The organism is Pseudomonas sp. RIT-PI-o (assembly GCF_001297215.1).
Lineage (GTDB): Bacteria > Pseudomonadota > Gammaproteobacteria > Pseudomonadales > Pseudomonadaceae > Aquipseudomonas > Aquipseudomonas moraviensis_A.
The window spans coordinates 288,090-385,219 of the sequence record NZ_LHPA01000028.1; the positions used below are offsets into that span (position 1 = coordinate 288,090).

Sequence of the window (97,130 nt, forward strand, 5' to 3'; positions counted from 1 at the left end):
GCGCGGTCAGTTGATCGAGGGCGAAGCCGTCGCGCTTGAGCACGCGGCTGACCATGGTCTGCACGGCGACGGTGCGTTCCATGGCATCGGTGCGCGGCGCCGCATCTTCAACCACCAGCGTGCGTGGCAAGGTAATGGCGGCAGGGTCGTATTGAGTGAGACCGGCGAAGGCTTCGAAAAACAGCTCGAGAAAGCCGCGCTCGATGTTCTTGCGCTTGAGGCGCAGGTCGCGCATGGCTTCGAAAAAGATGTTCTGATCGACGTCGTTGCGCGCCCGGTCGGCCATTTCGAACAGCGTGTCGTCGGCGTTATCGAACAGTTCCTGCAGATCGTGGCGCAGCTGCTGCGCAGCCTTGTCGCGAACCTGCAGCAGAATCACCGGCAGGCGGGCAAGCGGCGAGTGCTCCGCCAGATCGGCAGTCGCCCGGTGCAGAGGCACCACTTTCCCGTCGTTACGCATCCAAGCCTCCTGGAACAGTGATTCGGTTCGTCGCTTTGACACCGCCTGCCGCAGAGTCGTTCGTCAAAGCCATGACGTCAAATACAAGGCGGATTATCTGGCAAAAGATGGCGGCGATGCTATAGGCCTCAGGGTTTCCCCTATACGCCACGAACCCCGCACTCGGCTGAGAAAATCGACCAGATGCAGGCAGGCACGCGCGTTCTCGCCTTGGGTTGGCTCGCGCCCTGCCCCTATAATCGAATCACTTTGTTTGTGGAGTCCGTTATGCCGAATCTACGTCTCGCCGATCTGACCGCCGAAATCGAAAACAACGTGCGCCGTGCGTTGCTCGAAGACGTCGGCAGCGGTGACATCACCGCGCAACTGATCCCGGCCGAACGCCTGGCCAAAGCCACCATCATCACCCGTGACGACGCCGTCATCTGCGGCACCGCGTGGGTCGATGCGGTGTTTCGCCAGCTCGATCCGCGCGTGGCGGTGCATTGGCAAGTGGTGGACGGCCAGCGGGTCAAGGCCAATCAGCCGCTGTTTCACCTGGAAGGCCCGGCTCGCTCACTGCTGACGGGTGAACGCAGCGCGTTGAACTTCCTGCAGTTGCTGTCCGGCGTGGCGACGCGCGCGCAGTACCTGGCGGACTTCGTCGGCGCGACGCAGGTCAAGTTGCTCGACACTCGCAAGACCCTGCCCGGCCTGCGCCTGGCGCAGAAATACGCGGTGACCTGCGGCGGCTGCCACAACCACCGGATCGGTCTGTACGACGCCTTCCTGATCAAGGAAAACCACATCGCCGCCAGCGGTGGCATCGCTGAAGCCGTGGCCGCCGCGCACAAGATCGCCCCGGGCAAACCGGTGGAGATCGAAGTGGAAAGCCTTGAGGAGTTGCAGCAAGCGCTGGAAGCCGGCGCCGACATCATCATGCTCGACGAACTGAGCCTGGACGACATGCGCGAAGCGGTGCGCCTGACCGCCGGCAAAGCGAAACTGGAAGCCAGCGGTGGCATCAACGAAAGCACACTGCTGCCGATCGCCGAAACGGGCGTGGATTACATCTCGATTGGCGCGATGACCAAGGATGTCAAAGCGGTGGATCTGTCGATGAGACTCAGTCTCTGAACTGCAAGCTGCAAGCTGCAAGCTGCAAGCTGCAAGCTGAGCGATTGTGCTTTTACTTGTAGCTTGCAGCTTGAAACTTGTAGCTGCTTTTAAACGACGAGATTATTCATCTCGCAGTACTCATCCCACTCGACACCCAAGACTTCAGCCGCTTCCTTGTGCAGTACGAGGCGCTGCGCTTCGAACTCTTCCGGCGTGCTGGTGTACTTGAGGGTCAACTCCCAAGGCTGCAAGCCCTGCGCTTCGGCTTCGTCTTCGAAGGCCCACTGGATCTGGTCTTTCTGATCATCGGGACTCAAGTCCTTGATCTCTTCCTTCAGGTCCGGCACATCCAGAAGGTATTTTTCCAGCGCTTGTTCGTGGCGTTGCTCTTGGGTCAATTCAGTCATGGGGTTCTCTCTGATCTGGGAATGGAGGATGGATCTGGATCATCAAGGATCTCTCTGACGCGGACTGGCCGGCCTTCGGAACCATTCGGGATCATCTGAAAACTGCTAAGCGATGCTCATGCAGGCACAGAATATAGGACGTTTGCATGACGAATTACACGGCTCTTTACATCTCTTGCACAAAAAGCTGACCTGCGGAACATAAACGCGTAATCCAAGTCATAGCGATGTGCCACTTCGGTACACAACATGCTGTTCACAAGGAAAACCAGTGATGCGCAGCTTCTTGAAAATCTCCGCGATTGTCTCTACTACCACTTTGATCGCCGCTCTGGCCTTTCCCGCCAGCGCCATGGCCGTTGAACTGAGTTCCAGCAGCGCGTCCTATGGCGACAAGGTTTCACTCATCCACAACGATTATGGCAAGGACGTCGTGATCAAAAGCGATATCAGCATTGATGAGCTGCAAAAGATGCGCGACACCCTCAATGACCAGTCGCGCCAGATCGAAGAATTCAAACGTAGCAGCGGTTCGGGTTCAACCGCCAGCGCCAAGGAGATCGACGAACTGAAGAACAGGGTCAAGGAACAGGACCGCGAACTGGAAAGCCTCGGCCGCCAGGTTGAAGAACTCAAGCGGAACAGCGGCTCAAGCTCCAACTCGAACAGCAGCGAGATCTCGAATTTGAAGCAGATGGTCAACAATCAGGATCGGGACATGGATCAGCTTAAACGTACTGTCGAGGATCTGAGCCGCAAGGTGAAATAAACGAGGATGGTGCCCGAGACAGGAATCGAACCTGCGACCTTCGCGTTACGAGTGCGCTGCTCTACCGGCTGAGCTACACGGGCGATGGGCTAAACCTAGCATCGGTTTTCACAAAAGCAAAGATCGCAGCCTGCGGCAGCTCCCACATGATCGGATTATCAAACCGCTTCTGTGGGAGCTGCCGCAGGCTGCGATCTTTTGCTCTTTATTCAAGGCAAAAAAATGCCCCCGCCGTTTGCACGGCGGGGGCATCTTCATTGCGCTAAAGCCTTGGGCTGATTAAACGCCCGAAGCCTTGGCAGCTGCCACGTCTTTGATGGACAGCTTGATACGGCCGCGGTTGTCCACGTCCAGAACCAGCACTTCGACTTCCTGGCCTTCTTTGAGGATGTCGGTGACTTTCTCTACGCGAGCGTCGCTCAGCATCGAGATGTGCACCAGACCGTCCTTGCCCGGCAGGATGTTGACGAATGCGCCGAAGTCGACGATGCGCTCAACCTTGCCGACATAGATCTTGCCGATCTCGGCTTCTGCCGTGATGCTCAGAACGCGCTGACGCGCGGCTTCTGCGGCATCCTTGGTTTCGCCGAAGATCTTGATCGAACCGTCGTCTTCGATATCGATCGAAGCCTTGGTTTCCTCGCAGATCGCACGGATGGTCGCGCCACCTTTACCGATAACGTCACGGATCTTGTCGGTGTCGATCTTCATCGCGATCATGGTCGGAGCGTTGGCCGACAGCTCGGTACGCGACTGGCCAATGATCTGGTTCATCTGGCCGAGGATGTTCAGGCGCGCTTCAAGGGCCTGGCCCAGAGCGATTTCCATGATCTCTTCGGTGATGCCCTTGATCTTGATGTCCATCTGCAGCGCGGTCACGCCTTTGGCGGTACCCGCTACCTTGAAGTCCATGTCGCCCAAGTGATCTTCGTCGCCGAGGATGTCGGTCAGGACGGCGAACTTCTCGCCTTCTTTAACCAGACCCATGGCGATACCGGCCACCGGTGCTTTCATCGGTACACCGGCGTCCATCAGCGCGAGGGAAGCGCCGCACACGGAAGCCATCGAGCTCGAACCGTTGGATTCGGTGATTTCCGACACCACGCGGATGGTGTACGGGAACACGTCAGCGGCTGGCAGCATGGCCGAAACCGAACGACGGGCCAGACGGCCGTGACCGATTTCGCGACGACCGGCGCCACCCATGCGACCACACTCGCCTACCGAGAACGGCGGGAAGTTGTAGTGCAGCATGAACGGGTCTTTCTTTTCGCCTTCCAGGGTGTCCAGCAGTTGCGCGTCACGGGCGGTGCCCAGTGTTGCCACAACCAGTGCCTGGGTTTCGCCACGGGTGAACAGCGCCGAACCGTGAGTCTTCGGCAGAACGCCGACTTCGATGTTCAGCGGACGTACGGTGCGGGTGTCGCGGCCGTCGATACGTGGCTTGCCGTTGACGATGTTTTCGCGAACGGTGCGGTACTCGATTTCGCCGAAGGCTGCTTTGACTTCAGCAGCGCTAGGCTGGCCTTCTTCACCGGACAGCTTGGCAACCACTTGGTCACGCAACTCGCCCAGACGCGCGTAGCGGTCGGCCTTGACGGTGATGGTGTAAGCCTGGGAGATCGCTTCGCCGAACTCGGCACGGATCGCGCCCAGCAACTCGGTGGCTTCAGGCTGTGGAGCCCAGTTCCAGGTTGGCTTGGCGGCTTCGGCAGCCAGTTCCTTGACTGCGTTGATCACAACCTGGAATTCGTCGTGAGCGAACAGTACCGCGCCCAGCATCTGGTCTTCGGTCAGCTCTTTGGCTTCCGATTCAACCATCAGCACGGCGTCGGAAGTACCGGCAACGACCATGTCCAGGCTCGAAGCGGCTTGCTGTTCATAAGTCGGGTTCAGCAGGTAGCCGGTGCTTTCGTGGAAAGCCACGCGAGCGGCGCCGATCGGGCCGTCGAATGGAATGCCGGAAATGGCCAGGGCAGCCGAGGTACCGATCATCGCAGCGATGTCCGGATCGGTCTTCTTGCTGGTGGAAACGACGGTGCAGACAACCTGCACTTCGTTCATGAAGCCTTCTGGAAACAGCGGACGGATCGGACGGTCGATCAGTCGGGAAGTCAGGGTTTCTTTCTCGGAAGGACGGCCTTCACGCTTGAAGAAACCGCCAGGGATCTTACCGGCAGCGTAAGTCTTTTCCTGGTAGTGAACGGACAGAGGGAAGAAACCCTTGCCCGGATCGGCTTGCTTTGCACCGACGACAGTCACCAACACGCTGACGTCGTCGTCAACGGTGACCAATACTGCGCCGGAGGCCTGACGGGCGATACGGCCAGTCTCGAGGGTAACGGTCGATTGACCGAACTGGAATTTTTTGATTACCGGGTTCACGGTGTCCTACCTTCTTTGTGGCTCTTGGGGGAAACGGTTTCTTGCGAATTCTTGGGCAATCTCGGGAATCGGCCCGATGGCAATTGTCCGGGTGCTACAGGTAAAGCCATGCTGCAGATAAAACTTGAGGCTGGGAGCCTGCAAGGCGCCAGCGGAAAACCGCTGACGCCCGACAGACCACCAACCTCATAGCGCAATCGCTGATTAGCGACGCAGACCCAGGCGAGCGATCAGAGCGGCGTACCGGCTCACGTCCTTGCCTTTCAGGTAGTCCAGCAGCTTGCGACGCTGGTTAACCATGCGGATCAGACCACGACGGGAGTGGTGATCTTTACCGTTGGCCTTGAAGTGACCTTGCAGTTTGTTGATGTTGGCGGTCAGCAGTGCAACCTGCACTTCTGGCGAACCAGTGTCACCAACAGCTTGCTGGTAGTCAGCAACGATTTGAGCTTTTTCTTGAACGTCGAGAGCCATGAGGCAATCCTTCCTTATCAGGAAACTGTTTCAGGGAAACAGCTTCAACAGGCCAGGGACAAATCCCTGTATCTATAAATGAGTAGTGACCATGCCTGTTAACAGCCACACTCGCCGGCCCGCTTGACGCAGACCGGTTCCGGTCATTCTGACCGAATCAAGCGACGCGGCGCGATGCGCCCGTCTTCGCTCACTTCACCGATACCGATGAAGCGACCATTGTGATCCTGTACTCGCACCATGCCGAACTTCGGCGCATCCGGGGCACGCACCGGCTGGCCGTTGAGCCAGTAGAACGCGCTCGCCTCGGAGAAGTGCAGCAACGGCCAATCCTGCAGGCCGCTGTCCGAAGGCATCAGGAAACGGTCGACCGCTTCGTTGCCACCTTCGGCATGTACCGCTTCCAGCTCTTCGAGGGTCACGGTCTGCGCCAGGGTGAAAGGCCCGGCCTGGGTCCGGCGCAATTCTGCGACGTACGCACCACAACCGAGTTGCTCACCGATATCCTCCACCAGGGTACGAATATAGGTGCCCTTGCTGCAGTCCACCGCAAGCCGCGCAGTATCGCCTTCGAAGGCCAGCAATTCCAAGCGCGCAATAGTAACAGAACGCGGTTCGCGCTCCACTACTTCGCCTGCACGTGCCAGTTTGTACAGCGGCTGGCCATCACGCTTGAGCGCCGAGTACATCGGCGGTATCTGACTGATTTGCCCGCGAAATTTCGGCAGAACTGCTTCGACATCGGCGCGACCAACGGTCACCGGACGCTCCTGCAAAACTTCGCCTTCGGCATCGGCCGTGGTGGTGGTCTTGCCGAGTTGCGCCAGGGTTTCATAGCCCTTGTCGGAATCGAGCAGGTACTGCGAGAACTTGGTCGCCTCGCCGAAGCACAGCGGCAACACGCCGGTGGCCAGCGGGTCGAGGCTGCCGGTGTGCCCGGCCTTCTCGGCATTGAGCAGCCAGCGCACCTTCTGCAACGCGGCGTTGGAAGTGAAACCCAACGGCTTGTCGAGCAGGATGATGCCGCTGACGTTACGACGGATACGTTTGACCTGAGCCACCGAATTACTCCTTGGTGTCTTCAGGTGCTGGAGCGGCAACGTGCTGATTGTCTTCAGCCACGGCGCGCTCGATCAGTGCCGACAGGTGCGCACCACGCACGACGGATTCGTCGTAGTGGAAGTGCAGTTGCGGCACACTGCGCAGCTTCATTTCGCGGGCCAGTTGCATGCGCAGGAAACCTGCGGCGGCATTGAGCACCTTGATGCTTTGCGCGATGTCTTCAGCGTTGTCCTGACCCATCACCGTGATGAAAATCTTCGCGTGACCGACGTCACGGGACACTTCCACAGCAGTGATGGTGACCAGGCCGACGCGCGGGTCTTTGACTTCGCGACGGATCAGTTGCGCCAGCTCGCGCTGCATCTGATCGCCGATACGTTGGGTACGGCTGTATTCTTTTGCCATGATTTGTTACCTGTTACTGCCCAGCGGTGAAACCCGCAAGGTCTGAAAGCGGCAAACGCCCGGCCTGACAAAAGCCAGACCGGGCGTTGCGTTTAGAGTCCGGACGCTGTGCCGTGCATTTGCATGCTACGGCCCATCGTGGCCCTTGAAGTGCGCGAGTCAGAGGCTGCGAGCAACCTGAACCTTCTCGAAGACTTCGATCTTGTCGCCGACTTTGACGTCGTTGTAGCTCTTCACGCCGATACCGCATTCCATGCCGGCACGTACTTCGGAAGCGTCATCCTTGAAGCGGCGCAGGGATTCCAGCTCGCCTTCGAAGATAACGATGTCTTCACGCAGTACACGGATCGGACGGTTACGGTGCACGACACCTTCGATCACCATGCAACCGGCGATCGCGCCAAACTTCGGCGAACGGAACACGTCACGCACTTCGGCCACACCCAGGATGTTCTCGCGAACATCGCTGCCGAGCATACCGGTCAGGGCTTTCTTGACGTCTTCGATGATGTCGTAGATCACGTTGTAGTAACGCATATCCAGACCTTCCTGCTCGACGATCTTGCGAGCACCAGCATCGGCACGCACGTTGAAGCCGAACAGTACAGCGTTGGAAGCCAGTGCCAGGTTGGCGTCGGATTCGGTGATACCACCGACACCGCCACCCACGACGCGCACTTGCACTTCATCGTTGCCCAGGCCATTCAAGGCACCGTTCAACGCTTCAAGCGAACCACGGACGTCGGACTTGAGGACGATGTTGAGCGTCTTCTTCTCGGCCTGACCCATGTTTTCGAAGATGTTTTCCAGCTTACCGGCGTGAGCGCGAGCCAGTTTGACTTCGCGGAACTTGCCTTGACGGAACAGAGCCACTTCACGGGCTTTCTTCTCGTCGGCAACCACGCTCATCTCGTCGCCGGCGTCCGGGGTACCGTCCAGGCCGAGGATCTCGACAGGGATGGATGGACCGGCTTCCTTGATCGGCTTGCCGTTCTCGTCGAGCATGGCACGCACGCGGCCATAGTTCGAACCGACCAGGACCATGTCGCCTTGACGCAGCGTACCGTCCTGAACCAGCACGGTTGCCACCGGGCCACGGCCCTTGTCGAGCCGCGATTCAACCACGACACCACGGCCAGGAGCCGATGGAGTAGCTTTCAGTTCGAGAACTTCGGCCTGCAGCAGAACGGCTTCAAGCAGCTCGTCCACGCCAGTACCCATCTTCGCCGAAACCGGAACGAATGGTGTGTCGCCACCCCAGTCTTCGGAAGTCACGCCGTGAACCGACAGCTCGCTGCGGATGCGATCGAGATCGGCGCCCGGCTTGTCGATCTTGTTCACTGCGACCACCAGCGGCACGCCAGCTGCCTGAGCATGCTGAACGGCTTCGATGGTTTGCGGCATCACGCCGTCGTCCGCCGCAACCACGAGGATCACGATGTCGGTCGCCTTGGCACCACGGGCACGCATTGCGGTAAACGCGGCGTGACCCGGGGTGTCGAGGAAAGTGACCATGCCGCGATCAGTCTCAACGTGGTACGCACCGATGTGCTGGGTGATACCGCCGGCTTCGCCAGCAGCTACCTTGGCACGACGGATGTAGTCGAGCAGGGAAGTCTTACCGTGGTCAACGTGGCCCATTACGGTCACGACTGGAGCACGGGAGAACGACTCACCTTCAAACTTCAGGGACTCGGCCAGGGAATCTTCCAGGGCGGTGTCGCTGACCAGGGTCACTTTGTGGCCCAGTTCTTCGGCTACCAGTTGAGCAGTTTCCTGATCAAGCACCTGGTTGATGGTCGCTGGGGTACCCAGTTTGAACATGAACTTGATGATTTCAGCAGCCTTGACCGACATCTGGTTGGCCAGATCGCCAACCGTGATGGTCTCGCCGATCTGCACATCACGCACGACAGGGCCGGTAGGGCTCTGGAAACCGTGGGCGTTGCGCTTCTTCAGCTTGGCCTTGCCGCGACCACCACGACGGAAGCCATCGCTTTCTTCGTCGGTAGTGCGTGGTGCCACACGTGGCGCCGGAGCTTTTTCCTTGACCGATGCGCGATGCGGAGCGTTTTTGCGCTCGCCATCACCGCCACCGCTGCGACGATTGTTGTCGTCGGCACGTGGCTTGTCCGGACGGCGCTGTTCGTTCTGCTTGTTGCGAACGTCAGCCGAAGGAGCAGGAGCAGCAGCCACCACCGGTGCGCTTTCGCGAACAGGTTCGGCAGCGGCAGCCGGCGCCGCGACGGCGTCGCTGGCAGCGGTTTGCGCAGCAGCAGGCTGGCGACGCGCTTCTTCTTCGGCGCGTTGCTTGGCTTCTTCTTCAGCCTTCTGACGGGCAGCATTTTCTACTGCGCGGCGCTCATCCAGTTCACGCTTGCGCTCGGCTTCGATTTCTTCCGGGCTACGCTGTACGAAAACTTTCTTCTTGCGAACTTCAACGCTGATGCTCTTGCTACCAGCCACACGCAGGGTGCTGGTGGTTTTACGCTGCAGCGTGATCTTGCGTGGTTCTTCCACTTTCGCCTTGTGACTGCTCTTCAAGTGAGTCAGCAGGGATTGCTTCTCACTGTCAGTCACATTTTCGTCGGCGGCGGTGTGCGGCAGACCTGCCTCACGCATCTGCTGCAACAGGCGCTCTACCGGTGTTTTGACCTCATCGGCCAGTTGTTTCACCGTGACTTGCGTCATGCACTTCTCTCCTCAGGCCGCGCCTAATTACTCGAACCAGTGGGCTCGGGCGGCCATGATCAACTTGCCGGCACGATCATCGTCAATGCCGTCGATGTCGAGCAGGTCGTCAATAGACTGCTCGGCCAGGTCTTCGCGGGTAATTACGCCGCGCACCGCCAGTTCCATCGCCAAATCCTTGTCCATACCCTCAAGCGAGAGCAGGTCTTCGGCCGGATGGGCGTCTGCCAGCTTTTCCTCAGTAGCGATGGCTTTGGTCAACAAGCGATCCTTGGCGCGAGCACGAAGCTCGTTGACGATGTCCTCGTCAAAGCCGTCGATGTTGAGCATCTCCTCCACCGGTACGTAGGCAATCTCTTCCAGGCTGGTGAAGCCTTCATCTACCAGCACCTGAGCCAACTCTTCGTCGACTTCCAGCTCGTCGATGAAGTTGCGCAGGATGTCGCCGGTTTCTGCTTGCTGCTTAGCCTGGATGTCCGATTCGGTCATCACGTTCAGGGTCCAGCCAGTCAACTGGCTGGCCAGACGCACGTTCTGACCACCGCGACCGATGGCCTGAGCCAGATTGTCTGCGCCAACGGCGATGTCCATGGCATGGGCATCTTCGTCAACGATAATTGCCGCAACCTCGGCCGGGGACATGGCGTTGATCACGAACTGGGCCGGGTTGTCGTCCCACAGCACGATATCAACACGCTCGCCGCCCAACTCACCCGATACCGCCTGGACGCGCGAACCGCGCATACCGATGCAGGCACCTTGCGGATCAATGCGCTTGTCCTTGGAACGGACGGCGATCTTGGCGCGCGAACCCGGATCACGGGAGGCGGCCATGACCTCGATGAGGCCTTCAGCGATTTCCGGCACTTCGATACGGAACAGCTCGATCAGCATTTCCGGCGCGGTACGCGACAGGATCAGCTGCGGGCCGCGGTTCTCGGTGCGGATTTCCTTGAGCAGCGCACGCAGGCGCACGCCGACACGGAAGGTTTCGCGAGAAATGATGTCTTCACGGGCCAGCAACGCTTCAGCGTTGTTGCCCAGATCGACGATCACGTTGTCGCGGGTGACTTTTTTCACGGTGCCGGAGATGATTTCCCCCAGGCGCTCGCGATAGGCGTCGACCACTTGAGCGCGCTCGGCTTCGCGAACTTTCTGCACGATGACCTGCTTGGCAGTCTGTGCAGCGATGCGGCCGAACTCGATGGATTCGATTTTCTCTTCGACGACGTCACCGACCTTGGCGCCAGGATGCGTTTCGGCAACCTTGCTAGGCCAGGTCTCGATGGCCGGATCGTCGAGATCATTCTCTTCGACGACCGTCCAGCGACGGAAGGTTTCGTAGGAACCGGTGTGGCGGTTGATTTCCACACGCAGGTCCACTTCGTCTTCAAAACGCTTTTTGGTAGCAGTGGCCAGAGCCAGCTCCAGCGCTTCAAAAATTACGCTTGCCGGTACACCCTTTTCATTGGATACCGACTCAACAACCAGCAGTACTTCTTTGCTCATCGTACGCCTCGCCTTTCGCAAGCCATTGGATCCGCGGGATCCGCGTCTCAGTCAAAACTGGGAATAATGTTGGCCTTGTCGATCATATCGATCGGCAACAGGAACTCGTGGTCTTCTACCTGCACCACGACGTCCTGCTCTTCTACACCGCGCAGAAGGCCCTGAAAGTTGCGTCGACCTTCGAAAGGCGAGCGCAGCTTGATCTTCACTTGTTCACCGGCAAATTTGGCAAACTGCTCAAGAGTGAACAGCGGGCGCTCCATGCCAGGCGAGGAAACTTCAAGGGTGTATTCAACGGAGATTGGATCTTCAACATCCAGGACACCGCTGATCTGACGGCTGACAATGGCGCAGTCGTCCACCAGCACGCCACCCTCTTTATCGATATAAACGCGCAACATCGAGTGCCGACCCTGAGCCGAAAACTCGATACCCCAGCATTCATAGCCCAGGGCCACGACCACCGGGGCCAGCAAGGCCTGCAACTCTTCTAGCTTGCTCGACACCTGAACCCCCTAGTGCATGATATGTGCATGCTTTGCAAAATAAAAAAATGGGCATAACGCCCATCCTTGAAACGCCGTCGAACAGCGGCGTTGAAAGTATCCAGCTAACAAAAAGCCCCTTAAAAGGGGCTCCTTAAACTGGTTGCGGGGGCCGGATTTGAACCGACGACCTTCGGGTTATGAGCCCGACGAGCTACCAGACTGCTCCACCCCGCGACAAAGCTGGGGCGGAAGTATACGACCGATCCCTTTTAGGGTCAATGTAACCTTCCACCTGCAAGAAAGCCCGCAACAGCGGGCTCTCCTGACTAATTGGTACCGAGAAGGGGACTCGAACCCCTACACCCTATGGGCACAACCACCTCAAGGTTGCGTGTCTACCAATTCCACCACCTCGGCAATACTACGTTGAAACTCTTCTTACTTCTGCTCTTGAGCTGGAGGCACGTCAGTCGCTGGAGTAGCCGACTTTTGCTCTTGAAGCACCGGGACATCATCAGAAGCCGGTTGTTGCTTAGGTACTTCCAACACTGCTGGATCTGGCAAACCTGCTTGAGTCAGCTGATGAGCCTTCTCTTTAGCAAAGTAACCTAACCCCAAGCTGGTTATGAAGAAACCGGCGGCAAGTATAGCAGTAAACTTACTAAGAAAGGTAGAGGAACCTTGGCTTCCGAACACAGTATTTGAAGCACCTGCTCCGAAAGACGCGCCAGCGTCCGCACCCTTACCCTGCTGCAGCAAAACCAGAGCAACTACGCCCAATGCACCCAGCAGATGAAAAACGACTACGACTGTTTCCAGCATTTTTTCAGTTTCCCGCGGCGCGACAGATCGCACCGAACTCATCTGCATTCAGGGAAGCTCCACCAATGAGCCCCCCATCGATATCCGGCATGCCGAACAGTTCGACCGCATTGGCCGCCTTCACGCTGCCGCCGTATAGAAGCCGCACATTTCGTGCGACTTCAGAATTCTCTGCCGCCAACTGCTCGCGAATGGCTTTATGCACATCCTGAGCCTGTTGCGGCGTTGCAGTCAGCCCGGTACCAATGGCCCAGACCGGCTCGTAAGCAATTACTGCCTTGGCAAAAGCACCGACACCCAGCTCCTCGATGATGCTGCCCAGCTGACGCCCGACAACTTCAAGAGTTTTTCCGGCTTCGCGTTGCTCAAGGGTCTCCCCCACACACAACACCGGAATCAAGCCACATGCCTGTGCCGCTGCGAACTTGCGATTCAGCATCCCGTCTCGCTCGCCCAGAATTTGGCGGCGTTCGGAGTGCCCGACAAGCACCAGGGAACAACCTGCATCCACCAACTGACTGGGAGCAATCTCACCGGTCAGCGCACCTTGCATGGCTTCCACCGCAGAATTCTGCGCGCCGACCGAAATCGACTTGCCTTTCAAGCCATCAATCACTTGATTGATATACAAGCAAGGCGGGAACACCGCGACATCAACACCGCTTGGCAAGGCCAGATGACGAAGGCCGTTGATCAGCTCAGCGACGCTGGCGCGGGTACCGTGCATCTTCCAGTTACCAGCTACCATAGGGCGACGCATGCTGTACCTCGTCGGTCAAAGTGGGCGCAGATGTTACCCAACACAATCATGGCTTGCAAGCCGTATCAGGCAGAAACTTCGGTTACCAGTTTTGCCAGCTCTTCGGCATAGCCGCGAACCTGGTTTTCGTCCTCGCCTTCGACCATTACGCGCACCAGAGGCTCTGTGCCGGACTTGCGCAGAAGCACGCGACCGCGCCCCGCCATCGCCTGGGTTACACGGGCGCTGGCTTCCTTGACAGCCGGATGCTCCAGCGGGCTTTCACCGCCGCCGAAGCGGACGTTGATCAGCACCTGAGGGCACTTGCGCAAAGCCTGTCGGGTTTGGGCGAGACCTTCATTGCGGGATTTCAGAGCCATCAACACCTGCAAGGCCGCGATGATCGCGTCGCCCGTGGTGGTGTGATTGAAGCAGACCACATGCCCGGAGTTTTCTCCGCCGACAAGCCAGTTGCGCTCTTGCAGCTCAGCGATGACATAGCGGTCACCGACATTGGCGCGGACGAACGGGATCGACAGATCTGCCAGGGCCAGTTCAAGGCCGAGGTTGCTCATCAGCGTACCGACCACTCCACCCTGCAACTTGCCGCGCTCATGCAGATCGCGGGCAATGATAAACAGCAGATCATCGCCATCCACGATGGTACCGGTGTGATCAACCATCAACACGCGATCGCCATCACCATCGAAAGCGATGCCGAGGTCGGCGTGTTCGGCCAGCACCGCAGCCTGCAACGGCCCCATGTGCGTGGAACCACAGTTATCGTTAATGTTCAGCCCGTTCGGCTGGGCAGACAGCACGACAACTTCGGCGCCCAGCTCACGGAAGACGCTCGGCGCCACCTTATAGGTCGCACCGTGCGCACAGTCGATGACTATTTTCAGGCCGGAGAAATTGGTTCCGGAAGGCACGCTGCTTTTGCAAAACTCGATGTAGCGACCCGATGCATCATTGATTCGCGAAACTTTGCCGATCTTGCTCGATTCGACGACGGTCATCGGCGTATCCAGCAACTCTTCGATCATCAACTCCAATTCATCCGGCAGCTTGGTGCCTTTGCCGGAGAAGAACTTAATGCCGTTGTCGTCATGCGGATTGTGCGATGCACTGATCACGATCCCGGCTTCAGCCTGGAAGGTACGCGACAGATAGGCGATGGCTGGCGTCGGCATCGGGCCGAGCAGCATCACATCGGCGCCCGCCGAGGTCAGCCCGGCCTCGAGTGCGGACTCGAACATATAGCCGGAGATCCGCGTGTCCTTGCCGACCAGCACCTTGCACGCACCCATCTTGCGGAACGCCATGCCAGCCGCCCAGCCGAGCTTGAGCATGAAATCAGGCGTGATCGGGTATTCACCAACGCGACCGCGAATGCCGTCGGTACCAAAATATTTCTTGCTCATAAGTGCTCCATCATTCTTATTCGGCTGATTCTACGGCCGCGATCATTCGCACCACATCGACAGTTTCCGCCACATCGTGGACGCGCAATATTCGCGCGCCCTTGACCGACGCCAGCGCCGCCAGCGCCAGACCGCCATGCAGACGCTCACCCACGGGACGGTTCAAAGCGTGGCCAATCATACTCTTGCGCGAAACACCCACCAGCAGTGGCCGACCCAGTGCGTGCAGGGCCTCCATGTGCTTGAACAAGCTTAGATTGTGCTGCAAGGTTTTGGCGAAGCCGAAGCCGGGATCGAGAATGATCCGCTCGGCGGGAATGCCCGCCTGCGCACACTGATCCATGCGCCCGGCCAGAAACTCGCCGACCTCACGAGTGACATCCTGGTAATGCGGATTGTCCTGCATATCGCCCGGCTCGCCGAGCATGTGCATCAGACACACCGGCAATCCGGTCGCCGCCGCCGCGTCCAGCGCGCCATCGCGACGGAGCGAACGTACATCGTTGATCAACCCGGCACCCAGCCGTGCGGTTTCGCGCATGACCGCTGGCGTGGAAGTATCGACCGAGATGATGACATCCAGCTCGCGGTTGATCAGCTCGACTATCGGTGCGACGCGCTCAAGCTCCTCCAGAGGAGAAACCGCTCGAGCACCCGGCCGGGTCGATTCGCCGCCGACATCGATCAGCGTCGCACCAGCCAGCACCATGGCTTCGGCGTGGCGCAGAGCTGCGTCCAGCTGGCTGTAACGACCACCGTCGGAAAAGGAATCGGGAGTGACATTGAGAATGCCCATGACATGCGTATGGGCCAAATCAAGAACCCGGTTGCCGCAAGGCAACCGGGTCAGGGACTGAACAGAAGTCATTTCAAACCTTAAACGTCAGCAGCCGGACCGCCAATCGGTTTTTCCGGACGCTCGTCCTGCACGACAGGCGGCGGAGGCGTACCGGTGCCACCGGACCAGTCACGCGGCTCGCGAGGTGTGCGACCGGCCATGATGTCGTCGATCTGCTCGGCATCGATGGTTTCGTACTTCATCAGCGCATCAGCCATGGCATCCAGCTTGTCACGGTTATCCGTGAGGATCTGCTTGGCGGTGCCGTAGCACTGATCGATGATACTGCGCACTTCGGAGTCGATCAGCTTGGCTGTCTCACCCGAGAAGCTGGCAGCCTGACCGCCACCGCCGCGACCGAGGAACACTTCACCCTCTTCTTCGGCGTACATCAGCGGACCGAGTTTTTCCGACAAGCCCCACTTGGTCACCATGTTCCGGGCAATCTGACTTGCACGCATGATGTCGTTGGAGGCACCGGTGGTCACACCATCGAAGCCCAGCGTCATTTCTTCAGCGATACGGCCGCCGTACAACGAGCAGATCTGACTGATCAACGCACGTTTGGACAGGCTGTAGCGATCTTCTTCCGGCAGGAACATGGTCACACCCAGCGCACGACCGCGCGGGATGATCGATACCTTGTAGACCGGATCATGCTCAGGTACGACGCGACCCACAATGGCGTGGCCAGCTTCGTGATAAGCAGTGTTCTGTTTCTCTTTCTCGGACATGACCATGGATTTGCGCTCGGCACCCATCATGATCTTGTCTTTGGCCAGTTCGAACTCTTTCATCTCGACGATACGCTTGCCGCTACGGGCAGCGAACAGCGACGCCTCGTTGACCAGGTTGGCCAGGTCAGCACCGGAGAAGCCCGGAGTACCACGTGCGATTACCGCCGGAGCAACGTCGTCGCCCATTGGCACTTTGCGCATGTGCACTTTCAGAATCTGCTCGCGACCACGAATGTCCGGCAAGCCAACCACCACCTGACGGTCGAAACGGCCCGGACGCAGCAGCGCAGGGTCGAGTACGTCGGGACGGTTGGTTGCGGCAATCACGATGATGCCGTCGTTCATTTCGAAGCCGTCCATCTCTACCAGCAACTGGTTGAGAGTCTGCTCACGCTCATCGTGACCACCACCCATACCGGCGCCACGATGGCGACCCACGGCATCGATTTCGTCGATGAAGATGATGCACGGTGCGTGCTTCTTGGCCTGCTCGAACATGTCGCGGACACGGCTGGCGCCGACACCAACGAACATTTCGACAAAGTCGGAACCGGAAATGGTGAAGAACGGCACTTTCGCTTCGCCGGCAATCGCCTTGGCCAGCAAGGTTTTACCGGTACCCGGTGGGCCTACCATCAGCACACCGCGCGGGATACGGCCGCCCAGACGCTGGAATTTACCCGGGTCACGCAAGAACTCGACCAGTTCGCCGACTTCTTCCTTGGCTTCGTCGCAACCGGCAACGTCAGCCAACGTGGTTTTGACCTGGTCCTCGGAGAGCAGGCGCGCCTTGCTCTTGCCGAAGCTCATCGGCCCGCCCTTGCCACCGGCACCGCCCTGCATCTGGCGCATGAAGAACATGAACACCGCAATGATCACCAGGATCGGGAAGCTGGCCACCAGAAGCTGGGTCCAGATGCTTTGCTGTTCAGGCTGCTTGCCTTCAACCACAACGTGATTGTCGACCAGATCGCCGATCAGGCCATTGTCCTGGATTGCCGGACGAATGGTCTTGAAGCTGTCGCCATCGGTGCGCTTGCCGGTAATCACATAGCCATCGACAGCTACGCGCTCGACCTTGCCATCCTTGACCTGCTGGATGAAGTCGGAATAGTTGAGGGTCTGCGGCTCGTTAGGGCTGGAGAAGTTGTTCATCACCGTCACCAGGACAGCCGCGATGATCAACCACAGGATCAGATTCTTTGCCATATCGTTCAATTAACTACCCTCTGAAGCAAGCTCCGCTACTGGCGCGCGCTTCGCATGATATTCACCGGCCTAACTTACTACATTACCTACAACTCTGGCAGGCGCCGTCTGTAACCCTTTGTGAAACACTTTCTACACAATATTCGCTTATGCCCGCAGAGCGAAATATGAAAAACCTATCGCCCTGCCGAAAAACCTCGTTTTACGCATCACCGCCGCGATAACCCCAGGCCAGCATGTACTGCTCACGGGAGCTGCCACGGGAAGAGTCTGGCTTGATCATCTGGATCTTGTCGAATTTCTTGCGAGCATCCTTCAGATAAACATCGAACCCTTCGCCCTGGAAAATCTTGATGACGAAATTGCCACCGGGCTTGAGTATCCGCTCCGCCAGATCCAGCGCCAGCTCACAAAGGAACATGGCCTTGGGCATATCCACTTCGGGTGTACCACTCATATTGGGGGCCATATCGGAAATCACAAGGTCCACCTGCGAATTACCGACGGCCTCGAGGATTTCGGCAAGCACCGAGTCTTCAGTGAAGTCACCTTGAATGAAGGTCACGTCCGGAATGCCATCCATCTCAAGGATGTCAGAAGCGATCAGACGCCCCTGACCACCGATCAGCCGACTGGTGACCTGCGACCAGCCGCCCGGGGCCGCACCGAGGTCGACCACGCTCATGCCCGGACGGATCAATTTGTATTTTTCCTGGATCTCCAGAAGCTTGTAACTTGCACGCGAACGGTAGCCATCCTTCTGCGCCTGCTTCACATAAGGATCGTTGACATGTCTTTTCAGCCAACCAAGGCTTGTCTTGGAACGCGCCATTGGGCACCTCGATGATTAGGGTCGTGATTAGTTGGGCGGATCCACGAACCCTCGGGTAAAATGGCCGCCATTTTACAGAATCCAGACGAAAGGGTCAGATTATGCCGCTCACTCCAGAGCAGAAGAAACAGTACAAATCCATCGGCCACCACCTCAAACCAGTGTTGACGGTGGCGGACAACGGTTTGACTGAAGGTGTCTTAGCCGAACTTGAACGCGCCCTGGCGGATCACGAGCTGATCAAGATCAAGCTCAACATCCTCGATCGCGAGTCGCGCTTGGCGCACATCGCCGAACTGTGCAAGGTCGGCAAAGCGGACCTGGTTCAGGTCATCGGCAAGATGGCTCTGGTCTATCGCAAGAACTTCAGCGCCAACAAGCAGCTGTCGAACGTTCATCGCTTCAAGTGATGCGCAGGGTCAAGGGTGTGCTCCGCGCACCCTGCCACTCCATCCCGGCACCGGCTGCATGACCAGCACCAGCCCGGAAAACCCCAGCACCAGATAACTGAATACCTGCCAGCGCTGCGCATCCGGCCAGCCGACACGCACAGCGACATACATCGCGCACGCGTACAACGCCATCAACAGCACCTGCCCGCGAAAATCCCGCCATAGACTGCCAAGGCCTTCGGCCTGTACCAGCACTAAAGCCTGAAAGATCACGCACAGAGCGGCGAATCCCACCACCAGCACTTCGAATGCACTGGCTACTTCGTCGATCAACAGCGGCGCCAGGCCGATCTGGCCTAACGCCGGCTGCAAACCAAGGTGAATCAACCATAGACCACCGACCCAAAGCATCTGGGTCAGTTGCCAAAGCATGGCGCCCGCATGCAGCGGGCGCCTTCTTTCAGATGTGACGAACTTCGACAATCTCGTACTCGATCACGCCGCCTGGCGTTTTGACGGCAACTACATCGCCCTCTTCCTTGCCAATCAAGGCGCGGGCCAGCGGCGAACCGACGGAAATCTTGCCGAGTTTGAAGTCAGCCTCATCCTCACCCACGATGTGGTAAGTGACGCTTTCATCAGTCTCGACGTTGGCGATTTCGACGGTGGTACCGAAAATCACTTTGCCGGTATGCGGAATGGTCGTGACATCGATGATGACCTGATTCTGGATCCGGCCTTCGATGTCACGAATCCGCGCCTCGACCATGCCCTGCTGTTCGCGAGCGGCATGGTATTCAGCGTTTTCCTTCAAGTCACCCAACTCGCGGGCCGTACCGATGTCCTGGCTGAGCTTCGGACGAACGACCTTGGTCAGGTGAGCATGTTCTTCTTCCAGGGCTTTGGCGCCCTGAACAGTCATTGGGTACTTGGTTATGCTCATGCCTTCAATCCTGCGTGTAGATCCTGCAAGCGGCGCACGGTTTTTTCCGGACCGAACTTCAGCGCTTCGCAGATCGCTTCGCCCGCAGCGATGGTAGTGGTGCAGTAGATCTTGTGCTGCAGGGCGTTGCGACGAATGGAGTACGAATCGGCGATCGACTGACGACCTTCGGTGGTGTTGATGATCAGCGTGACTTCGTCATTCTTGATCATGTCGACCACGTGCGGACGCCCCTCGGTCACCTTGTTCACGCGGCGCACTTTCAGGCCTGCCGCTTCGATCAGCTTGGCAGTGCCGGCAGTGGCGACCACTTCGAAGCCCAAGTTGATCAGATCACGGGCCACGCCTGCAACCAGCGGCTTGTCATCATCGCGCACGCTGATGAACGCGGTACCGCCGGTCGGCAGCACTTCGCTGGCGCCCATCTGCGCCTTGGCGAATGCTTCGCCGAAGGTATCGCCGACACCCATTACTTCACCGGTGGACTTCATCTCTGGGCCGAGGATCGGGTCAACGCCAGGGAATTTGGCGAACGGGAACACCGCCTCTTTCACGCTGTAGAAGTTCGGGATGATTTCCTTGGTGAAGCCGATTTCCTTCAGGGTCTTACCAGCCATCACGCGGGCAGCGATCATCGCCAGGGAAACACCGATGCACTTGGAAACGAACGGCACGGTACGCGAGGCGCGCGGGTTGACTTCGATGACGTAGATGTCTTCGCCCTGCAAAGCCAATTGCACGTTCATCAGGCCGACAACGCCCAGTTCAAGGGCCATTTTCTTGACCTGTTCGCGCATCTCGTCCTGGATGTGCGCCGGCAGCGAGTAAGGCGGCAGCGAGCATGCGGAGTCACCGGAGTGAACGCCCGCCTGTTCGATGTGCTGCATGATCGCGCCGATCACCACGTCTTTGCCGTCGCAAACCGCATCCACGTCCATTTCGATGGCGCAGTTGAGGAAGTGGTCGAGCAGCACCGGGCTGTCGTTGGACACTTGCACCGCGTCACGCAGGTAACGCTTGAGCTCGTCTTCCTTGTAAACGATTTCCATCGCACGGCCGCCCAGGACATAGGACGGGCGCACCACCAACGGATAACCGATTTTCGCGGCAGCACGAACGGCTTCGTCTTCGCTGCGCACGGTGGCGTTTGGCGGCTGACGCAGGTTCAGGCGCTCGACCATTTGCTGGAAGCGCTCGCGGTCTTCGGCACGGTCGATGGCGTCAGGGCTGGTGCCGATAATCGGCACGCCAGCAGCTTCCAGCGCGCGAGCCAGTTTCAGCGGAGTCTGGCCGCCGTACTGGACGATCACGCCCTTCGGCTTCTCGACGCGGCAGATTTCCAGCACGTCTTCCAGAGTTACCGGCTCGAAGTACAGACGGTCGGAAGTGTCGTAGTCGGTGGACACGGTTTCCGGGTTGCAGTTGACCATGATGGTTTCGTAGCCGTCTTCGCGCAAAGCGAGAGCAGCGTGAACGCAGCAGTAGTCGAACTCGATGCCCTGGCCGATACGGTTCGGTCCGCCACCCAGGATCATGATCTTGTCGCGACCCGACGGCGCGGCTTCGCACTCTTCCTCGTAAGTCGAGTAAAGGTAAGCGGTGTCGGTGGCGAACTCGGCGGCGCAGGTGTCAACGCGCTTGTAGACCGGGAATACTTCGAGCTTCTGACGATGGGTGCGCAGGTTCTTCTCGGTGACGCCCAGCAGCTTGGCCAGACGCTGATCGGAGAAGCCTTTGCGCTTGAGCTTGAACATCAGGTCGCGGTCGATCGAGGACAGACCGAGGGTCTTGACCTTCTCTTCGTCCTTGATCAGGTCCTCGATCTGCACCAGGAACCACGGGTCGATCATGTTCATGCCGAAGATGTCTTCGACCGACAGACCGGCACGGAAGGCGTCCGCCACGTACCAGATACGCTCGGCGCCCGGCACGGTCAGTTCGCGCTTGAGCACGCTCATGCTTTCCGGGTTGCTCAGATCGAGCTTCTCGTCCAGACCGCAAACGCCGACTTCCAGTCCGCGCAGGGCTTTCTGCAGGGATTCCTGGAAGGTGCGGCCGATGGCCATGACTTCACCGACCGACTTCATTTGCGTGGTCAGGCGCGCGTCAGCCTTGGCGAATTTCTCGAAGGCGAAGCGTGGCAGCTTGGTGACAACGTAGTCGATCGACGGTTCGAAGGACGCCGGGGTCTTGCCGCCGGTGATGTCGTTCGACAGCTCGTCGAGGGTGTAACCCACAGCCAGTTTGGCCGCGACCTTGGCGATCGGGAAACCGGTGGCTTTCGAAGCCAGTGCCGAGGAACGCGATACCCGCGGGTTCATTTCGATCACGACCATACGGCCAGTGTTCGGGCAGATACCGAACTGCACGTTGGAACCGCCAGTCTCGACGCCGATCTCGCGCAGGACCGCCAGGGAGGCGTTACGCAGGATCTGGTATTCCTTGTCGGTGAGGGTCTGGGCCGGAGCCACGGTGATCGAGTCACCGGTGTGCACGCCCATCGGGTCGAAGTTTTCGATGGAGCAGACGATGATGCAGTTGTCCTTTTTGTCGCGGACAACTTCCATTTCATATTCTTTCCAGCCGATCAGCGATTCGTCGATCAGCAGCTCTTTGGTCGGCGACAGGTCCAGACCACGGGCGCAGATTTCTTCGAACTCTTCACGGTTGTAGGCGATACCGCCACCGGTGCCGCCCATGGTGAAGGACGGACGGATGATGCACGGAAAACCGAGGGTTTCGAGGACCGCATTGGCCTCTTCCATGCTGTGGGCGATGCCGGAACGCGGGCACGCCAGGCCGATGGATTTCATCGCCTTGTCGAAACGCGAACGGTCTTCAGCCTTGTCGATGGTGTCGGCGTTGGCACCGATCATCTCTACGCCGAACTTCTCCAGAACGCCTTCGCGCTCCAGGTCCAGGGCGCAGTTCAGTGCAGTCTGGCCGCCCATGGTTGGCAGTACGGCGTCCGGACGCTCCTTCTCGATGATCTTGGCAACGGTCTGCCACTTGATCGGTTCGATGTAGGTAGCGTCGGCCATGTCCGGGTCGGTCATGATGGTGGCCGGGTTGGAGTTCACCAGGATGACGCGGTAACCCTCTTCGCGCAGGGCTTTGCAGGCCTGGGCGCCGGAGTAGTCGAATTCGCAGGCCTGGCCGATAACGATCGGGCCAGCGCCGAGAATCAGGATGCTTTTAATGTCTGTACGTTTTGGCATGGTTTGTCACTCAAATCCGCAGGTCAGTCGGCAAGCCGTCTTGATCGATTTCTGAAGTCCCGAAGGGGCCGCCGGGTGCCGGGGCCGCCCTCAAGGCTTCTCTCTACAGTCTCAAGGCGAACGCTTAGCGTCGCTTGGCCATCTCGTTGATGAAGCGGTCGAACAGTGGCGCGACATCGTTCGGGCCCGGGCTCGCTTCAGGGTGACCCTGGAAGCTGAACGCGCTCTTGTCGGTGCGCTCGATGCCTTGCAGGGTGCCGTCGAACAGCGACTTGTGGATCGCGCGCACGTTGGCCGGCAGGGTGGCTTCGTCTACCGCAAAACCGTGGTTCTGGCTGGTGATCATTACAACGCCGGTGTCCAGGTCCTGCACCGGGTGGTTGGCACCGTGGTGGCCGTGGCCCATTTTCAAGGTCTTGGCGCCGGAGGCCAGAGCCAGCAACTGGTGGCCGAGGCAGATGCCGAACACCGGCGTCTCGGTTTCCAGCACTTGCTTGATCGCCTGGATCGCGTAGTCGCATGGCTCCGGGTCACCAGGGCCGTTGGACAGGAACACGCCGTCCGGCTTGAGCGCCAGTACATCGGCGGCTGGCGTCTGAGCCGGCACCACGGTGACGCGGCAGCCGCGCTCGACCAGCATGCGCAGGATGTTGACCTTGACGCCGTAGTCGTAGGCGACCACGTGGTATGGCAGTTCGGAGGCTTCGATAGTCGCGTGGCTGTCGGTTTTCAGATCCCAGACAGTCGAGCGCCATTCGTATTGAGTCTTGGTGCTGACGACTTTCGCCAGGTCCATGCCCTTCAGGCCCGGGAAGCCTTGCGCAGCGGCGATGGCCGCTTCTTCGGAGATGTTGTCGCCGGCCATGATGCAGCCGTTCTGTGCGCCTTTTTCACGCAGGATGCGGGTCAGGCGACGGGTGTCGATACCCGCGATTGCCACTACATTGTTGGCTTTCAGGTAGTCGGACAGGGACATCGTGTTACGCCAGTTGCTCGCTACCAGCGGCAGGTCACGGATGACCAGGCCAGCGGACCACACGCGGTCGGACTCGGCGTCTTCCGGCGTGGTGCCGGTGTTGCCAATGTGCGGGTAAGTCAGGGTAACGATCTGTTGGGCGTAGGAAGGATCGGTAAGGATTTCCTGATAGCCGGTCATTGCGGTGTTGAACACCACCTCACCAACGGTCTGACCGTCGGCTCCAATGGCTTCGCCGCGAAAAATGCTGCCATCAGCAAGGGCGAGTATGGCTGGCTTAGTCAAGAAGACCTCCCGTAAATAACGCATGAAAGGGCAATCGCAGGTTGTAAAAAAGCGGAGTGACGTATGGACACGTCACCCCGCTTCTTCACTGAAATTATTCTGCGCGCTTTTAGTGGACACACTAAAGCTGTAGCTTACAGAAAAGGCCGTTTTTGGTCCACCGCTAAAGAGCCTTAAAGGCCGGAGAATGCGACAGGTCGTCGCCAGGCGGTAAAAACCGGCGCAAAACGGGACGTTTGCGCCGGGATCAGCAACGACTCAACGCAGATCGAGCACGTCTTGCATGTCGTACAGGCCCGGCTCGCGACCATCCAGCCACAGCGCCGCACGCACCGCACCCTTGGCGAAGGTCATGCGGCTCGAAGCCTTGTGGGTGATCTCGACGCGCTCGCCATCGGCAGCGAACAGAACGGTGTGGTCACCGACGATGTCGCCGGCACGCACAGTGGCGAAACCAATGGTTTCACGCTCACGCGCCCCGGTCTGACCTTCGCGACCGTATACCGCGACCTTCTTAAGGTCTCGCCCCAGCGCATCGGCAATCACTTCACCCATGCGCACGGCGGTACCCGACGGGGCATCGACCTTGTGCCGGTGATGGGCTTCCATGATCTCGATATCGACATCGTCACCCAGCACGCGCGCAGCGGTGTCGAGCAACTTCAGGCAGAGGTTGACGCCGACGCTGAAGTTGGCAGCGAAAACGATTGGAATGTCCTTGCCCGCCTCGGCCAGCAACTGCTTCTCTTCAACACTGAAACCGGTGGTACCGATGATCATCGCCTTGCCATGTTTGCGGCAGAACGCGAGGTTCTTCAGGGTCACGGTCGGGTGGGTGAAGTCGATCAACACATCGAACTCTTCAACCACTCGATCCAGATCACCGGACAGCGGCACGCCGATACGGCCCAGCGCTGCCAGCTCACCGGCATCCGCGCCAACCAGCGTGCTGTCGGGACGATCGACCGCCGCGGTCAGACCGGCGCCCGGCGTCTGCTGCACCGCTTCGATCAGGGTCTTGCCCATGCGCCCGGCGGCGCCCATCACTGCAATACGTCGCATGCCGACTCCTTACAAATCGCCGAAGAAACGCTTCACACCGTCGAACCAACCGGTGGTTTTCGGCGAATGGCTGTTGTCGTCAGCCAGGGAGCTGCGGAATTCTTCCAGCAGTTCACGCTGACGACGATTGAGGTTGACCGGCGTTTCCACAGCCACACGACACATCAGGTCACCGGCACCGCCGCCACGCACTGGCGCCACGCCTTTGCCGCGTACGCGGAACTGCTTGCCGGTCTGCGTGCCTTCGGGGATTTTCAGTTTGACGCGACCGTCGAGGGTCGGGATTTCCAGCTCGCCGCCCAACGCTGCGTCGACGAAGCTGATCGGCACTTCGCAGAACAGATGCTTGCCGTCACGCTGGAAGATGTCGTGCTCGCGCACATTGATCACAACATACAGGTCGCCAGTCGGCCCGCCCTGGGTACCCGCCTCGCCTTCGCCGGACAGACGAATGCGGTCGCCGGTATCAACACCGGCCGGCACTTTCACCGACAGGGTTTTGTACTCTTCGACGCGACCGTCGCCGTGGCAGGAGTCGCACGGATCGGAAATGATCTTGCCTTGGCCATGGCAGCGCGGGCAGGTCTGCTGCACCGAGAAGAAGCCCTGCTGCATGCGCACCTGGCCGATACCGCCACAGGTCGGGCATGTCGTCGGCGAGGAGCCTTTCTTGGCGCCGGAACCATCGCACGGCTTGCAGTTGACCAGTGTAGGAACGCGGATATTCACCGACGTCCCGCGCACCGCTTCTTCCAGATTCAGCTCCAGGGTGTAGCGCAGATCGCTGCCACGCTGGGCGCCGCCACGGGAACCGCCGCGACCACCGCCAAAGAAGTCACTGAAGACATCGCCAAAGATGTCCGAGAAGTTCTGGCCACCGAAACCGGCACCGCCGCCGCCCATGCTCGGATCGACGCCGGCATGACCGTACTGGTCGTATGCCGCGCGCTTGCTGGCGTCGGACAACACTTCATAGGCCTCGTTGGCCTCTTTGAATGCTTCTTCCGAAGCTTTGTCGCCGGGATTACGGTCGGGGTGGTGCTTCATGGCCAGACGGCGATAGGCCTTTTTCAGGTCCGCTTCGCTCGTGCCCCGCTCGACACCCAATACTTCGTAATAGTCACGCTTTGCCATAAGTTCTTTGCACTCTTAAGGACGTTCGGCAAACCCCTCCTGAGCCTCGCCAAACTCGTTGAGCCCCCATTAAGGCCCGGACCCAACTCACGTCAATTCAACGATCCTGGTCTTGATTGATGCGGTATCTGCGGCGCGAAAAGCAGGAGCATTCCCGGCCATACCGCCAGCAAGCGAGCGCTGTCGCATGCTGTAAAAATTCGCGTATTCCAGATACGCCAACGCGGGAGGCAAGCTCCCGCGCGGCGACATCCTACCAGTCACCGCCGCAAGGCAGTCAACCGGGCGACCAACAACTTACTTGTGGTCTTTTACTTCTTCGAACTCGGCGTCGACAACGTCGTCAGCCTTCTCAGCCGATTCGCCTTGCGGGGCTGCGCCATCAGCTGGCTGAGCCTGTTCGGCGTACATCTTCTGAGCAACCGGAGCGGAGACTTTCGACAGCTCTTCAACCTTGGCTTCGATGGCAGCCTTGTCGTCGCCTTTGACGGCGGCTTCCAGAGCAACCACTGCAGCTTCGATTGCAGTCTTCTCTTCGGCGGTGACCTTGTCGCCCGCGTCAGCGATCATCTTGCGAGTCGAGTGCACCAGTGCATCACCCTGGTTACGGGCAGCGGCCAGCTCTTCAAACTTGCGGTCTTCCTCGGCATTCGCCTCGGCGTCACGCACCATGCGCTCGATTTCTTCGTCGGACAGACCGGAGTTGGCCTTGATCACGATCGACTGGGTCTTGCCGGTAGCCTTGTCTTTCGCGCCGACGTGCAGGATGCCGTTGGCGTCGATGTCGAAGGTCACTTCGATCTGCGGCACGCCACGTGGAGCAGGTGGAATGTCGGCCAGGTCGAACTTGCCCAGCGATTTGTTCTGTGCGGCTTGCTTGCGCTCGCCCTGCAGAACGTGAATGGTCACAGCGCCCTGGTTGTCGTCGGCAGTCGAGAACACTTGCGATTTCTTGGTAGGAATCGTGGTGTTTTTCTCGATCAGCGCGGTCATCACGCCACCCATGGTTTCGATACCCAGAGTCAGCGGGCTGACGTCGAGCAGCAGCACGTCTTTAACGTCACCGGCCAGAACAGCGCCCTGAATCGCAGCACCCATGGCAACGGCTTCATCCGGGTTGACGTCTTTACGCGCTTCTTTACCGAAGAAATCGGTAACCAGCTTCTGCACCAGCGGCATACGAGTCTGACCACCGACCAGAATCACGTCGTTGATCGCGCTGACGTCGATACCAGCGTCTTTCATGGCAATGCGGCAAGGTTCGATGGTGCGCTGAACCAGGTCTTCAACCAGTGCTTCGAGCTTGGCACGCGAGATTTTCACGTTCAGGTGCTTAGGACCGGTCGCATCTGCAGTGATGTACGGCAGGTTGACGTCGGTCGACTGAGCGGACGACAGCTCGATCTTGGCTTTCTCAGCGGCTTCTTTCAGGCGCTGCATGGCCAGCGGGTCACCTTTGAGGTTCATGCCGCTTTCTTTCTTGAATTCGTCAACGAGGTAGTCGATCAGACGGATGTCGAAGTCTTCACCGCCGAGGAAGGTGTCACCGTTGGTGGCCAACACTTCGAACTGGTGCTCACCGTCAACTTCAGCGATTTCGATTACGGAAACGTCGAAAGTACCGCCACCCAGGTCATAAACGATCACGGTGTGATCGCCCTTGGCCTTGTCCATACCGTAAGCCAGAGCGGCTGCGGTTGGTTCGTTGATGATACGTTTTACGTCCAGACCAGCGATGCGGCCGGCGTCTTTGGTAGCCTGACGCTGGCTGTCGTTGAAGTAGGCCGGAACGGTGATCACCGCTTCGGTCACTGCCTCGCCGAGGTAGTCTTCGGCGGTCTTCTTCATCTTCTTCAGAATTTCAGCCGAGATTTGTGGCGGAGCCATTTTCTGGCCGTTCACTTCAACCCAGGCGTCATTGTTGTCAGCCTTGACGATCTTGTAAGGGACCATCTGGATGTCTTTCTGCACAACTTCTTCGTCGAAACGACGACCGATCAGACGCTTTACTGCGTACAGGGTGTTGTGCGGGTTGGTGACAGCCTGACGCTTGGCCGACTGACCTACCAGGATTTCGCCATCGTTGGCGTAAGCGATGATCGACGGCGTGGTACGCGCGCCTTCAGCGTTTTCAATAACTTTGGCTTTGCCGTTTTCCAGCACGGAGACGCAGGAGTTGGTAGTCCCCAGGTCGATACCGATAATTTTGCCCATGTTCACTCTCCCGAAACTTTGGATTTTGTTGCCGCAGCAGTGGTGGCTGACTGCGGTAGCACTTAAACGCTTGACTTCTAAATGGGGGCCTTGCGGCTAATTTCAAGCCTGCTCGTCAATCGAAGGCGAAACCGGTGCCGGTGCCTTGCTGACCACGACCATTGCCGGGCGCAGCAGGCGACCATTGAGCTGGTAACCCTTCTGGAAAACCTTCAGCACGCTGTTCGGCTCGACGTCGGCGCTTTCCTGCATGGCCATCGCCTGATGGTGAACGGCGTTAAACGGTTCGCCATGCGGATCGATCGCTTCAAGCTGGTAGCGCTTGAGGGTGTCGTGGAACATTTTCAGGGTCAGCTCGATGCCTTCGCGCATCGGACGGATGCTTTCGTCGTCCGGGCTCGACAGCTCGAGGCCGCGCTCCAGGCTGTCGACGATCGGCAGCAGGTCGCTGGCGAATTTTTCCAGGGCAAACTTGTGCGCCTTCTCGACGTCCTGCTCGGCACGGCGGCGAACGTTCTGCAGATCGGCAGCAACACGCAGAGACTGATCCTGCGCGGCGGCCAATTGCTCTTCGAGCACTTGCACACGGGTCGCCAGGTCGTCACCCGAACCTTCGGGCGCCTGATTGGCATCTGGGTTTTGCGTATCTACTGTCTGTTCGTCAGCCATAGAATTCTCCTTTCAATTTCGTCCGCGAGCCTGACTCGCGCTTCTGCCCCGATATATGGGGCCGCAAAATCAGGCTTCAAGGGCTGCAATCGATTGTCCCTACAAAAAAGTGCTGAATAGTCATTCTCGAATGCGCTAAGAAAACTTTTCGATCAAGCAAATCGAGCTAAGCGAGGGCATTGTCAGGCCGGAACAAAACACTGTATAAATAACCAGACCTCAAGCCTGGGAGCGGCCCTTATGCTGGTGCACCTGTCCGTACACAACTACGCCATCGTCGAACATCTCGATCTCGAACTCGATCGCGGGATGAGCGTGATCACAGGGGAAACCGGCGCTGGCAAATCGATCATGCTCGATGCCCTGGGCCTTACCCTGGGCGATCGCGCCGACAGCGGCGTGGTCCGCCCGGGCGCCGATAAAGCCGACATTCTCGCCACGTTCGACCTGGCTGATATCCCTGAAGCCAGCGCCTGGCTGACCGAGCGCGACCTGGAAAACGACGGGCCGTGCATTCTGCGTCGGGTCATCACCTCCGAAGGTCGTTCGCGCGGCTATATCAACGGCACGCCCTGCCCGCTTGGCGACCTCAAAGCCCTTGGCGAGCTGCTGATCGATATCCACAGCCAGCATGAACACCAGTCGCTGCTGAAAACCGACACCCATCGCCGCCTGCTCGACGAGTACGCTGGCGCGACCGATCTGGCGCGTCAGGTACAACTTGCCGCCCAGCGCTGGCGCCAGACCCGCCAGGAACTCGAGCGCCTCTCCAACTCTGGTGATGAACAACGCGCACGTCATCAACTGCTCAGCTACCAGCTCGAAGAACTGGAAAACCTCGGGCTCGGCGAAAACGAACTCGAACAGCTGGAGCAGGAACACAAGAACCTGACCAACGCCGAAACCTTGCTGGGCATTTGCCGGCAAGTGGTCGAGCAGTGCAGCGAAAGCGATTCCGGCAATGTGCTGAATGCGCTGACCGCCAGCCTCAACCGCCTGTCCAGCGTGAATAATTCAGTGGGTGCGCTGGGTGAAGCCAGCAGCCTGCTGACCAGCGCGCAGATTCAGGTAGAAGAAGCGGTCGGCGAGCTCAACCGCTTTCTCGACAACTTCGATGCCGACCCGGCTCGCCTGCAATATCTGGAAGAGCGCCTGGACGCGATCTACACCCTGGCGCGCAAACACCGGATTCAACCGACCGAAGTCGGCGAAATGCAGCAGAAGCTGCTGGATGAAATCGAAACCCTGAACGCCAACGATGAATCCATCGAGCGCCTGGGCGAAGAGCTGGCGTCCTACGCCCGTCACTATCAAGAGAAGGCCCGCGAGCTGAGCGACCTTCGTCATCAGGCAGCCGGCAGTCTCGCCAGTGCGGTGGAGCAGGAAATCCAGCGCCTGGGCATGCCCGGCGGCCGCTTCACCATTGAACTGAAAGCCAACAGCAGCGACGAGTTGCTGCCGAACGGACTGGAGCAGGTCGAACTGCTGGTCAGCGCCAACCCCGGCCAACCGCTCAAGGCGCTGGCAAAAGTCGCGTCCGGCGGTGAGCTGTCGCGGATCAGTCTGGCGATTCAGGTGATCACCGCCCAGACCTCCCGTGTGCCAACGCTGGTATTCGACGAAGTGGACGTGGGTATCGGCGGCCCGACTGCCGAGATCGTCGGCCAGCTACTGCGGCGCCTCGGTGATCGCGGCCAGGTCTTGACCGTGACCCACTTGCCGCAAGTGGCGGCGCAGGGTCATCAGCATCTGTTCGTGCACAAGGTCCGCGACGAAAAGGCGACTCACACCGCCGTCGCGAAGCTGACCAAGAACGAACGCATCGAAGAAGTCGCGCGCATGCTCGGTGGCATCGATCTGACCAAGGAATCCCTGGCTCACGCGAAAAAAATGGTGGTGACCGCCAAGGCGTAACAAATAGTAGAAAGCACGAAGGCGACCCTTGGGTCGCCTTCGTTCGTTTCGCGAATGTGAAATTCGCGCGACATGCTTACTTTTTCTTGCGTACGTACAGTACAAGATTGTGATCAACCATCTCGAAACCGTGCTTCTCGACGATCGATTTCTGAAGTTTTTCGATTTCTTCGTCGAAGAATTCGATGACTTCACCCGACTCCACGTTGACCATATGGTCGTGGTGGCCACCGTCAGCCAGTTCGAAGACCGCGTGGCCGCCGTCGAAGTTGTGGCGGACCACGAGGCCGGCCGCTTCGAACTGGGTCAGTACACGGTAAACCGTGGCCAGGCCGACGTCCTCACCAGCTTCCATCAACGCCTTGTAGACGTCCTCGGCACTCATGTGGCGCTGCTCGGTAGAGTCGAGCATTTGCAGGATCTTGACCCGTGGCAGGGTCACTTTGAGGCCGGCTTTGCGTAGTTCGCTATTTTCAACCATGGTCAGCTTTCTCGCGATGCTGCTTCGCAGCTTCTCTTAATGCGGGTATGATCGGCGTTTACGTTGTCCCAGCCAAGATAGTGGAAGTCGCCCACCGATGCAAAACACCAAGCTCTTGCTAACCAGTTTCACCTTTGTGGGACTGCTCGCACTCGCCGGTTGTTCATTCCCCGGGGTTTACAAAATCGACATCCAGCAGGGCAATGTCGTCACGCAGGACATGATAGACCAGTTACGCCCGGGAATGACCCGGCCGCAAGTACGGTTTATCATGGGCAACCCTCTGCTTGCCGACACGTTCCATGCCGATCGCTGGGATTATCTGTACAGCCTGCAACCGGGTGGCGGTGAACGCCAGCAGGAACGAATCAGCGTTATCTTCAATTCCAACGACCAGCTTGTCAGCCTGTCCGGTGACTTCATGCCGGGCGTGAGCCGTGACGAAGCCATTCTCGGCAAGGACAGCGGCACGAACGTGACCGCGCCTGCTGAAAACGCCGAGAAGCCAGAAGCTGAGAAACCAGCCAAGCCCGGCTCCTTGCTGGATCAGATCCAGAAGGACGTCGATGGTGTGGAAACCGTACCGGTTCCGACACCAGAACCGCTGGACACCTCGCCGCAGTAATGCGCGAGGCAATAAAAAACCCGGACATTCCGGGTTTTTTATTGCCTGCCGTTTGGCTTGATCAAATATTTCGTGCTTTTGCCTCGGCAGCCTTGGCCGCGCGCAGGCGTCGAACCTCTTTGGGATCCGCCAGCAGCGGACGATAAATTTCGATGCGATCGCCGGCCTGAACAGCACGCGCATCCGCGTCAGTCACGACTTTGCCAAAAATCCCCAGCGGACATTCCGCCAGATTCAGCTCAGGAAACTCGGCCGCGATGCCCGATTCGTGCACCGCCGCCCGAACGCTAACGCCCTCAGCGACGCTGATCGCACGCAGAACTTGCCGATCAACCGCCGCGTACACCACTTCTATATCGATCACCGGCTCAACCGTGCATCTGCTTGGCGCGCTGGCAGAAAGCATCCACCAGCTGATTGGCCGCCTGATTGAACAACGGGCCCAACGTAGCGCGCACCAGCGGCCCGGCGTAATCGAACGACAGATCCAGACTGATCTTGCAGGCTTTTTCGTTCAGCGCCTTGAACACCCAGATGCCGTGCAACTGAGTGAACGGGCCTTCTTCAAGGTTCATCTCGATCGACTGCCCCGGCACCAGCGTATTGCGCGTGACGAAATGCTGGCTGAGGCCGCCCTTGGCCACGCCGACACTGGCGCGCATGTGTTCCGGGGAGCTTTCCAGCACTTCGGCCTCCGAGCACCACGGCAGAAACTCCGGGTACCGCGCGACGTCGTTGACCAGGTCGTAGAGAAATTGCGCCGGGTACGGCAGAAGCGCGGATCGTTGGATATGTGTCGTCATGTAAGCGTTACTTCCAGAGCTGAGCGGCAAAGACTACAAGAATGCCGATAGGCGCCACGTAGCGCATCAAGAACAGGGACAGGGCAAACAGAACCGGGTTACGGATGGACAATTCATCCCGCACCGCTTCACGCCCCATCACCCATCCCGCGAACAGCACGAAACACAAGCCACCGAGGGGCAACATGATCCGCGAGGTGAAGAAATCGATCACACCGAAGAAGTCGAGACCGCCCTGCGCACCCCATTGGTAGAGGCTGAACACCCCGCCTTCGTTCACGAAAAACTTGGCTTCCTTCCAGATATTGAAGGAAAACACCGTGCCCAGACCGACAAACCAGCAGGTGAACGCCAGCCAGAAAGTCACCCAGGCGCGGCTGATTTTCGTGCGCTCAACGAGGTAAGCCACCATCGGTTCGAGCAGGGAAATCGCCGAACTCCACGCGGCCACCGCGACCAGCACAAAGAACACCACGCCCATCAACTGGCCGAGAAATACGTTACCAAAAGCAAATGGCAGGCTGACGAACATCAGGCCCGGGCCTTCGCTCGGGTTCAGGCCCGCGGCGAACACAATCGGAAACAACGCCAGACCGGCTACCAGCGATACGAAAGTATCCAGCAGCGCAACACCGACCACCGTGCCCGACAGCGAGGTGTTCTTCGGCATGTAGGCGCCGTAGATCATGATCGAGCCGACGCCAACGCTCAGCGAAAAGAACGCGTGGCCCATCGCTGGCAACAGGCCGTCGAGGACTTTTTCCGGGTGGAAGTCGAACATGAAATGCACGCCTTCCATGAAATGCCCGGTGGTCATGCTGTACCCCAGCAACACCAACACCATCACGAACAGCAGCGGCATCATGATCCGCAAGCTGCGCTCAAGCCCGGCGACCACACCTTTGGCGATCACGTAGGCCGACAGCAGCATAAAAATCGTATGCCAAAGTGTCAGGCGCCATGGATTGGAGATGACATTGCCGAAATAGGCGCCGACCTGATCGGCCGTCGCGCCCTGGAAATCGCCCCGGCCCATGTCGACGATGTAGTCCAGCGACCAGCCGCCGACCACACTATAGAAAGACAGGATCAGCAGAGCCGTGATCATCCCGGCAAACGCGCCCCACGACCATTTGGCCGAGTGCCCCGCCTCCAGCGCCAGCACCTTCAGGGCGTTCGCCGGACTCTGTCGGGCGCGCCGGCCGATCAGGGTTTCCGCGAGCATGACCGGGACACCGATGAGCGCGATGCACGCCAGGAACATCAGCACGAAGGCGCCGCCACCGTAGACCCCGACCATGTAGGGGAACTTCCAGATACTACCCAGTCCCACGGCCGAACCGGTCGCGGCGAGTATGAATACCCAGCGGCTAGCCCAACTGCCGTGGACAGAAACCTTGTCTGTCGACATCGTTTATCACGCCCAAGCGTTAGAAAAAGAGGCCGCATTGTCCGGGATTCACTCAACCTGCTCAAGCACGCAGCAACACCGTAGCCGACAGCCGAACAACTCCATATAATGCCGCCCCTATGGCTAAACAGAAGAAACACCCAACAGGGACCATCGCGCAGAACAAAAAGGCGCGACACGATTACTTCATCGAGCACAAGTTCGAGGCTGGTCTGGTCCTGGCCGGCTGGGAAGTAAAAAGTCTGCGGGCTAGCAAGTTGCAGCTGGTCGACAGCTATGTCCTGCTCAAGGATGGCGAAGCGTGGTTGCTCGGCAGCCACATCACGCCGCTGATGACCGCGAGCACTCACGTCATCGCCGACCCGGTGCGCACACGCAAACTGCTGCTCAACCGCCGCGAGCTGGACAAGCTCGCCGCCGCCGTGCAGCAAAAGGGTTACGCCTGCGTATGCCTGTCCTGGTACTGGAGCAAGCACATGGTCAAGTGCGAGATCGCTCTGGGCAAGGGCAAGAAGGAATACGACAAGCGTGACACCGAGCGCGAGCGCGACGCCGGTCGTGAATTGCAGCGAGCGGTGCGCAACAAGGGCAAGGAAGACTAGTCCTCGCCACAATTGATGCGCTACTTCACATCCCCTTGCGCCGCTCCGCCCGAGCCATGCGCTGCACCTCCTGACGCACCTCTTCCAGCACTTCCTGCACATACAGAATATGTCGGCTGGACACTTCCCTGGCCTGCTCCGCGCGCCCTTCGATAATCGCCAGATACAATTCCCGATGCTGCGAGATCAGCATGTCGCGTGTTTCCGTGCGCTGTTTGTACATGCCGCCAATGTTGGTCACGACGTTGCGCTTGAGCAGATCGAACAAACCACGAATGGTATGCAGCAACACCGCGTTGTGGCTGGCCTCGGCAATCGCCAGATGAAATTTCGCATCCGCCGCGCCCTCTTCCGCCCGGCTGACTTCTTCATGGCGCGAGTAGCAATCCTGCAGCTCTTCAAAGGCAGTAGTCAGTCGTTCACGATCGACATCGGTGGCGCGCATCGCGGCGTAATAAGCGCACGACGCCTCCAGGGTGTGCCGGAACTCGAGCAAATCGCGCTGCGCTTCGGGATTGCTTTCAAGCAATTGCAACAGCGGATCGCTGAACGTCGAACCAAGCCCTTCCACCACATAATTGCCGCCGCCCTGGCGGCTGACCAGCAAGCCTTTGGCCGCGAGTTTCTGAATCGCCTCGCGCAACGACGGGCGTGATACGCCAAATTGTTCGGCCAGGGTGCGCTCGGCCGGCAGCCGCTCGCCTGACTTCAGCGTGCCCTCAAGGATCATCCCTTCGAGGCGCTCAACAATATCGTCAGACAAACGGCGCTGACGTATCTGATCAAAGCCCATAACTCATTTCTCCACGATCCCGACCGCTCGCCGGGCTGTCTATTCTGGCCTATCCGCGCGCCGCCGACACCTGCCAGACAGCACTTCGCCAAACCGGATCAGCTGGCCCCTGCACCGTATCTTCGACGAAAGTTTCAGGGCGGCAAATTGACACACCTGCGCTGAGGCTTTTACCCTAGCCAACAGCGCTTGCAAATTGGTCTTACCAATTATCCAAATACGCTGACAGTGCCTGACCAACAACAATTAGGGGCCACCCCACTATGCAAACCTGGCAACAGCTCTACAGCCCGCTCGGCAGTCTTGGCGTCTCCGCACTCGCGGCCGTCATTCCCATCGTGTTCTTCTTTCTCGCCCTGGCGGTGTTCCGCCTCAAAGGCCACGTGGCCGGCAGCATCACCCTCGCGCTTTCGATTGCCGTGGCGATTTTCGCTTTCCAGATGCCGGTGGACATGGCGTTCGCCGCCGCCGGTTATGGCTTCGCTTATGGTCTGTGGCCGATTGCCTGGATCATTGTCGCGGCGGTGTTCCTTTACAAACTGACGGTGAAAAGCGGCCAATTCGAGGTGATCCGCAGTTCGGTCCTGTCAATCACCGATGACCAGCGCCTGCAGGTGCTGCTGATCGGTTTCTGCTTCGGCGCATTTCTGGAAGGTGCCGCCGGTTTCGGCGCGCCGGTCGCGATTACTGCCGCACTCCTTGTAGGACTGGGCTTCAATCCGCTGTACGCCGCCGGCCTGTGCCTGATCGCCAACACCGCTCCGGTGGCATTCGGCGCGCTGGGGATTCCGATCATCGTTGCAGGTCAGGTCACTGGCATTGACGCCTTCAAGATCGGCGCCATGACCGGTCGCCAATTGCCGCTGCTTTCGCTGTTCGTGCCGTTCTGGCTGGTGTTCATGATGGACGGCCTGCGCGGTGTGCGCGAAACCTGGCCAGCCGCGCTGGTGGCGGGTTTGAGCTTCGCCATCACCCAGTACTTCACTTCGAACTTCATCGGCCCGGAACTGCCGGACATCACCTCGGCGCTGGCCAGCCTGATTTCCCTGACCCTGTTCCTCAAGGTCTGGCAACCACGCCGCGCCGCCGGCCAGCACATCGTCGGCGCCGTGTCGGCTTCGGTGGTCAGCGCCAGCGTCGGCGGTTTCGGCCAGAAGCGCACCACCGTGGCTTCGCCCTACAGCCTCGGGGAAATTTTCAAGGCTTGGTCGCCGTTCCTGATCCTCACCGTACTGGTGACGATCTGGACGCTGAAGCCTTTCAAAGCGATGTTCGCTGCTGGCGGCTCGATGTACAGCTGGGTATTCAACTTCGCGATTCCGCACCTTGATCAACTGGTGATCAAGACTGCGCCGATCGTGGCCAATCCGACTGCCATTCCAGCGGTGTTCAAACTCGACCCGATTTCCGCCACCGGTACGGCGATTTTCTTCTCCGCGCTGATTTCGATGCTGGTACTGAAGATCGATTTCAAAACTGGTCTGACCACTTTGAAAGAGACCTTCTACGAACTGCGCTGGCCGATCCTGTCGATCGGCATGGTGCTGGCGTTCGCCTTTGTCACCAACTACTCCGGCATGTCCTCGACCATGGCTCTGGTATTGGCCGGTACCGGCGCGGCATTCCCGTTCTTCTCGCCGTTCCTCGGTTGGCTGGGCGTGTTCCTCACCGGCTCGGATACGTCGTCGAATGCGCTGTTCAGTTCGTTGCAAGCGACCACGGCGCACCAGATCGGCGTCAACGACACCCTGCTGGTGGCGGCCAATACCAGCGGCGGCGTGACCGGCAAGATGATCTCGCCGCAATCGATCGCCGTGGCTTGCGCCGCGACCGGTCTGGTCGGAAAGGAATCGGATCTGTTCCGCTTCACCCTCAAGCACAGCCTATTCTTTGCAACGATTGTTGGTTTGATCACCCTGGCTCAGGCCTACTGGTTCACCGGCATGCTGGTGCACTAAGACTACGAGAAGCATGGAAATAACCGACGCCGGCCCGTGATCCGGCGTCAGCAATTCACCACCGGGTCTGTAAGGCTGCTGAAAGCAACGCGCTTTATATTCGGCAGCCGCAGCAGACGGATAACCGGGCCCACCCGGAGACACGCCTGATGAGCGAGCTTTTCTACAACGCTGTGCCGAACGCGACTCGCGTGGCACCGCCACTGCCCGAACCTCGGCAATACCCCAGCGAAAAACCGTCGCGGGTCTACCTGTTCGGCACGTGTGTGGTTGACCTGTTCTACCCCGAAGCCGGGATGGACGCGATCCATCTGCTGGAGCGCGAAGGCATCCAGGTCGAGTATCCGCAAGGGCAGAGTTGCTGCGGCCAACCGGCCTACACCTCGGGTTACACCGAGCAGGCGCGGACGGTAGCGCGCTCGCAACTGGCGCTGTTTGCCGGGAATTATCCGGTGGTGGTGCCCTCGGGTTCCTGCGCCGGCATGCTGCGCGAGCATTACGCAGACTTGTTCAAGGACGAGCCGGAGATGTTGAAACAGGTGCAGGCCCTTGCGGCTCGCACCTATGAACTGGCCGAATTTCTGCTGTTTGTCTGCAAGGTGCAGCTCAAGGACAGCGGCGAACCGGTGAAAGTCGCGCTGCACACGTCGTGTTCGGCACGCCGTGAAATGAACACCCACCTGCACGGCCGCGAGTTGTTGGCGCAGTTGAGCAATGTGGAACGGGTCAATCACGACCACGAAAGCGAATGCTGTGGCTTTGGTGGGACATTCAGCGTCCGTATGCCAGACATTTCCGGCGCGATGGTGGCTGACAAGACCCGCGCGCTGAAGGACTCCGGCGCGCACAAGGTACTGAGTGCCGACTGCGGCTGTTTGATGAACATCAACGGCGCGCTGGAGAAACAGCAGGAAGCGTTACGCGGGCAACATCTGGCGAGCTTCCTCTGGCAGCGAACCGGAGGTGCGCAATGAGCACCTCGACGATTATTCCTACGGTCGCCGTAGAAGAAGATTTTCGCACCCGGGCGCACAACGCTTTGGGCGATCAGCAGCTACGGAACAACTTCCGCACTGCCATGGACTCACTGATGACCAAGCGGGCAGCCGCGTTCAGTGATGCCCACGAAAGAGAACATTTGCGCGCACTGGGCAATTCGATCAAGGCCCGCGCGCTGTCCAAGTTGCCCGACCTGCTCGAGCAACTGGAACAGAACCTGACCCGCAACGGTGTGACAGTGCACTGGGCGGAAACGGTGGACGAGGCCAATGGCATCGTCTTATCGATCATCCGCGCTCACGAGGCGCGGCAAGTGATCAAGGGCAAATCGATGGTCAGCGAAGAAATGGAGATGAACCATTTCCTCGAGGCTCGGGACATTGAATGTCTGGAGTCCGACATGGGGGAGTACATCGTCCAGCTCGACCACGAGAAGCCTTCACACATCATTATGCCGGCGATCCACAAGAATGCCGGTCAGGTCGCGTCCTTGTTCCACGACAAACTTGGCGTGGAATACACCAAGGACGTTGACCAACTCATTCAGATCGGTCGCAGGGTCCTGCGGCAGAAATTCTTCGAAGCCGACATCGGCGTCTCCGGCGTCAACTTCGCCGTGGCCGAAACCGGCACCCTGCTGCTGGTGGAAAACGAAGGCAACGGGCGCATGACCACCACCGTGCCGCCGGTGCATATCGCCGTGACCGGCATCGAAAAAGTCGTGGAAAACCTGCGCGACGTGGTGCCACTGCTGTCACTGCTGACGCGCTCGGCGCTGGGCATTCCGATCACCACCTACGTCAACATGATCTCCGGCCCGCGCAAGGAACATGAACTCGACGGCCCGCAGGAAGTGCATCTGGTGCTGCTCGACAATGGTCGCAGCCAGGCCTTCGCCGACAGTGAATTGCGCCAGACCCTCAACTGCATCCGCTGCGGCGCCTGCATGAATCATTGCCCGGTGTACACCCGCGTCGGCGGCCACACCTATGGCGAGGTTTACCCCGGGCCGATCGGCAAAATCATCACCCCACACATGGTCGGCCTGGCCAAGGTTCCGGACCACCCGAGCGCGTCCTCATTGTGCGGCGCCTGCGGCGAAGTCTGCCCGGTGAAGATTCCGATCCCGGCGATCCTGCGCCGTCTGCGCGAAGAAAACGTCAAAGCCCCGGACGCGCCGAATCAGGTGATGCGCGGTCAGGGCAGCAAATATTCACGCAAGGAACGCTTCATCTGGAACGCATGGGCCAGGCTCAACAGCTCGCCGACGCTGTATCGAATCTTTGTCTTTTTCGCCACGCGTCTGCGCGGGCTGACACCCAGCAACGTCGGCCCGTGGACGCAAAATCACAGCGCACCAAAACCCGCCGCGCGTTCGTTGCATGACATGGCCCGCGAGCATCTGGGCAAACAGGGAGAACGTCGATGAGCGCCAAGCAAAATATCCTCGGCAAGCTGCGGAAAAGTCTGACCGGCACCACGCCGATCGCCGACACCTTCGACGTCGATCTGGTCACCCAGCCCTACACCTACAGCGCCGAGCAACGCATCCCGCAACTGCGCAAACTGATGGAAGCGGTGCACACCGAAATCCACCTGACCTCGGGCGCCGAGTGGCCGGCATTACTGGCGCAACTGCTGCGCGACCGCCAATTGCCGAGCCTGCTGATCGCTCCGACAACAACCCACGGGCAACGCATCACACATCACTGGGCGAATAATCCCGATCTGCCAGCGCTGAAATCCTACGACCGGCCGATGGAAGAATGGAAAGCCGAGCTATTCAACGACACCCCGGCCAGCCTCACCGGCACCCTCGGTGCGATCGCCGCGACCGGCAGCCTGATCATCTGGCCAACCCGTGAAGAGCCACGCTTGATGAGCCTGGTGCCGCCGGTGCATTTCGCCCTGCTCAACGCCAGCGAAATCCGCGACAACTTCTATCAGGTGCAACAGGAATTCGAATGGGCGCAAGGCATGCCGACCAACGCGCTGCTGGTCTCCGGCCCGTCGAAAACCGCCGATATTGAACAGGTCCTCGCCTATGGCGCCCATGGCCCGAAAGATCTGGTCGTGCTGATTCTGGAGGATCAATGAGTCTTCCTGCCGCTTTCCTGCGTGATGCCGAGCAACTGATACCGCCAGAGCGGCGCTTCGACGATCCGCTGTCGACCCTGGCCTTTGGCACCGACGCCAGTTTCTATCGACTGATCCCGAAACTGGTAATCCGCGTCGAATCCGAAGACGAAGTGGTGGCGCTGCTGCAACTGGCCCAACGCGACAAGGTGCCGGTGACCTTCCGCGCCGCCGGCACCAGCCTGTCCGGGCAGGCGATCAGCGATTCCGTGCTGATCGTGCTTGGGGATAACTGGAACGCCCGCGAAATTCGTGGGCAAGGCACGCAGATCCGCCTGCAACCGGGAGTGATCGGCGCGCAGGCCAACGCCTGGCTGGCACCGTTCGGGCGCAAGATTGGCCCGGACCCGGCGTCGATCAATGCCTGCAAGATCGGCGGCATCGTCGCCAACAACGCCAGCGGCATGTGCTGCGGCACCGCGCAAAATACCTATCACACCCTGGCCGGGATTCGTCTGGTGCTGGCCGACGGCACGCGTCTCGACACCGAAGACCCTGCCAGCGTCGCGGCATTTCGTTCAAGCCACGGCGAACTGCTCGAACGACTGGCGACATTGGGCCGCGAGACCCGCGCCAATGCCGAACTGGCCGCGAGAATTCGCCACAAATACCGTCTGAAAAATACCACCGGTCTGTCGCTGAATGCCCTGGTGGATTTCGACGAGCCTGTGGATATCTTGAGCCACCTGCTGGTCGGCTCCGAGGGCACCCTCGGTTTTATCAGCGCGGTGACCTACGACACCGTCATCGATCACCCGAACAAGGCCTCGGCGCTGATCGTGTTCCCCGATGTCGAAACTTGCTGCAACGCCGTCACCGTGCTGAAAAGCCAACCGGTATCCGCAGTGGAACTGCTCGACCGACGCAGTCTGCGCTCGGTGCAGGACAAAAAAGGCATGCCGGCTTTCGTACAGCTGCTGTCGGAAAATGCCTGCGCGCTGCTCATCGAATCCCGCGCCGCCTCGTCGACATTGCTGCAGGAACAACTGGCGCAAATCATGGCGTCGCTGCGCGATTTCCCCGTCGAGAAGCAGGTCGACTTCACTGAAGACCCCGTGGAAAACGCCCGACTCTGGGCCATCCGCAAAGACACTTTCCCCGCCGTCGGCGCCGTGCGTAAAACCGGCACCACGGTGATCATCGAAGACGTGACCTTCCCGGTCGAACAACTGGCGATCGGCGTCAATCGCCTGATCGAGCTGTTCGACAAACATGCCTACGACGAAGCGATCCTTTTCGGACATGCACTGGAAGGCAATCTGCACTTCGTCTTCACCCAAGGCTTCAACAGCCCGGAAGAAATCGCACGCTACCAAGCGTTCATGGACGACGTCGCGCAACTGGTCGCGGTGGAATTCGGCGGCTCGCTGAAGGCCGAACACGGCACCGGCCGCAACATGGCACCGTTCGTGGAACTGGAATGGGGCAGCGACGCCTACCAACTGATGTGGCAGCTCAAACGCCTGCTCGACCCCAACGGCATTCTCAATCCGGACGTGGTGCTTAGCGAAGATCCGCAGATCCATCTCAAGCACCTGAAGCCACTGCCGGCGGCGGACGAGATTGTGGATAAGTGCATCGAGTGCGGTTTCTGCGAGCCGGTCTGCCCATCCAAAGGCCTGACCCTGAGCCCGCGCCAGCGCATCGTCATCTGGCGTGATATCCAGGCGAAAAAACGCGCCGGCGTCGACACCACCGAACTGGAAAAAGCCTTCGATTACCAAGGCATCGACACCTGCGCCGCCACAGGTCTGTGCGCGCAACGCTGCCCTGTAGGCATCAACACCGGCGAATTGGTGAAAAAGCTCCGTGGCCGACACGCCACGCATCAGAAAACCGCCGACTGGATTGAAGGAAATTTCGCCAAGACCCTGCAAGGCGCACGCTTCACTCTGCACGTCGCCAACGGCGCGCGAATGATGCTCGGGGCGCCGCGTCTGGCGAAGTTGTCGGCGACGCTGACGCGCTTGTCCAAAGGCCAAGTGCCGCTGTGGACCAACGCCATGCCACAACCGGAAAAAGCCATTCGCTTCAGCCCGAGCGTTTCGGACGAGCGCCCGCGCGTGGTCTACCTGGCGGCTTGCGTCTCGCGGGTCATGGGCCCGGCGGCGGGCGACAAAGAACAGATGTCGCTGTACGACAAAACCCGTGGCCTGCTGGAAAAAGCCGGTTACCAGGTAGTCTTCCCCGACAACCAGGACAACCTCTGCTGCGGTCAGCCATTCGCCTCCAAAGGCTATGCCGAACAGGCCGAGCACAAACGCCAGGAACTGATCAGCGCCCTGCTCCACGCCAGTCGCGGCGGCCTCGATCCGATCTATTGCGACACCAGCCCGTGTACGTTGCGTCTGGTTCAGGACATCGGCGAAACGCGACTGGATCTGTACGATCCGGTGCGCTTCATCCGTACGCATCTGATGGATCGTCTGAACTTCACACCCCAGGAAGCACCGATTGCCGTGCACGTGACCTGCAGCACTCAGCACTTGGGCGAAAGCCAGGCGCTGATCGATCTGGCGCGCAAATGCAGCAACACCGTGGTGATTCCCGAAGGCATACATTGCTGCGGATTCGCCGGCGACAAAGGCTTCACCACACCGGAGTTGAACCGCCATTCACTGCGTACGCTCAAGGACGCCGTGCAGCACTGCAGCGAGGGGATTTCCACCAGCCGCACGTGCGAAATCGGCCTGACCCAGCACGGTGGAATCGACTACCACGGGCTGGTTTATCTGGTGGATCGGGTGACGCGGGCAAAAGTCGTCTGAAGAAAAATAGAACTCTTGAGCGAGACGGCAATCCACAGAACAGGCCCCGACAAATCGGGGCTTTTCCTCCATTCGGTGGCTCGCGCAGCGGTCAGCGAAGCCTGGATCCCTCAGTTCAAGGAGATACACATGAAGCGTTCTGTACTGTTAGGTCTGTTCGTTACTGCCTCGATGATGGCGTCCACTTCGTTCGCCGCAGACAAGCCTGCCGATCTGTGCGATGCCAATATCCAGACGATCAACAACGCCAAAGGGCAGTTGTCGGCGAACCCGGAATTGAGCCAGCAGGCCGAAAAAAGCGTAAGCAGGGCCCACGCACTCAAAGCCGAAGGCAAAATCGACGACTGCGTCGCGGAAACCTCGCAAACCATCGTGGAACTGCGCAAAGCCACCGGCACCAACAACTGATCCATGCTGACGGGCCAACCTGCGGGTTGGCCTCGTCGGCAGATTGACGTACACTGTGCACGCTTGTTGCCCGATCAGATTCACCGGGCAATGAGTTCGGGGCCGTTTAGGATTCGACGCCGGTTGCGAAACTCTAGGTGCATGCCGACTTGGTAACAGAAGTCGTAAATCCACTGTTGCAACTACTTATAGTTGCCAATGACGACCAATACGGTGTTGCTCTCGCTGCTTAATTGCAGCTGACAATGCTCCTGGTACCTTCGGGTCCAGCAATCATCAGGGGATGTCTGTAAACCCGAAATGATTGTCATATAGAACAGAATCGCCGTGCAGTACGTTGTGGACGAAGCGGCTAAAACTTACACAACTCGCCCAAAGCACCCTGCCCGTCGGGTCGCTGAGGGTTAACTTAATAGACACGGCTACGCATGTAGTACCGACAGCGGAGTACTGGCGGACGGGGGTTCAAATCCCCCCGGCTCCACCAACTCGATGAAGAAGACGCCTTAGGGCGTTTTTTTTTGTGCCCGAAGATCGGTAAAAAACCCAGGGAGACAGCGCCGGAGTTTCCCCGCTCAAAGCAGACCGAGGAACAATAAATAGTTCCTAACCTCTTCCATGCCTCGCGTTGCCACGCCTATCAAATAATCACGAGACAGGCGTTGGAGCGGAAGCGGGCCGGATTGACGCACCCATTTAGCGACATCTTCTGCAGGCAATCTGCGCGCCGCTAGTATCATGGCCATCAAATCATCTCTGGCATTAGCATCCCGAACTACTGAACTCAGATCCGCGCCTCTGGAATGGTACTCGGTGCCGTCCCTCATTCCGGCAGCGTGGAACGAGGCGCGTCGGATGACGCACGGGACGCACTTACCACACTGCTGGTGTGTTCGCTTCCACTTACCACACGATACCGTTTCCGATGCCAGGCTCCTCAAGCTCGCTTGATCTAAACACCCAGAAAGCATCTCTCCCTTCGTCTGAAGCGCGTACGGATTCTCGACTCGTACAGGCAGGCCGACCGTATCCAGGATTTTTTGGAATAGACCCAAAAAATGTGGGTGCGTCGTCCTAGTGCTCAACGCGCCAATGCGGCGAGCAGTCATTGGAGGGTTCAGCGCAATGAGCCCGTTCTCGGGAACGAAAAGTTCTACTGGTGTGCCAGTGACTCGTAGCTGCGCCAATGTGGCCCCAACCAGTGCACCATAGGCGAGAAAATTGAAGCTTCGAGTGCGCATCTGCACGTCGGTTTTTCTCCCAGTCCAGGACACCGGATTTGCCACCGCAGCGAATCTTGAGACCTCAACCGGTAGATGATCCCGAACCATGATTTGCTTTTCCGAGTCACCTCGATATGCATGACTTATCAGCAATGGGTGCCGGCCCTCTGCTAATAAATTCAACGCTCCAATGCCGCTATCCATCCCCCCCGAGAACAAACTGACGCAATCGTGGCCGGCCATAACGGTGATGCGACCACGGTTCTGAGACGTGAGCTGTCTGGGTCCATCAGGCAACAGGATGATCTCCCAAAGATCGCCGCTTAAGAAATGCAAAGCCTTCTGTAAAAGCGGTATCGCGGGCTGCCAAAGTTGCGGATCAGCGATAGGGACGAACAAACGAAGGTCCCGTGCCCAACCATCATCGGCCTCCGCTTTATCTACAAAAGTATCCGCAGCCGTTACAGCCATGGCTATAGTCAACAGATCAAATCCGGTTCTACTAACCGGAGCACCTAAACGCCTCACTGCGGCGCGAACCGGCCCCCCTATGGAACAAGTGCCCCGCGTCGGTGGACGACTGCCGTACATCAGTACGGGAATTTCATTAACCGTTTGTGAGCGAAGCTGATCAGCTTCGTGATGGAAAATGAGGTCTGTCACTCTTGGTATGCCTCCCATTCACTCCACACTTCGCGGATGGCGGCCATCTGAATCTTTTCTATTTGTTTGCTGGAGAGCGCTTTCAGACTGCCCCCCAACAAGGGACGCATGTGCTTGTCGGTCACCGATTCAACGAGCGAGTACAGTTCCTTCTCGGCCTGCTCGACTTGGGCAGGTGATTCAGCTTTTGCGAACGCATCGTTCGAATCGAGCACCACTTGTCCAAACACGCATTTGGTGACGTACACCAGCATCATCTGTACAAGCATCTCGTCAGTGATGCTCGCGAAATCAAACTCTTGGTAACCCTCTAGGCATTCAGACAGCGCCTCGTTCATCGCGACCCGAACGCGATCAGAATCGCCGTCCTCAGTGGCAAGCGCCTGCACGATCATGTCGATAGCAATGTCCGTGTCTTGGCCGTTCAACGCAGCGAGATCCAGCCCCAAAGGGGAATGCCCTTCCCTCAATGTCGCCATCGCACCAAATAAGGCTCCACCGGCTCCGGCCATGGAGCCAAACCGGGCAGGTCCAACGCCACTGCCACCGGTTGCACCGCCTGCATAGCTGCTTATCGCAGAGCGAAGGTAGTCGCCGTCTCCTGTCGAGACGAATCTCCCCAGATTTGTGCGGAAGTCTTTAAATCGCTGCGGAGGAGCCTCGGGTACCTGCTGCCCGTCGATGTCCACCCACCCAGGCACAAATGGAGAATTACCCCCAGGCCCTTTGCTTGACGTAGAGGTTCCCATTACTTCTTCTCCCGCTCCTTGTACCAGTTCGCGCCCTTAAGCTTGCTGCTGAGCCAAGGCCGAATTTTGTCCGGCATTACGGTGCGAATGAAGTCCGATAGCAGCGCACCGGCTTCGGGTGACTTCTCGGCAAGCAGCTGCGCACCGTCGAAGCCGACTGGCTTGCTTGACCACTCAGAATGCGACCGCATCGATTCAATTAACTGGGTCATGACGGCCGCGTGCTCACCACCGGATATGGTTTGTAGAGCAGCTTTTGCAGAAGGTGACGAGGTGTTGGACGTCCGTTTGAGCACAGCAAGCGCTTCAGCCGCATCAGCAGAAAGACCTGCGCGCAATACCCGTAGGGGAGTGGTTTCCCTGCTCAGATAAACGACCGGACGAAGGTCTACAGTCGAAAGCTGCGGTTCGAGCCTGATCCAATCTCGCACGAGGTCTACTTTGGTCCATAAATCCGGACAAGCCTCCGTAAATTTCACGGGGTCTTCCAGTAGCCCCTCCAGTTCGGCCAACACTTCAGGTTTGCCGCCGGCAGCACTATTTATCATTGAGTAAAGATGGGCGACCGCTTTCTCCTCCATGCAACGCTCAAAAAGCGCTACCTTGGCGATTAGGGCCTCGTTTACAGGCATTTCACGCAGTGCTGCTACCCGTACCCTCATTCGAACGACGTTGAGCATACGCTTCACGATTCTGGGGTTACCCAACACGGAGCTGGAGCTTGCAAGCATTGGCGCAATTCGGTCAGCAATCGGAAAAGCTTCGGCAACTTCCACAGGCACATTAGAGCCCAGCAATTCTAAGGCCCTTTCTGTGCTGATAGGCTCGTCTTTCCATGCCTTGCGCAAGTCATCTTCAAGCCCGACTCTCAAGGCCTCGATGTGCTCGCCGGGGACCTTGTTACCGGCCGAGGCGAACAGCATGAATAAATACGCCCGAACCTCCTGAACGCCCAACCTTGGCACACGAACAGGCACTTGAATAAGTTTATCCAAGTAATCAGTCACATGACGATCACCGGGATCTTTGAAATGCTCACTGACCGAATGGCGAACCATCTCCTCATCTGCCGCCACGACAAAAGCCGTATGGTTCATGAAGAGGAATAGACGCAGAGCCTCCAAGGTATGGATCGTCTGCTTGGGCAAGCAGCGATCTAAGTTGTCGACAAAAACGACCAACGTTTTGTCGAGACCGATGAGGACATTTGAAAACTCCTTTCGGAACGCCTCGATCTGTTGGGGGGGAGTTTGCTGCTTTTCTGGGCCAAGCAGCCCGGTAAAGCTGTCCTTCGCCTTACCACCTTCATCTTTGAGAGTTCCTAACGAGTCATGATCCGCTTCACCGGAAAAGAGCTTCCCCAGAGCCTCCACCCCTTTCGCACCAAAACCGAAAGCTGGCATACCCAAAGCAAGCGCTCCGCCTTCGACCATAAGACCAAGCATTCGCATTTTGTTTGCCCGCGCAAAAAGCTTCTTCGCTTCAGGAAGAAAGCTGGTTTCTTCGGCAGCGTCGATAAGAGTGGAGGCGATGACCTCCATCAGCGCAGCGCGGGAGTCATCGAAGCCCTGATACAACCAGGCGTCAAAACGAACGACGACGAATTCAGACGCTCCCCGAGGAGGGTTCAGTCCATGCTCGATCAGATTGAGCAGCGTGGACTTCCCAGTACCCCAAGAACCGAACACGCCTATGGTAACCGGGCGCATGGACGGATCACGGATGACGTCCACAACCAGATCCGCCACTTCTGAGTAATTCAGAAAATCGCTTTTTGTATCGACATCAGCCCACATCTGAGCCTCCTTGCTTGCGGAGCATCCCTTGCTTACGAGCTGGATTTACTGTCACAGACACGCAGCATCGCATTTATAACCGCCATCATTCGTTAAAAAGGGATTCAATGCCACCATTTCGGCATCTAGCGCTAATCCCCTTTCTATCAGTTTGTCGGGCCTTTGTAATCGTACGCTCACTGGTCGCGACGCCCTGCCTTCCGTCTACGCAGTAACGGATAGGAAGCTCACCAAGATGAGGTTCGGACTCGACCATGGTCTCGGCGGTCACGCTGGTACTCCACACTACACCGAAGGCATGGCGGTCTCTCACACTGCGCCCCGCACGCATGAGCAACAGATGATTGATAAATCCTCCTTCGCATGGGAGACCTGACTATCCCGCCTACTTCGTCGTGCTCAAAGAACATAGCGAGCGTTGGCAAGCAATTCGCTCATCGGCAACGGGTAAGAGAAAACAAACAAAAAAACCTCCGCAAACAGCGAAAGCTCTTACAATCCATGTCGGGATTTCATACGCCCTTTCTTGACCTCATTGATACCCGAGAGATTGCCCCGTGAGCGAATCAGATATCTCATCCGCCCCACTGGTCGACGTAGGGAAGCTTGCCGCATCCCTTCAAAGTTTCGCAGATGATCGCGACTGGCAGCAGTTCCACTCCCCCAAGAATCTCATCTTGGCTCTCACCGGTGAGGTAGGGGAGCTGTGTGAGATCTTCCAGTGGATGAGCGATGCAGATTCGCTTTCTGCAGCAGCAGACCCCGAGATCGGCCAAGCCGTCCGGGACGAACTGGCGGACGTGCTGATGTACTTGGTTCGCCTCAGCAGCGTACTTGGTGTTGACCTCAACGAAGCGGCGACACGGAAACTCGCCTCGAACGGCCAGAAATATCCTGTGGATAAAGCCAAAAGCAACAGCAAAAAGTACGACCGACTCTGACCTATCCGAATCTAAGGACGACCCGTGATCGTTTACGCTGCGACCAAACAGCAATTTCTTAAAGACAACGATAACGATGACATCGAGGAGGTGATCCTCAGGCATTACAAGGATGCTACTGGCAAGAACGTCGGCACTTCGGAAATCAGGTCGTGGCAAGGCTCCCTGACATACATGGCCAAGGTTCTTAGAGATGAAAGCCTGCCCTGCGATGCAGGCTTGGCAATCGAACTGCATATTCCGCAGTCGTCGAAGCGAATTGATTTTCTACTCACCGGTCGCGACGAGAGCCAGGCAAAAAAAGCCGTATTGATCGAGTTGAAGCAATGGAGTAAGGCCAGCGCAACTCCCAAGGATGCCATCGTCAAAACTGCATTGGGTGGCGGGCTCGTTGAAACCATTCACCCGTCTTACCAAGTATGGTCATACGCAGCGTTGCTTGAAGGCTTCAACGAGGCCGTGTATGACAAAAGCATCGAGATCCGTCCGTGTGCCTACCTTCACAACTACGTTAGCGACGGCATCATAGACTCGGCTCACTACGAATCTCATATCAGTAAGGCTCCACTGTTCCTGAAAGGTCCGGAAGAACTTGGCAAGCTCCGAAGCTTCCTGAAGACGCATATTGTTCACGGCGACAATAAAGAGATTCTGTACGAACTGTCGGATGGAAAAATCCGCCCCTCCAAAGCGCTGGCGGAAGCCTTAAGCGGACTGATGAAGGGCAAACCAGAATTCATATTGATTGACGATCAGAAAGCAATTTTCGAGTCAGCACTCGCTGCGGCAAGCGGAGCTTCGGACCAAGCGCCAAAGGTGCTGATTATTGAGGGAGGACCAGGTACCGGGAAAACCGTTCTGGCTATCAATCTTCTGGTGAAGCTGACCGAGCTGACGTTGTTAAGCAAATATGTATCCAAGAATGCCGCCCCACGCAAGGTCTACGAAAGCAAACTGGTTGGCACCATAAAACGCAGCCATTTCTCGAATTTCTTTTCAGGCTCTGGGGCGTTCATTGACACTGAGCCCAATACATTCGATGCGCTTATCGTGGACGAAGCTCACCGGCTGAATGAGAAAAGCGGGCTTTATGGGAATCTTGGCGAAAACCAGATCAAGGAGCTGATTGAGTCAGCGAAATGCTCAATTTTCTTCATCGATGAAGACCAGCGTGTGACCCTGAGCGACATCGGCAGCAAGCAGGCTATCCGCGGCTTTGCCAAAGCCAAGGGTGCTGTGGTCGAGGAATATGTTCTGTCTTCACAGTTTCGCTGCAGTGGTTCTGACGGTTACATGGCATGGCTGGATGACGTGCTAGGCATTCGCTCGACAGCCAATCCGACACTCAACACCTCGGAGTACGAGTTCAAGGTATTCGACTCACCCCAGGCGCTACATGCCGCCATTGACGAGAAAAACCATAGAAACAAGGCTCGTGTGGTCGCGGGCTATTGCTGGCCTTGGTTGAGCAAGAAAGACTCCACCGCATCTGACATCGTCATTGGTGACTACAAGCGCCAATGGAATCTGGATCAGGATGGCAGCCTGTGGATTATCGCTGAGAACTCCATCGAACAGGTTGGCTGCATTCATACCTGCCAAGGTCTGGAAGTCGACTACATCGGAGTGATCATCGGATCAGACCTAGTCGTACGTGACGGCAACGTAGTGACATCCCCGGATGAGCGCGACAAGCACGATAAATCAATTCGTGGCTGGAAAAAAATGATGAAGGAGCAGCCTTCCCTAGCGAAAAAAGAAACAGACCTGATCATCAAAAATACGTACCGAACCCTGATGACGCGCGGGATGAAGGGTTGTTACCTGTACTGCACCGACAAAGAGACTGCGCAATACTTTGAGAGTCGGCTTAACCAGCACATCAATCATTGACGCTATCGCTTGCTGGTAGCTCATGTACATCCGGCGAGTGGGGACATCGTACGCGCAGGGGCATCAATCAACAGAGGGACCATTTGCTTCATAGATTCGATCCCGATTCATTATGGGGGCGGAGCTAAAAAAGCATAGTGCATCGGTTCAGATCACGCGGTGTCCCAACTGGTACCCGATGCAATGAACTACTTCTTCAAGCATCAGAAGTAGAATCACGACCACAAAAAAGCCCAGCTCGATGGCTGGGCTTCTGCACTCAGGAAACCTGTCGGCTGTTGTGCCAGTAGAGATACGCCAGGCCAACCGGTGCAATGAAAATTGCAAACGACCAACACATCGCCATCGTGAACCCTTTGACCATCAGCAGAAGGATGGCGTTGACGAAAAATACGTTTTCGCCCATCACGTACCCTACGACACTCTCATATACGAACCGAGAGTATGGATACAGCAGCGTGCAGATGACCGACATCACAATCAGCGCAGGCTTCCCCATCAGACCGGATGGGCTATTGGCCGCGACCGTCAAAATCAGAATCGTGAACAACGACCCAAAAATAAGTTGCCGGATGTAGTAGCTGGGGGTCAGCCCGCCAAAAGTCTTCGACAAAAACGAATGCATAAGATCCCTCTAAAACGCTGATTTGAGTGGTGGCCATCATAACAGCATCACCATCCAGAATCAGAAGTGCCGGGGGAGTGTGGTGCACCCAAAGCATCACGTAATGAAGCTCTCGAAAACGCGCGGTTTTATCGATGATTAATTAACAACAGTAACCCTCCAACTGCTCCTAGATGCGCTGTTCGCGTGCCTCGATTGCCCCGGATCCAGTGAGGAGCACTCGCGGCCAAGCTCTCCAACTTGACCATCTCAACTCATGGTGAGCTCAGTGACCGTAATTGAAAAATTTTTCTTGGCTTAACCTTTTTGCCATTCAGCTTATCCTGCTTGTCCAACATCGCAGCTCCGAGGCCGAAAGCCTCGTTGAGTCAGGCTCAGATGGGAGTTCAAATCACCGGCACATGCTTGATTCCAAGAAAATTCGATTCGACCTGTAAAACGGTCGGAACCCGACGCTTACCTCCCTCGCTATCCACTTCTTTGACGGGACCAAGTGGGGCTAAGTAGGGACCAAGTCCGCTGTCGAAGAAGAAACCTGTGTGCGGCATTCTAATTAAAGCAACCCACTCTCCCGCAAAAACCCCTTAGCCACCCCCTCAATAGCCTCCCGCCCCACATCCACCCGCGAATTCAGCCCCGCAATCGTCCCATCATCCAGCTTGGAAGACAGCGCATTCAGCAACTCCCCAACCTTCGGATTCACCTCGAGCACCTCTGTCCGAACAACCGGCGTCAACGCATAACCAGGAAAGAACCCCTTATCATCCTTCAACACCACAAAACCAAACGCCGGTATCCGCCCATCAGTCGATAACACCAACGCCAAATCAACCTGACCATCCCTGAGCGCCTGATACGTCAACCCACCATCCATCCGCACAATATTCTTCCGTTCGAATTCAAACCCGTACTCCTCCTGAAGAGGACGCAGCCCATCAGGCCGGGAGAAGAACTCGGCATTCGACGCAAACTTGTACGATTTGCCCGCTTCGATGTTTTTCGCCAGATCGCTGATCGAGACGACGCCATCCTTCTCGGCGTCGACTTTGCGCATGGCCAGTGCGTAGGTGTTGTTGGCTTTGGAGGGGTTCAGCCAAGTGATGCCCTTTTGCGCGTCCAGTTCGCTGATTTTTTTGTAGGTTTCCTCTGCGCTGAGTTTGTCGGTGACTTTGTTGTAAGTAATCAGGGAGGTGCCGGTGTATTCCCAATACACATCGACCTGGCCGTTCTCTTGTGCCGCGCGCAGTACTGATGAACCGAGGTCCGCGCGTTTATCGACCTTGTAGCCGTTGGCGCGTAGTAGTTGTGTGGTCATTTCGGCGACCAGTTGCTGTTCGGTAAATTTCTTGCCGCCGACGACAATTGTGGTGTTGGCAGTAGCGTTGCCGACAACACCGGCAACGAGACTAAAGCTGAAGATCAGACTGGCCAGGATTCGATAAATCATCGTGCACCTCATGTTATTGATTTAGGTGAAGGGTGTTCGGATTCATTGGCGGCCGGCCATTCGCAAGCCTCGGGAGACTGCAAGGGTTTGAATCAAGCCGCAGCCCAGATCGACGGCAATCGCCAGGAGCGCTGTCGATACGGCGCCGGCCAGCATCATGCCGAAGTCGTTCAGGTCGATTCCGGTGAAGATCAACTCGCCGAGTCCGCCGCCACCGACCAGGAAGGCCAGCGGTGCGGTGCCGACGTTGATCGCCAGTGCGGTGCGGATGCCGGCGAATATCACGTTCAGTGCATTGGGGATTTCGACTTTCCACAGCGTTTCCCGTGGCGTCATGCCCATGGCTTCGGCTGCTTCGACCAGATGCTGCGGCACCGCGCGCAAGCCTTCGTAGGTGTTGACCGCGACGGGGAGCAAGGTCGCGACAAACAAGCCGATGATGGCCGCGCCGCTGCCAACGCCGATCAAGCTCATGGCCAAGGCCAGCAGAGCTAGTTTGGGGATCGCCTGCCCCACGTTCAGCACCTGCATGCTGGCCATGGCATAACGCTGGTTCGCCGGGCGGCTCATCCACACACCCAACGGAAGCGCAATGGCGATAGCCAACACGCCGCTGACGGCGACGATCTGCAAATGCTGGACGGTCAGGTAGCTGATGTCACCCCAGTAGAACTGCAGTCCCTGCCAAAATCGGTTGAGTAAGTCGGCCATGGTCAGTGCACCGCCGGAGTGATGTTTTCAACCAGTCGCGCGAGGATGTCAGCCTGGTGCACATAGCCGACAAAGCGCCCGTCGCTGTCGTTGCAAAGCGCCCAGTCCTGGCCGCGACCGAGCAGTTGCGAGAGAACCTGGCGCAGGTCATCACCCGGTTTGACGATCAGGTGCGAGTGCGCCGCGATGCCGCTGTTGCTGCCGACGATCTGCATGTATTCGCGCGGCGCGATCTTGCTGACGACGTCCGCCGCGCGCAGCAGGCGCAAGCGTTTCATGATCCGATCGCCGCCCATGAAGTTCGCGACGAAGTCGCTATTGGGCCGGGCCAGCAGATCATCCGAGCTGCCGAACTGCTGGATTTTGCCGTTGTGGAACAGGGCGACGCAGTCGGCCATCTTCACCGCTTCGTCGATGTCGTGGCTGACGAACAACACGGTCTTGTTGACGAGGCGCTGGATGCGCATGAATTCGTCCTGGATTACTTCGCGGTTGATCGGGTCGATGGCGCCGAAGGGCTCGTCCATCAGCATCACCGGCGGATCCGCAGCCAGCGCCCGCGCTACGCCGATGCGCTGCTGTTGCCCACCGGACAGCTCACAGGGATAGCGCTTGAGAAACTTCGCCGGATCCAGCGCGACCACTTCCAGCAACTCGGCGGCGCGTTTACGGCTTTTGCTCTTATCCCAGCCCAACAGATTGGGCACGACGCAGATGTTTTCCTCGACGGTCATATTCGGGAACAGGCCGACTTGCTGGATCACATAGCCGATGGAGCGTTTGAGGGTGACGCTGTCCAGTTCGGAGGTGTCGCGACCATTGATTCTGATCGTGCCGGACGTCGGCGTGATCAGTCGGTTGATCATTTTCAGCGTCGTGGTTTTGCCACAGCCGGACGGCCCGAGCAGTACGCAGATCTGTCCCTCTTCGACATTGAATGAGACATCTTCTACCGCCGTGACAGCGCCGAATTGCTTGTTCAGGTTTTCGATCTGGATCACGTCGTCGCTTCCTTCATTCGGCCGGTGGCCAGTTTGTTCTTGTTCAAGCCGTTGGGCGTCAGCAGGCGCTGCAAGCCGTACAGCGCATAATCGGCGGCGATGGCGATGACGCTGATGACGATCGCACCGGCCAGAAGCTGTCGAGTATCCGATTGCGCGATGCCGCGAATGATCAGGCTGCCGAGGCCGCCGGCGCCGATGTAAGCGGCGATGGCTGCGATGCCGATGTTGATGACGGTGGCCATCCTCACGCCGGCCATGATCAGCGGCACCGCAATCGGCAGCTCAACCTTGCGCAGTCGTTGCCCGGTCGACATACCCATGCCGATGGCGGCTTCACGCAAGGCGGGGTCGATGTTGGCGATCGCCGTGGTGGTGTTGCGGATGATCGGCAACTGGGAGTAGAGAAACAGCGCAATGACCGCCGGCACCACGCCGATGCCGTAACCGATCTGCGAGAGCGCCGGAATCATCAGCCCGAACAGCGCGGCGGAGGGAATGGTCATCAGAACCGCGGCGAAGGCCAGGACCCACCGGCGTGTTCTGGGGTGCTGGGAGATGAAGATCCCCACGGGCACGCCGGTCAGAATTGCCAGCCCCACCGCTACCGCCACGATGAACAGGTGCTGGCCGAGTAGCAGACCGATCAGCCCAGGGTTTTCCAGAATGAAACTCAAGGTTTCCATGAGGGTTGTGCCTTCTGTACGTCATTGTTGTTTTTATCGGTCGCGCATCTGGAGTGAACGCCGTGTCTGGGCGAAACAGTACCGCGCCCGTGCAAGCACTCTGAGCTTGGAGTTCGACGATTTCTATCAAAAAATCGACGTGACGCGACCAGCTTGCATGAAGTGCAACGCTTTGCAGTGATGGCAGATCGCTGTAGGCGCGGTCGTCAAATGAGCAGGCTCGCCGGAGGTCTTCGCTTGGCGGGCCAAGTCATTAGCTAGCTATGGGATTTTGCGGAGTGCGTGGTCCGAAGGTTTTATGGTGGATGTTCCGTGTAACGCAATCAGGAGTGAGCATCATCGAATTTCCGCCGCTCTTCTCCGGGCGTACAGCCCCAGACACGACGGTAAGCAGCACCCAGGTGGGATGCCGAAACGAACCCGCAGCTGTAGGCAATCGACGCAATGGGCTGGGTACTTTCACGCAGCAACCGCCGTGCTTCGTTCAACCGCAGCTCCAGATAGAACTTCTTCGGCGTCATGCCAAAGTGCTGATGCCACAGACGTTCGAGTTGCCGATGGGAGAGATTGCAGCGGTCGGCAATTTCTTCGATGCCAACGATGTTCTCCAGATTGTTTTCCATGAACGCGATGGCGGCGGTCAGCCGGCGATCGTGGATGCCGAACCGCCACTGGATCGACATTCGCTGATGCTCTTCCGGCGCACGTATCCGGGCGTGCAGAAATTGCTCGGCGATACTCGCCGCGAGCTGATTACCGAAATCGAGCGCGATCTGCGCCAGCATCAGGTCAATCGCCGCCGTACCTCCGGCGCAGGTCCAGCGGTTGTCATGGTTGACGTAGAGCTCTCGGGTGACTTCGATCGTCGGGAATTCTTCGGAGAACTGACCGATGGATTCCCAGTGCAAGGTACAGCGCTTGCCCTCCAGTAAACCGGCACGGGCGAGGATGAAAGTGCCGGTGCTCAGCGCTCCTACGGTGATCCCGCGCGAGGCCGCACGCTGGAGGAAACGCAGGATTTTCGGTGGTTTCTGATGCTCGATGTCCAGGCTCGCCAGAACGAACACGCGATCCAGTTCCGGCGCCTGATCAACCGGCACGGTGTGGATTTCGATGCCGCTGCTGGAGCTGACCGGTCCGCCCGTTTCAGTCAGCAGGGTCCACTCATAAAGCGGTTTGCCGGACAGCCGATTGGCCGCACGCAGCGGCTCACTGGCACCCGCCAGCGCCATCATGGAGAACTGCGGGAGAATGAGCAGCCCGATTCGCTTGGTCGTACAGTTATTCACAGACGTCGCTGAATCGATGGGGGCTGTCATCGCCAGATCCTTTCATGGGGCCAGCCGTTCGAGCGAACGGCTTTCGACCCGCATGTTAAGGACTGGGCACGCATTCAGCCAGACAGGACAAGCCCCGCGAGGCTGGGGAATCGCTGCGAGACCTCGATACCCGAGGTCTCGCAGCACGATGGCGAGCGGATCAGGCCCGCGCGCGGATGGCTTCGTCGATGCTCTGGATCATCGATTTGAACACCGGGTGGTCGGCCTGATTCTGCTGACCATGCTGCATCTTCGAAATGATCAACGCGTGCGGGCCGGCATCGCCCGGATAGTTCTTATGCAGGCGCACGGACTCCGATGGCATGTGCAAAGTGTTGTCGGCGCCATGGATGATCAGCCCGGGCGGGAAGCCTATTGCTCCTTCGATGGATTGCTCCGGGTCATATTGCACATAGGACTTGTAGGATTTCGCCGTCACGTGGGTGCAGCCCGGCCAACGGTCCGCGCCGCCCGCTTCGGTGTAGCCGCCCAGTTGCTGGTCGACGTAGGCCTGGGTTTCCGGATCCAGCGGGTAGTAGCCGAGTCGTGTCTCATCCGTCCCGGTGTCGAACGGCGGGATCGGCGCGTCATCGGCGAGTTGCGCGATGGCCGCGTCCGCTGCCGCCGGATCTGCGCGCAAGGCCTGCAGTTTGCGGATGTTGGTGTAGCTCATAGGCACCCAGAAGCGGATCTGTTCGGCGCCGGCCGCGGCGAGTTCCGCCACCGCTCCAAGGCTTGCCACCGAGCCCATCGCCCACGATGCGACCACCGGCATCTCACCGAAATTTTCCCGCGCCCACGCAACGGCCCCCAACACTTCATCTTTCTGGTCTTCGAGAATGACGTTGGTGATGACTTTATCGCCGGACTCGATGGTGTTACGGATGTGCTTGTTGGAAAAGAAGCCTGCCACGTCGTACGTCATGACCCGATAACCAAGTGCCGCCAGGGCGCGACCGAACAGTTGGCCATACATCGTGACTCCGCCAGTGAAGCCGGAGTTGAAAATCACCGGTGGCAGTTTTTGCGATTCAGCGTGGTGGTGTTCCGGCTGAAAAACCGTGCCTTTTAGGCTGAGGGTTTCATCGCCGTAGTTGACGCTGAAGTTGATGTCTCTTGTTGTAATGTTCGTCATTTCTGAGTGATCTCGAAGTGAGAGGTGTGGGCGTAGATCAACTTGCCAACTGGCCAGACGCTCCTCGCAGAAGTTGGCCAACAGGAATTCGGGTCGCTTGGGAAACATGCAGTGCAACGGCATCAACAAAGTTGAATGCCTCGGTCGGATTGAGCCGCTCGGAATACTTCATCCCCTCGTTGTCCGTTCCTACATGCGGGGCATCGGTGGCTTCCAGCACGATCTTGTCTGCGCCGACTGCGCGAACAATTTGCGTCACGAAACCAGCGGTTTCCTCGGGGTGGCTGCTGGTTCGATAGCCGGGCCCCTTGAAGCACACGTTGCCGCGTACGCTGGCTTCGGCAAGCAGCGCGATCCAGGCAGGCTCGGTGATGCCGCGCTCGGGGTGGCAAGTGCCGAGGTGATCGATGACGACCCGCACATCGCGAGGGATCTGGCGCAGTACGCGCAAATTCGTCTCGGCTTCTTTCGCGTAGATGTGCAGATGTTGATGCGGTTGCAAGCGTTGATAAAACGCCAGCCATTGCTCATTACTGAACTGCGTAGGAGAAACGCTTTCCGGCCGTGCATCGTGCAAAACGATGCGGGCGCCAATCACTTGTGGATGCGAGAGCCGTTCTTTTGTGGCGTAAGCCGGATCTGCCTTGATCGTTCCCACCAACCTAACGCCGCCGTAGCGCTGAGGGTCGGCTGCCTGAAGCTTCTGGAGTTCGTCAAACGAGGCAAATACGTTTTCCGAGTCCGGCAGAATACTGAGATGGACGTTATTGATCAGCGTCGGAGCAATACCGGCAGCCATCAGGTTATCCAGATAAGCCGTCAGGGAGTGCGGCTCAGGCAATGCATAGGGCAACGCAGCGGACACTCGGCGCAGGTCGTGCGAAGTAAAAAAATGAACGTGACTGTCTGTTCTTTCAATCCACGGCAGCATGATTTTTGTTTCCTGCATTTGTGCGAAAACAATAATCGTCGCCAGTCTTTCGTCGCTGCCGCCAACTCGACGTGAAGTATCAAAATTTCGCCATGTGCGAATTTGTGAGCAAAGATGTTCTGAAAATCATCGCTTGGTTTTGCAGGCATTGAAGCCGTTAGCGGTTTATGGGTAGCGGCCCGTCAGAAAGCATGGCGAAAAATTGATGCGCCTCTTTCGACATGAATTTTTCTTCACCGCACCCCGCCCCGCGAACCGATAAAATCCCCCTGCTCATTCAAGAAACTACGGTTCGCCCGCGCTCCTAGCGGGCTTTTTTTCGCCCATCATTTCCCCGCACCTTGCCGCTCCCCACCATACTGCGCGACTCTGCCTGCAGATCCCTCGCCAAGGAGCGCTCGATGCCGCTGTTATCCCTGCCCTGCCCGCGCCTGACGCTGGCGATCCTCTCCCCCGATCAGGCCGAGCTCGAAAGCGCGTTCTACCTGCGCAACCAGCGGCACCTGGCGCGCTGGTCGCCCATCCGCACCACCGACTATTTCTCCACCGCCAACATCCGCCGTCGCCTCGAGATCCAGGCCAGTGCCTTCGAAGCCGGGCTGGCGATGCATTTCGCGCTGCTGTCGGCGGACGGTCAGAAGATGATCGGGGCGTGTAATTTCAGCGGGATTATTCGGGGTGCGTTTCAGGCGTGTTATTTGGGTTATCACATCGATGAGGCGCATCAGGGGCAGGGTTTGATGCAGGAGGGGCTGGAGGCGGGGATTGGTTATATGTTCGACGTGCAGAATCTGCATCGGATCATGGCCAATTACATTCCGGGCAATGAGCGCAGTGCGCGTTTGCTTGAGCGCTTGGGTTTTGAGCGTGAGGGCTATGCGAAGGCGTATCTCAACATTGCCGGGCGTTGGCAGGATCATGTGCTGACGGCGCTGGTCAATCCGGGGTTCGAGGCGCCGGATCAGCGCTGGTCGCGGCGCCTCGGTTGAGTTGCGCGAAACCTGTCAGACAAAAATCCTTTCAGCTCTCGGGTTTACGGCCGATACAGACCTGCTAACACCCCTGCTGGCTCAAAAGAACAACAATCTTCCAGCTTAACTGACGACCAAGAAACCCAACGTTTCTGGAGGATTTGCATGAATAGCTGGTTCGGTAACATCAGCGTGAACATGAAACTCGGCCTGGGCTTCGGCCTCGTGCTGGCCCTGACCTGCATTCTGGCGCTGACCGGCTGGACCAGCCTCGGCGGCCTGATCGATCGCAGCAACTGGATGAGCGACATCACCCAGCTCAACGCTGGCCTGACCAAACTGCGCGTGGTGCGCCTGCAGTACATGCTGACCAACGGTGACGAAACCGCCGCGCAGAATGTGCAGACCACCCTCGAAAGCTTCGCCGCGCAGCAGCAGGCGCTGATCAGCAAATTCAAGAGTCCGGAGAACGTCGCGCTGCTCAAGCAGCAGGCGGCGACCATCGCTGAATACCAGACCTCGCTGAACAAAATGCGCAACGCCTATCGCACAGGCAACAGTGCCCGCGACACCATGAGCGTCAACGCCCAGAGCGCGTACAACCTGATCGAATCGATCAGTCAGCGCGTGCAGCAGATGGAGTTGAGCGATCAGCGCTTCGAGCAGTTCCAGGCTGTTACTGCGGCGAAGGAAGCGTTCATCCTCGCGCGTTATGAAGTGCGTGGTTACACCGCGACCAGCAACGCCGAGACCGAGCAGAAAGCCGTCGGCCAGATCGATGCGGCCATCGCCAGCCTCAAGCCGCTGAATACGCAATTTGCCGCGACTCAGCAGGATGCCTTGCGCCAATTGGAAACCGCGCTGACCAGCTATCGCAGCGCGTTGATGGCGTACAAGAACGCCAACACCGATGCCGTGCAGGCGCGCAAGGAAATGACCGATCAAGGCACCACCATCGTCGCCCTGAGCGAGCAGCTGTATCAGATTCAGCTTGATCGCCGTGACGCTGAAAGCGCCCAGGCGCGCACCTTCCAGTTGATCAGCACCTTGCTGGCGCTGTTGGTTGGCGTGATTGCCGCGGTGATCATCACCCGTCAGATCACCCGTCCGTTGCAGGAAACCCTGGCCGTGGTCGAGCGCATCGCCAGCGGCGACCTGACCCAGAACGTCACCGTCACCCGCCGCGACGAGCTCGGCGTGTTGCAGCAAGGCATCGCACGCATGGGCGTGACTCTGCGTGACTTGATCAGTGGCATCCGCGACGGCGTGACCCAGATTGCCAGCGCCGCTGAAGAGTTGTCGGCTGTAACCGAGCAGACCAGCGCCGGTGTGAACAGCCAGAAAGTCGAGACCGATCAGGTCGCCACCGCCATGCACGAAATGACTGCCACGGTGCAGGAAGTTGCGCGCAATGCCGAGGAAGCGTCGCAAGCCGCAGCCGCTGCGGACGGCGAAGCCCGTGAAGGCGACAAGGTGGTGAATGAGGCCATCGCACAGATCGAGCGTCTGGCCAGCGAAGTGGTGCGTTCGACCGAAGCGATGAGCGTGTTGCAGCAGGAAAGCGACAAGATCGGCAGCGTCATGGACGTGATCAAGGCTGTCGCCGAACAGACCAACCTGCTCGCGCTCAACGCCGCGATCGAAGCCGCGCGTGCCGGTGAAGCCGGGCGTGGTTTTGCCGTGGTTGCGGATGAGGTGCGCGGTTTGGCTCAACGCACGCAGAAATCCACCGAGGAAATTGAAGGTCTGGTGGCCGGTCTGCAGAACGGCACCCAGCAAGTCTCGGCGGTGATGAACAACAGCCGCGCGCTGACCGACAGCAGCGTCGCCCTGACGCGCAAGGCCGGCGCCTCGCTGGAAAACATCACCCGCACGGTGTCGAACATCCAGTCGATGAACCAGCAGATCGCCGCCGCTGCCGAACAGCAAAGCGCCGTAGCCGAAGAGATCAGCCGCAGCATCATCAACGCCCGCGACGTGTCCGAACAGACCGCAGCGGCGAGTGATGAGACGGCAGCGTCGAGTGTTGAACTGGCGCGGTTAGGTGGTCAGTTGCAGCAGATGGTCAGCCACTTCCGCGTTTGATTTTGGTTTTGCGCTGTAGCTGAAACCGAATCGCGAGCAGGCTCACTCCTACAGGTCCCAGGTCGAACACAAAATCTGTGAACACCTCGGAAACCGTGTAGGAGTGAGCCTGCTCGCGATTGCGGTGGATCAATCAAATCACCGTTGCCTGACACTCCGCATTCGCGAGCAGGCTCGCTCCCACATTTTGGATGTGCGTGACTCACCGGATTTTGAACACCACGAAAGTCCCTGTGGGAGCGAGCCTGCTCGCGAAAGCGGTGGGTCAATCAAATCAATAGTGCCTGACACTCCACCTTCGCGAGCAGGCTCGCTCCCACATTTTGGATTTGCGTGTCTCACCGGATTTTGAGCACACCGCAGATCCCTGTGGGAGCGAGCCTGCTCGCGAAAGCGGTGGGTCAGCCAAATCAACAGTGCCTGACACTCCGCATTCGCGAGCAGGCTCGCTCCCACATTGGATTTGTGTGCCACGCTGGATTCTGAGCACACCGCAGATCCCTGTGGGAGTGAGCCTGCTCGCGATTGCGGTGGATCAATCAAATCACCGTTGCCTGACACTCCGCATTCGCGAGCAGGCTCGCTCCTACATTTTGGATTTGCGTGACTCACCGGATTTTGAACACCACGAAAATCCCTGTGGGAGCGAGCTTGCTCGCGAAACGGTTTAAATGACAGAGCAGATTTTCAGACCTGCCACGGATTGATCACTTCAATCCCGGAAAACTCGAAATCCCGAACATTGCGCGTACCAATCGCAGCTCCGCGGTCTCGGCAGATCGCTGCGATTTGCGCATCGGCCATTGCAATCCCTCGCCCCTTCGCCTCTGCATCGGCGACCAGCGTCGCGTACTCGACGGCCGCGTGCGCATCGAATGGCAAAATCCGCCCGGCAAAATCCTCTTCGAACATTGCCAACGCGTGGGCCTGGAGTTTTTGTTTGCGCTTGCCGGAAGGTAATCGAGCGATGCCGTGCAGTATCTCCGCCACAGTGATCGCGCTGATGGCCAGGTCCATGGCCGGTTGCGCATCCACCCAGGCCAGCACTTGAGCCTCGGGTTCGATGCGCATGAATTCGGATAGAACGTTGGTATCGAGCACTATCATTCAGAGAAGTCCACACCGACCGGTTTCTCTGCACGCGCAGGCAGCTCGAGGTCGACTCCGCCCTCGGCGCTGAAACGCTGGTGAATCCGACTGCCGAGCCCTCCGGCACGATCAACCTTGGTGAGCGCTCGGCCCAGAATCAGCCGAGCTTCTTCTTCCATGGAATGTCCATTGTGTGCAGCGGTAATGCGCAGCTGCTCCTTGAGCGTCTCGTCAAGGTTTCGAATAGTGATGCTAGCCATGTCGTCCTCCTGCAATCAATGAAATCATTGATTGCAGGCTAGCATATTCAGGTCTGATTGAAGTGAGGCCCGCCGAACGGCAGTGCCATCTCAAATACACCGGGATGCCCTTGTAGGAGTGAGCCTGCTCGCGATAGCGGTGGGTCAGTAACAGGTAGGCTGACTGACAATCCGCTATCGCGAGCAGGCTCACTCCTACACGGGATATCCGGTTATTTTGCGGATGCTCTGATAAAGCGGTTTAAGCTGCCGATACATCCGCAAATACACTTCTCTGTACAACTGCTCATAAACCTTCTGCGCCTCAGGCTGCGGCGTGAACACCGCCCCCACCCGAGTCATCGCGGCAATGGCCGATGGGAAATCCTTGTGCAATCCCAACCCCACCGCACAACAAATCGCCGCCCCCAACCCGGACGCTTCATACACATGCGGACGCTCGGCCGGCAGGCCGAAGATGTTGGCGGTCAGTTGCATGGCGGCGTCACTTTGTGAGCCGCCGCCGGCGACGCGCAGGCGTTTGATCGAGACCTTTGAGCGTCGCTCGATGTTCTCCATGCCTTGGCGCAGCGCGTAGGCCAGTCCTTCGAGAATCGCGCGGTAAATATGCGCGCGGGTGTGCACGTCGCCGAAGCCGATCATCGCGCCTTTGGCTTCCACGCCCGGCTCGCGGATGCCCGGTGACCAATAGGGTTGCAGCATCAGGCCCATCGAGCCCGGCGGCACTTCATCGACCAGGGCGTCAAACAGTTGCTCCGGTTCGATCCCTTGCGCTTTCGCCTGTTGCATCTCGCGCAGGCCGAACTGATTCTTGAACCAGCTGACCATCCAGTAGCCGCGATAGATCATCACCTCGCAGTTGTACTGATCGGGCACGGCCGAGGGATACGGCGGGATCAGCGGGACGATTTCCAGGTAGCGCGAGCGGGTGCTGGTGATGGTCGCGGTGGTGCCGTAGGACAGGCACACGGTGCTCGCATCGACCACGCCGGAGCCGATCACTTCGCAGGCCTTGTCCGCGCCAGCGGCAATCAGCGGCAGGCCTTCGGGAATGCCGGTGTGGCGGGCGGCTTCAGCCGTGATGTAGCCGAGGGTTTCGCCGGGTTTGTGCAGAGCCGGCAACTGCTCGGGGCGCACCGCCAGTGCCTGCCATTTCCAGTCACGCGGGGCCGCCCATTTCAGCCGTTTGAAGTCGAAGGGCAGATAGCCGACGCAGCAGCCCACGGAATCGACGAAGCGCCCGCACAAGCGATGGGTGAGGAAGCCTGAAAGCAGTAAATACTTGTCGGTCGCCGCCCACCCCTCGGGCTGATGCCGGGCGATCCAGTTGGCCTCGGCCTGGGCGCGGAAATAATCCACCGTCGCTTGGGCGCCGACCAGTTTGAACAGCCAGCCCCACGGCCCTTTGATGCCGCCCTCGACTTCAGTCTGACGTTGATCGAGCCAGACAATTGCCGGGCGCAGCGGTTTGCCCTCGGCGTCGACATTGATCACGGTGCCGCGCTGAGTGGTCAGGGACACGCCGGCAATCTGCGCACGGTCGATGCCGGTCTGCTGCCAGAGTTGCTGACAGGCTTCGCCGAGTTTCGTCCAGTAGTACTCCGGGTCCTGCTCGGCCCAACCGGGTTGCGTCGAGTAGTACGCCTGCAGATCGACTTTGCCTTTGCCGAGCAGATTGCCCTGCAGATCGAAGAGCAGCGCGCGCACGCTTTGGGTGCCGTTGTCGATGGCCAATAGGTATTTCATGGCGTGATCTCCGGCAAGCCGTGATCGCGCAGCCACAGCAAGCGGTAGCGCTGGATCTCCGCTTGCCAGCGCTCATCGTTCCAAGCCAATCGTGGCTGGCACAGCGTGCGGATCGCCGGCAAATAATCCTCGCCACCGCGCGGCAGCAACAGGCCCAAACGGGTGCGGCGCAGCAGCAAATCATCCAGGTGCAGAATCATTTCCGCCTCGCAGGCGAACGCCAGCTCTGCCCACAAAGTATCGGTGGCGCCAACCGTTTCCAGACCGAGTTCGCCGAGCAATTGCGCCAGCCTCGGCAGGTCTCGACCGTGACGCCCGGCCAGGCGTCGCCATTGATTGCCGCTCAGTCCCGCAATCGCCAGCGGCGGCACAGCGGCGAACACCGGTGCACCGTCGTCGACAAAAGAACGCCCAAGCATCGCCGCACAAGCCTTGAGCACTTCGATCGCTTGCGGTCGAAATGTGGTCAGTTTGCCACCGGCCAATGTCACGCAACCGGGCTCCTGCCACAGCACATGTTCGCGGGTTTCGTTCGATGGTTTGTCTTGGTGCGCACCCGCCGCGCTGCCCACTACTGGACGCACGCCTGACCAGGTCGAGAGCACGTCGTCGACGCCTACTTCGGCGCCGGGAAATTGCTGCTGGCACGCGGCGAGCAGGTAGTCGAGCTCTTCGCTGGAAATGTGCGCGCTCTGGTCGAGATCGTCGCGGTGATCGAGGTCCGTGGTGCCGACCACCGTCGCGCCTTCCCAGGGAAAAACAAACACCGGACGCCGGTCGCGCTCATGCAGAAAGGTGAACGCCTGCGCCACCGGCAAGCGCCAGCCCGGCAGTAACAAATGACTGCCACGCAACGGGCGCAATTGCTTCGTTGCTTCAGCGGGGCGCAAGCGCTCAGCCCACGCGCCCGTGGCCACGGCCAACACAGCGGAGCGCAGTTGCAGCGTCGTGCCGCCCTCGCAATCCTCAACCTGAACCCCGCACACCCGCCCGTCTTCACGCAGCAGTTGCGTGACCCGCACACCATTGAGCACCACCGCGCCGTGATCCCGAGCCTCGCGCAGTACGCGCATCACCAGCCTTGCATCGTCGGTCAGTGCATCGACAAAACAGCTGCCGCCGAGCAGGCCGTTTTCCCTCACGCCCGGCGCCAGATATCGAAGCTGTTGCGCATCATGAAAGCGATGGCTGCGCCGTCCCGCCAAGGCGTCGTAAACGCTCAGCAAACCACCCAACACCCGAGGCCCGGGAAAGCCGCCGCGATAGTGCGGCATCATGAAACTCATCGGCTCGACCAGCCCCGGCGCTTCGTCGAGGAGTCGCTGACGCTCGCGCACCGAATCGCGGGTCAGGCGCCACTGGCCCTTGGCGATGTACCGCAAACCGCCGTGGACCATTTTCGATGATCGGCTGGAGGTGCCCCAGGCAAAATCCCGCTGCTCCAGCAGCAGACAACGCCAGCCCCGGCGCGCCGCTTCGCGGACAATTCCGGCGCCGCTGATGCCGCCGCCGATGACGATCAGGTCCCAGGTTTGATCCGCCAGCGTCGGCAGCATCTGCTCGCGCCATTGCGCGTTCCATTCCGCCGTCATGGCCGCGACTCTGGCAACAGCGTGCCGGGATTGAGGCGCCCTTCCGGGTCGAAATGTTCGCTCAACGCCTGCAACGTCTGCATCGCCAGCGGGCCTTTTTCCCGTAGCAGATAGGGCGCGTGATCCTTGCCGACGCCGTGCTGATGACTGATGGTGCCGTGGTGGTCGACGATGGTCTGGCTGGCCGCGTGTTTGAGCGCCCGCCATCGCGCCAGCGTTGCGGCATAGTCCGCCGCCGGGCGAAACACATAGGTGGTGTAGATGCTTGAGCCCTCGCCGTAGACGTGCGAGAGATGGGTGAAGACATGCACGCGTTCGCCCTCGGCGGCCAAGGCGTCGCGCAGGCTGTTTTCAATGAGGGCGAGCAAGTGATCGACATTGCTCCAGTCGGTGGCGGTTTCGAGGGTGTCGACCACGTAACCAGCGTTCCACAGGTTCTCGCGCAGGTAAGGAAAACGAAAGCGGTTCTGCGCCCACTTCTTGCCCAGCAGGGTGCCGGTGAACACGCCGCCGAAGGCTTTCAGATGCTGGCGGGCGTGTTTCAGCGACAGTGCGTTTTGCTGGCGATTGCCGGTGACGCCGAAGGTCAGCAGGCATTTGCCGTCGCCGGCACCGCGCAGCTTGAGGTACTTCTCCAGCCAGGCGATCTGTTGCGGATGGCCGGCCAGCGCCAGTTGCGTTTCGGTTTCCACCGCGTTGGACAGACGCAGCATCGACAGCGGCACGCGCGCCTGCGCCAGTTGCCGGATCGCTTGCAGCGCCTGCGGCCAGTCGGGCAGAAACACGCCATAGAAACGTTCGTCTGCGGGCAACGCACTCACCCGTACCTTGACCTCGGAAATGATCCCGAAACGGCCTTCGCAACCGAGCACCATTTCACGCAGATCGGGACCTGCCGCCGACGCCGGGAACGTCGGAATCTGCAGAGGCCCGGCGAACGTTTCCAGGGTGCCGCCAGCGAACAACTGCTCGATCCGCCCGTAGCGCAACGACTGCTGGCCGCTGGAACGACTGGCCACCCAACCGCCCAGCGTCGACAGCTCCCACGACTGCGGAAAATGCCCCAGCGTGTATCCGCGCGCGCGCAATTGGCTTTCCACTTGCGGGCCGCTGGCGCCGGGGCCGAATGTCGCCAGCAGGCTCTGTTCGTCGAGGTCGGTCAGGCGATTCATCCGCGCCAGCGACACCGTCAGTACCGGGCGCGCGGATGTCGGCGGATTGATGTGTCCGGCCACTGACGTGCCGCCGCCATAGGGAATCAGGCACAGATCCTGATCATGGGCGAGCGCCAGCAATTGGCGGATCTGCTCGGCGGTTTCCGGGAATGCCACGGCATCGGGATACGTGCCCAGCGCGCCTTCGCGCAACGCCAGCCAGTCCGGCAGGCTCTGGCCGCGCGCGTGCAGCAGGCGATCGTGAGTATCGACGCTGTACAAGCGATGAGGCACCAGACGCGAGGTCGGCACTTGCGCCAACGCCGCTGCCAGAGTCGCATCGGGCAATACCCGGCCGGCGCCCAGGCGTTCGTGGAGAAATATCGCGCCCTGGGCCGGCAGTTCGACCACCGTGCCTGCCTCTCCCCAGCCGTTCCAGCGTCGCATGCGTGTGTCCTTTTTTTGCCGTCGGATCAAGCTTGCATACTAGTCAGCGCTGGGGATCTGTCACGGTCGCATCCGGCCAGATCCTGTAGCGAATGGCGCCAAACGTCCGGGCATTTACTTTCGCCGGGCAATCCACTTACCTTGCGGCATTCATTCGCTCACGCGCCGTCGATCAAAGGACCGCGACCATGCCATCGCTCGGCTTCACTTCCGTTCCGCCGCTGCTCAAATACCTGCGCCATGCCGAACAGTTGGGCATGGCCATCGAGCCTGCGTTGGCGGCGGCCGGGTTGCAGGCGCAGCAGTTGAGCGACAACACCTTGCGCCTGCCGGGTGAGGTTCACGAGCGCTTGCTGGACTATTTCTGCGAGCACTCGGGCGATGGCTTGTTCGGGCTGCACGCGGCAAATTTCGTCCTGCCCAATTCATGGAGCGTGCTCGGTTACATCACCATGAATTGCGCGACGCTGGGCGATGCGATGAGCCGGATCATGCCATTCGAAAAACTCGTCGGTGATATGGGCGTCAGCCGCGCCGAGGTGCAGGATGATCACGTGCATCTGATCTGGAATTGTCGCTACGAGCAGCCACGGATTCGTCGGCATCTGGTGGAAAATGTGCTCGGTTCGTGGCTGCACTACGCGCGTTGGATCGCCGACACGCAGCTGTCGCCGGCCTGCGTATGGCTGGAGCATGCGCGGCCGGATGAGTTGACGCTGGCCGAGTACGAGGCGTTTTTCGGTTGCCCGGTGCGGTTCGATCAGGCGTATTCGGCGCTGGTGGTGCCGCTGGCGTATTTGCAGCTGCCGCTGCGTCAGGCCGATGCGCAATTGCTGCGAACCCTGGAAGAACACGCGATGGGTTTGCTGGCGACGCTGGAAGAGGCGTCGCTGGCGCAGCAGGTGAAAAACATCCTGCGCGGTTTGCTCAAGGAGGGCTTGCCGCGCAAGGAGCAAGTGGCGGAGCAGCTCAGCGTGTCGGTGCGCACGTTGCAGCGGCAATTGCAGCAGGCCGGGACGTCGTATCAGCAGATTCTCGATGAGCTGCGTCAGGAGTTGGCGGAGCACTATTTGCTTAATAGCACGTTGCCGATTCAGGACATTGCGCAGTATCTGGGCTTTACCGAACCGCGCTCGTTTCATCGCACGTTCAAGAGCTGGCGCGGGATGCCGCCGGGGGAGTTTCGGTTGCGGAATCGGCGGTGAATGTGCGGTCCCTATCGCGAGCAGGCTCACTCCTACAGGGATTTTTGGCGTATGCAAAATCCGCGTACACCGAAGATCAACTGTAGGAGTGAGCCTGCTCGCGATGAGGCCAGCCGCTACACCGCTTAAACAAGCTTTGCCGCAGCTGTTTAAATCAACCCGGTATTCCGCGAAACCACCCACAATTCCTTGCGCCGCTGCCTACGCCTGCGCCAGAATCCGCCGGCTTGTGCGCCCCAGACCTCATCGCTACTGTGATTGCGTCACTGCCCATCAGTGATCGGGTTTAGTAGCCCGGAGTATTTGGGGTGCATAGTTCATCAGACAGTCAGGTCTCGCCTGAACTTCATGGTGGCTGTGCGCAGGGCGCCCTCGGGCGCGCCGGTTTCCCAGATCCCCGGTCTACTAACCTGCGCACAGCTGCCTCCACTTCCTTTAGTAGGGAAGCGGTGGCCAGCCAAAATGAGGATCTGGATATGTTCAAAGTAACCCCAAACCCGCCAACCACCGACCCGGCATCCCCCTACGAATCCCCCGATTCCAAGAAATTCCACGAAGCCGCCGACCGCGCCCTCGATCATTACCTCGGCCCATCCAGCGCTGAATTCATGGCCCCGCCCTACAAACCCAACACGCTTTACATGGCCAATCCCGACGCCGACAACGAATCGCTGCTGGCGGACGCCTGCGAAACCCTGGGGTCGGCGACGGTGATGCTCAACGATCAGGCGGGGCTGGTGAACGGAGCGCAACGCAAGACGTTGCAGGGCATTGCGCAGATTGTGATGGTTGCGGAGATGGCAGTGAATCGCGTGCTGGATCGGTTGGTGCCGACTGATTGAGGATTTTTGGGGATGCGTTGCGGGCGGGTTTTATGGGGTGTCAGGGGTTGCCCTCACCCCAGCCCTCTCCCAGAGGGAGAGGGGGCCGACCGTGCGATGCTCACGAAATACGCCGACCAGAAATGATCGCTGTGAATCCATATTCGACACGGTCGTTCAGGTCGACGTTTGAAGCACGGGCAACTCGGTCGGTCCCCTCTCCCTCCGGGAGAGGGCTAGGGTGAGGGGCTTTTGATCTCAGGCATGCAGATCAAAGACTGATCGCATTGGTAAACACCAACCGATTACCAAACGGATCAGCGATGGTCATGTCCTGACTGCCCCACGGCATCGCCTGAATCTGCGGATGGGAAAACTTGTAATCCTTGGCCATCAACTGCTGCTGAAACACCTCCAGCTCATCGGTTTCGATACGCAGCGCCGAACCCGGGCAGGCATCGCCGTGATGCTCGGACAGATGCAGCACACACTCGCCCCGCGACACCTGCAGATACAGCGGAAAATTCGCTTCGAAGCGATGCTGCCAGTCGATCTTGAAACCGAGAAAATCGACGTAAAACTCTACAGCCTTGGCCTCATCGAAGATCCGCAGGATCGGGGTGGTTTTGCCGAAGCTCATGGGGTGCTCCCTGACTGATTGGCCCCACAGTGTAGACGGGGAGGATGTCAGCAAATCGGCCTGTTGATGGCTTTCTTTAATTGCACAGTGCCACTATGAGACACAGATCAAAAGATCGCAGCCTTCGGCAGCTCCTGCATTGGAATGCGATCTCCTGTAGGAGCTGCCGAAGGCTGCGATCTTTTGGCGTCATTCGACTCAACGAAACCCTTCTCGCAAATCACCTTCGCGAGCCAGAAACCGCCCTGCCCTGCTCCCATTTGCCCGGCCGTCGCGATAGCTCAACACGCCGTTGACCCAAACCCCGTCAATCCCCTGCGCCGCGCGCTGCGGATCGTTGAAATCGGCCACATCGCGCACGGTGTGCGGATCGAACAACACCAGATCCGCCCAATGTCCTGCACGAATCTCGCCTCTTTCCTGCAAGCCAAAACGCGCCGCCGACAGGCCGGTCATCTTGTGCACGGCAGTGTGCAGCGGAAACAGGCCGACATCGCGACTGAAATGGCCGAGCACCCGTGGGAAAGCGCCCCACAGGCGCGGATGCGGGAACGGGTCTTCCGGCAGTCCGTCAGATCCGACCATCGACAGCGGATGGGCGAGGATTCTTCGTACATCCGCCTCATCCATGCCGTAATACACCGCCCCGGCCGGTTGCAGACGTTTCGCGGTTTCTTCCAGCGACAATTTCCATTCACCAGCAATGTCGATCAGGTCGCGCCCGCTGACTTCCGGGTGCGGTGTCGACCAGGTGATGGTGATGCGGTGGGCGTCGGTGACTTGCTTCAAATCCAGAGTCGAGGAACTCGCCGCGTACGGGTAGCAGTCGCAGCCGACCGGGTGAGTTTTCGCTGCTTCTTCCAAGGCTGCGAGCAATTGCGGACTGCGGCCCCAATTACCGACGCCGGCGCATTTGAGGTGGGAAATGATCACCGGCGATCGCGCATGCCGGCCGATCTGAAATGCTTCGTCCATCGCCTCCAACACCGGGGCGAATTCGCTGCGCAAATGGGTGGTGTACACCGCGCCGAACGCCGTCAGTTCTTCGGTCAGTTGCATGACCTCATCGGTGGACGCGTTGAAGGCGCTGGCGTAGGCCAGGCCTGTGGATAAACCCAATGCGCCGGCTTCGAGGCTGTCGCGCAACTGCTCGCGCATCGCAGTGATTTCAGTGGGCGTTGCGGTGCGCAACAAGTCGTCGAGGTGATTGCTGCGCAGCGCCGTGTGGCCGACCAGCGCGGCGACATTCAGCGTGGGGTTGGCCGCTTCGACGGCGGCGCGATAGTCGCTGAAACGTGGATAAATAAACGCTGCGGCAGTGCCGAGCAGGTTCATCGGATCCGGCGGATTGCCCTTCAAACTCACTGGCGAAGCGCTGATCCCGCAGTTGCCAACAATCACCGTGGTCACGCCTTGGCTGAGCTTGGGCAGCATCTCGGGCTGGCGGATGACCACGGTGTCGTCGTGGGTGTGCACGTCGATGAAACCCGGCGCCAGCACCCGGCCGGCGGCGTCGATTTCTTCGGTGGCGCGGGCGTCAGGCAGATCGCCGATACGCTCGATGCGACCATTGAGAATCGCCACGTCTGTGCGGTAGCCCGGCGTGTTGCTGCCGTCGATGACCACGGCGTTGCGGATCAGGGTGTCGTACTGCATGTCAGTCTCCCAGCGGCAGGTGATCGTCGCCGCCACGGTATTCGTCGAGGGCGAGTTTGATTCGCCGCAGACGTTCTTGATTGTCTTCAGGGCTGGCCAGCGCCAGCTCGGTGGCGAGCACGTCGATAGCGAGCAGCATGCCGTAGCGCGCCGCCGTGGGTTTGTAGATGAACGAGGTTTCCGCGCCTTGCAGGGGCAGGACGACGTCGGCCAGTTCCGCCAGTGGTGAATCGCCGCGAGTGATGGCGAGGATGCGCGCGCCGTAGTTGCGCGCCAGTTCGACCGTTTCCAAAAGCTCCGGGGTGATGCCGGTCAGCGAGCAGACGATCAGCACTTGCTCGGCATTGAGGCTGGCGGCGGTGACGCGCATCATCACCGCGTCATGACACACGGCGATCGGGTAACCGAGGCGCACCAGACGCACCTGCAATTCATCGCTGCACAGGGTCGAGCAACCGCCCATGCCGAACGCATGAATCATCCGCGCCTGGCTGAGCAATTTCACCGCATCGGCAAAACGCGATTCGTCGAAACCGGCCAGATGCTGACGCAGGGTGGTTTCGATGTCGCCGACGATTTGCCCGTAGAACGCCGACTGCTCAGGCGTGCCCGCCGGGTCGAGAAAACGGCTGCCCACGCCGCTGGCCTGGGCCAGTTGCAGGCGCAGGTCACGCAGGTCGCGGCAGCCAACCGTGCGGGCAAAACGCGACAGCGTAGCGGTGCTGACTTCGGCGCGTTGCGCGAGGTCTTCGAGGCTGGCGCTCGCGGCAAAGCCGACATCGTCGAGCATCAGCCGAGCGATGCGGCCCTCGCCGGCGCTGAAGGAATCCTGGCGGGCGCGGATCTGGTAGAGGATGTCCATGGGCGGCGGGCTCCGGTTACAGCAGGTAGGAAAGGCCGACGGTCAGGGCGAAAGCGACCAGCGAGATCAATGTCTCGAGCACGGTCCAGGTCTTGAACGTCTGTGCGACCGTCATGTTGAAGTATTCCTTGATCAACCAGAAGCCGCCGTCGTTGACGTGGGAAAAGATAACCGAGCCGGCGCCAGTCGCCAGTACCAAAAGCTCAGGGTGTGGATAGCCCAGACCGATGGCCACCGGCGCGACAACACCTGATGCGGTGGTCATCGCCACGGTTGCAGAACCGGTGGCAACGCGCATCAGCGCGGCAAACAGCCAGCCCATGATCAGCGGCGACAGGTGAAATTCGTGAGCGAGGCCGACGATCTGATCGGTGACGCCGGCATCCACCAGAATCCGGTTCAAGCCGCCGCCAGCGCCGACCAGCAAGGTGATGCTGGCGGTGGGTGCGAGGCATTCGTTGGTGAACTTGAGGATCGATTCGCGGTTGAAGCCTTGGGCGATGCCCAGCGTCCAAAAGCTCAGCAAGGTCGCCAGCAGCAGCGCGATCACCGAGTTGCCGATGAACAACAGGAACTGGTTGAACGCGCTGCCGGGTATGGAAATCAGGTTGGCCCAGCCGCCGATCAGCATCAGCACCACCGGCAGCAGAATGGTCGCCATGGTGATGCCGAAACCCGGCAGTTTGTCGCGCGGTTCGCGGTCGAGAAATTGCTTTTCCAGGGGATTGTCCGCCGGCAATTGAATGCGCGGCACGATGAATTTCGCGTACAGCGGGCCGGCGATGATCGCGGTCGGAATGCCGATCGCGATGGCGTACAGCAAGGTCTGCCCGACCGAGGCCTGATAGGCCTGCACCGCGAGCATCGCCGCCGGGTGCGGTGGGACCAGCGCATGCACCACCGAGAGCCCGGCAACCATCGGCAGACCGACCATCAGAATCGACACGCCAACGCGGCGGGCGACGGTGAAGGCGATTGGCACCAGCAGGACGAAACCGACTTCGAAGAACAGCGGCAAGCCGACCAGAAACGCGATGCAGACCATCGCCCAATGCGCGTTCTTCTCACCGAATCGCTCGATCAGCGTCCGCGCCATCTGCTCGGCGCCACCGGACTCGGCCATCATCTTGCCGAGCATCGTCCCCAACGCCACCACCAGCGCAATATGCCCCAGCGTCTTGCCGACACCGGCCTCATACGCACCGACCACAGCCGACGGCGGCATCCCGGCCACCAGCGCCAGGCCCAGGGAAATCAGGGTGATGACAATGAACGGATTGAGCCGGTAACGGGCGATCAACACGATCAGCGCAATAATGGCCACGGCGGCATATACCAGCAGCCAATAGCCGAAGGAAGGCGTCATGCGGTACTCCTCGAAAGGGTCACGTTCGAATGGGTTGTGAAACTCATAAATCATTTCGAGATAGAGATTTCAAACCGCATGAAAGTAATTTTCGTGGAGAGACAAGGTGTGTCGCAGGTGAGTATGTGCCGTCGTGATTAATGAAAATTGCGGGGCGGGATTTTCATGCCTTTCCAGATCACCACATAAACCTGTGGGAGCGAGCCTGCTCGCGAAGGCTTCATCACATCCAACATCTTCATTGACTGACCCACCGCATTCGCGAGCAGGCTCGCTCCCACAGTTTTTGGTCGCATTCCTCCAGGCAGAACAGGGCCAACCTGTAGGAGTGAGCCTGCTCGCGATTGCGGTGGGTCAAAACAGGATTCTCTGACTGACACGACGCAATCGCGAGCAGGCTCACTCCTACAGTTTTTGATCGCATTCCTTCAGGCAGAACGCGTTCAACCCTGTAGGAGTGAGCCTGCTCGCGATTGCGGTGGGTCAAAACAAGATCATTTGACTGACACGACGCTATCGCGAGCAGGCTCACTCCTACAGTTTTTGATCGCATTCCTCCAGACAGAACGCGGTCACCTGCTCGCGAATGGCTTCACTCGGTGCGCGCTGGACTCACACCATTTCGCTACGAATCCATTCAACCACCGACGTGCGTTTCGGCGTCCAGCCCAGCAGTTCGCGGGCGTGTTTGCCGCGTACGCGGCTGTTGGAGCCGAGGCCGTAGTTGGCCATTTCATAGCCCCATTCGGCTTCGGCGTCTTGCAGTGGCCAGTCTTGCGGTTTGCCCAGGTTCAGGGCTTCGGCCATGGCGGTGGTCATGTCGATGAACGACGCTTCACCGCTGTCAACGAAGTAGAAAGTGCCCGGCACATTCCTGGTCAGCGCCAGCAGATACAGGGCGACGACGTCCTCGATGTGCACGTTGGACCAGATGTTCTGGCCGCTGCCAACGTGGCGCACCACGCCGCTCTTGCGCGCCTGTTTCAGCAGTCGCGGCAATTGCACGCTGTCGCGTTTGACGCCCAGGCTGTGGCCGTAAATCAAGGTGTTGCAGATCACCGCCGAGTTCACTCCATCCTTCGCCGCCGCGAGCACCAGGTTGTCGATGGCCACGCGATCGGCTTTATCGACGGTCGGTTCCGGCAGGTTGTCTTCGAAGTAGATGACGTCGCTGGATTTGCCGCCGGACGCATCGCCGACGATGCTCGAACCGCTGGTGTGCAGAAAGACTTTATTGGAACCGCGCAAAGCGTCGAGCAACGCTTCAACCGCGCCGCGATGATCGCTGCTGGCCGCGTTGATCACCGCATCGGCAGCACGCGCCTGTTCCGCCAGCAACTGGCTGTCATCGAGGGTGCCGATTACCGCGTTCATGCCCAGCGCTTTAAGTTCGTCAGCCTGCTCGGCGCTGCGCACCAGACCAGTAACCTTGTGCCCGGCCTGAACCAGGCCGGGGGGGAGGGAACCGCCGATAAAACCGGCCGCGCCGGTAACGAAAATATTCATGGAGTAACTCCCTGCGTGAATAAGTGATGCAACGAGTATCGGCCGATGAAACCCGGCGAAAAACCCGCCCTCGGCCAATTCACTCTTGCGCAGGGATCACGAATCAGCCCTTGAATTCGGCGCTGGCGTAGGCGGCGAGTTTGCCCTGGATAAAGTCGAGGAAGCACTGGATGCGCAACGCCAGCTGCGAGTTGCGGTAGTACACCGCGTTGATCGGCTGGCGGTAGCCGCTGTTGAATTCGCCGAGCAGGACTTTCAGGCGTCCGGCGCGGATATCGTCGATGGTCATGAAGTGCGACAGACAAGCGATGCCCTGCCCTTCCAGCACCAAATGACGCACGGTCTCGCCGCTGGAGGCGCTGATCGCCGGGGTGATCGGCCAGCGATCGCCATGCACAAAGCGCAGCGGCCATTGGTTGAGGCCTTCGTTCTGGGTGAAGCCGAGCAGCGTGTGTTCACTCAGGTCTGCGACCTGCCGGGGCGCGCCGTGTTTTTTTAGGTAAGCAGGGCTGGCAACAATCAGCAACGGACTGCAGCCGAGCGAACGCGCGTGCAGCGTCGAATCGGCGAGGGTGCCGATGCGGATGGCGACGTCGGTGCTTTGTTCCAGCAGGTCAATGATCAGGTCATTGCTGTTGAGTTCGAGCTGAATGTCCGGATACAACTGCCGGAACTCGTCGATGTAGGGGACGATGGCGTGGAGCATGAACGGCGAGGCGGCGTTGATGCGCAAACGTCCGGACGGAGTCTGCTGGCGCGAGGACAGGCGTTCTTCGAGTTGATCCATCTGATCGAGGATCAGCTTGGCCTGTTCGAAGAAATACTTGCCCTCCTCGGTCAGGTCCATGCGCCGCGTGGTGCGGTTGATCAGCGTGGTGTCGAGTTTGGCTTCGAGCCGGGACAGCGTGCGGCTCACCGCCGACGGCGTCTGCCCGACCTGCTCGGCGGCGGCGGAAATCGAACCGCATTCGATCACGCAGACGAAAATCTGCAACTCATCGGATCTGGCTTTCACGGGTTCCCTCTTTGAAATCGCCAAGATCGCAGCCTGCGGCAGCTCCTACATTGGAATGCATTCCCCCTGTAGGAGCTGCCGAAGGCTGCGATCTTTTGCTGTGACCCCGATATTAGCCTGAAAGCCTCAAGCCTTGAGGCCAAACACCTCAGTCAGATGCTGCTCATAGCGCACCACATCATTCTCGATATTTGGACGCTTCATCACGTCAACGCAGAGGAAGGTCGGCAGCGCGGTCATGCCCAGAAATTCGTTGGCCTTGTGGAACGGGAAGTACACCGCGTCTACGCCTTTGGCTTCGAAGAAATCCGTCGGGTCATCGAAGGCTTGCTGCGGCGCGTTCCAGGTCAGCGACAGCATGTATTGCTTGCCCTGAATCAGACCGCCACTGCCGTACTTCTGCGAGGCATCGGAACGGGTGCGACCGTCGCTGGCGTAGAGGCTGCCGTGGCCTTCAGTGAAGACTTCGTCGATGTACTTTTTCACCGTCCACGGCGCGCCCATCCACCAGCCCGGCATTTGATAAATGATCACGTCGGCCCAGAGGAATTTCGCCACTTCTTCCGCAACGTCGTAGCCCTCATCAATGAAGGTGGTCTTGACGTCGACACCGCCGCGATCGAGCACGCTCAGCGCGGTTTCGTGCAGGGTGGTGTTGTAGCGGCCATCGGAGTGTGCGAATTTTTTACCGCCATTGAGCAACAGGACTTTTTTCATCGGAAAACCTCGGCGCAGCCCTTGGGGCTGGTAGCAACATTAAATGGAATGGCGGCAGATTAACCATCGACCTCGCGCGGAAACAGCCATGTCAGCGCAAAATACATTTGATCAAAACGCACGAATCGACAGCCAATTGTTGCCGTAACATTCGGCGCTTTCTGCATTCGAGGAAGTTGCGATGAGTGAACGTCAGGGTTTCATCCTGCACGCCAAGATCCGCCCGGAAAAAGCCGCCGAGTTCGAAGCGCTGTTCCGCGCCTATGTCGAGCCGAGCCGCGCCGAACCGGGCTGCATCGAGTACCACATGCTGCGCGACAAGCAGGATCCGACGCTGTTTATCTTCTACGAGATCTGGGCAAGCCAGGCGCATCTGGATGTGCACTCAGCGTTGCCGCACATGAAAGCGTTCTTCGCCAAACGCATGGAGTATCTGGAGCGCGATTTCGATATCCGCGCGATCGACATGCTCAGCGAATCGTCGGCTAGCCGCTGATCAGCAAATGGGCGCCGAGCGCGCCCAGTCCGATAAAGAACACCCGCTTGAACAGCGCCGCACTGATGCGCTGACGCAGCCATTGGCCGAGCCACATGCCGAGCATGGCCGGGATCAGCGCCAGCAGCGAGGCGCTCAATTCACCCCCGCCGAGGGCGCCGTGCCAGAGCAGCCCGAGCGCCAGCGCCAGGGTCGAAACTGTGAAGGACAGACCGAGCGCCTGCACCAGCTCATCGCGGCTCAGACCCATTGCTTGCAGGTACGGCACCGCCGGAATCACGAAGACGCCGGTGGCGGAGGTGATGACGCCGGTGATCAGGCCACACAGCGGACCAACCCAGCGCTCATGGCGCGGGTTGACGTGCAGCGTCGGTAGAAACAGCCCGCTCAACGCATACAGCAACAGCGCCGCACCCAGTCCGCGCACGACCCAATGGCCGCCAGCCATGCCAATCCAGAAGGTGCCGATGCCGGTGCCGAGAAAGATCATCAGCAGCATGGGCCAGAGGCGTTTTAGCAAATTTTGCAGATGCCCACCGAAGGCCAGTTGCCAGAGGTTGGTCAAAGTCGCGGGGATGATCAACAAAGCAGCTGCCTGCGCCGGCGCCATAGCCAGACCGAGCAGGCCCATGGCAACGGTGGGCAGGCCAAGGCCGATGACGCCTTTGATCATGCCGGCGAGGATGAAGGTGGCGATGACCAGCAGCGAAAGGGTCAGGCCGAGGGTTTGGTAGAAGTCGGTTAGCGTGTGCATTGGGGTAATGTGCGCTGATCCGGAGCGGGTGAAAATCTGCCATATACTGAGGCTGCCTCTTTCTTTGCAAGAGGCTGATATTTTAATCAGGGCATCTGGCCCTATCGCGAGCAGGCTCACTCCTACAGTTTTGTGTTCGCAGCAGATCCCTTGTAGGAGTGAGCCTGCTCGCGATGAGGCCAGCCCAGACACAACAAAAACCAGAGGCAAACCCCATGCACTTCGACCTCACCGACCTGCGCCTCTACCTGCACATCATCGACACCGGCAACATCACCGCCGGTGCCGCGCGCAGTCACCTATCCCTCGCCGCCGCCAGCGCCAGAATCCGCGCGATGGAAGCCTCGCTAGGCGCCGAATTCCTCGACCGTGGTCGGCGTGGCGTCACCCCGACGCCCGCCGGGAAAGCCCTCTCCCGCCACGCGCGCATTCTTATGCAACAGGCCGAGCGCCTGCAGCAGGAACTCGCTGAATACGCACAAGGCGTCAAAGGCCAGGTGCGGCTTTTGTGCAACACCACGGCGATCACCGAATACCTGCCGGAAGTGCTCGCGGATTTCCTGCGCAGCCATCCCAATCTGGACATCGATCTGCAGGAACTGCCTAGCGCGCGGATCACCCATGCCTTGCGTGAAGGCGCAGCGGATCTGGGCATCGTGTCCGACGCGGTCGACAGCAACGGCCTACAGACGCAGGCTTTTCGCGACGATCCGCTGGTGCTGATTCTGCCGCTTGACCACCCGTTGTCTGACGCCGCCGAGGTCAGTTTCAGCGACGCGTTGCAGCATGACTTTGTCGGACTGAGTGCCGACAGCGCACTGGCGATTTATCTGGAAGAACAGGCGCTGCACAGCGGCGCGCGGATGCAGGTGCGCATTCGCGCCGATGGCTTCGATGGGGCGATGCGCATGGTCGCCCGAGGCGCCGGACTGGCCATCGTGCCGTTGGCGGCTGTCGAACGCGCGAAGGTCGAACACTTCAAATGCGTGGCGCTCAATGAACCGTGGGCGCGCCGCACGTTATTGCTCTGCGCGAGAGACTTCGCCGCGCTGCCGGGTTATGCCCAAGCATTGTTACAAGCGCTCACCGCTGCGCGCGTTTCTGAGCACTCCGATGTCGACCCCAGACAACTGAGCGACAACCCGGCGCTATAGGGTGCGACTTCAATTCTCAAGTCCACTTGCCCGGAGTCCCTCATGACCGCGACCGCCCCTATCACCGTTCTGCGCGACACTCACCCGCTGCCGGTACTCGATGCCTGCAAGTGGGAAAAACTCGAAGGCGACCCGCACACCGTCAACCTCAATGCCTACACCAGCGAAGACGGCAGCAAGATCATGGGCACGTGGATCTGCACGCCGGGCAAGTGGCGCGTCGATTATGTGAAGTGGGAGTACTGCCATTTCCAGGAAGGCTACTGCGTGATCACCCCGGACGGCATGGCGCCGATTCACCTGCGCGCCGGCGATATCTTCGTGGTTGAGCCGGGCATGAAAGGCACGTGGGAAGTGGTCGAGACCGTGCGCAAGTATTTCGTCTTCGCCTGACAAAGCAAAAGATCGCAGCCTTCGGCAGCTCCTACAGGAACGCATTCCCATGTAGGAGCTGCCGAAGGCTGCGATCTTTTTCTTCCTGCACAAAAAAGCCGTGAGATCACCTGTGGCGAGGGAGCTTGCTCCCGCTCGGCTGCGCAGCAGACGTAACTTCAGCAAATGCGGTTTTTCTGAAGAACCTCATTTGCCGTGTTCAGGTCTGCTGCGCAGACCAGCGGGAGCAAGCTCCCTCGCCACAAAAAACCTTTTACTTCAGTTTTTTGAACAGTTACTGCGGCTTGCGGTAGCTGTTGATGATGGCGGCACAAAAAGCCGTGAGATCACTCGTGGCGAGGGAGCTTGCTCCCGCTCGGCTGCGCAGCAGACGTAACTTCAGCAAATGCGGTTTTTCTGAAGAACCTCCTTTGCCGTGTTCAGGTCTGCTGCGCAGACCAGCGGGAGCAAGCTCCCTCGCCACAAAAAACCCTTTCACCTCGGTTTTTTGAACAGTTACTGCGGCTTGCGATAGCTGTTGATGATCGCCGAGAAATCTTTCCCGCCATCACCACGCTGACTCATCGCCTGATACAACTGCTGCGCCACCGCGCCGAGCACCACCGGTTGGTGCGCTTGCCGCGCTGCTTCCGTCGCCAACCCCAGATCCTTGAGCATCAGCTCCGCGCCGAAACCACCGGTATAACCGCGCGAGGCCGGGGCCGTTTCGACGATGCCCGGCCACGGGTTGTACATCTCCGAACTCCAGCAGCGGCCGGTCGAGCTGTTGATGATGCCGGCCAGTACGCCGGTGTCGATCCCCAGCGCGTCGCCCAAAGCCATCGCTTCACTGACGCCGACCATCGAGATCGCCAGCAGCAGGTTGTTGCAGATCTTGGCGATCTGGCCGGTGCCGACTTCACCGCAATGCACAATGTTGCGGCCCATCTGCGCCAGCACCGGTTGCAGGGTGGCGAACAGTTCCGGGGTGGCGCCGACCATAAAGGTCAGGGTCCCGGCCGTCGCTCCGCCAGTTCCGCCGGAGACCGGCGCATCGGCCATGGCCACGCCTTGCTTCGCGGCAGCCGCAGCGACGTCGCGGGCGGTCTGCGGATCGATGGTGCTGCAATCCACTGCCGGCACGCCTTGGCGGATGCCGGCGAGCACGCCCTCTTCACCCAGCCAGACACTGCGCACATGCACCGCGGCCGGGAGCATGGTGATCACCAGTTCGGCATCTTCCGCCGCCTCGCGCGCCGAAGCGCGAATGGTGCCGCCCAGTTGCTCCAGTTCCGCCAGCACGGTTTTGTTCAGGTCGACCAGGTTCAGCGAGTGGCCAGCCTTGATCAGGTTGCGCGCCATCGGCGCGCCCATGTTGCCCAGCCCGATAAATGCGATTTTCATGATCGGATCCTCAGCGCAGGTTGATGGTGGTGTTCACGCCGTCGTTGACGCTGTCGTCGTCGAACCAGCGCGCCGTGACCGTTTTGGTCTGGGTGTAGAACTGCACCACTTGCTTGCCGTACGGGCCGAGATCGCCGAGTTTCGAACCGCGCGAACCGGTGAAGCTGAAGAACGGCACTGGCACCGGAATCGGAATGTTGATACCGACCTGACCGACGTCGATTTCAGTCTGGAATTTGCGCGCCGCCGCACCGCTCTGGGTGAACAGGCCGGTGCCGTTACCGAACGGGTTGGCATTGACCAGCGCAATCGCCTGATCGAGGGTGTCGACTTCCAGCACCACCAGCACCGGGCCGAAGATTTCCTGGGTGTAGATCTGCATGTCGGTGGTCACGCCCGAGAACAGGGTCGGGCCGACAAAGTTGCCTTGCTCGTAACCCGGCACGCTGATGTCGCGACCATCGAGTTCAAGCTTGGCGCCTTCCTTGATGCCGCTTTCGATCAGTTCGAGAATCCGCGCCTTGGCCTTTTTCGAGATCACCGGACCGACATCGGTGCCCGGCTCGCTGCCGGCGTTGACCTTGAGTTTCTGCGCCAGCGCTTTCAGATCCGGCAGCCACTGTTTCGCCGCGCCCACCAGCACCACCACCGAGGTGGCCATGCAGCGTTGTCCGGCGGCACCGAAACCGGCGCCGACCAAGGCATTCAGCGCTTGCTCGCGATTGGCATCCGGCAGCACCACGGCGTGGTTTTTCGCGCCCATCATCGACTGCACGCGTTTGCCATGTTTGCCAGCCAGGTCATAAACGTGGGTGCCGACGGCAGTCGAACCGACGAAGGACACGGCTTTGATGTCCTTGTGCGTGCACAGGCCATCGACCACATCCTTGCCGCCGTGAACGACGTTGAGCACGCCTGCAGGAACGCCCGCCTCGATCGCCAGCTCCACCAGCAGCATGGTCGACAGCGGATCCTGCTCCGAAGGCTTGAGCACGAAGGTGTTGCCGCAGGCGATCGCCATCGGGAACATCCACAGCGGAATCATCGCCGGGAAGTTGAACGGGGTGATGCCGGCGCAGACGCCGATCGGCTGGCGCAGGGTGTAGGTGTCGACACCGCCGGCGACGTTTTCGGCGAACTCGCCCATTTGCAGGGTGCCGATCGAGCAAGCGTGCTCGACCACTTCCAGGCCGCGGAAAATATCGCCCTCGGCGTCGGCAATGGTTTTGCCCTGCTCGGCGCTCAACACGACGGCGATGCGTTTGGAGTGCTCACGAATCAGCGCCTGGAGCTTGAGCATGATGCGCATCCGCGCGCCGATCGGGGTCAGTTTCCAGGTCTGGAATGCGCGCTGGGCGGCGCTGACAGCGGCATCGACCTCAGCGGCGGTGGCGAACGGAACCCTGGCCAGCACTTGCTGGGTGGCCGGGTTGACGATGTCGTGCCACTCGGTGGTCTGCGACTCGACCCATTCGCCGTCGATCAGCAGTTTGACCTTTTGCAGCGTGGTGTCGTTGGGCGTAAGCGATGCGTTCATGCTGGTCTCCAGAACTTGTTTTTATCGTAGGAGCCAAGGCGAGAGGTTCGCCTTGAGATGAGGCGTGTGTCCAGAATGGTTGTCGGACGGTTTTTGGAGTATAGATGTGCAAACTTCTAATAAGAACGCACATATAAGCCCGTCCATCATGCAAAAAAACATCACCTCGCTAGGCTCGCTGAACTGGGACGACCTGAAGTTTTTCCTCGAAGTCGCCCGCACTCGCAAGGCCAGCACCGCTGCCAAACGCCTGGCTGTCGACTACACCACGGTGTCGCGACGGATCAGTTCGCTGGAAGCGGCGCTGGGCACATTGCTGTTCGAAAAGTCCCGCACCAGCGGCTTCGTCCTGACCACCGAAGGCCAGCGCTTGCTCGGTTATGCCGAGTCGATCGAAAGCACGTTGCACATGGCCTGCGAGCAGGTTTCCGGCTCGGGCGTGGCGCTGTCAGGGCATGTGCGCATGGGCTGCACCGAAGGCTTCGGCAGTTTTTTCATCACCCCGCAACTGAGTCATTTCGTCGACGCCTACCCGGCAATTTCGGTGGACATCTTGCCGCTGCCGCACTTCATCAGCCTGTCCAAGCGCGAGGCCGACATCGTCATCGCCCTCGAACGGCCGGAGCATGGGCCGTACGTCTGCTGCAAACTCTGCGACTACCGTTTGCAGCTGTACGCGACCCAGGACTATCTCGACAAACACCCACCGATCCGCCGCGCTGCAGACTTGAGCAAGCATCAATTCATCAGTTATGTGGACGATCTTGCGTTCAGCTCAGAGCTGCTTTACCTGGCCAACGTGCTGCCCGGCGCCAGCGCCCATTTGCGCAGCACCAGCGTGATCGCTCAATACGTCGCCGCGCAGCAGGGGCGCTCGCTGGCGATCCTGCCGTGCTTCCTCGCCGCCCAGGACCCGCGTTTACTGCCGGTGTTGCCGGAGGAAGTCGACATCACCCGGCAGTTCTGGATGTACTGCCGGGAGGATCTGCGCAAGTTGAAGCGGATCACCTTGTTGTGGGATTACATCCGCGAGGTGACTGAGCGCAACCAGGCGTTGTTGATGGGGGAAACGCGGGAGATGCGCTTTGCCGATTAGTCGGCGCTGACCACAATCGACACCCGGCGATTTTCCGTGCGGCCAGCCGCTGTATCGTTGGAGGCTACCGGTTCGCTGCTGCCGAGGCCTTGCAGCTGGATGTTTTCCTGCTTCATGCCGACCGTGCCGAGGACGTTGGCGACGCTCTTGGCCCGGCGCAGGGACAGTTGCTGATTGTAGGTTTCCTTGCCCGACGCATCGGTGTGGCCATCGACGCGCACCCGCTCGATACCCACGCCGAGCAGTGCCTTGCCGATGCGTTCGACGATTTCCGTACTGGGTGCGTTCAGGCTTTCGACATCGCTGCCAAACAGCACTTTGCCCGACAGGCCGAACTCCCAGCCGTCGTCGGTCAACTCGAAACCCTGCTGTTTGAGCACAGCGACCTGCGCCGGTGTCAGGCCCTTCTGCGGGGCGGTCTGGCAACCGCTCAGCGTCAGCGCGGCGATCAACAGCAATGCGGAAAAAAGTCGAACGGGAAGAGTGAACACAGACATCAGCTCCTGGTGTGAACGGAATCAACCGGGCGCTCCGACCCGGCCGTGAATTGCGCGCCGCGTGACAGGCGCTTGGCCTGATACATCGCCGCGTCGGCTGCGTTGAGCAAGGTGCCCGGCGTGGCACCATGATCGGGGTACACGGCGATACCGATACTGAGCGAGGTCACCACACTGGTGTCGCCCGGCAGGGTGATCGGCATGTCCATGCTAGCGAGGATCTTGTCAGCGATGTGCTCAGCGTCTTCAACGGTGTGCAGCGGCGCGAGCAGCACGGCGAACTCGTCGCCGCCCAAACGCGCGACCAGATCGTCCTCGCGCAATTGCGCTCGCACCCGATTGGCAATCGCCACCAGCACTGCGTCACCCGAGGCATGGCCGAAGTTATCGTTGATGCCTTTGAAGCGGTCGCTGTCGAGAAACAGCACGGCAATCCGCTCGTCGTGTTTTTTGCCGTTGCGCAAGGCGCGGATCAAGCGGCCTTCGAAAAACGCGCGGTTGGGCAACCCGGTGAGGCTGTCGTGGGTCGCTTGGTGGGCGAGGGTTTCGTTTTCGTTTTGCAGGTGGGTTTGCCACGACTCAAGCTCGCCGAGCAGGGCATTGAAGTCGTTGCCGAGATTATCCAGTTCGGCGATTTGCGCCGGCGGCACGCGCCGATCCAGTGCGCGCTCGCTGCGGGCGGCGTGGGCGACGGAGGCGAGGCTGTGCAATGGGCCGATGATTGCGCGCAGTTGCCGTCGCGCCAGATAGAGCGCGACCCAGGCGCTGATCGCGGTGCACAGCACAATCCCGGCCAGGCCGCTGAGCAGAAAACGCATCAGGCTGCCGCCATGACCGATGAGCAGGACGCGACCGATTTCACGGTCCTGATGTTCGATCGGCAGGCTGACCGGTTTTTCCAGAATGGCGCGGGCGATCCGCATTTCCAGCTCGGAGAACAAGCCGGTTTCAGGGCGCTGCCATTGCGCAATCAATTGGCCTTGCGCGTCCAGCACTCGGGCATCCGCCACTTCCTCGCTGGCGGCGATGATCGCCAGCGCCTCGGTTGCCGCCGCTTTGTCGTTGAACACGACGGCTGCTTCGACGGTGTAGCTGATCGAACGGGCGATCAAGTGCAGGTTGTGATCGGCATACACCCGTAGCGCCAGCACGCCCAGCAAGGTCAGCGAAACACTGGCCATCGCCACCGCTACCAGCGCGACAATCAGATGCCCACGGCCAATGACCGAGCCCAGGGTCGGGCGAGCCTTCCAGCTGAACAGCTTCATGGCGCCGCCGCTTTGCGACGGGACAACTGCAACACGCTGGGGTGAATGCGCACGCCGCTGCGAGCCACTGAGTCGAGATTGACCTCGAACGACACTTGCTCATCGCCGACGCGCAGGCAAAACAGACTGCCGACCGTGCATTGATCGTCCGCTTCGCTGATGCTCAGCACCGGATGCCCGATCAACGATGCGAACAGGCGACTGCGTTCATCGGCGGTGAGCTTGCCGATGTACACCGCGTCGCACTCGTTGACGATAGCCGGGTTGCTCGCCAGCAGACGACGCACCGCCACCGGCCGGCCACTGGCTTGCGTAGTGCCTTTGACCAGGTCATCGGTGTATTCGGTGGGGCCGACGATGCACAGGCGCAACTGCGCTGGCTCCACTGGCCAGCGTGCATAACTGAGGATGCCAAGGACCACCTGCGTCACCGCTTTGGCCCGTTGCTCGGCGGGCCCGGTTTGCGCTTGTGCGAGGGCGCTGCCCGTCAACAACCAGAGCAAAACGATCAGCAAGGCGCGTTGGCAGGCAACCACACGCTCTGTCGTCCGGACGGCGACCTTCATGCAGGGATTCTCTTGGAGCATAACGAAATGATGCCGCAACGATAGCACAGCGTCGAAACGCCAGCGAGGCGCCTGCCCCTGACCGGTTGGTCAGCAATCGTTGCCGATCATTCAGCGCTTCATTCCCGAGGCTCGGTGACCTCCTCCAGTTCCAGCATCAGCCCGCTCAGACGCTTGACCTTGCGCTGCACCGCCTCCTCGAACACGCCGGCACGCGGCTCGATCAAGGTGAACCAGTGCCGGGCGCGAGTGATACCGGTGTAGATCAGCTCTTTGGTCAGTACGGGGTTCAGCGCATCCGGCAGGATCAGCGCCGTGTGCGCGAACTCCGAGCCCTGGGATTTGTGCACCGTCATGGCATACACGGTTTCGACGTCATTGAGTCGACTCGGCAACACGAAGCGCACGCCGCCCTGACCATCGTTACGCGGGAAGGCCACGCGCAGAACCGTTTTGCCGATCTCGGGCCCGTCGCGCTCGGGCAGTTTCAGGGCGATGCCAATGTCGCCGTTCATCAGGCCCAGACCATAGTCATTGCGTGTCATCAGCACCGGCCGACCTTCATACCACTGCTGATCGCTCTCGATCAGCCGCGCCTTGAGCAACGCGGCGGTGATGCGCTGGTTCAAGCCTTCAACGCCCCATGGGCCTTTGCGCACGGCGCACAACAACTGGAACGTATCGAACGCCTGCAGGACTTCCCGGGCCCAATCGGTCCAGTCCGCATGCTCAAGTGGCCGCGTCGACGGTGGACGCTGGTCGCGCAGGACGCTCAGGTAATGGCGGTAACCTTGCGGGCCGTTGCCATGACCTTCGAGCAACAGGCGTTCAAGCTTGTGATCATGCTCACCCTTGAGCGGCAGCGAATACACGTCTTCATAGCCACCGGTAGCGAGCAACTGGCGCGCCTCGTCGGCCGATTGCTGGTTGACCCGTCGCGCAAGCTGACCGATGCCGCTGCCCTCGCCGAAGCGGCGCGAGTGACGCAGCATCACCACCTGTTGCGCCAGCGGATGCGCGCCGTCGCGGTCTTCATGCAAACCGCTGCCTTGCAACGACTCGCCGCTGACCGACTCCAGCCATTGGCGCGTCTGCGGGCTGTACCAACCGCCCTCGGCGTCACGACACAGATCGCCCAACACCGCACCGGCCTCGACCGAGGCCAACTGATCCTTGTCGCCCAGCAATACCAGCCGAGCATGGGCCGGCATCGCATCGAGCAAATTGGCCATCATTTCCAGGTCGATCATCGAGGCTTCGTCGACCACCAGCACATCCAGCGGCAAGCGGTTACCGGCATGGTGACGGAAGTGTCGGGTCCCCGGTCGACTACCGAGCAGACGGTGCACGGTGGTGACATCACTGGGGATAGCCGCGCGCACCGCTTCGGCGACTTGCAGCGATTGCACTTGCTGGCTGATCGACTCGGTCAGGCGCGCAGCGGCTTTGCCAGTCGGTGCGGCCAGACGAATGCGCAACGGATGGCCAGCCTCTACGGCCGGTGCCTGCAGCAACGCGAGCAAACGCACCACCGTGGTGGTTTTGCCGGTGCCCGGGCCGCCGGTGATGATGCTGAAGGCGCTGCGCGTGGCGAGTGCACAGGCGAGTTTTTGCCAGTCGATGACAGCCGCAGATTCCGCGCCGCCGAACAATTCATTGAGGCGCTGCGGCAAGTCATCTGGCGTCGGTTCCTGTTGCATCAGCCGCTGGCGCAACGCGGCATCGATGCGGCGCTCGTACGTCCAGTACCGGCGCAAGTAAAGGCGTTTCGAGGACAGCACCAAGGGTCGTGTGTGCGCCGTATCCCTCGCGTCAGCGGCCAGGGCCACCAGCGAGCTGCTTGCCAGCACTTTGCACCAATGGGCCCCGTCCAGCGTTTCGAGAAGTTGCGAAGGCAGCAACAAAACACCGCCCTGCACATCGCCTTCCGGCGGCAGCGACAGTGCAAAATCCGGCGCCTTGAGGGTCTCGAACAGGTCCAGACACACATGACCATGCCCCAGCTGGTGGCTGGTCAGCGCCGCCGCGAGCAGCACCAGCGGATCGGTCTCGGGCTCGAGTTCGTGCAGGAAGGCGACAAAGGCCCGGTCAAGCGCACGCAGCCAGCCGCGCTCGACCCAACGGCTCAGCAATAACAGCAAATCATCGGCGCGGGTCAGCGGCGAGAGTTTCGACAGGCTGTCCGCTTCCAGTGGTGTCGGCAGCAGATCGGCGAATGTGCGGCTCATAGCAGGACTCCCTGTTCCCAGGCGGGTTCGGACTTGGGTTCGGGTTTGCCCTGGAACATCCGGTCGAGGCGTTCGATCAATTCCCGTGGCGGGCGCACGAAGTACACCCCGCGACTCTCAGCACGCGTCCCACGCAGGAAAAGATACAGCGCCCCACCGACATGCCGGTCGTAATCGTAATCCGCCAACCGCGCCTTCAACTGGCGATGCAATGCCAACAGATACAGCACATATTGCAGGTCGTAACGGTTGTCGAGGATCGACTGCTCCATGGCCTGCACGGTGTAGGCCTGATCATCGACGCCGAGCCAATTGGATTTGTAATCGGCGACGTAATAACGGCCAGCGTGCTCGAAGGTCAAGTCGATAAACCCCTTGAACATGCCGTTGAGTTGCACTGGCTCCGCCGCCACGCGGGCGACGCCATTGTGGGTGTGCTGGCGCACTTGCTCGTCGAGTTTGAGCACGTCGACCTTGTGGCTGGCGAACCAGAATTCCATCTCGACGCGGTATTGCTTCAGTTGCTCGAAAACCACCGGCGGTTGCCCGCCCGCGATCGGCAAAGGCGACTTGAGCAAATGCTGCAGCCAGTCAGTCAGCGTGGTGATCCAGCCTTGCCAGCCGCGCAGGTTGCAGCGCCGGGCAATCGCATCCTCCAGCGCTTCGCGGGTAACCGCAAAACCTTCAGCGCCCGCCCATTCGAGCAAGCCATGCAGAAACGTGCCCGGGTTGGGGCCACGCGGGAAGCGGTGAATATCGGCGCCACCGCTGGTGATTTCGCGTGGCGCGTCGGGGTCGAGGCGCTCATCGTCAAAGAGCTTTTGCGCCTGCGGACTGTCCGGTGCTTCATCGCTACCGACGCTCAATACGTCGCTGATGCGCAGAGCGCTATAGGAAGCGATCCACCAGTTTTCACTGGCTTTGCGCTTGGGCCGTAGCGTGGCTCGCAGGACCGCTTCATTGCGCGGCGGCTGGTAATGTTCGTCAGTAGGCTGAGGCATTTCGCCGATGTCGATCGCCGGACAGTCTTGCTGCAGCTCTTGCAGCCAACGGTTCAATTCGCTGGACTCGCCCAAAGCAGCACCGCCCCCCAGCAAGTAACCCAGCGCCGACAGGTGCAGCACCGAGCTGTTGTTATTGCCGCGTTTCAGGTCAGTGACGCCCAGCCAACAGGCATGTTGCGCACGGGTCAATGCGACATACAGAAGACGCAAGTCTTCGGCCAGACGCTCATCATCAGCCTGGGTGATCAACTCGTCGGTCGGCTTGAGGCTGATCTGTGCTTTGCCCGCAGCATCGTGGTAATGCAACGGCAAGCGACTGCCATCCACCGGTTTCGCCGAACAAACGAATGGCAGGAATACCAGCGGATATTCCAGCCCCTTGGATTTGTGGATGGTCACCACCTTGACCAGTTGCTCGTCGCTTTCCAGGCGCAGAATCTGTTCTTCGCCGGCCTGACCGGACAGTGCCAGCAACTCGGCCAGATGGCGGATCAACGCTTGCTCACCGTCGAGTTCAGCAGCGGCCTGCTGCATCAGTTCCGACAGGTGCAAAAGATTGGTCAATACGCGCTCGCCATCACTGCGCTGCATCAGGGTCTGCGGCAAGTGGAAATCGTGAAGCAGGCGGCGCAGCATCGGCAACACGCCCTGTTTGCGCCAGAGTTCGCGATAGCCGCGGAACTGCATGACCCGGGCTTCCCAGACCATTTCGTCCTGATTCAGGCGCTCCAGCTCGATCAGTGGCAGGTTCAGCGTGGTGCATGCCAGCGCGGCCTTGAGCGAACGCTCGACATCGGGTTCGGCGCAAGCCTTCAGCCAGGCCAGCAGGTCATGCGCCTCTTGCGCGGCGAAGACCGAGTCCTTGTCCGAGAGATAAACACTGCGTACCCCGCGGGCGGCGAGTTCAGCTCGCACGGCTTGAGCCTCTTTACCGTCGCGGACGAGGATCGCGATGTCCGAAGGACGCAAACCTCTGAAGTCGTCTGCCTGGATGAACCCAGCGCTGCCGGTTTGCCCGCCATTGAGCAGCGCGGTGATTTGACTGGCACAGGCCGCGGCCATTTGCTGGCGATAGACTGCGCCGGACAGCGGTTGATCGCTCGGCAATAGCCAGACATTCAGCGCCGCGACGTCTTGCCCGGCGATCTGCAGTGTTTCCTTGCGTCCCTGGGACTCGACGGGAAGGAACGGCACCGGGTTTTCCCCGGTTTTCTCGCGAAACAAAAACGCGCCGCGTCCCTGTTCTCGGGACTCGGCGCGTTCGAATACGTGATTGACCGCTGTCACCATACCGTGGCTGGAGCGGAAGTTGGTGCCGAGCGTATGCAAGCGGCCGGTAGTGGCCTGACGTGCGCGCAGGTAGGTGTAGATGTCAGCTCCGCGAAAGGCATAGATCGCCTGCTTGGGGTCGCCGATCAGGAACAGGCCGGTGTCAGGATGGTTGTCTTCGATGCGGTAGATATTCTCGAAGATCCGATATTGCACCGGATCGGTGTCCTGGAATTCGTCGATCAGTGCCACCGGAAACTGCTCGCGGATCAGCGTCGCCAGACGCTCGCCGCCCTCCGATTGCAGCGCGGCATCCAGACGCAGCAACATATCGTCGAAGCCCATTTCCGCGCGGCGACGCTTCTCTTCTTCAAAGCGTGCACCGACCCACTTGGCGGCGTGTTGCAGAACAGCGGCATCCGGCGTCGGCAAAGCATCGAGGCTCGACTTGAGGCCGGACATGGCGTCCAGCCCCGGATGGCTCGGCGCCTGACCTTTCCAGGCCTCGGCCATGCCATCAGGTGTCAGTCGAGTGAAGCCGGTGCCAATGTCCAGTTGCTCAAGCGACTCGTCTTCGGCCCAGGTCTTGAGCTTCTCGAACCATGGCTCGAAATATCGCGCCTGCATCTTGCGGCCATCGACGGCTTTGCTGGCCACGCCTTCCTGGCAAAGAGCAAGCAACTCGTCTGCCCAGTCACGCCAAGGCATTTTCAGCTCGACCAACGCCGCTCGACGCTCCAGCAAACATTCAGCGATCAGGTCCGCCGGCACCTTGCCTTCATCGGTATCACGCTCGCTGGCGAACAAGCCGCGGACCCGAGGCAACAACGCTGCGGGGCCACCCCAATTACTGCGCACCCAGTTCAGCGCGTCGCCCTGCATCGGGTAGCAAAACAGTCGCCAATAATCGCGCAGCACTTCGCCAAGCAAATCGCTGTGATCGGTTTCCAGCGACTGCGTGAACAGGCTGCCGCTGTCGAACGCGTGCTCACGCAACATGCGCTGACACCAGCTGTGGATGGTCGAAACGGCAGCTTCGTCCATCCACTGCGCGGCGATATCGAGGCGGTTGGCGCAGCCCGACCATTGCAATGGATCGAACTGATCGCGCAGTTCGGCGATCAGTCCGTCAGGAGCGGGAATCTCGTCGCGGAAAAAACGCGCAGCCTCGGCCAGGCGGGTTCGGATGCGCTCACGCAGCTCTTTGGTGGCAGCGTCGGTGAACGTCACTACGAGGATTTGCGGCGGCAGCAATTCGCGTGCGAAACCGCTTGTCTCGCCGCCATGGCCGAGAATCAGCCGCAGAAAAAGCGCCGAGATCGTGAAGGTCTTGCCGGTGCCGGCGCTCGCTTCGATCAACTGACTGCCGCGCAACGGGAAGGCCAGAGCCAACGGTGTCCTGGTACTCATGAACGTGCGCCTTCGTTGGACAAGGAACGCCAGGGCGCTTCGAATAATGGGCGGTATAGCGCATCGCACCAGCCGGTGAAGGTTTCGTCTGCCAACAATGCATCGAAGTCGGGATATTGTCGGAGCAGCGCCGGGCTTTCGCGCCGCTCGCCGTCGCTGGTCTGGCCATCACCCTCATAGGCTTTTCGCGCCGCGGCTTCGGCTTTGATCGGGTCGGATTGCGACAGCCAGGCGAATGCGGTTTTTATCGCAATCGGCAAGGGCTGGCGCATGCCGGTTTGCCAGGCGAGCAGCAGGTCACCGAGGAACCGCAGCGCTCGGTCTCGCTCCATGGGTTCAAGCAACAATGTGTCGTCACTCGCGACCAATGCTGTGGTCAACGCATGACCGCTGGCGCAGGCGACCAGATGGGTGACCCAGGGTTTGGTCAGCCGGTGCCACTTGCGCGTTTTGATCGAGCCGATGCTGTTGGGAATGGTCGTGACTGACAGCAGGCCGCCATCGGCGCGCTGGTGCAGACTTGCGAGCCATCCCTCCAGACGCAACTCCTGCAAGTCGAGACTGACCGGGATCGCACTGGTCAACGGCGTCGGCCATAACGTCAGCAACTGTTGATAACGCTGCAGAAGATCCGGCAGCGGTTCGATCAGTTCACGCTGCAGGCATTCGCCGAAACCGGCCATAGGCAGCAGACCACTGTTTTGCAGGCGCAGCGCCCGGGCTTGCAGTGCCTGATCGAAATCATCCGGCTGGTTAAGTGCGGCTTCCAGCAAACTGTCGCTCAGCGTATAGCGCTGCAACGCGTCCAGCACGAAAGGTTCTTCATCGGCCAACGGCGCTTGCGCGGCCTCGAAATAGACCTTGAGTCGTTGGGTGAAAAAATGCCTCACCGGGTTGCGCAGAAAATCCTGCAGTAAAGACAGCGTCAGCGGTTCTTCCTGAACATACGGCGCGAGCAACGGCGTCTCGTTTTGATGCACTTGCTCTTGATGCAACACTTGCCACTCGCTGGCGTAGCTGAACAGTTGCTCGCCTTCGTGGAAATAGCGGGCGCTGAAAGGTTGCAGAGGATGTTCTTCGGTCAGCGCTTCTATCAGATCCTGACTAGGATCGATTGAACGCCAACCGCTGGCGAGGTGATCGCGCAACTGGCCGATCAACACCGAGGCGGGTCGCTCACTGTTGTCACGGATGCTGCGACCCACCCAACTGATGTAGAGCTGATTGCGTGCAGACAGGAGCGCTTCGAGCAGCAGGTAGCGGTCATCTTCACGCCTTGAGCGGTCGCCAGGGCGGTAATCGCTGCCCATCAGGTCGAAATCCAGTGGCGGTTGGGCGCGGGGATAATCGCCGTCGTTCATACCCAACAGACAGACCAGTTTGAAAGGAATGGCACGCATCGGCATCAAGGTGCAGAAATTCACCGCGCCGGCGAGGAATCGTTGCGATAAACGCCCCTGATCGAGCCCGGCGAGCCAGGCTTCGCGAACGACAGTCAACGGCAACTCGTCAGTCAGCCCCACTGCCTCGCAGGTCTCGAGCCAGGTTTCGCGAAGCTCTTCCAGTTGGGCCAGCAGGTAGTCGTCATGCTCGTTGCTGGCCTGGAAGAACACCTGCATCAGCGCCTGCAAGCGCAGACCCCACTCCTTCGGTTGAGCTGGTTGGGTGAGTTGCTGGTGAGCAATTTCCAAGGCATCCAGCAGCGCGACAAGCGGCCCGATCAAGGCAGCGTCAAGCCCACCAATTTCGTCGTAAGGCTCGATCCCGGCACACGCGTCGGCACTGCCAACGGCGTAACCCAATAGCATTCGGCGCAGACCGAAATGCCAGCTGTTCTGCTCCAGTTCTTCAGGAAGGCCGAGGCCGGCACGTTGTTCAGCACTCATGCCCCATCGCACGCCTGCGCCTTCGATCCAGCGGTGCAGAGTTGGCAGGTCGCGTTCTTCTACACCAAACCGAGCACGCAGGGCCGGGACATCGAGCAGGTCGAGGATCTCGCTGACCGGGAAACGACTGTCCGGAAGTTTGAGCAGGTGCTCGACCGCGATCAATAGAGGGTCGCGTCCACGTTGGCCCTGATCCGCCAGTGTGAACGGGATGAAGCGTGAGTCATGCCGATCGAGCTGACCGAAAACCGCACGGATATGCGGCGCATAGCTGTCGATATCAGGGACCATGACGATTACGTCTCGGGGGCGCAGATCCGGGTCTGCGCTGAACCGCGCCAGGAGTTGATCGTGCAGGATCTCGACTTCGCGCTGGGCACTATGCGCGATGTGAAAACGGATTGAATGGTCTTGCGTTGCATCGACCGCTGGCCAGAGTTCGCGCGTCTCGTTGAGCGGACGCAGCTCGAGAATGTCGTCCTGCAGCTGGTTAAGCATGTTGTGTGGTTGATTTTCGCTGAACAGGTCGATGCGTCCGTCACGAAAGGCTGCGCGGTAGCTGTTGGGATCGTCGTAGCTGTCGAGCAGGTTAATGTAGTCGCGACCTTGCTTGCCCCACGCGGCCAATAGCGGATGCGCGTGCTGATGCAGGGTCTCGGCATCGAGCACGACGGGCATTCCACTTTTGCGCTGCTGACGTTTGTACTGATGCCGCAACAGATCCTTGTCGGCGACGATATCCGCCCAATGATGGCGGCAAGGGTTGTGTACGCAAAGCAGTACCTGGCTGAAGCGAGCCAGACCGGCGAGCGCTTCCAGTACCTGCGCAGGCAACGAAGAGATACCAAACACAATCACGCGCGGCGGCAGCGCAGCCGGGGCCTTGTCGAGTGTGTTGATGCGCTCCATGAAACGTTGATGCACGCCTGCGCGACTCTGCGCCATGCCTTGTTCGCCTACATCATTCAGCAGCGCTCGCCACAACTCTGCCTGCCAGCAACTGGTCGGCTGCAGCGGCTTTACTTCACCTCTGACATTGCGCAGTTGGTGGCGGCCTTCCGCCCAGTCCTCCAGCCAGTCGGCCCGATAAACCTGATATTGGTCGAACAGATCCGCGAGGCGCTCTGACAACTGGTAGCGCTTGCGCAGATCGGTGTCGTGGGTGAGGAAGCGTTGCAGCGGTTCGAAATGTGGTTGGTCGATTACCTGTGGCAAGAGACGCATCAGGCGCCAGGTCAGCGGGGCTTTATCGAGCAGGGATTTCGCCGGGATCTCTTCTCGTCCCAGCACCATTCGGTAGAGCTGCCACATGAAACTGCCGGGCAATTGCACATCAATCGCTGCCGCGATCCCGCAGCCGCCAAGGTCGTCGTCTTCGGGATCCTCGGCCAGTGCCAGCTTGAGCCACTGGGCAATGCCGTTGCTTTGCACCAAAGCGATTTCGTTTTCCAAGGGTGCCAGTGGATAGCGCCGCATGATGCTGACCACAAGGCTGCGCAGTTCATCGAGACTGTTGCTCTGAACCACCATGAATGCAGCGTTGAGGGACTGGGCGTCCGACATATAGATTCCTTGGAAAATCACAAAAGCCGAGGCAGAACCTTAGCATTGTCGGCAGATTGTGACAGCCGGACGACGTCTGCGAAGGTTGTAAGAACTTTCTCGCAGGCAAAACAAAACCCCAACTGCTTTCGCAATTGGGGTTTCGGAATTTAATCTTGACGATGACCTACTCTCACATGGGGAAACCCCACACTACCATCGGCGATGCATCGTTTCACTGCTGAGTTCGGGATG

82 protein-coding genes, 3 tRNA genes, 1 rRNA gene, 1 other RNA gene and 1 pseudogene (1 of these 88 only partly in view) are annotated in these 97,130 nt (G+C 59.4%); 24 read left to right on the top strand and 64 right to left on the bottom strand.

Features of this window, described 5'->3' with window-relative positions; all coding sequences use genetic code 11:
- A protein-coding gene (locus AEQ63_RS20030; protein ID WP_064364495.1) for a DUF1631 domain-containing protein crosses the window boundary here: on the bottom strand, window positions 1–460 show its 5' end (the start). Its footprint begins 1,715 nt before the window's first position; 460 of the gene's 2,175 nt are visible here — the first part of the coding sequence; it begins with the start codon at window positions 458–460; its stop codon lies off the left edge, out of view.
- Between the two features lie 267 nt (window positions 461–727).
- Between AEQ63_RS20030 and nadC the strand changes: the two genes are divergently transcribed.
- Window positions 728–1,576 carry a carboxylating nicotinate-nucleotide diphosphorylase gene (nadC, locus tag AEQ63_RS20035; RefSeq protein WP_064364496.1) on the top strand — a complete coding sequence of 283 codons (849 nt, stop codon included), beginning with the start codon at window positions 728–730 and terminating at the stop codon, window positions 1,574–1,576.
- An 89-nt stretch (window positions 1,577–1,665) separates the two neighbouring features.
- On the opposite strand, the gene AEQ63_RS20040 is transcribed toward nadC, so the two are convergent.
- Complete coding sequence (locus AEQ63_RS20040; RefSeq protein ID WP_042608866.1) at window positions 1,666–1,965, bottom strand: DUF6388 family protein; 300 nt, start codon at window positions 1,963–1,965, stop codon at window positions 1,666–1,668.
- Between the two features lie 274 nt (window positions 1,966–2,239).
- Between AEQ63_RS20040 and AEQ63_RS20045 the strand changes: the two genes are divergently transcribed.
- The gene (locus AEQ63_RS20045; protein ID WP_064364497.1) at window positions 2,240–2,734 is read left to right on the top strand and encodes a hypothetical protein; all 495 of its coding nucleotides are present in this window, start codon (window positions 2,240–2,242) and stop codon (window positions 2,732–2,734) included.
- 7 nt (window positions 2,735–2,741) lie between these two features.
- Here AEQ63_RS20045 and AEQ63_RS20050 read toward each other — a convergent pair.
- From AEQ63_RS20050 to rlmE, 16 genes are all read right to left on the bottom strand, one after another.
- Window positions 2,742–2,817 (bottom strand) — tRNA-Thr (locus tag AEQ63_RS20050).
- A 196-nt stretch (window positions 2,818–3,013) separates the two neighbouring features.
- A complete protein-coding gene (gene pnp, locus AEQ63_RS20055) occupies window positions 3,014–5,119 on the bottom strand; it encodes a polyribonucleotide nucleotidyltransferase (protein ID WP_042608864.1) in 2,106 nt (701 codons plus the stop codon).
- A 204-nt stretch (window positions 5,120–5,323) separates the two neighbouring features.
- On the bottom strand, window positions 5,324–5,593 hold the full coding sequence (gene rpsO, locus AEQ63_RS20060) for a 30S ribosomal protein S15 (protein WP_016771751.1): 270 nt from the start codon (window positions 5,591–5,593) through the stop codon (window positions 5,324–5,326).
- A 143-nt stretch (window positions 5,594–5,736) separates the two neighbouring features.
- Entirely contained in the window at window positions 5,737–6,654 is a 918-nt protein-coding gene (truB, locus tag AEQ63_RS20065; RefSeq protein WP_024011571.1) for a tRNA pseudouridine(55) synthase TruB, read from the bottom strand.
- Between the two features lie 4 nt (window positions 6,655–6,658).
- Window positions 6,659–7,060, bottom strand: a complete 402-nt coding sequence (gene rbfA / locus AEQ63_RS20070; RefSeq protein ID WP_016771753.1) for a 30S ribosome-binding factor RbfA — start codon at window positions 7,058–7,060, stop codon at window positions 6,659–6,661.
- Between the two features lie 159 nt (window positions 7,061–7,219).
- On the bottom strand, window positions 7,220–9,751 hold the full coding sequence (gene infB, locus AEQ63_RS20075) for a translation initiation factor IF-2 (protein ID WP_042608863.1): 2,532 nt from the start codon (window positions 9,749–9,751) through the stop codon (window positions 7,220–7,222).
- A gap of 27 nt (window positions 9,752–9,778) precedes the next feature.
- Entirely contained in the window at window positions 9,779–11,260 is a 1,482-nt protein-coding gene (nusA, locus tag AEQ63_RS20080; protein WP_024011569.1) for a transcription termination factor NusA, read from the bottom strand.
- A 47-nt stretch (window positions 11,261–11,307) separates the two neighbouring features.
- On the bottom strand, window positions 11,308–11,766 hold the full coding sequence (gene rimP / locus AEQ63_RS20085) for a ribosome maturation factor RimP (RefSeq protein ID WP_007973115.1): 459 nt from the start codon (window positions 11,764–11,766) through the stop codon (window positions 11,308–11,310).
- A 139-nt stretch (window positions 11,767–11,905) separates the two neighbouring features.
- Window positions 11,906–11,982 (bottom strand) — tRNA-Met (locus AEQ63_RS20090).
- A gap of 97 nt (window positions 11,983–12,079) precedes the next feature.
- A tRNA-Leu gene (locus tag AEQ63_RS20095) sits at window positions 12,080–12,165 on the bottom strand.
- Between the two features lie 21 nt (window positions 12,166–12,186).
- Entirely contained in the window at window positions 12,187–12,570 is a 384-nt protein-coding gene (gene secG, locus AEQ63_RS20100; protein WP_016771756.1) for a preprotein translocase subunit SecG, read from the bottom strand.
- Between the two features lie 4 nt (window positions 12,571–12,574).
- On the bottom strand, window positions 12,575–13,330 hold the full coding sequence (gene tpiA / locus AEQ63_RS20105) for a triose-phosphate isomerase (protein WP_042608862.1): 756 nt from the start codon (window positions 13,328–13,330) through the stop codon (window positions 12,575–12,577).
- 65 nt (window positions 13,331–13,395) lie between these two features.
- Entirely contained in the window at window positions 13,396–14,733 is a 1,338-nt protein-coding gene (gene glmM, locus AEQ63_RS20110; RefSeq protein WP_042608861.1) for a phosphoglucosamine mutase, read from the bottom strand.
- Window positions 14,734–14,749: 16 nt separating this feature from the next.
- Complete coding sequence (gene folP, locus AEQ63_RS20115) at window positions 14,750–15,601, bottom strand: dihydropteroate synthase (protein ID WP_064364498.1); 852 nt, start codon at window positions 15,599–15,601, stop codon at window positions 14,750–14,752.
- An 8-nt stretch (window positions 15,602–15,609) separates the two neighbouring features.
- Window positions 15,610–17,517, bottom strand: a complete 1,908-nt coding sequence (gene ftsH / locus AEQ63_RS20120) for an ATP-dependent zinc metalloprotease FtsH (RefSeq protein ID WP_016771759.1) — start codon at window positions 17,515–17,517, stop codon at window positions 15,610–15,612.
- 202 nt (window positions 17,518–17,719) lie between these two features.
- On the bottom strand, window positions 17,720–18,349 hold the full coding sequence (gene rlmE, locus AEQ63_RS20125) for a 23S rRNA (uridine(2552)-2'-O)-methyltransferase RlmE (RefSeq protein ID WP_039759551.1): 630 nt from the start codon (window positions 18,347–18,349) through the stop codon (window positions 17,720–17,722).
- 101 nt (window positions 18,350–18,450) lie between these two features.
- Between rlmE and AEQ63_RS20130 the strand changes: the two genes are divergently transcribed.
- A complete protein-coding gene (locus tag AEQ63_RS20130; RefSeq protein WP_016771761.1) occupies window positions 18,451–18,759 on the top strand; it encodes a YhbY family RNA-binding protein in 309 nt (102 codons plus the stop codon).
- 9 nt (window positions 18,760–18,768) lie between these two features.
- Here AEQ63_RS20130 and AEQ63_RS20135 read toward each other — a convergent pair whose 3' ends face one another.
- The 8 genes from AEQ63_RS20135 to grpE form a co-directional block, all read right to left on the bottom strand.
- Window positions 18,769–19,173, bottom strand: a complete 405-nt coding sequence (locus AEQ63_RS20135; protein WP_064364499.1) for a hypothetical protein — start codon at window positions 19,171–19,173, stop codon at window positions 18,769–18,771.
- A 28-nt stretch (window positions 19,174–19,201) separates the two neighbouring features.
- Complete coding sequence (gene greA / locus AEQ63_RS20140; RefSeq protein ID WP_039759729.1) at window positions 19,202–19,678, bottom strand: transcription elongation factor GreA; 477 nt, start codon at window positions 19,676–19,678, stop codon at window positions 19,202–19,204.
- A gap of 2 nt (window positions 19,679–19,680) precedes the next feature.
- Complete coding sequence (gene carB, locus AEQ63_RS20145; protein WP_039759558.1) at window positions 19,681–22,902, bottom strand: carbamoyl-phosphate synthase large subunit; 3,222 nt, start codon at window positions 22,900–22,902, stop codon at window positions 19,681–19,683.
- A 124-nt stretch (window positions 22,903–23,026) separates the two neighbouring features.
- Window positions 23,027–24,163, bottom strand: a complete 1,137-nt coding sequence (gene carA, locus AEQ63_RS20150) for a glutamine-hydrolyzing carbamoyl-phosphate synthase small subunit (RefSeq protein WP_064364500.1) — start codon at window positions 24,161–24,163, stop codon at window positions 23,027–23,029.
- Between the two features lie 258 nt (window positions 24,164–24,421).
- Complete coding sequence (gene dapB, locus AEQ63_RS20155; protein ID WP_016771766.1) at window positions 24,422–25,225, bottom strand: 4-hydroxy-tetrahydrodipicolinate reductase; 804 nt, start codon at window positions 25,223–25,225, stop codon at window positions 24,422–24,424.
- A gap of 9 nt (window positions 25,226–25,234) precedes the next feature.
- A complete protein-coding gene (gene dnaJ, locus AEQ63_RS20160) occupies window positions 25,235–26,359 on the bottom strand; it encodes a molecular chaperone DnaJ (RefSeq protein ID WP_039759565.1) in 1,125 nt (374 codons plus the stop codon).
- 297 nt (window positions 26,360–26,656) lie between these two features.
- On the bottom strand, window positions 26,657–28,573 hold the full coding sequence (gene dnaK / locus AEQ63_RS20165; RefSeq protein WP_042608859.1) for a molecular chaperone DnaK: 1,917 nt from the start codon (window positions 28,571–28,573) through the stop codon (window positions 26,657–26,659).
- Window positions 28,574–28,675: 102 nt separating this feature from the next.
- Window positions 28,676–29,242, bottom strand: coding sequence for a nucleotide exchange factor GrpE (gene grpE, locus AEQ63_RS20170; RefSeq protein WP_039759570.1), 567 nt, complete (start codon window positions 29,240–29,242; stop codon window positions 28,676–28,678).
- Between the two features lie 240 nt (window positions 29,243–29,482).
- On the opposite strand from grpE, the gene recN reads away from it, so the two are divergent.
- Window positions 29,483–31,156: a DNA repair protein RecN gene (recN, locus tag AEQ63_RS20175; protein WP_064364501.1), complete on the top strand. Its 1,674-nt coding sequence runs from the start codon at window positions 29,483–29,485 to the stop codon at window positions 31,154–31,156.
- Window positions 31,157–31,232: 76 nt separating this feature from the next.
- Here the strand turns inward: recN and fur are convergent, their stop codons facing one another.
- A complete protein-coding gene (fur, locus tag AEQ63_RS20180) occupies window positions 31,233–31,637 on the bottom strand; it encodes a ferric iron uptake transcriptional regulator (protein WP_016771770.1) in 405 nt (134 codons plus the stop codon).
- A gap of 97 nt (window positions 31,638–31,734) precedes the next feature.
- Between fur and AEQ63_RS20185 the strand changes: the two genes are divergently transcribed.
- Window positions 31,735–32,262, top strand: a complete 528-nt coding sequence (locus AEQ63_RS20185) for an outer membrane protein assembly factor BamE (protein ID WP_042608857.1) — start codon at window positions 31,735–31,737, stop codon at window positions 32,260–32,262.
- Window positions 32,263–32,323: 61 nt separating this feature from the next.
- On the opposite strand, the gene AEQ63_RS20190 is transcribed toward AEQ63_RS20185, so the two are convergent.
- From AEQ63_RS20190 to AEQ63_RS20200, 3 genes are read right to left on the bottom strand one after another with little or no spacing between them, the layout of a single operon-like run.
- Complete coding sequence (locus tag AEQ63_RS20190; protein WP_064364502.1) at window positions 32,324–32,668, bottom strand: RnfH family protein; 345 nt, start codon at window positions 32,666–32,668, stop codon at window positions 32,324–32,326.
- Window positions 32,631–33,065: a type II toxin-antitoxin system RatA family toxin gene (locus AEQ63_RS20195; protein WP_016771773.1), complete on the bottom strand. Its 435-nt coding sequence runs from the start codon at window positions 33,063–33,065 to the stop codon at window positions 32,631–32,633. The genes AEQ63_RS20190 and AEQ63_RS20195 overlap by 38 nt, the downstream gene beginning before the upstream one ends.
- 7 nt (window positions 33,066–33,072) lie before the next feature.
- On the bottom strand, window positions 33,073–34,476 hold the full coding sequence (locus tag AEQ63_RS20200; protein ID WP_064364503.1) for a sodium-dependent transporter: 1,404 nt from the start codon (window positions 34,474–34,476) through the stop codon (window positions 33,073–33,075).
- A 119-nt stretch (window positions 34,477–34,595) separates the two neighbouring features.
- Here AEQ63_RS20200 and smpB point away from each other — a divergent pair, with 119 nt between their 5' ends.
- Window positions 34,596–35,078, top strand: a complete 483-nt coding sequence (gene smpB, locus AEQ63_RS20205; RefSeq protein ID WP_007953781.1) for an SsrA-binding protein SmpB — start codon at window positions 34,596–34,598, stop codon at window positions 35,076–35,078.
- Between the two features lie 25 nt (window positions 35,079–35,103).
- Here the strand turns inward: smpB and AEQ63_RS20210 are convergent, their stop codons facing one another.
- Window positions 35,104–35,871 (bottom strand): FCD domain-containing protein, encoded by a 768-nt coding sequence (locus tag AEQ63_RS20210; RefSeq protein ID WP_064364504.1) that lies wholly within the window; start codon window positions 35,869–35,871, stop codon window positions 35,104–35,106.
- A gap of 263 nt (window positions 35,872–36,134) precedes the next feature.
- Between AEQ63_RS20210 and AEQ63_RS20215 the strand changes: the two genes are divergently transcribed.
- The 7 genes from AEQ63_RS20215 (at window position 36,135) to ssrA (ending at window position 44,627) form a co-directional block, all read left to right on the top strand.
- Window positions 36,135–37,829 (top strand): lactate permease LctP family transporter, encoded by a 1,695-nt coding sequence (locus tag AEQ63_RS20215; protein WP_064364505.1) that lies wholly within the window; start codon window positions 36,135–36,137, stop codon window positions 37,827–37,829.
- A 149-nt stretch (window positions 37,830–37,978) separates the two neighbouring features.
- Window positions 37,979–38,803, top strand: coding sequence for a (Fe-S)-binding protein (locus tag AEQ63_RS20220; RefSeq protein ID WP_064364506.1), 825 nt, complete (start codon window positions 37,979–37,981; stop codon window positions 38,801–38,803).
- Window positions 38,800–40,257, top strand: a complete 1,458-nt coding sequence (locus AEQ63_RS20225; protein WP_064364507.1) for a LutB/LldF family L-lactate oxidation iron-sulfur protein — start codon at window positions 38,800–38,802, stop codon at window positions 40,255–40,257. The genes AEQ63_RS20220 and AEQ63_RS20225 overlap by 4 nt, the downstream gene beginning before the upstream one ends.
- The gene (locus tag AEQ63_RS20230) at window positions 40,254–40,925 is read left to right on the top strand and encodes a LutC/YkgG family protein (RefSeq protein ID WP_064364508.1); all 672 of its coding nucleotides are present in this window, start codon (window positions 40,254–40,256) and stop codon (window positions 40,923–40,925) included. Before AEQ63_RS20225 ends, AEQ63_RS20230 begins: the two co-directional genes overlap by 4 nt.
- Window positions 40,922–43,732: an FAD-binding and (Fe-S)-binding domain-containing protein gene (locus AEQ63_RS20235; protein ID WP_064364509.1), complete on the top strand. Its 2,811-nt coding sequence runs from the start codon at window positions 40,922–40,924 to the stop codon at window positions 43,730–43,732. Before AEQ63_RS20230 ends, AEQ63_RS20235 begins: the two co-directional genes overlap by 4 nt.
- 129 nt (window positions 43,733–43,861) lie before the next feature.
- On the top strand, window positions 43,862–44,140 hold the full coding sequence (locus AEQ63_RS20240; protein WP_064364510.1) for a hypothetical protein: 279 nt from the start codon (window positions 43,862–43,864) through the stop codon (window positions 44,138–44,140).
- 98 nt (window positions 44,141–44,238) lie between these two features.
- Window positions 44,239–44,627: a transfer-messenger RNA gene (gene ssrA / locus AEQ63_RS20245) on the top strand.
- An 88-nt stretch (window positions 44,628–44,715) separates the two neighbouring features.
- Here the strand turns inward: ssrA and qatC are convergent.
- The 3 genes from qatC to AEQ63_RS20260 all read right to left on the bottom strand — a co-directional run bounded on the left by qatC (window position 44,716) and on the right by AEQ63_RS20260 (window position 48,571).
- Window positions 44,716–46,044 carry a Qat anti-phage system QueC-like protein QatC gene (qatC, locus tag AEQ63_RS20250; protein WP_330219472.1) on the bottom strand — a complete coding sequence of 443 codons (1,329 nt, stop codon included), beginning with the start codon at window positions 46,042–46,044 and terminating at the stop codon, window positions 44,716–44,718.
- The gene (locus AEQ63_RS20255; RefSeq protein WP_064364548.1) at window positions 46,023–46,538 is read right to left on the bottom strand and encodes a hypothetical protein; all 516 of its coding nucleotides are present in this window, start codon (window positions 46,536–46,538) and stop codon (window positions 46,023–46,025) included. The genes qatC and AEQ63_RS20255 overlap by 22 nt, the downstream gene beginning before the upstream one ends.
- Window positions 46,539–46,774: 236 nt before the next feature.
- The gene (locus AEQ63_RS20260; protein WP_064364512.1) at window positions 46,775–48,571 is read right to left on the bottom strand and encodes a KAP family P-loop NTPase fold protein; all 1,797 of its coding nucleotides are present in this window, start codon (window positions 48,569–48,571) and stop codon (window positions 46,775–46,777) included.
- Between the two features lie 557 nt (window positions 48,572–49,128).
- Here AEQ63_RS20260 and AEQ63_RS20265 point away from each other — a divergent pair.
- Window positions 49,129–49,512 carry a nucleotide pyrophosphohydrolase gene (locus AEQ63_RS20265; protein ID WP_064364513.1) on the top strand — a complete coding sequence of 128 codons (384 nt, stop codon included), beginning with the start codon at window positions 49,129–49,131 and terminating at the stop codon, window positions 49,510–49,512.
- A 24-nt stretch (window positions 49,513–49,536) separates the two neighbouring features.
- Window positions 49,537–51,405 (top strand): DUF2075 domain-containing protein, encoded by a 1,869-nt coding sequence (locus AEQ63_RS20270; RefSeq protein WP_064364514.1) that lies wholly within the window; start codon window positions 49,537–49,539, stop codon window positions 51,403–51,405.
- A gap of 259 nt (window positions 51,406–51,664) precedes the next feature.
- On the opposite strand, the gene AEQ63_RS20275 is transcribed toward AEQ63_RS20270, so the two are convergent.
- The 8 genes from AEQ63_RS20275 to AEQ63_RS20310 all read right to left on the bottom strand — a co-directional run bounded on the left by AEQ63_RS20275 (window position 51,665) and on the right by AEQ63_RS20310 (window position 59,260).
- Entirely contained in the window at window positions 51,665–52,030 is a 366-nt protein-coding gene (locus AEQ63_RS20275) for a hypothetical protein (RefSeq protein ID WP_064364515.1), read from the bottom strand.
- Between the two features lie 553 nt (window positions 52,031–52,583).
- Entirely contained in the window at window positions 52,584–53,477 is an 894-nt protein-coding gene (locus AEQ63_RS20280) for a glycine betaine ABC transporter substrate-binding protein (protein ID WP_064364516.1), read from the bottom strand.
- 42 nt (window positions 53,478–53,519) lie between these two features.
- Window positions 53,520–54,188 carry an ABC transporter permease gene (locus AEQ63_RS20285; RefSeq protein ID WP_064364517.1) on the bottom strand — a complete coding sequence of 223 codons (669 nt, stop codon included), beginning with the start codon at window positions 54,186–54,188 and terminating at the stop codon, window positions 53,520–53,522.
- Between the two features lie 2 nt (window positions 54,189–54,190).
- Window positions 54,191–55,189: an ABC transporter ATP-binding protein gene (locus AEQ63_RS20290; protein WP_064364518.1), complete on the bottom strand. Its 999-nt coding sequence runs from the start codon at window positions 55,187–55,189 to the stop codon at window positions 54,191–54,193.
- Window positions 55,186–55,875 (bottom strand): ABC transporter permease, encoded by a 690-nt coding sequence (locus tag AEQ63_RS20295; protein ID WP_041477901.1) that lies wholly within the window; start codon window positions 55,873–55,875, stop codon window positions 55,186–55,188. The genes AEQ63_RS20290 and AEQ63_RS20295 overlap by 4 nt, the downstream gene beginning before the upstream one ends.
- 323 nt (window positions 55,876–56,198) lie before the next feature.
- Window positions 56,199–57,194: a GlxA family transcriptional regulator gene (locus AEQ63_RS20300; protein WP_042608830.1), complete on the bottom strand. Its 996-nt coding sequence runs from the start codon at window positions 57,192–57,194 to the stop codon at window positions 56,199–56,201.
- A 160-nt stretch (window positions 57,195–57,354) separates the two neighbouring features.
- Window positions 57,355–58,329: a hypothetical protein gene (locus AEQ63_RS20305; RefSeq protein WP_064364519.1), complete on the bottom strand. Its 975-nt coding sequence runs from the start codon at window positions 58,327–58,329 to the stop codon at window positions 57,355–57,357.
- 37 nt (window positions 58,330–58,366) lie between these two features.
- On the bottom strand, window positions 58,367–59,260 hold the full coding sequence (locus AEQ63_RS20310) for an amidohydrolase family protein (RefSeq protein WP_064364520.1): 894 nt from the start codon (window positions 59,258–59,260) through the stop codon (window positions 58,367–58,369).
- A gap of 401 nt (window positions 59,261–59,661) precedes the next feature.
- On the opposite strand from AEQ63_RS20310, the gene AEQ63_RS20315 reads away from it, so the two are divergent.
- The 3 genes and pseudogenes from AEQ63_RS20315 to AEQ63_RS29345 all read left to right on the top strand — a co-directional run bounded on the left by AEQ63_RS20315 (window position 59,662) and on the right by AEQ63_RS29345 (window position 62,316).
- Window positions 59,662–60,249, top strand: coding sequence for a GNAT family N-acetyltransferase (locus AEQ63_RS20315; RefSeq protein WP_064364521.1), 588 nt, complete (start codon window positions 59,662–59,664; stop codon window positions 60,247–60,249).
- A gap of 282 nt (window positions 60,250–60,531) precedes the next feature.
- Window positions 60,532–61,410, top strand: a pseudogene (locus AEQ63_RS29340) (methyl-accepting chemotaxis protein); the annotation flags it as partial.
- Window positions 61,411–61,611: 201 nt separating this feature from the next.
- A complete protein-coding gene (locus tag AEQ63_RS29345; RefSeq protein ID WP_442965726.1) occupies window positions 61,612–62,316 on the top strand; it encodes a methyl-accepting chemotaxis protein in 705 nt (234 codons plus the stop codon).
- A 687-nt stretch (window positions 62,317–63,003) separates the two neighbouring features.
- Here AEQ63_RS29345 and AEQ63_RS20325 read toward each other — a convergent pair.
- The 5 genes from AEQ63_RS20325 to AEQ63_RS20345 all read right to left on the bottom strand — a co-directional run bounded on the left by AEQ63_RS20325 (window position 63,004) and on the right by AEQ63_RS20345 (window position 68,604).
- A complete protein-coding gene (locus AEQ63_RS20325; protein ID WP_064364523.1) occupies window positions 63,004–63,423 on the bottom strand; it encodes a type II toxin-antitoxin system VapC family toxin in 420 nt (139 codons plus the stop codon).
- Window positions 63,420–63,665 (bottom strand): FitA-like ribbon-helix-helix domain-containing protein, encoded by a 246-nt coding sequence (locus AEQ63_RS20330; RefSeq protein WP_064364524.1) that lies wholly within the window; start codon window positions 63,663–63,665, stop codon window positions 63,420–63,422. Before AEQ63_RS20330 ends, AEQ63_RS20325 begins: the two co-directional genes overlap by 4 nt.
- Before the next feature lie 195 nt (window positions 63,666–63,860).
- A complete protein-coding gene (locus tag AEQ63_RS20335) occupies window positions 63,861–65,411 on the bottom strand; it encodes an FGGY-family carbohydrate kinase (protein WP_064364525.1) in 1,551 nt (516 codons plus the stop codon).
- Window positions 65,408–67,003: a glycerol-3-phosphate dehydrogenase/oxidase gene (locus tag AEQ63_RS20340; RefSeq protein ID WP_064364526.1), complete on the bottom strand. Its 1,596-nt coding sequence runs from the start codon at window positions 67,001–67,003 to the stop codon at window positions 65,408–65,410. Before AEQ63_RS20340 ends, AEQ63_RS20335 begins: the two co-directional genes overlap by 4 nt.
- The gene (locus AEQ63_RS20345; RefSeq protein WP_064364527.1) at window positions 67,000–68,604 is read right to left on the bottom strand and encodes an FAD-binding oxidoreductase; all 1,605 of its coding nucleotides are present in this window, start codon (window positions 68,602–68,604) and stop codon (window positions 67,000–67,002) included. Before AEQ63_RS20345 ends, AEQ63_RS20340 begins: the two co-directional genes overlap by 4 nt.
- Before the next feature lie 188 nt (window positions 68,605–68,792).
- Between AEQ63_RS20345 and gliR the strand changes: the two genes are divergently transcribed.
- Together gliR and AEQ63_RS20355 are read left to right on the top strand one after the other, a co-directional pair.
- A complete protein-coding gene (gliR, locus tag AEQ63_RS20350) occupies window positions 68,793–69,809 on the top strand; it encodes an AraC family transcriptional regulator GliR (RefSeq protein WP_064364528.1) in 1,017 nt (338 codons plus the stop codon).
- Window positions 69,810–70,285: 476 nt separating this feature from the next.
- Window positions 70,286–70,651, top strand: a complete 366-nt coding sequence (locus AEQ63_RS20355; protein ID WP_064364529.1) for a DUF6124 family protein — start codon at window positions 70,286–70,288, stop codon at window positions 70,649–70,651.
- A gap of 250 nt (window positions 70,652–70,901) precedes the next feature.
- On the opposite strand, the gene AEQ63_RS20360 is transcribed toward AEQ63_RS20355, so the two are convergent.
- From AEQ63_RS20360 to AEQ63_RS20390, 7 genes are all read right to left on the bottom strand, one after another.
- Entirely contained in the window at window positions 70,902–71,270 is a 369-nt protein-coding gene (locus tag AEQ63_RS20360) for a glyoxalase superfamily protein (RefSeq protein ID WP_064364530.1), read from the bottom strand.
- Window positions 71,271–71,468: 198 nt separating this feature from the next.
- A complete protein-coding gene (locus AEQ63_RS20365) occupies window positions 71,469–72,926 on the bottom strand; it encodes an N-acyl-D-amino-acid deacylase family protein (protein WP_064364531.1) in 1,458 nt (485 codons plus the stop codon).
- Window position 72,927: 1 nt separating this feature from the next.
- The gene (locus AEQ63_RS20370; RefSeq protein ID WP_042608818.1) at window positions 72,928–73,788 is read right to left on the bottom strand and encodes a MurR/RpiR family transcriptional regulator; all 861 of its coding nucleotides are present in this window, start codon (window positions 73,786–73,788) and stop codon (window positions 72,928–72,930) included.
- A gap of 16 nt (window positions 73,789–73,804) precedes the next feature.
- Window positions 73,805–75,154: a GntP family permease gene (locus AEQ63_RS20375; protein WP_064364532.1), complete on the bottom strand. Its 1,350-nt coding sequence runs from the start codon at window positions 75,152–75,154 to the stop codon at window positions 73,805–73,807.
- Between the two features lie 612 nt (window positions 75,155–75,766).
- The gene (locus AEQ63_RS20380; RefSeq protein ID WP_064364533.1) at window positions 75,767–76,660 is read right to left on the bottom strand and encodes an NAD-dependent epimerase/dehydratase family protein; all 894 of its coding nucleotides are present in this window, start codon (window positions 76,658–76,660) and stop codon (window positions 75,767–75,769) included.
- A 103-nt stretch (window positions 76,661–76,763) separates the two neighbouring features.
- Window positions 76,764–77,675 carry a LysR family transcriptional regulator gene (locus AEQ63_RS20385; RefSeq protein WP_042608815.1) on the bottom strand — a complete coding sequence of 304 codons (912 nt, stop codon included), beginning with the start codon at window positions 77,673–77,675 and terminating at the stop codon, window positions 76,764–76,766.
- Window positions 77,676–77,801: 126 nt separating this feature from the next.
- Window positions 77,802–78,392, bottom strand: a complete 591-nt coding sequence (locus AEQ63_RS20390) for an NAD(P)H-dependent oxidoreductase (RefSeq protein WP_042608814.1) — start codon at window positions 78,390–78,392, stop codon at window positions 77,802–77,804.
- Window positions 78,393–78,573: 181 nt separating this feature from the next.
- Between AEQ63_RS20390 and AEQ63_RS20395 the strand changes: the two genes are divergently transcribed.
- On the top strand, window positions 78,574–78,888 hold the full coding sequence (locus AEQ63_RS20395; protein WP_064364534.1) for a putative quinol monooxygenase: 315 nt from the start codon (window positions 78,574–78,576) through the stop codon (window positions 78,886–78,888).
- Here AEQ63_RS20395 and AEQ63_RS20400 read toward each other — a convergent pair.
- Window positions 78,878–79,642, bottom strand: a complete 765-nt coding sequence (locus tag AEQ63_RS20400) for a sulfite exporter TauE/SafE family protein (RefSeq protein WP_064364535.1) — start codon at window positions 79,640–79,642, stop codon at window positions 78,878–78,880. The genes AEQ63_RS20395 and AEQ63_RS20400 overlap by 11 nt on opposite strands.
- Window positions 79,643–79,857: 215 nt before the next feature.
- Between AEQ63_RS20400 and AEQ63_RS20405 the strand changes: the two genes are divergently transcribed.
- Window positions 79,858–80,796 carry a LysR family transcriptional regulator gene (locus AEQ63_RS20405; RefSeq protein ID WP_064364536.1) on the top strand — a complete coding sequence of 313 codons (939 nt, stop codon included), beginning with the start codon at window positions 79,858–79,860 and terminating at the stop codon, window positions 80,794–80,796.
- Between the two features lie 42 nt (window positions 80,797–80,838).
- On the top strand, window positions 80,839–81,189 hold the full coding sequence (locus tag AEQ63_RS20410) for a cupin domain-containing protein (protein WP_016770579.1): 351 nt from the start codon (window positions 80,839–80,841) through the stop codon (window positions 81,187–81,189).
- A gap of 495 nt (window positions 81,190–81,684) precedes the next feature.
- Here AEQ63_RS20410 and mmsB read toward each other — a convergent pair whose 3' ends face one another.
- Together mmsB and AEQ63_RS20420 are read right to left on the bottom strand one after the other, a co-directional pair.
- A complete protein-coding gene (gene mmsB, locus AEQ63_RS20415) occupies window positions 81,685–82,572 on the bottom strand; it encodes a 3-hydroxyisobutyrate dehydrogenase (RefSeq protein ID WP_042608810.1) in 888 nt (295 codons plus the stop codon).
- Window positions 82,573–82,582: 10 nt separating this feature from the next.
- Window positions 82,583–84,109, bottom strand: coding sequence for a CoA-acylating methylmalonate-semialdehyde dehydrogenase (locus AEQ63_RS20420; RefSeq protein WP_064364537.1), 1,527 nt, complete (start codon window positions 84,107–84,109; stop codon window positions 82,583–82,585).
- Between the two features lie 148 nt (window positions 84,110–84,257).
- On the opposite strand from AEQ63_RS20420, the gene AEQ63_RS20425 reads away from it, so the two are divergent.
- Window positions 84,258–85,205 (top strand): LysR family transcriptional regulator, encoded by a 948-nt coding sequence (locus AEQ63_RS20425; RefSeq protein WP_064364538.1) that lies wholly within the window; start codon window positions 84,258–84,260, stop codon window positions 85,203–85,205.
- On the opposite strand, the gene AEQ63_RS20430 is transcribed toward AEQ63_RS20425, so the two are convergent.
- From AEQ63_RS20430 to rrf, 7 genes are all read right to left on the bottom strand, one after another.
- The gene (locus tag AEQ63_RS20430) at window positions 85,202–85,702 is read right to left on the bottom strand and encodes an OmpA family protein (RefSeq protein WP_177330608.1); all 501 of its coding nucleotides are present in this window, start codon (window positions 85,700–85,702) and stop codon (window positions 85,202–85,204) included. The two genes, AEQ63_RS20425 and AEQ63_RS20430, sit on opposite strands and share 4 nt — an antisense overlap.
- Entirely contained in the window at window positions 85,702–86,970 is a 1,269-nt protein-coding gene (locus tag AEQ63_RS20435) for a diguanylate cyclase domain-containing protein (protein ID WP_042608808.1), read from the bottom strand. The genes AEQ63_RS20430 and AEQ63_RS20435 overlap by 1 nt, the downstream gene beginning before the upstream one ends.
- Entirely contained in the window at window positions 86,967–87,536 is a 570-nt protein-coding gene (locus AEQ63_RS20440; RefSeq protein WP_064364539.1) for a YfiR family protein, read from the bottom strand. The genes AEQ63_RS20435 and AEQ63_RS20440 overlap by 4 nt, the downstream gene beginning before the upstream one ends.
- A 119-nt stretch (window positions 87,537–87,655) precedes the next feature.
- Window positions 87,656–89,764, bottom strand: a complete 2,109-nt coding sequence (gene recD, locus AEQ63_RS20445) for an exodeoxyribonuclease V subunit alpha (protein WP_064364540.1) — start codon at window positions 89,762–89,764, stop codon at window positions 87,656–87,658.
- Entirely contained in the window at window positions 89,761–93,447 is a 3,687-nt protein-coding gene (gene recB, locus AEQ63_RS20450) for an exodeoxyribonuclease V subunit beta (protein ID WP_064364541.1), read from the bottom strand. Before recB ends, recD begins: the two co-directional genes overlap by 4 nt.
- Entirely contained in the window at window positions 93,444–96,896 is a 3,453-nt protein-coding gene (recC, locus tag AEQ63_RS20455) for an exodeoxyribonuclease V subunit gamma (protein WP_064364542.1), read from the bottom strand. Before recC ends, recB begins: the two co-directional genes overlap by 4 nt.
- Window positions 96,897–97,049: 153 nt before the next feature.
- Window positions 97,050–97,130: ribosomal RNA gene (gene rrf / locus AEQ63_RS29350) — 5S ribosomal RNA — on the bottom strand; the annotation flags it as partial.

Coding starts and splice junctions, on each gene's coding strand:
- AEQ63_RS20275 (WP_064364515.1), bottom strand. CDS start 52,030: ATGCATTCGTTTTTGTCGAAGACTTTTGGCGGGCTGACCCCCAGCTAC.
- recD (WP_064364540.1), bottom strand. CDS start 89,764: ATGAGCCGCACATTCGCCGATCTGCTGCCGACACCACTGGAAGCGGAC.
- rlmE (WP_039759551.1), bottom strand. CDS start 18,349: ATGGCGCGTTCCAAGACAAGCCTTGGTTGGCTGAAAAGACATGTCAAC.
- AEQ63_RS20355 (WP_064364529.1), top strand. CDS start 70,286: ATGTTCAAAGTAACCCCAAACCCGCCAACCACCGACCCGGCATCCCCC.
- AEQ63_RS20330 (WP_064364524.1), bottom strand. CDS start 63,665: ATGGCTAGCATCACTATTCGAAACCTTGACGAGACGCTCAAGGAGCAG.
- AEQ63_RS20310 (WP_064364520.1), bottom strand. CDS start 59,260: ATGCTGCCGTGGATTGAAAGAACAGACAGTCACGTTCATTTTTTTACT.
- AEQ63_RS20340 (WP_064364526.1), bottom strand. CDS start 67,003: ATGACGGCGGAATGGAACGCGCAATGGCGCGAGCAGATGCTGCCGACG.
- AEQ63_RS20410 (WP_016770579.1), top strand. CDS start 80,839: ATGACCGCGACCGCCCCTATCACCGTTCTGCGCGACACTCACCCGCTG.
- infB (WP_042608863.1), bottom strand. CDS start 9,751: ATGACGCAAGTCACGGTGAAACAACTGGCCGATGAGGTCAAAACACCG.
- gliR (WP_064364528.1), top strand. CDS start 68,793: ATGCCATCGCTCGGCTTCACTTCCGTTCCGCCGCTGCTCAAATACCTG.
- AEQ63_RS20285 (WP_064364517.1), bottom strand. CDS start 54,188: ATGGCCGACTTACTCAACCGATTTTGGCAGGGACTGCAGTTCTACTGG.
- AEQ63_RS20240 (WP_064364510.1), top strand. CDS start 43,862: ATGAAGCGTTCTGTACTGTTAGGTCTGTTCGTTACTGCCTCGATGATG.
- AEQ63_RS20425 (WP_064364538.1), top strand. CDS start 84,258: ATGCAAAAAAACATCACCTCGCTAGGCTCGCTGAACTGGGACGACCTG.
- AEQ63_RS20305 (WP_064364519.1), bottom strand. CDS start 58,329: ATGACGAACATTACAACAAGAGACATCAACTTCAGCGTCAACTACGGC.
- AEQ63_RS20315 (WP_064364521.1), top strand. CDS start 59,662: ATGCCGCTGTTATCCCTGCCCTGCCCGCGCCTGACGCTGGCGATCCTC.
- rbfA (WP_016771753.1), bottom strand. CDS start 7,060: ATGGCAAAAGAATACAGCCGTACCCAACGTATCGGCGATCAGATGCAG.
- AEQ63_RS20225 (WP_064364507.1), top strand. CDS start 38,800: ATGAGCACCTCGACGATTATTCCTACGGTCGCCGTAGAAGAAGATTTT.
- smpB (WP_007953781.1), top strand. CDS start 34,596: ATGGCTAAACAGAAGAAACACCCAACAGGGACCATCGCGCAGAACAAA.
- folP (WP_064364498.1), bottom strand. CDS start 15,601: ATGACTTCTGTTCAGTCCCTGACCCGGTTGCCTTGCGGCAACCGGGTT.
- AEQ63_RS20235 (WP_064364509.1), top strand. CDS start 40,922: ATGAGTCTTCCTGCCGCTTTCCTGCGTGATGCCGAGCAACTGATACCG.
- AEQ63_RS20045 (WP_064364497.1), top strand. CDS start 2,240: ATGCGCAGCTTCTTGAAAATCTCCGCGATTGTCTCTACTACCACTTTG.
- rpsO (WP_016771751.1), bottom strand. CDS start 5,593: ATGGCTCTCGACGTTCAAGAAAAAGCTCAAATCGTTGCTGACTACCAG.
- nusA (WP_024011569.1), bottom strand. CDS start 11,260: ATGAGCAAAGAAGTACTGCTGGTTGTTGAGTCGGTATCCAATGAAAAG.
- AEQ63_RS20400 (WP_064364535.1), bottom strand. CDS start 79,642: ATGCACACGCTAACCGACTTCTACCAAACCCTCGGCCTGACCCTTTCG.
- AEQ63_RS20190 (WP_064364502.1), bottom strand. CDS start 32,668: ATGCTTTCTGCCAGCGCGCCAAGCAGATGCACGGTTGAGCCGGTGATC.
- AEQ63_RS20430 (WP_177330608.1), bottom strand. CDS start 85,702: ATGTCTGTGTTCACTCTTCCCGTTCGACTTTTTTCCGCATTGCTGTTG.
- recC (WP_064364542.1), bottom strand. CDS start 96,896: ATGTCGGACGCCCAGTCCCTCAACGCTGCATTCATGGTGGTTCAGAGC.
- AEQ63_RS20435 (WP_042608808.1), bottom strand. CDS start 86,970: ATGAAGCTGTTCAGCTGGAAGGCTCGCCCGACCCTGGGCTCGGTCATT.
- AEQ63_RS20370 (WP_042608818.1), bottom strand. CDS start 73,788: ATGGACATCCTCTACCAGATCCGCGCCCGCCAGGATTCCTTCAGCGCC.
- AEQ63_RS20380 (WP_064364533.1), bottom strand. CDS start 76,660: ATGAATATTTTCGTTACCGGCGCGGCCGGTTTTATCGGCGGTTCCCTC.
- AEQ63_RS20335 (WP_064364525.1), bottom strand. CDS start 65,411: ATGAAATACCTATTGGCCATCGACAACGGCACCCAAAGCGTGCGCGCG.
- glmM (WP_042608861.1), bottom strand. CDS start 14,733: ATGAGCAAGAAATATTTTGGTACCGACGGCATTCGCGGTCGCGTTGGT.
- recB (WP_064364541.1), bottom strand. CDS start 93,447: ATGAGTACCAGGACACCGTTGGCTCTGGCCTTCCCGTTGCGCGGCAGT.
- carB (WP_039759558.1), bottom strand. CDS start 22,902: ATGCCAAAACGTACAGACATTAAAAGCATCCTGATTCTCGGCGCTGGC.
- AEQ63_RS20185 (WP_042608857.1), top strand. CDS start 31,735: ATGCAAAACACCAAGCTCTTGCTAACCAGTTTCACCTTTGTGGGACTG.
- grpE (WP_039759570.1), bottom strand. CDS start 29,242: ATGGCTGACGAACAGACAGTAGATACGCAAAACCCAGATGCCAATCAG.
- AEQ63_RS20440 (WP_064364539.1), bottom strand. CDS start 87,536: ATGAAGGTCGCCGTCCGGACGACAGAGCGTGTGGTTGCCTGCCAACGC.
- qatC (WP_330219472.1), bottom strand. CDS start 46,044: ATGGGAGGCATACCAAGAGTGACAGACCTCATTTTCCATCACGAAGCT.
- AEQ63_RS20195 (WP_016771773.1), bottom strand. CDS start 33,065: ATGACGACACATATCCAACGATCCGCGCTTCTGCCGTACCCGGCGCAA.
- AEQ63_RS20420 (WP_064364537.1), bottom strand. CDS start 84,109: ATGAACGCATCGCTTACGCCCAACGACACCACGCTGCAAAAGGTCAAA.
- recN (WP_064364501.1), top strand. CDS start 29,483: ATGCTGGTGCACCTGTCCGTACACAACTACGCCATCGTCGAACATCTC.
- AEQ63_RS20200 (WP_064364503.1), bottom strand. CDS start 34,476: ATGTCGACAGACAAGGTTTCTGTCCACGGCAGTTGGGCTAGCCGCTGG.
- AEQ63_RS20300 (WP_042608830.1), bottom strand. CDS start 57,194: ATGACAGCCCCCATCGATTCAGCGACGTCTGTGAATAACTGTACGACC.
- AEQ63_RS20130 (WP_016771761.1), top strand. CDS start 18,451: ATGCCGCTCACTCCAGAGCAGAAGAAACAGTACAAATCCATCGGCCAC.
- AEQ63_RS29345 (WP_442965726.1), top strand. CDS start 61,612: ATGACTGCCACGGTGCAGGAAGTTGCGCGCAATGCCGAGGAAGCGTCG.
- dnaK (WP_042608859.1), bottom strand. CDS start 28,573: ATGGGCAAAATTATCGGTATCGACCTGGGGACTACCAACTCCTGCGTC.
- AEQ63_RS20135 (WP_064364499.1), bottom strand. CDS start 19,173: ATGCTTTGGCAACTGACCCAGATGCTTTGGGTCGGTGGTCTATGGTTG.
- AEQ63_RS20260 (WP_064364512.1), bottom strand. CDS start 48,571: ATGTGGGCTGATGTCGATACAAAAAGCGATTTTCTGAATTACTCAGAA.
- dapB (WP_016771766.1), bottom strand. CDS start 25,225: ATGCGACGTATTGCAGTGATGGGCGCCGCCGGGCGCATGGGCAAGACC.
- fur (WP_016771770.1), bottom strand. CDS start 31,637: ATGGTTGAAAATAGCGAACTACGCAAAGCCGGCCTCAAAGTGACCCTG.
- AEQ63_RS20040 (WP_042608866.1), bottom strand. CDS start 1,965: ATGACTGAATTGACCCAAGAGCAACGCCACGAACAAGCGCTGGAAAAA.
- AEQ63_RS20295 (WP_041477901.1), bottom strand. CDS start 55,875: ATGGAAACCTTGAGTTTCATTCTGGAAAACCCTGGGCTGATCGGTCTG.
- AEQ63_RS20230 (WP_064364508.1), top strand. CDS start 40,254: ATGAGCGCCAAGCAAAATATCCTCGGCAAGCTGCGGAAAAGTCTGACC.
- AEQ63_RS20360 (WP_064364530.1), bottom strand. CDS start 71,270: ATGAGCTTCGGCAAAACCACCCCGATCCTGCGGATCTTCGATGAGGCC.
- nadC (WP_064364496.1), top strand. CDS start 728: ATGCCGAATCTACGTCTCGCCGATCTGACCGCCGAAATCGAAAACAAC.
- AEQ63_RS20255 (WP_064364548.1), bottom strand. CDS start 46,538: ATGGCCGGAGCCGGTGGAGCCTTATTTGGTGCGATGGCGACATTGAGG.
- AEQ63_RS20375 (WP_064364532.1), bottom strand. CDS start 75,154: ATGACGCCTTCCTTCGGCTATTGGCTGCTGGTATATGCCGCCGTGGCC.
- AEQ63_RS20220 (WP_064364506.1), top strand. CDS start 37,979: ATGAGCGAGCTTTTCTACAACGCTGTGCCGAACGCGACTCGCGTGGCA.
- ftsH (WP_016771759.1), bottom strand. CDS start 17,517: ATGGCAAAGAATCTGATCCTGTGGTTGATCATCGCGGCTGTCCTGGTG.
- AEQ63_RS20390 (WP_042608814.1), bottom strand. CDS start 78,392: ATGAAAAAAGTCCTGTTGCTCAATGGCGGTAAAAAATTCGCACACTCC.
- secG (WP_016771756.1), bottom strand. CDS start 12,570: ATGCTGGAAACAGTCGTAGTCGTTTTTCATCTGCTGGGTGCATTGGGC.
- dnaJ (WP_039759565.1), bottom strand. CDS start 26,359: ATGGCAAAGCGTGACTATTACGAAGTATTGGGTGTCGAGCGGGGCACG.
- AEQ63_RS20325 (WP_064364523.1), bottom strand. CDS start 63,423: ATGATAGTGCTCGATACCAACGTTCTATCCGAATTCATGCGCATCGAA.
- mmsB (WP_042608810.1), bottom strand. CDS start 82,572: ATGAAAATCGCATTTATCGGGCTGGGCAACATGGGCGCGCCGATGGCG.
- AEQ63_RS20210 (WP_064364504.1), bottom strand. CDS start 35,871: ATGGGCTTTGATCAGATACGTCAGCGCCGTTTGTCTGACGATATTGTT.
- AEQ63_RS20215 (WP_064364505.1), top strand. CDS start 36,135: ATGCAAACCTGGCAACAGCTCTACAGCCCGCTCGGCAGTCTTGGCGTC.
- tpiA (WP_042608862.1), bottom strand. CDS start 13,330: ATGCGTCGCCCTATGGTAGCTGGTAACTGGAAGATGCACGGTACCCGC.
- AEQ63_RS20405 (WP_064364536.1), top strand. CDS start 79,858: ATGCACTTCGACCTCACCGACCTGCGCCTCTACCTGCACATCATCGAC.
- AEQ63_RS20395 (WP_064364534.1), top strand. CDS start 78,574: ATGAGTGAACGTCAGGGTTTCATCCTGCACGCCAAGATCCGCCCGGAA.
- AEQ63_RS20345 (WP_064364527.1), bottom strand. CDS start 68,604: ATGCGACGCTGGAACGGCTGGGGAGAGGCAGGCACGGTGGTCGAACTG.
- AEQ63_RS20280 (WP_064364516.1), bottom strand. CDS start 53,477: ATGATTTATCGAATCCTGGCCAGTCTGATCTTCAGCTTTAGTCTCGTT.
- AEQ63_RS20365 (WP_064364531.1), bottom strand. CDS start 72,926: ATGCAGTACGACACCCTGATCCGCAACGCCGTGGTCATCGACGGCAGC.